The 115343-nt window shown below is 54.5% G+C and carries 115 protein-coding genes, 1 pseudogene and 1 riboswitch (1 of these 117 running past the window's edge); of the genes and pseudogenes, 34 read left to right on the top strand and 82 right to left on the bottom strand.

What is annotated here, in order from left to right; all coding sequences use genetic code 11:
* Positions 1–282: 282 nt before the first annotated feature.
* Positions 283–579 (bottom strand): putative quinol monooxygenase, encoded by a 297-nt coding sequence (locus tag EVJ26_RS05685; protein ID WP_131456636.1) that lies wholly within the window; start codon positions 577–579, stop codon positions 283–285.
* Positions 580–699: 120 nt separating this feature from the next.
* Here EVJ26_RS05685 and EVJ26_RS05690 point away from each other — a divergent pair, with 120 nt between their 5' ends.
* Entirely contained in the window at positions 700–1614 is a 915-nt protein-coding gene (locus EVJ26_RS05690; RefSeq protein ID WP_236635508.1) for a YitT family protein, read from the top strand.
* Between the two features lie 30 nt (positions 1615–1644).
* Here the strand turns inward: EVJ26_RS05690 and EVJ26_RS05695 are convergent, their stop codons facing one another.
* The 11 genes from EVJ26_RS05695 to EVJ26_RS05745 form a co-directional block, all read right to left on the bottom strand.
* Positions 1645–2628, bottom strand: a complete 984-nt coding sequence (locus EVJ26_RS05695; protein WP_236635509.1) for a GGDEF domain-containing protein — start codon at positions 2626–2628, stop codon at positions 1645–1647.
* A 174-nt stretch (positions 2629–2802) separates the two neighbouring features.
* The gene (gene csrA, locus EVJ26_RS05700) at positions 2803–3030 is read right to left on the bottom strand and encodes a carbon storage regulator CsrA (protein WP_016509303.1); all 228 of its coding nucleotides are present in this window, start codon (positions 3028–3030) and stop codon (positions 2803–2805) included.
* The gene (gene fliW, locus EVJ26_RS05705) at positions 3030–3467 is read right to left on the bottom strand and encodes a flagellar assembly protein FliW (protein ID WP_131456634.1); all 438 of its coding nucleotides are present in this window, start codon (positions 3465–3467) and stop codon (positions 3030–3032) included. Before fliW ends, csrA begins: the two co-directional genes overlap by 1 nt.
* Before the next feature lie 15 nt (positions 3468–3482).
* A complete protein-coding gene (locus EVJ26_RS05710; protein WP_236635510.1) occupies positions 3483–4037 on the bottom strand; it encodes a DUF6470 family protein in 555 nt (184 codons plus the stop codon).
* Positions 4038–4064: 27 nt separating this feature from the next.
* Complete coding sequence (flgL, locus tag EVJ26_RS05715; RefSeq protein WP_131456630.1) at positions 4065–5015, bottom strand: flagellar hook-associated protein FlgL; 951 nt, start codon at positions 5013–5015, stop codon at positions 4065–4067.
* A 6-nt stretch (positions 5016–5021) separates the two neighbouring features.
* A complete protein-coding gene (gene flgK, locus EVJ26_RS05720) occupies positions 5022–6527 on the bottom strand; it encodes a flagellar hook-associated protein FlgK (RefSeq protein ID WP_201738336.1) in 1506 nt (501 codons plus the stop codon).
* A gap of 12 nt (positions 6528–6539) precedes the next feature.
* On the bottom strand, positions 6540–6896 hold the full coding sequence (gene flgN / locus EVJ26_RS05725) for a flagellar export chaperone FlgN (protein ID WP_070328643.1): 357 nt from the start codon (positions 6894–6896) through the stop codon (positions 6540–6542).
* A gap of 110 nt (positions 6897–7006) precedes the next feature.
* The gene (locus EVJ26_RS05730) at positions 7007–7258 is read right to left on the bottom strand and encodes a flagellar biosynthesis anti-sigma factor FlgM (protein WP_131470041.1); all 252 of its coding nucleotides are present in this window, start codon (positions 7256–7258) and stop codon (positions 7007–7009) included.
* Positions 7259–7282: 24 nt separating this feature from the next.
* Entirely contained in the window at positions 7283–7627 is a 345-nt protein-coding gene (locus tag EVJ26_RS05735; protein ID WP_131456626.1) for a flagellar protein, read from the bottom strand.
* A 58-nt stretch (positions 7628–7685) separates the two neighbouring features.
* On the bottom strand, positions 7686–8354 hold the full coding sequence (locus EVJ26_RS05740; RefSeq protein ID WP_131470043.1) for a ComFC family protein: 669 nt from the start codon (positions 8352–8354) through the stop codon (positions 7686–7688).
* On the bottom strand, positions 8351–9505 hold the full coding sequence (locus EVJ26_RS05745) for a DEAD/DEAH box helicase family protein (RefSeq protein ID WP_131470044.1): 1155 nt from the start codon (positions 9503–9505) through the stop codon (positions 8351–8353). Before EVJ26_RS05745 ends, EVJ26_RS05740 begins: the two co-directional genes overlap by 4 nt.
* 183 nt (positions 9506–9688) lie before the next feature.
* Between EVJ26_RS05745 and EVJ26_RS05750 the strand changes: the two genes are divergently transcribed.
* Positions 9689–10087, top strand: a complete 399-nt coding sequence (locus tag EVJ26_RS05750; RefSeq protein WP_131470045.1) for a hypothetical protein — start codon at positions 9689–9691, stop codon at positions 10085–10087.
* A gap of 20 nt (positions 10088–10107) precedes the next feature.
* Here the strand turns inward: EVJ26_RS05750 and treC are convergent, their stop codons facing one another.
* From treC to EVJ26_RS05780, 6 genes are all read right to left on the bottom strand, one after another.
* Positions 10108–11745, bottom strand: a complete 1638-nt coding sequence (gene treC / locus EVJ26_RS05755; protein WP_131470046.1) for an alpha,alpha-phosphotrehalase — start codon at positions 11743–11745, stop codon at positions 10108–10110.
* Positions 11746–11827: 82 nt separating this feature from the next.
* Positions 11828–13276, bottom strand: coding sequence for a PTS system trehalose-specific EIIBC component (treP, locus tag EVJ26_RS05760; protein ID WP_131456618.1), 1449 nt, complete (start codon positions 13274–13276; stop codon positions 11828–11830).
* 203 nt (positions 13277–13479) lie between these two features.
* Complete coding sequence (gene treR, locus EVJ26_RS05765; protein WP_131470047.1) at positions 13480–14223, bottom strand: trehalose operon repressor; 744 nt, start codon at positions 14221–14223, stop codon at positions 13480–13482.
* A 15-nt stretch (positions 14224–14238) separates the two neighbouring features.
* Positions 14239–15087: a DegV family protein gene (locus EVJ26_RS05770; RefSeq protein ID WP_131456614.1), complete on the bottom strand. Its 849-nt coding sequence runs from the start codon at positions 15085–15087 to the stop codon at positions 14239–14241.
* Between the two features lie 95 nt (positions 15088–15182).
* Positions 15183–15878 carry a response regulator transcription factor gene (locus tag EVJ26_RS05775; RefSeq protein WP_131443248.1) on the bottom strand — a complete coding sequence of 232 codons (696 nt, stop codon included), beginning with the start codon at positions 15876–15878 and terminating at the stop codon, positions 15183–15185.
* A gap of 22 nt (positions 15879–15900) precedes the next feature.
* Positions 15901–17025 carry a sensor histidine kinase gene (locus tag EVJ26_RS05780; RefSeq protein WP_201738337.1) on the bottom strand — a complete coding sequence of 375 codons (1125 nt, stop codon included), beginning with the start codon at positions 17023–17025 and terminating at the stop codon, positions 15901–15903.
* 174 nt (positions 17026–17199) lie between these two features.
* On the opposite strand from EVJ26_RS05780, the gene EVJ26_RS05785 reads away from it, so the two are divergent.
* Positions 17200–17841: a YigZ family protein gene (locus EVJ26_RS05785; protein ID WP_131470049.1), complete on the top strand. Its 642-nt coding sequence runs from the start codon at positions 17200–17202 to the stop codon at positions 17839–17841.
* Between the two features lie 41 nt (positions 17842–17882).
* Entirely contained in the window at positions 17883–18884 is a 1002-nt protein-coding gene (locus tag EVJ26_RS05790; protein ID WP_131470051.1) for an LCP family protein, read from the top strand.
* A gap of 57 nt (positions 18885–18941) precedes the next feature.
* Here EVJ26_RS05790 and EVJ26_RS05795 read toward each other — a convergent pair whose 3' ends face one another.
* From EVJ26_RS05795 to EVJ26_RS05820, 6 genes are all read right to left on the bottom strand, one after another.
* Positions 18942–19994 (bottom strand): glycosyltransferase family 4 protein, encoded by a 1053-nt coding sequence (locus EVJ26_RS05795; RefSeq protein WP_071398025.1) that lies wholly within the window; start codon positions 19992–19994, stop codon positions 18942–18944.
* A 120-nt stretch (positions 19995–20114) separates the two neighbouring features.
* Positions 20115–20528, bottom strand: a complete 414-nt coding sequence (locus EVJ26_RS05800) for a Rok-like winged helix domain-containing protein (RefSeq protein WP_131456604.1) — start codon at positions 20526–20528, stop codon at positions 20115–20117.
* Between the two features lie 218 nt (positions 20529–20746).
* A complete protein-coding gene (gene pgmB, locus EVJ26_RS05805) occupies positions 20747–21412 on the bottom strand; it encodes a beta-phosphoglucomutase (protein WP_131456602.1) in 666 nt (221 codons plus the stop codon).
* Positions 21413–21613: 201 nt separating this feature from the next.
* Positions 21614–21949, bottom strand: a complete 336-nt coding sequence (locus EVJ26_RS05810) for an Asp23/Gls24 family envelope stress response protein (RefSeq protein ID WP_131438761.1) — start codon at positions 21947–21949, stop codon at positions 21614–21616.
* 72 nt (positions 21950–22021) lie between these two features.
* The gene (locus tag EVJ26_RS05815; RefSeq protein WP_131456600.1) at positions 22022–23077 is read right to left on the bottom strand and encodes an acyltransferase family protein; all 1056 of its coding nucleotides are present in this window, start codon (positions 23075–23077) and stop codon (positions 22022–22024) included.
* 94 nt (positions 23078–23171) lie between these two features.
* Entirely contained in the window at positions 23172–23723 is a 552-nt protein-coding gene (locus EVJ26_RS05820; RefSeq protein ID WP_131456598.1) for a hypothetical protein, read from the bottom strand.
* Positions 23724–23973: 250 nt separating this feature from the next.
* On the opposite strand from EVJ26_RS05820, the gene EVJ26_RS05825 reads away from it, so the two are divergent.
* The gene (locus EVJ26_RS05825) at positions 23974–24462 is read left to right on the top strand and encodes a restriction endonuclease subunit S domain-containing protein (protein WP_070328625.1); all 489 of its coding nucleotides are present in this window, start codon (positions 23974–23976) and stop codon (positions 24460–24462) included.
* A 5-nt stretch (positions 24463–24467) separates the two neighbouring features.
* Here the strand turns inward: EVJ26_RS05825 and EVJ26_RS05830 are convergent, their stop codons facing one another.
* Both EVJ26_RS05830 and EVJ26_RS05835 read right to left on the bottom strand, forming a co-directional pair.
* Positions 24468–25067 (bottom strand): alpha/beta hydrolase, encoded by a 600-nt coding sequence (locus EVJ26_RS05830; protein WP_070328624.1) that lies wholly within the window; start codon positions 25065–25067, stop codon positions 24468–24470.
* Positions 25064–26008 carry a VOC family protein gene (locus tag EVJ26_RS05835; protein ID WP_131470053.1) on the bottom strand — a complete coding sequence of 315 codons (945 nt, stop codon included), beginning with the start codon at positions 26006–26008 and terminating at the stop codon, positions 25064–25066. The genes EVJ26_RS05830 and EVJ26_RS05835 overlap by 4 nt, the downstream gene beginning before the upstream one ends.
* Before the next feature lie 120 nt (positions 26009–26128).
* On the opposite strand from EVJ26_RS05835, the gene EVJ26_RS05840 reads away from it, so the two are divergent.
* The 3 genes from EVJ26_RS05840 to EVJ26_RS05850 all read left to right on the top strand — a co-directional run bounded on the left by EVJ26_RS05840 (position 26129) and on the right by EVJ26_RS05850 (position 28691).
* Positions 26129–27019 (top strand): ABC transporter ATP-binding protein, encoded by an 891-nt coding sequence (locus EVJ26_RS05840; protein ID WP_131470055.1) that lies wholly within the window; start codon positions 26129–26131, stop codon positions 27017–27019.
* Complete coding sequence (locus EVJ26_RS05845) at positions 27009–28202, top strand: ABC transporter permease (protein ID WP_131470056.1); 1194 nt, start codon at positions 27009–27011, stop codon at positions 28200–28202. Before EVJ26_RS05840 ends, EVJ26_RS05845 begins: the two co-directional genes overlap by 11 nt.
* Positions 28203–28265: 63 nt before the next feature.
* On the top strand, positions 28266–28691 hold the full coding sequence (locus EVJ26_RS05850; RefSeq protein WP_070328620.1) for a hypothetical protein: 426 nt from the start codon (positions 28266–28268) through the stop codon (positions 28689–28691).
* Between the two features lie 43 nt (positions 28692–28734).
* On the opposite strand, the gene EVJ26_RS05855 is transcribed toward EVJ26_RS05850, so the two are convergent.
* Both EVJ26_RS05855 and EVJ26_RS05860 read right to left on the bottom strand, forming a co-directional pair.
* Positions 28735–29334 (bottom strand): helix-turn-helix domain-containing protein, encoded by a 600-nt coding sequence (locus EVJ26_RS05855; RefSeq protein ID WP_016509316.1) that lies wholly within the window; start codon positions 29332–29334, stop codon positions 28735–28737.
* 89 nt (positions 29335–29423) lie between these two features.
* Positions 29424–29924, bottom strand: coding sequence for a PTS sugar transporter subunit IIA (locus EVJ26_RS05860; protein ID WP_070328619.1), 501 nt, complete (start codon positions 29922–29924; stop codon positions 29424–29426).
* A 206-nt stretch (positions 29925–30130) separates the two neighbouring features.
* On the opposite strand from EVJ26_RS05860, the gene EVJ26_RS05865 reads away from it, so the two are divergent.
* Positions 30131–31825 (top strand): M3 family oligoendopeptidase, encoded by a 1695-nt coding sequence (locus tag EVJ26_RS05865; RefSeq protein WP_131470057.1) that lies wholly within the window; start codon positions 30131–30133, stop codon positions 31823–31825.
* Positions 31826–31869: 44 nt separating this feature from the next.
* Here the strand turns inward: EVJ26_RS05865 and EVJ26_RS05870 are convergent, their stop codons facing one another.
* From EVJ26_RS05870 to EVJ26_RS05930, 14 genes are all read right to left on the bottom strand, one after another.
* A complete protein-coding gene (locus tag EVJ26_RS05870) occupies positions 31870–32760 on the bottom strand; it encodes an aldo/keto reductase (RefSeq protein WP_131456586.1) in 891 nt (296 codons plus the stop codon).
* Complete coding sequence (locus EVJ26_RS05875; RefSeq protein ID WP_131469153.1) at positions 32757–33260, bottom strand: cupin domain-containing protein; 504 nt, start codon at positions 33258–33260, stop codon at positions 32757–32759. The genes EVJ26_RS05870 and EVJ26_RS05875 overlap by 4 nt, the downstream gene beginning before the upstream one ends.
* 99 nt (positions 33261–33359) lie before the next feature.
* The gene (locus tag EVJ26_RS05880; protein WP_016510664.1) at positions 33360–33788 is read right to left on the bottom strand and encodes a CBS domain-containing protein; all 429 of its coding nucleotides are present in this window, start codon (positions 33786–33788) and stop codon (positions 33360–33362) included.
* Between the two features lie 272 nt (positions 33789–34060).
* Positions 34061–34861: an alpha/beta fold hydrolase gene (locus EVJ26_RS05885; RefSeq protein ID WP_131456584.1), complete on the bottom strand. Its 801-nt coding sequence runs from the start codon at positions 34859–34861 to the stop codon at positions 34061–34063.
* A 91-nt stretch (positions 34862–34952) separates the two neighbouring features.
* Positions 34953–36065 (bottom strand): M14 family metallopeptidase, encoded by a 1113-nt coding sequence (locus tag EVJ26_RS05890; RefSeq protein WP_131456582.1) that lies wholly within the window; start codon positions 36063–36065, stop codon positions 34953–34955.
* Between the two features lie 82 nt (positions 36066–36147).
* The gene (locus EVJ26_RS05895) at positions 36148–36549 is read right to left on the bottom strand and encodes a hypothetical protein (protein WP_131469155.1); all 402 of its coding nucleotides are present in this window, start codon (positions 36547–36549) and stop codon (positions 36148–36150) included.
* 112 nt (positions 36550–36661) lie between these two features.
* Positions 36662–37132 carry a flavodoxin family protein gene (locus EVJ26_RS05900; RefSeq protein WP_236635511.1) on the bottom strand — a complete coding sequence of 157 codons (471 nt, stop codon included), beginning with the start codon at positions 37130–37132 and terminating at the stop codon, positions 36662–36664.
* Positions 37133–37204: 72 nt separating this feature from the next.
* Complete coding sequence (locus EVJ26_RS05905; protein ID WP_131470059.1) at positions 37205–38104, bottom strand: SWIM zinc finger family protein; 900 nt, start codon at positions 38102–38104, stop codon at positions 37205–37207.
* Positions 38101–38523, bottom strand: a complete 423-nt coding sequence (locus EVJ26_RS05910) for a hypothetical protein (protein ID WP_131470060.1) — start codon at positions 38521–38523, stop codon at positions 38101–38103. Before EVJ26_RS05910 ends, EVJ26_RS05905 begins: the two co-directional genes overlap by 4 nt.
* Positions 38520–39170 (bottom strand): SIMPL domain-containing protein, encoded by a 651-nt coding sequence (locus EVJ26_RS05915; RefSeq protein ID WP_131469159.1) that lies wholly within the window; start codon positions 39168–39170, stop codon positions 38520–38522. Before EVJ26_RS05915 ends, EVJ26_RS05910 begins: the two co-directional genes overlap by 4 nt.
* A 35-nt stretch (positions 39171–39205) precedes the next feature.
* Positions 39206–40096 carry a GNAT family N-acetyltransferase gene (locus EVJ26_RS05920; RefSeq protein ID WP_131470061.1) on the bottom strand — a complete coding sequence of 297 codons (891 nt, stop codon included), beginning with the start codon at positions 40094–40096 and terminating at the stop codon, positions 39206–39208.
* 292 nt (positions 40097–40388) lie between these two features.
* Positions 40389–40880, bottom strand: a complete 492-nt coding sequence (locus EVJ26_RS05925) for a hypothetical protein (RefSeq protein ID WP_131470062.1) — start codon at positions 40878–40880, stop codon at positions 40389–40391.
* A gap of 32 nt (positions 40881–40912) precedes the next feature.
* Positions 40913–41083, bottom strand: a complete 171-nt coding sequence (locus tag EVJ26_RS14410; protein ID WP_161567606.1) for a hypothetical protein — start codon at positions 41081–41083, stop codon at positions 40913–40915.
* Positions 41084–41216: 133 nt separating this feature from the next.
* Positions 41217–42224, bottom strand: a complete 1008-nt coding sequence (locus tag EVJ26_RS05930; RefSeq protein WP_131456567.1) for a tRNA dihydrouridine synthase — start codon at positions 42222–42224, stop codon at positions 41217–41219.
* A gap of 313 nt (positions 42225–42537) precedes the next feature.
* Between EVJ26_RS05930 and EVJ26_RS05935 the strand changes: the two genes are divergently transcribed.
* A complete protein-coding gene (locus EVJ26_RS05935; protein WP_131470063.1) occupies positions 42538–43629 on the top strand; it encodes an RNA-guided endonuclease TnpB family protein in 1092 nt (363 codons plus the stop codon).
* 116 nt (positions 43630–43745) lie between these two features.
* Here the strand turns inward: EVJ26_RS05935 and EVJ26_RS05940 are convergent, their stop codons facing one another.
* Entirely contained in the window at positions 43746–44348 is a 603-nt protein-coding gene (locus EVJ26_RS05940; protein ID WP_131470064.1) for a TetR/AcrR family transcriptional regulator, read from the bottom strand.
* A gap of 220 nt (positions 44349–44568) precedes the next feature.
* Here EVJ26_RS05940 and EVJ26_RS05945 point away from each other — a divergent pair, with 220 nt between their 5' ends.
* The gene (locus EVJ26_RS05945; protein WP_131456563.1) at positions 44569–45528 is read left to right on the top strand and encodes a DUF5692 family protein; all 960 of its coding nucleotides are present in this window, start codon (positions 44569–44571) and stop codon (positions 45526–45528) included.
* Positions 45529–45666: 138 nt separating this feature from the next.
* Here EVJ26_RS05945 and rlmD read toward each other — a convergent pair whose 3' ends face one another.
* From rlmD to gatC, 5 genes are all read right to left on the bottom strand, one after another.
* On the bottom strand, positions 45667–47025 hold the full coding sequence (gene rlmD / locus EVJ26_RS05950; RefSeq protein WP_131470065.1) for a 23S rRNA (uracil(1939)-C(5))-methyltransferase RlmD: 1359 nt from the start codon (positions 47023–47025) through the stop codon (positions 45667–45669).
* A gap of 95 nt (positions 47026–47120) precedes the next feature.
* Positions 47121–48122 carry a diacylglycerol kinase gene (locus tag EVJ26_RS05955; protein WP_070328599.1) on the bottom strand — a complete coding sequence of 334 codons (1002 nt, stop codon included), beginning with the start codon at positions 48120–48122 and terminating at the stop codon, positions 47121–47123.
* A gap of 62 nt (positions 48123–48184) precedes the next feature.
* Positions 48185–49615, bottom strand: a complete 1431-nt coding sequence (gene gatB / locus EVJ26_RS05960; RefSeq protein ID WP_131456559.1) for an Asp-tRNA(Asn)/Glu-tRNA(Gln) amidotransferase subunit GatB — start codon at positions 49613–49615, stop codon at positions 48185–48187.
* 12 nt (positions 49616–49627) lie between these two features.
* A complete protein-coding gene (gene gatA / locus EVJ26_RS05965) occupies positions 49628–51070 on the bottom strand; it encodes an Asp-tRNA(Asn)/Glu-tRNA(Gln) amidotransferase subunit GatA (protein ID WP_131469203.1) in 1443 nt (480 codons plus the stop codon).
* An 11-nt stretch (positions 51071–51081) separates the two neighbouring features.
* Complete coding sequence (gene gatC, locus EVJ26_RS05970) at positions 51082–51372, bottom strand: Asp-tRNA(Asn)/Glu-tRNA(Gln) amidotransferase subunit GatC (RefSeq protein ID WP_016509877.1); 291 nt, start codon at positions 51370–51372, stop codon at positions 51082–51084.
* A 215-nt stretch (positions 51373–51587) separates the two neighbouring features.
* On the opposite strand from gatC, the gene EVJ26_RS05975 reads away from it, so the two are divergent.
* Positions 51588–53291: a methyl-accepting chemotaxis protein gene (locus EVJ26_RS05975; protein WP_131470066.1), complete on the top strand. Its 1704-nt coding sequence runs from the start codon at positions 51588–51590 to the stop codon at positions 53289–53291.
* A gap of 37 nt (positions 53292–53328) precedes the next feature.
* On the opposite strand, the gene EVJ26_RS05980 is transcribed toward EVJ26_RS05975, so the two are convergent.
* The 3 genes from EVJ26_RS05980 to EVJ26_RS05990 all read right to left on the bottom strand — a co-directional run bounded on the left by EVJ26_RS05980 (position 53329) and on the right by EVJ26_RS05990 (position 56198).
* Positions 53329–54705 (bottom strand): alanine/glycine:cation symporter family protein, encoded by a 1377-nt coding sequence (locus tag EVJ26_RS05980; protein WP_131470067.1) that lies wholly within the window; start codon positions 54703–54705, stop codon positions 53329–53331.
* A gap of 239 nt (positions 54706–54944) precedes the next feature.
* Positions 54945–55382 (bottom strand): thioredoxin-dependent thiol peroxidase, encoded by a 438-nt coding sequence (gene bcp / locus EVJ26_RS05985; protein WP_071398073.1) that lies wholly within the window; start codon positions 55380–55382, stop codon positions 54945–54947.
* A 12-nt stretch (positions 55383–55394) separates the two neighbouring features.
* Positions 55395–56198: a hypothetical protein gene (locus tag EVJ26_RS05990; protein WP_131469209.1), complete on the bottom strand. Its 804-nt coding sequence runs from the start codon at positions 56196–56198 to the stop codon at positions 55395–55397.
* Positions 56199–56368: 170 nt separating this feature from the next.
* On the opposite strand from EVJ26_RS05990, the gene pruA reads away from it, so the two are divergent.
* Entirely contained in the window at positions 56369–57913 is a 1545-nt protein-coding gene (pruA, locus tag EVJ26_RS05995) for an L-glutamate gamma-semialdehyde dehydrogenase (protein ID WP_131470068.1), read from the top strand.
* A gap of 51 nt (positions 57914–57964) precedes the next feature.
* Here pruA and EVJ26_RS06000 read toward each other — a convergent pair whose 3' ends face one another.
* The 6 genes from EVJ26_RS06000 to EVJ26_RS06025 form a co-directional block, all read right to left on the bottom strand.
* Positions 57965–58780: a ZIP family metal transporter gene (locus EVJ26_RS06000; RefSeq protein ID WP_131456547.1), complete on the bottom strand. Its 816-nt coding sequence runs from the start codon at positions 58778–58780 to the stop codon at positions 57965–57967.
* 128 nt (positions 58781–58908) lie between these two features.
* Complete coding sequence (gene ribH / locus EVJ26_RS06005; protein ID WP_070328590.1) at positions 58909–59373, bottom strand: 6,7-dimethyl-8-ribityllumazine synthase; 465 nt, start codon at positions 59371–59373, stop codon at positions 58909–58911.
* Positions 59373–60554 carry a bifunctional 3,4-dihydroxy-2-butanone-4-phosphate synthase/GTP cyclohydrolase II gene (locus tag EVJ26_RS06010; RefSeq protein WP_131470069.1) on the bottom strand — a complete coding sequence of 394 codons (1182 nt, stop codon included), beginning with the start codon at positions 60552–60554 and terminating at the stop codon, positions 59373–59375. The genes ribH and EVJ26_RS06010 overlap by 1 nt, the downstream gene beginning before the upstream one ends.
* Positions 60554–61195, bottom strand: a complete 642-nt coding sequence (ribE, locus tag EVJ26_RS06015) for a riboflavin synthase (RefSeq protein WP_070328588.1) — start codon at positions 61193–61195, stop codon at positions 60554–60556. The genes EVJ26_RS06010 and ribE overlap by 1 nt, the downstream gene beginning before the upstream one ends.
* Positions 61176–62258, bottom strand: a complete 1083-nt coding sequence (ribD, locus tag EVJ26_RS06020) for a bifunctional diaminohydroxyphosphoribosylaminopyrimidine deaminase/5-amino-6-(5-phosphoribosylamino)uracil reductase RibD (protein ID WP_131470070.1) — start codon at positions 62256–62258, stop codon at positions 61176–61178. The genes ribE and ribD overlap by 20 nt, the downstream gene beginning before the upstream one ends.
* Before the next feature lie 150 nt (positions 62259–62408).
* A riboswitch (FMN riboswitch) is annotated at positions 62409–62551 on the bottom strand.
* A 92-nt stretch (positions 62552–62643) separates the two neighbouring features.
* Positions 62644–63456 carry an undecaprenyl-diphosphate phosphatase gene (locus tag EVJ26_RS06025; protein WP_131469215.1) on the bottom strand — a complete coding sequence of 271 codons (813 nt, stop codon included), beginning with the start codon at positions 63454–63456 and terminating at the stop codon, positions 62644–62646.
* Positions 63457–63907: 451 nt separating this feature from the next.
* On the opposite strand from EVJ26_RS06025, the gene EVJ26_RS06030 reads away from it, so the two are divergent.
* Positions 63908–64549 carry a homing endonuclease associated repeat-containing protein gene (locus EVJ26_RS06030; RefSeq protein WP_236634064.1) on the top strand — a complete coding sequence of 214 codons (642 nt, stop codon included), beginning with the start codon at positions 63908–63910 and terminating at the stop codon, positions 64547–64549.
* 43 nt (positions 64550–64592) lie between these two features.
* Here the strand turns inward: EVJ26_RS06030 and EVJ26_RS06035 are convergent, their stop codons facing one another.
* Together EVJ26_RS06035 and EVJ26_RS06040 are read right to left on the bottom strand one after the other, a co-directional pair.
* Positions 64593–66275, bottom strand: coding sequence for a GGDEF domain-containing protein (locus EVJ26_RS06035; protein ID WP_131470071.1), 1683 nt, complete (start codon positions 66273–66275; stop codon positions 64593–64595).
* A 120-nt stretch (positions 66276–66395) separates the two neighbouring features.
* Positions 66396–67226: a DegV family protein gene (locus tag EVJ26_RS06040; protein WP_131456537.1), complete on the bottom strand. Its 831-nt coding sequence runs from the start codon at positions 67224–67226 to the stop codon at positions 66396–66398.
* 177 nt (positions 67227–67403) lie between these two features.
* Between EVJ26_RS06040 and EVJ26_RS06045 the strand changes: the two genes are divergently transcribed.
* From EVJ26_RS06045 to EVJ26_RS06055, 3 genes are all read left to right on the top strand, one after another.
* Entirely contained in the window at positions 67404–68102 is a 699-nt protein-coding gene (locus tag EVJ26_RS06045) for an ABC transporter ATP-binding protein (RefSeq protein WP_131469219.1), read from the top strand.
* 12 nt (positions 68103–68114) lie between these two features.
* Positions 68115–70439: an ABC transporter permease gene (locus tag EVJ26_RS06050; RefSeq protein ID WP_131456533.1), complete on the top strand. Its 2325-nt coding sequence runs from the start codon at positions 68115–68117 to the stop codon at positions 70437–70439.
* 85 nt (positions 70440–70524) lie between these two features.
* Complete coding sequence (locus EVJ26_RS06055; RefSeq protein WP_233589709.1) at positions 70525–71250, top strand: DUF4261 domain-containing protein; 726 nt, start codon at positions 70525–70527, stop codon at positions 71248–71250.
* Between the two features lie 428 nt (positions 71251–71678).
* Here the strand turns inward: EVJ26_RS06055 and EVJ26_RS06060 are convergent, their stop codons facing one another.
* From EVJ26_RS06060 to EVJ26_RS06075, 4 genes are all read right to left on the bottom strand, one after another.
* Positions 71679–72002: a thioredoxin family protein gene (locus EVJ26_RS06060; protein WP_070328566.1), complete on the bottom strand. Its 324-nt coding sequence runs from the start codon at positions 72000–72002 to the stop codon at positions 71679–71681.
* Positions 72003–72021: 19 nt separating this feature from the next.
* On the bottom strand, positions 72022–72873 hold the full coding sequence (locus EVJ26_RS06065; RefSeq protein ID WP_131470072.1) for a DegV family protein: 852 nt from the start codon (positions 72871–72873) through the stop codon (positions 72022–72024).
* A 114-nt stretch (positions 72874–72987) separates the two neighbouring features.
* Entirely contained in the window at positions 72988–73404 is a 417-nt protein-coding gene (locus EVJ26_RS06070; protein ID WP_236633340.1) for an RDD family protein, read from the bottom strand.
* A 19-nt stretch (positions 73405–73423) separates the two neighbouring features.
* Positions 73424–74500: a nitric oxide synthase oxygenase gene (locus tag EVJ26_RS06075; RefSeq protein WP_131470073.1), complete on the bottom strand. Its 1077-nt coding sequence runs from the start codon at positions 74498–74500 to the stop codon at positions 73424–73426.
* 704 nt (positions 74501–75204) lie between these two features.
* Between EVJ26_RS06075 and EVJ26_RS06080 the strand changes: the two genes are divergently transcribed.
* Together EVJ26_RS06080 and EVJ26_RS14580 are read left to right on the top strand one after the other, a co-directional pair.
* Entirely contained in the window at positions 75205–75552 is a 348-nt protein-coding gene (locus tag EVJ26_RS06080; protein ID WP_131444048.1) for a hypothetical protein, read from the top strand.
* Between the two features lie 155 nt (positions 75553–75707).
* A pseudogene (locus EVJ26_RS14580) lies at positions 75708–75860 on the top strand (transposase); the annotation flags it as partial.
* A 188-nt stretch (positions 75861–76048) separates the two neighbouring features.
* Here EVJ26_RS14580 and EVJ26_RS06085 read toward each other — a convergent pair.
* Both EVJ26_RS06085 and pulA read right to left on the bottom strand, forming a co-directional pair.
* Positions 76049–78865, bottom strand: a complete 2817-nt coding sequence (locus tag EVJ26_RS06085; RefSeq protein ID WP_161566954.1) for an EAL domain-containing protein — start codon at positions 78863–78865, stop codon at positions 76049–76051.
* A gap of 259 nt (positions 78866–79124) precedes the next feature.
* Positions 79125–82043 (bottom strand): type I pullulanase, encoded by a 2919-nt coding sequence (gene pulA, locus EVJ26_RS06090; protein ID WP_236635512.1) that lies wholly within the window; start codon positions 82041–82043, stop codon positions 79125–79127.
* A gap of 209 nt (positions 82044–82252) precedes the next feature.
* On the opposite strand from pulA, the gene EVJ26_RS06095 reads away from it, so the two are divergent.
* Positions 82253–83383, top strand: coding sequence for a GGDEF domain-containing protein (locus tag EVJ26_RS06095; RefSeq protein ID WP_131456523.1), 1131 nt, complete (start codon positions 82253–82255; stop codon positions 83381–83383).
* A gap of 30 nt (positions 83384–83413) precedes the next feature.
* Here the strand turns inward: EVJ26_RS06095 and EVJ26_RS06100 are convergent, their stop codons facing one another.
* Genes EVJ26_RS06100 through EVJ26_RS06125 form a run of 6 tightly spaced genes read right to left on the bottom strand, consistent with a single transcriptional unit; the run spans position 83414 to position 89141 of the window.
* Positions 83414–85072, bottom strand: coding sequence for an FAD-dependent oxidoreductase (locus EVJ26_RS06100; RefSeq protein ID WP_131456521.1), 1659 nt, complete (start codon positions 85070–85072; stop codon positions 83414–83416).
* 14 nt (positions 85073–85086) lie between these two features.
* On the bottom strand, positions 85087–86373 hold the full coding sequence (locus tag EVJ26_RS06105; protein WP_131456519.1) for an arsenic transporter: 1287 nt from the start codon (positions 86371–86373) through the stop codon (positions 85087–85089).
* A 30-nt stretch (positions 86374–86403) separates the two neighbouring features.
* Positions 86404–86682: a Fe-S cluster assembly protein HesB gene (locus EVJ26_RS06110; protein ID WP_131456518.1), complete on the bottom strand. Its 279-nt coding sequence runs from the start codon at positions 86680–86682 to the stop codon at positions 86404–86406.
* A complete protein-coding gene (gene arsA / locus EVJ26_RS06115) occupies positions 86679–88436 on the bottom strand; it encodes an arsenical pump-driving ATPase (RefSeq protein WP_236635513.1) in 1758 nt (585 codons plus the stop codon). The genes EVJ26_RS06110 and arsA overlap by 4 nt, the downstream gene beginning before the upstream one ends.
* 14 nt (positions 88437–88450) lie before the next feature.
* Positions 88451–88810, bottom strand: coding sequence for an arsenite efflux transporter metallochaperone ArsD (arsD, locus tag EVJ26_RS06120; RefSeq protein WP_131456514.1), 360 nt, complete (start codon positions 88808–88810; stop codon positions 88451–88453).
* Between the two features lie 13 nt (positions 88811–88823).
* Entirely contained in the window at positions 88824–89141 is a 318-nt protein-coding gene (locus EVJ26_RS06125) for an ArsR/SmtB family transcription factor (protein ID WP_070328555.1), read from the bottom strand.
* A 233-nt stretch (positions 89142–89374) separates the two neighbouring features.
* Here EVJ26_RS06125 and EVJ26_RS06130 point away from each other — a divergent pair, with 233 nt between their 5' ends.
* From EVJ26_RS06130 to EVJ26_RS06160, 7 genes are all read left to right on the top strand, one after another.
* Positions 89375–90856 carry a SulP family inorganic anion transporter gene (locus tag EVJ26_RS06130; protein ID WP_131456512.1) on the top strand — a complete coding sequence of 494 codons (1482 nt, stop codon included), beginning with the start codon at positions 89375–89377 and terminating at the stop codon, positions 90854–90856.
* Between the two features lie 16 nt (positions 90857–90872).
* Positions 90873–91286: a universal stress protein gene (locus tag EVJ26_RS06135; protein WP_070328553.1), complete on the top strand. Its 414-nt coding sequence runs from the start codon at positions 90873–90875 to the stop codon at positions 91284–91286.
* A gap of 132 nt (positions 91287–91418) precedes the next feature.
* Positions 91419–91832 carry a universal stress protein gene (locus tag EVJ26_RS06140; protein WP_070328552.1) on the top strand — a complete coding sequence of 138 codons (414 nt, stop codon included), beginning with the start codon at positions 91419–91421 and terminating at the stop codon, positions 91830–91832.
* 111 nt (positions 91833–91943) lie between these two features.
* Positions 91944–92150: a PLD nuclease N-terminal domain-containing protein gene (locus tag EVJ26_RS06145; protein WP_131469229.1), complete on the top strand. Its 207-nt coding sequence runs from the start codon at positions 91944–91946 to the stop codon at positions 92148–92150.
* Positions 92147–92995 (top strand): ABC transporter ATP-binding protein, encoded by an 849-nt coding sequence (locus tag EVJ26_RS06150; protein WP_070328551.1) that lies wholly within the window; start codon positions 92147–92149, stop codon positions 92993–92995. Before EVJ26_RS06145 ends, EVJ26_RS06150 begins: the two co-directional genes overlap by 4 nt.
* Positions 92995–93753 (top strand): ABC transporter permease, encoded by a 759-nt coding sequence (locus tag EVJ26_RS06155; protein WP_131470075.1) that lies wholly within the window; start codon positions 92995–92997, stop codon positions 93751–93753. Before EVJ26_RS06150 ends, EVJ26_RS06155 begins: the two co-directional genes overlap by 1 nt.
* Positions 93754–94000: 247 nt before the next feature.
* Positions 94001–94924 (top strand): CAP domain-containing protein, encoded by a 924-nt coding sequence (locus tag EVJ26_RS06160; protein ID WP_131470076.1) that lies wholly within the window; start codon positions 94001–94003, stop codon positions 94922–94924.
* A 38-nt stretch (positions 94925–94962) separates the two neighbouring features.
* Here the strand turns inward: EVJ26_RS06160 and EVJ26_RS06165 are convergent, their stop codons facing one another.
* On the bottom strand, positions 94963–95160 hold the full coding sequence (locus EVJ26_RS06165; RefSeq protein WP_070328547.1) for a CsbD family protein: 198 nt from the start codon (positions 95158–95160) through the stop codon (positions 94963–94965).
* Between the two features lie 55 nt (positions 95161–95215).
* Positions 95216–95614 carry a hypothetical protein gene (locus EVJ26_RS06170; protein ID WP_070328546.1) on the bottom strand — a complete coding sequence of 133 codons (399 nt, stop codon included), beginning with the start codon at positions 95612–95614 and terminating at the stop codon, positions 95216–95218.
* A gap of 149 nt (positions 95615–95763) precedes the next feature.
* Here EVJ26_RS06170 and EVJ26_RS06175 point away from each other — a divergent pair, with 149 nt between their 5' ends.
* Genes EVJ26_RS06175 through EVJ26_RS06185 form a run of 3 tightly spaced genes read left to right on the top strand, consistent with a single transcriptional unit; the run spans position 95764 to position 98928 of the window.
* Complete coding sequence (locus tag EVJ26_RS06175) at positions 95764–96696, top strand: ABC transporter ATP-binding protein (protein WP_070328545.1); 933 nt, start codon at positions 95764–95766, stop codon at positions 96694–96696.
* 5 nt (positions 96697–96701) lie between these two features.
* A complete protein-coding gene (locus EVJ26_RS06180; RefSeq protein WP_236635514.1) occupies positions 96702–97841 on the top strand; it encodes an ABC transporter permease in 1140 nt (379 codons plus the stop codon).
* Positions 97828–98928: an ABC transporter permease gene (locus EVJ26_RS06185; protein ID WP_131469241.1), complete on the top strand. Its 1101-nt coding sequence runs from the start codon at positions 97828–97830 to the stop codon at positions 98926–98928. The genes EVJ26_RS06180 and EVJ26_RS06185 overlap by 14 nt, the downstream gene beginning before the upstream one ends.
* Positions 98929–98967: 39 nt before the next feature.
* On the opposite strand, the gene EVJ26_RS06190 is transcribed toward EVJ26_RS06185, so the two are convergent.
* Complete coding sequence (locus EVJ26_RS06190; protein WP_236634069.1) at positions 98968–101652, bottom strand: HD domain-containing phosphohydrolase; 2685 nt, start codon at positions 101650–101652, stop codon at positions 98968–98970.
* 201 nt (positions 101653–101853) lie between these two features.
* Between EVJ26_RS06190 and EVJ26_RS06195 the strand changes: the two genes are divergently transcribed.
* The 3 genes from EVJ26_RS06195 (at position 101854) to EVJ26_RS06205 (ending at position 105299) form a co-directional block, all read left to right on the top strand.
* Positions 101854–102162 (top strand): PadR family transcriptional regulator, encoded by a 309-nt coding sequence (locus tag EVJ26_RS06195; RefSeq protein ID WP_131470078.1) that lies wholly within the window; start codon positions 101854–101856, stop codon positions 102160–102162.
* A gap of 5 nt (positions 102163–102167) precedes the next feature.
* Positions 102168–103352, top strand: a complete 1185-nt coding sequence (gene chrA, locus EVJ26_RS06200) for a chromate efflux transporter (RefSeq protein WP_131470079.1) — start codon at positions 102168–102170, stop codon at positions 103350–103352.
* Positions 103353–103523: 171 nt separating this feature from the next.
* Positions 103524–105299 (top strand): acyltransferase family protein, encoded by a 1776-nt coding sequence (locus EVJ26_RS06205; protein ID WP_131470080.1) that lies wholly within the window; start codon positions 103524–103526, stop codon positions 105297–105299.
* A gap of 10 nt (positions 105300–105309) precedes the next feature.
* Here EVJ26_RS06205 and EVJ26_RS06210 read toward each other — a convergent pair whose 3' ends face one another.
* On the bottom strand, positions 105310–105813 hold the full coding sequence (locus tag EVJ26_RS06210) for a YdcF family protein (protein ID WP_131456492.1): 504 nt from the start codon (positions 105811–105813) through the stop codon (positions 105310–105312).
* A gap of 301 nt (positions 105814–106114) precedes the next feature.
* Between EVJ26_RS06210 and EVJ26_RS06215 the strand changes: the two genes are divergently transcribed.
* Positions 106115–107206 carry a DHHW family protein gene (locus EVJ26_RS06215; RefSeq protein WP_161567607.1) on the top strand — a complete coding sequence of 364 codons (1092 nt, stop codon included), beginning with the start codon at positions 106115–106117 and terminating at the stop codon, positions 107204–107206.
* Between the two features lie 75 nt (positions 107207–107281).
* Here the strand turns inward: EVJ26_RS06215 and EVJ26_RS06220 are convergent, their stop codons facing one another.
* The 7 genes from EVJ26_RS06220 to EVJ26_RS06250 all read right to left on the bottom strand — a co-directional run.
* Entirely contained in the window at positions 107282–108325 is a 1044-nt protein-coding gene (locus EVJ26_RS06220) for a hypothetical protein (protein WP_131470081.1), read from the bottom strand.
* A 166-nt stretch (positions 108326–108491) separates the two neighbouring features.
* Positions 108492–109922, bottom strand: coding sequence for an MBOAT family O-acyltransferase (locus EVJ26_RS06225; protein WP_131470082.1), 1431 nt, complete (start codon positions 109920–109922; stop codon positions 108492–108494).
* Positions 109923–109980: 58 nt separating this feature from the next.
* Positions 109981–111090 carry a non-hydrolyzing UDP-N-acetylglucosamine 2-epimerase gene (gene wecB, locus EVJ26_RS06230; protein WP_070328536.1) on the bottom strand — a complete coding sequence of 370 codons (1110 nt, stop codon included), beginning with the start codon at positions 111088–111090 and terminating at the stop codon, positions 109981–109983.
* On the bottom strand, positions 111087–111944 hold the full coding sequence (gene tagH, locus EVJ26_RS06235) for a teichoic acids export ABC transporter ATP-binding subunit TagH (protein WP_131468843.1): 858 nt from the start codon (positions 111942–111944) through the stop codon (positions 111087–111089). The genes wecB and tagH overlap by 4 nt, the downstream gene beginning before the upstream one ends.
* A gap of 13 nt (positions 111945–111957) precedes the next feature.
* Positions 111958–112755, bottom strand: coding sequence for an ABC transporter permease (locus EVJ26_RS06240; protein WP_131456484.1), 798 nt, complete (start codon positions 112753–112755; stop codon positions 111958–111960).
* Positions 112756–112769: 14 nt separating this feature from the next.
* Positions 112770–114059, bottom strand: coding sequence for a nucleotide sugar dehydrogenase (locus EVJ26_RS06245; RefSeq protein WP_131468845.1), 1290 nt, complete (start codon positions 114057–114059; stop codon positions 112770–112772).
* Positions 114060–114206: 147 nt separating this feature from the next.
* On the bottom strand, positions 114207–115343 hold the 3' portion of the coding sequence (locus tag EVJ26_RS06250; RefSeq protein WP_131470083.1) for a glycosyltransferase. Its footprint extends 165 nt past the window's final position; the window shows 1137 of its 1302 coding nt (coding positions 166–1302); the start codon falls outside the window, past its right edge — the gene reads right to left on this strand; it ends in the stop codon at positions 114207–114209.

Here is a 115343-nt window from a genome sequence, read left to right on the forward strand (position 1 = left end):
CTCCAGGATGTGTAGTTATAGCCAGTTTAGTCCGAAACGGCAAGGACGTACAGCGTCGCCCCGAGGGCACGCCGACTCCCGGGGGAACAGCGGGCAAGGCGAGACCCAGCAGCGACATCGTCGCGATACGGCTCGCTGACCGCCCCCAGGAAAGCGGCGTGCCGGACAGGGCGGCTCGAAGGGCAATGAAAGCAGATGAGCGTCATCCCATCCGGGACGACGCTCATCTGCTTAAAATCATTTGAAGTTTTTCAGTGCCCTCTCCGCGGACGTGGATGTTTTTCAATATTCGCCTCTAGGCTCGAACACGGCCAAGCGCTCGACTTTGGCCAAGACCGGTCGCGCCCGCTCGATCAGCGTCTTCGTCGTCTCAAGCGAGAGCGACTGTTGATGGGCGTCTACACTTTCCCACACCTCGTAGACGAGAATCGAATCGTCATCGAGTGAGACGTTCACCCGGTACATAGCGCACGTCGACTCTTGTTTCATCGCCTCGGCCGCCTCGAGCAAGATCGCGAGCAACGTGTCACGCTCACCCGGAATAGCGGTCAACTTGCCGAACAATCCATATGGACGCATGAGATCTCTCCTTCCTGATTCTCGACTTGTTCCATAATTTGTGTCAGATTTCCTGCCTCGACCGTAAAATCCGTTGTGAGGTTTGCTATACTAAAACAAAAAGGAAAGGGGCGATACGCGATGCAGCGTCCACCGATGCCTTCCCCGACCCCGGAGGAAGTGCTCCGCTTAAAGCGGGAACATAATCCAATCAAACCGACCGAGCTCTTCGCGAAAGCGCTGCTCCTCTTGATCGGCTCCTTCATTTTCGCCATCGGGCTCGAGGCGTTCCTCGTCCCGAACCAGATCATCGACGGCGGCATCGTCGGCGTCTCGATCATCGTTTCTTATCTGACGGAAACAAAGATCGCCATCTGGCTCGTCCTGTTCAATTTGCCGTTCATTTACTTCGGCTACCGTCAGATCGGGAAGACGTTCGCCGTCGTCACGCTCGTCGCCATCTTACTCATGTCGGGATTCACGATCCTGTTTCACTCGATCGAACCGTTCACGGACGATCTGCTCCTCTCGACCGTCTTCGGTGGCTTCTTGCTCGGCGCCGGGATCGGACTCGTCATCCGGGCCGGCGGTTCGCTCGACGGGACCGAGATTTTGGCCGTGTCGTTCACGGACCGGCTCCCGTTCTCCGTCGGCGAGATCGTCATGTTCTTCAACATCTTCATCCTCGGCACGGCCGGGTTCGTCTTCAGTTGGGACCGGGCCATGTACTCGCTCATCACCTATTTCGTCGCCTTCAAGACGATCGACATCGTGTTAGAAGGGATCGACCAATCGAAATCGGCGTGGATCATCACGACCGAACCGGATGAGATCGGTCAGGCGATCATGGACCGGCTCGGCCGCGGCGTGACGTACCTTCACGGCGAAGGGGCGTACACGGGAAACGGTAAGAAAGTCATCTTCACCGTCATCAGCCGTCTAGAGGAGACGAAATTGAAAGACATCCTCGACGACTATGACGAGAAGGCGTTCCTCGCCATCGGCAACATTTATGACGTCCGGGGCGGACAGTTCAAAAAGAAAAATATCCACTAAAAAGGTCGGCCCCGGGGCCGACCTTTCGCGTTATCCTAAACGTGCCTGATCGCGTCCGCTCATCTTCGCCGCATAGAGCGCCGCATCGGCCCGCTCGAACACAAGCATGCTCGGTTCGGCGTCGGCGACCGACGCCCCGATCGAGATCGTCATCGGGATCGTTTCCCCTTCGAACGTGAACGGTGTCTCGCGGACGACATCGACGACCGCGTCGGCAAGCGCCACGACGGCCTCCCCTGCACCTTCGACGACCATCAAAAATTCTTCGCCGCCGTACCGACCGACAAATCCCCCGTCCGGGCAGTTCAGGCGTAACGTCTCACCGATTTGACGCAACGCCTCGTCGCCGGCACGATGGCCATATGTATCGTTCAATTGCTTGAAATGGTCGACATCGATGACGAAGAGTGCCCACGGTCGACCTGACAGTTCCACCTCGCTCAACCGTTCGAGCGTCATGTAGCGGTTCGGGAGTCCCGTCAACTCGTCGACCGTCGCCCGATGGGTATGCAGACGGAACATCCAAAGGTGGGTCTCCAACTTCTTGGCACCCCAGTAGCACATCCAAGCCCCGAGCGATGTCATCAGGAAATACGGGATGAACACGTCAATAAACGTATCGAGCGAGACGTTGCCGACGACGCGGACGAGGACGAGCGCCATGCCGATCGCGATGTACACCGCGAACGAATGACCTCGGCGCACCGATTGGCGACCGAGCCCGACGGCAATCACCCAAAAAATGCCGATCATGACGAAGGCGTTCATGATGACCGCACTGAATCCCTCTGTCATCAACCTGGCCGCGACAGATGTGATGATGGCGACGGTCACCCCGACCGGACCGGCGAATGCCGCCGCGAGTGCGAACGGGATGATCCGCAGGTCGATTTTGGCCCCGTCGACGACGATTGAGTTGATCGTCAGCAACACAGCGATCAGTCCGTTCGACAGCCCGAACCCGATGCGGATCGAGATGGGTGATGACACTTGAATCGGCAAAACGTCACGCATCACATAAAACGTCAACGAAATGAGCAAATAAATGATGCTGATATTAATGAAAAAAATGTTTACAACCTGACCCAATCGACCCAATCCTTTCCCAATTCTTCCTATCTATCCTATCGTACCCGTGTGACACGTGTCAGCCTATCTAAAAATTCAGCCAGCCAAAAAGTCGAAAGCTCATGCTTCCGACTTGTTTTTAAGCATTTGTTTCATCAAATTGGCACTATCGCGGGCCGATTCGTTCTCGGTTTGCATCTGGACATACACCTCGTGGCGATGGATGTCGATGTGACGCGGGGCGTCGATGCCGAGCTTGACTTGGTCGCCTTCGATGGCGAGCACGGTGAGCGTCACATCGTCGCCGATATGGATCGCCTCACCTTGTTTTCGTTTCAATACGAGCATCAGCGCACCTCTGCTTTCTGGCCGCCGAGCGGGTAGCGGGCCGAGTAGGCATCGTCTAAGATGACTTGCTTGCCACGGCGCTCTTTCGTCTCGATGACGATCGGTGCCTTCAAGTTGAGCGTCGAGGCGTCGAACGGTTCGCGAAGCGTGACGATGGCGTATACCGAGACGTGCTCGGCCTCACCGATCGCGAGTTGCTCCTTGGCACCGTCCGTCAGTTCGAACGCATAATCCGCCTTATGCCAAAACGGGTTCGTCACGACGAACGCACAAGCCGCATCTTCGATCGACTGCAATGACCAGAACGGGAGGTCGTCCCCGTACGGAATGAGGACGAACGTCTTCGAGTCCGGAAAACCGGGCACCTCGCTGACGAACGAAATCGTCTCTTCATCATTCACTTCAATCTTGCCAAAATAATCTGTCTCAATGAACATGGTTTGTCCTCACTTTCAACGCGTCTCATCATACATGCCACCGATTGGCCACATCTCGAGCGACGCCTCTTGGCGAAGCGAGATGTCCGTCGTCCATGGTGTGAACGAAATCTCGGCCGGGGTAAGCGATACATCTATTTGTGCCGGCGTCAGGTTCCATTCGATTTTGACATCCGCCGGCGTATACGTCAACTTGACGCGGTCGATCGACTTCGGCATATAGCCCATGTCGACGATCGGGTACGGGTCGTTCACTTTACTCGCGGCGATGCTCGGGATCGGGTTGCCGTTCTCGATCCGCATCAGTTGATCGCCTTCCCGGGCCGCCTGACTCGTCGCCTCACGCACGCCTTGTTCGCCGAGCTGGCCGAAGTAGCGGCCGAGTTCGAGCGCGCTTTTCAAGTTGCTCTCACTGCGTGCGACCGATGAGTCGACTTCGAGCGTGCCTTGTCTCGTCTGTTGCGTCATCTCGACCTTGCCTTGCGTCATCGACACGTCGGCCCGCCCTTGTCTCATCTCGAGCACGGGGCGGTTCGACGTCATCTGGATCGCGGCCTGCGTCTGCCGCATCTCAAGTCTCGCCAGGTTCATCCGCGCTTACCGGAGGAAGTCGAGGAGCGTCGGCTGGATGATGCGGGCCCCGGCTGAGAGTGCGGCCCGGTGTACCGTCTCATGTGACTTGAGCTCCATGATGACTTTCTCGATATCGATATCTTCATTGTTCGACATGATCGTCTTGGCGATGATCTCGTGGTCTTGCAGACGATTATCGACGAGTTCGAGGCGGTTGGCGCGAGCCCCGAGTTCGGCCCGCTCCGTGATCAAGCTTTGACCGAGCGTGTCGAGCGTCGCCAGTTCGGCTGATAGATCGGCCCCACCTGTCGTCGCTGCCCCAAGCAAGCCACTTAACTTTTGAAGTCCCTCAAACAGCTTTTGTCCAAAGACTGTCTCCGGTTGCATATTCACTTGCATCTTGATCCCTTTCGAGACTTCGAACTCGATTTTACCGCTCGGGTCAGGATCGCCGGGTATTTCGTTTGCTGTATAAATTTCAGCAATCGTGACCGGATTTAAAGGATCATTCTTTAAATAGCCCTTTAACTTGTCCATATCGATAAGCGGCTGATCCGTCTTCGTCCCGTTATAAATATACTTCTCGCCGGCTTTCGAGTTCGCGAGCGAACCGATATGTTCGACGAGTTGGTCGATCTCACTCTTAATGATCTCGCGTTGCGACGACTCATACGTGTCGTTCGCCGCTTGCGTCGTCAGTTCACGGATCCGTTTGACGGCTTCCGTCACTTCGTTCAACGTCGAGTCGGTCAAGTCCATCCAGCTCGTCGCTTCGCTGACGTTACGACGGAACTGATCGACTTCGCGCACTTCGGTCCGGTAACGGATGCCTTGCATCGCGACGACCGGGTCCTCGGACGCTTTTTGAATCCGTTTCCCGCTGATCAGTTGTTCCTGGACGCGGGCAAGCGTGTTATAGCTGCTCGATAAATGTTTCAAGTTCGTCTGTGTGAGCATCGTCTGTGTGACACGCATTACTCATTACCTCCCTACGACACCCATGCCGTTAATGATTTTGTCGAGCATCTCGTCGACCGCCGTGATGTTCCGTGCCGCCGCGTTATAGGCGTGCTGATACTGGATCATCATCGTCATCTCTTCGTCGAGCGAGACCGCGCTCACCGATTGACGGCGTTGGTCCGAGCTCGCCATGAGCGCGAACGTGCTCTTGGCGAGGCTTCCGCTCTGGCTCGCCGAGACGGCCATGTTGCCGATGACGTTCTGATAGTACTTGCCGATTGACGTCTCCGTCGTGACCGATCCGTCGAAGTCGAGCGTCGCCGACTTCAAGTTCGCCAAGGCGAGCGCACCGCTCCCGTCCCCGATGTTGCCGTCCTGTGACGCGGCGATCAAGTCGAGGTTGTTCATGATGGCGTCGCTCACTTTGATCGTGGCGGCGCTAGCCGTCTGTTCGAAGAAGTCCGCCGTCCCGGGGTCGCCGGACGCGTCTTTGTTCATGCTGTGGGCCGTGTTGAACGCCGATGCGAACTTGTTCGCCATCTCGTCCAAATCGGTGAGCATCTTCGCGAACTTACCAGAAACGCCACCGCCCTCGGGCGTCGCATCGCCGTACATCTCGACGAGCGCTTTCCACTTTCCGTTCGGGAGTGTTTCATGAGTCAACTTGACGTCAGGACCAGTCGCAGGTTTTAAGTCAAGACCGTTAAACACGCCGACTTTTCCAGATGCAGTATCCACAAGTGAAACTTTATTCGGGTCTTTCTCCGTGCCTAAATTGATGACGATATCAATCCGCCCTTCGGCCATCCGCTGTGAGTTACCGCGCGTCTCACCGTTCAAGTAGTCGACCGGTTTGCGCTCGAACTCGACATATTGCGCGAGCTCGTCCATGTAGCGGTCACGTGCGTCATACAGTTCGTTCGGGAGCGCGCCGAGCGGTTCCGCGTCCCCGATTTGGCGGTTGACGTCGCTGATCTTCGTCAACAGGTCGTTCACTTTCTTGATGACGACGTCAGCTTCTGACTTCAAATCGTCTTGGACTTTCGTGAGTGAGGACGACATATAGTTGAACGTCTCGGCGAGCGTCATCGCCCGTTGACGAACGACGCTGCGAGCGCCGGTGTCATCCGGGTTGACCGACAAGTCTTGGAGCGATCCCCAGAACAAGTCGAGCGATTTGGCGAGACCATTCTCAGAAGGTTCGTTGATGATATCCTCCATCCGGCCGAACGCCGCTTCTTTCGTCGCGTAAAACGAGTTTTTGACCGTCTCGTCACGGTACTGTTGGTCGACCATCAAGTCACGGATGCGGGCGAGCGTCTCGCCGCGGACACCGGTGCCGAACTGTCCGGCCTTCGTTCCGCCGAAGTTGACACTCAGTTGCTCGGTCATGCCGATCGTCAGCCGCTGGCGCGAATAACCCGGGTTCGAGGCGTTGGCGACGTTGTTCCCCGTCGCCTGCAGCGCCCACTGGTGCGTCGTCAAACTGCGTCGCGCCGTCTCTAATCCCATAAATGTTGAGCCCATGAATGTTCCTCCTTATACGTCACGGCTGAACGAGCGTGTCTCGAACGCCTGTTGCCCGTATGTGAAATCGTCTGCTTCTGGCATGAGCATGTCCAAATGCCAATTGATATACCGGAGCGACTGTTCGAGCAACGTCGCGTTCAGTTCATTCTGTCGCTTCAGTTCGAACAGCACCGGTCGTAGCGCTTCCTTCTCTTCATCGTCCAAAACGAGCAAACCTTGAAGTCGTTCCGTCTCTTTTTGTCCGATTTGTCGGACAATCGTCGCTTCTTCTTTGACGAGCGCGCTGAAAGCGGGCATATCACCTTTGATGAGCAGTTGTTCTTTTGCGTAAGCGAGTTCGAGTAAACGTGTATGTAATGTGAGCATAATGGTCTCCTTTTTCCAAAAAAAGAGCTGACTAAAAAGGGGTTCCCTTGTCTAGTCAGCTTCCGTGCCGTGTTATAAGTGCGAAGGCCTCAAGCGGACCTCGCTTCCATTCATCCTTGTAGAAAGCGTTTGGCGATGTCGCGCGCGTCCCGTGTATACGTCCCTGCGTTGATCTCCGCCTTCAAGGCGCTGATCTTCTCAAGACGGTCCGGATTTTTCACCGGTTCTCCAAACCGGGCGCGGGCTTCTGCCGATATCGATATTCGGTCCGTTTGGCGTGTTAGCTCGGGCTTCGTCTCGGCTTGCGTTTTCTTCTCGTAAGTGTTCGGTAAATGTACCCACTTTGCAGAATCGATGCGCATGCGTGTCCCCCCTCTTCTAAGTTGTTAGTCCAAACGATAAGCGCGAGCGCTCGTTTTGGTTACAGTTGCTTGTAAACCTTGTAGTTCTTGCTGCATCTCCGCCTGACAAGCCGAACAAACTTTTCCTTCGTTCGTCGCCTTGCCGCAGCGCACACAAGCGATGCTCATTGCTGGGTTGTCCTTGATGATCAAGCGTCCTTCATGGATATATCGCGTGATATCAAGTTCGGAGACACCTGTCGCTTCGACTAAGGCCCCGATCGTTGTCTGTTTGTTGGCTGGTTCCCGAATGAAGTCCCGAACTTTCAAGAAGTTTTGGAAATCGACTTCACTGCATGACGGACAGTACGGCGAGCGGCTTTGTTTCATAAACAAACGCCCACACATCTGACAAGTTGCTGCTTCCAATGTCATTCACCTCTGCCCTTTATATCGGACGCATTTTTGATTTGTTTAGCGCCCGGAACAGGCAAACCGCAGAAACTTCTGCATAGCCGGCTTTCTTCAGTGTGTACGCTGCTTGGTGGAGCGTCGTGCCGGTCGTATAGACGTCATCGACGAGCACGATTTTCCCATATGTAGTCGCAGCTTGTACAGCAAACGGGTTTGGACGGTGCCGCCTTTCTCCTTTCCCAAATTCACGCTGACTTGAAACCTCTTCTTTTTGAAGGAGTTGTTTTGTCGGTCCGATCGATCGGGCGAGCACGTCCGCCTGGTTGAAGCGACGCCTCAAAAGCCGCTCCTCCCCGAGCGGGATCGGCACGTAAATCACGCCCGGCTCACGCGCGTTTCGTAACGTGTCCCGAACATGACCGACGAGCGCGACGTCCCCGCCGAACTTGAAGCGATGGAGCCACGTCGCACCGGCCTCGTCGTAGGCGTAGAGGCAACGGACCGTCAAATCGAGACCGAGCGCGAGCCAGCGGACGCAGTCCGGGCACGTCTTCCCGTCTGGGCTCGGGTGACCGCAGCGGGGACAGCCCGGCTCGAGCGGGGTCAACATCGTTTCACAGTCCGGACAGACCCAGTCGCGTTTCAATAGCGTCGCCGGACTCCACGGCACCGTCATCGGTTGGCGGCAGACGAGGCAGTTCATCGCCGGTTCGCCTCCTCGATCGCGCGGATGGTCCGGTCTTGCCGGAACGTCCGCTCGGTATAGAACAAGACGACGTCCCCGGTCGGCGCGTCAGGCTTCCGTCCGGCCCGACCCGCCATCTGGATGAGGGCGCGCGTCGAGAACAGCCGATGGTCACTATCGAGAATGGCGACCTGGACGCCGCGGACGGTCATGCCGCGCTCCCAAATCGACGTCGCGAGCACGATGCCGTTCGTCGACTCTAGCCACATGAGCGCATCCGGTCGCGCGTCGGTGTCGGCCGAGACGGCCCGGTAGTCGAGCCCGGCCGTCTCAAGCAGCTTTCCATAACGGACAAGGTCCGGTTTCGTCGGGACGAACAATAGGCGCGGCGCCTCATGGCTCCGGCAAAAGTCGAGAATGGCTGACTCGGTCTGTTTGACGAGCCGGGGCACGGGCAAGTCGTGGCCGTGGTAGCGGCGCGACAAATGGATGGTTGGGAACTGGCCCTGCCAAAGCGTCGGTGTCGCCGTCACGAACAAGAAGACACCTTTCCCGGCGCGCCAGAGCGTCCACCAGAGCGACAAGTCGAAAGCGAACGGGAACGCGTCCGACTCGTCGACGAGGACATAATCGAACACGTCGCGCAAATTCACAAGAAGCGGGGCAGTCGCGACGGTGATCATCCCGATCGATTCCTTGTCCCCGCCCCCGTACCGCCTTGTGACCGGGACGGTGAAGCTTGCCTCGAGCCGGTCGGCCCACTCGATGGCGACGTCACGCCGTGGCGAGACGACGAGCACTCGTTTCTCTTCATTGACAATGCGAGCGATGACCGGGAACGCCATCTCGGTCTTGCCGGCGCCGCAGACGGCGTGGACGAGACCGGTCTTTTGTTCCTCCCACCACGTGAGCAATTGCTCGCTGACACGTTGTTGCGCGTCTGCCAGCTTGAACGGTATGACGAGTTCAGTCGATTCAGGCGGTGTCGTGATATCCCGCTCTTCTAAACAGTCACAGCGGCAGACGCGCCCGAGGTGCAGACAGTTGCGACAGTACTGACAGGCGCCGTGATGACAGGTGAACGCGCGGATATCGGTGCTCAGACAGCGCTGACAGACGCCGAAGCGGATGGCCGGTCTCCCGGTCGGACTAACGACGAGGTGTCCCAATAAAATCAGTCCTTTTTCACTGACACTAGCATATAATCGTTAAGTCCACATGTCATGCTCGTTGATGGAACAGGAACGGTTAATGCTAATACATCAAGTCATATCATGCGACAGACGGAGGTGAAAAATAAAGTTACCGACTATACTACGAGTAGACCATTAATTGGAAATGAGGAGGATTTCATGTTTAAACGACCTATCCATAACGTACTAACCGGCTTAGGAATGATTGCTGTGTTTTGCCTCGGTTGGTGGATTTGGTATGTGTTGAACGGTAGCGACGCGGCCGAACAACGAGCCGTCCGAGCAGCCGAAACCTATGTCGATATGACGTATCCCGAGCTGGAACTTAACGTGATTGGTGTGACATACTTATCTCTGTACGATGCGAAATATTACGTGTTGTACGCGTCCCCGTCCCATGCCGACACTGAATTGTGGGTGCGCGTCACTCGAGCGGGGGAAGTCGTGGACGACAATTTCGGAGATGCCGCGAGCGCCTCGTCGGACGTTTCCCTGTCATTGGACCGACGTGATGCCTTACTATGCAATCAAAAAAACTCGTCAGACGAAGTCGTCTGACGAGTTTTTCTGATTATGCTTTATGCGTTACGTTTATGGAACATGATCGCCTCGTACGCCCGGAGCGACAACGTCGTCCCGTCGAGTTGCGGCACGTCGTAGTTATGGCTAACAACGTCGGCACACGTGAACGATTCAGGAATCTCATACGTTGTCTCGGGCCCATAGAAGTTGGCGACGACGAGCACTTCTTCGTCGGCTGTCCCCCGCGTGTACGCCCAGACGTCTAAGTCCTGTTTCGTCAACAGCGTATAGTCCCCGTCCGTCAACACGTCGAGCTCTTTGCGGAGCGAGATCAAGTTCTTGTAGTGGTAGAACACCGAATCCGGGTCGTCGAGCGCCGTCTCGACGTTGACCTCCGTATAGTTCGGCGCCACGTTGATCCACGGTGTCCCGCTCGTGAAGCCGGCGTGCGGCGTCGCGTCCCACTGCATCGGCGTCCGTGAGTTGTCGCGTGACTTCTGTTTGATGGCGGCCATCATGTCCTCGTGCGACACGCCCTCGGCGCGCTTCAACTTGTAGATGTTGAGCGTCTCGATGTCGCGGTACTCGTCGAGCGAGTCAAACCCTGGGTTCGTCATGCCGATCTCTTCGCCTTGATAGATGTACGGTGTCCCTTGCAGGCCGTGGAGCACGGTCGCGAGCATCTTGGCGCTCTCGACGCGGTGGTCGGTATCGTTGCCGAAGCGGCTGACGACGCGCGGCTGGTCGTGGTTGCACCAGAAGATGGCGTTCCACCCCTTGCCGTGCATCCCTTCCTGCCACGTCGACATGATATCTTTCAGCTGCACGAAATCGAACGGTGCGGCGACGAACTTCTCGCCGTTCGGGTAGTCGACTTTCAAGTGGTGGAAGCTGAACGTCATGCTGAGCTCGCGCTCGTCCGGGCTCGAGTAGCGGACGCAATGGTCGAGCGTCGTCGACGACATCTCGCCGACCGTGATGACGTCATGCCCCTCGAACACTTCGCGGTTCATCTCTTTCAAGAACTCATGGATGCGCGGCCCGTCCGTATAAAACTTGCGGCCGTCCGACTCGTCCTCCGGGAAGTCCTGTTGCTTCGAGATCAAGTTGATGACGTCGAGGCGGAACCCTTTGATGCCTTTCTCGCGCCAGAAGCGCATCATCTCGTAGACGTCCTCGCGCATCTGTTCGTTCTCCCAGTTCAAGTCGGCCTGCGTCTCGTCGAACAAGTGGAGGAAGTACTGGCCGCTCTTGTCGTCGTACTTCCAGGCGTTGCCGCCGAACTTCGACTCCCAGTTCGTCGGTTCATCGCGCCAAATGTAATAGTCCCGGTACCGTTCGTCACCGGCGAGCGATTTTTGGAACCACTCATGCTCGGTCGACGAATGGTTGACGACGATGTCCATCATCAGTCCGATCCCGCGCGCCTCGGCCTCGCGGACGAGCTCGTCCAAATCATCCATCGTCCCGTACGACGGGTCGATTGCGTAATAGTCGCTCACGTCGTACCCGTTATCGTTTTGCGGCGACTTGTACACCGGTGTCATCCAAATATATTCGATACCGAGCTCGGCCAGATAATCGAGTTTCGACGTCACTCCTTTGATCGAGCCGGTAGCGTTACCTTCCGGGCTGTAAAAGCTTTTTGGATAGATTTGATAGACGACTGATTTGCGCCAGTTTGTTTGTGTCATGAACGACAGCTCCTTTTGTAAGAGTTTTCATTTTGATAGGAAAAGGGGAAGAACCTCCGTCCCTCCCCTGGTCTTTCCCCTATTATGCAACTTTGTTTTCTTTGAGTTCGCCTTTTTTCATGTAGCGTTTCGACAAGGCGAACGTGAGCACGAACGGGACGACGATCGCGATGATCATCCCGACGATGAAGAGCAAGATCTTGTCCGTGAAGATCGACAGGAAGCCAGGGAGTCCCCCGACGCCGATCCCGATGGCCTGGACGTCGTTCAGCGTGATGAAGATGGCGGCAGTCGCCGATCCGATCATCGCCGAGTAGAACGGGAATTTGTTCGGTAAGTTCACCCCGAACATGGCCGGCTCGGTGATCCCGAAGTAAGCCGAGATCGCTGACGTCGACGCCATACTCTTTTGTTTGGCGTTGTGCTTGTAGACGAAGAACATAGCGAACGCCGCCGAACCTTGGGCGATGTTCGACAGAGCGAGCATCGGCCAGATGAACGTGCCGCCCGTCTCCGCGATGAGTTGCAAGTCGATCGCGATGAACAAGTGGTGCATCCCCGTGACGACGAGCGGTGCGTAGAACAAACCGAACAATAGCGCACCGACAATCGGTACTGCTTCGAACACGTTGACGAGGCTCGTCGCGATGACGTTACCGATTCCACGTGTGACCGGTCCGACGATCGCAAGGGCGAGGAAGCCGGTGACGACGATTGTCGTGATCGGCACGACGAGTAGCTGAATCGCGTTCGGAACATGTTTTTTCAAGAACATTTCAATATGGCTCAAGATGAAGGCCGCGGCCAAAATCGGCAAGATTTGACCTTGATAGCCGACTTTCTCGATTTCGAACAGCCCGAGGATGTCGAACGTCGGGATATCGCCTTCAAGCGCCGCTTGCCCGTAACCCCATGCGTTCAACAAGTCCGGGTGGACGAGCAGTAGACCCATGACGATACCGAGCACTTCGCTGCCGCCAAAACGCTTCGTTGCCGACCAACCGACGAGGGCTGGCAGGAAGATGAACGCCGTGTTCGCCATCATGTTGATGAGGTCCCATAAGCCTTGCAAGTTCGGATACGCCTCGATGAGCGTCGCATCGTCGACGAACAATCCTTCTGAGGCGAGCAAGTTGTTGATCCCCATCAAGAGACCGGCGACGATGATGGCCGGGATGATTGGCATGAACACGTCCGAGAACACTTTGACGAGTTTTTGGAGCGGGTTCATCTTCTTGCCGCCGGACGATTTGACTTCAGCGACCGTTGCCGCCTCGAGCCCGGCGAGTTTGATGAACTCGGCATAGACGCGCTCGACGTCCCCGGCACCGATGACGACTTGGTACACGCCCGAATTCTCGAACGCCCCTTTGACGAGATCGGCTTCTTTTACTTTTGCCTCATTGACGAGCGACTGATCTTTCAGTGAGAGACGGAGTCGCGTGACACAGTGCGCCGCTTTATCGACGTTATCCTTGCCTCCGATGGCTTCTAGGATATCCGCGGCGATTTGACGATAATCTGCCTTCATAAGATAGGCCTCCTTTGTGTGAAAGCGTTTGTTGAGAACGGTTACATATGATTACAAACAAAGTTTAACTTATATAGACGAGTCCTGTCAACAACTTATCTATATAAGTTTATCGTGACGACTGTGTGACAAGCGTTCACTATTTTTGTTCCCTCTCCTCCCGATTCAAAACGACAAAAAGACCCCTTCTTGAAGAAGGAGCCTTAACGACGGGCCACATCGCTGAACTGAAACTTGTCGAGCCGGTGACGGGACTCGGTGTATTCGAACTGCCGGCCCTCGTACAAAAACGTGTCGTTCGTGATGACGATGACATATTCGTAATGACCCAAGTCGAGCCGCGACCGGTCAAGCTCGGTCACGTCCTCGGCCGCGATTTTCCGCTTCGCATAGCTGATCTGTTGCCCGAGCTCGCGCTCGACGTATTGATAGATCGAGTGCTCGGCAATCTGTTTCGTCAGCCCGGGGACGAGGTCTTTGACGAAATAGTTCACGTCTAAAATGACGTTCTCCCCGTCGAAGTTGCGGACCCGTTCGATCCGGTAGACGAGCGTGGCGGGCTCAAGGCCCATCCGCTCGGCGAGCCAACTTGGTGCCTCGATCTCCTCGAACGAGGCGACGCTCGTCTCGATCGAACGTCCGAGCATACTGGCGTATATTTCCGAGAAGCTGACGATGCCGTTGAACTGGAACTCGATCTGGTCGCGGCGTAGCACGAACACGCCTTTGCCGTGATGTTTGCGGACGTAGCCGTGCTCTTGGAGCAGATCGAGCGCCTTACGGACCGTGCCTCGGCTCGCCTCATATTCATGCATGAGTTCTGTCTCCGACGGCAGTTTCGACTCCGCCTCGTACTCACCCGTTTTCATCCGTTCGGCGAGCCGTTCGTAGATTTGACGATACTTGGCCACAAGCCCACTCCTTTCTTCATCGAAAAAGACGACCATTTGGCCGTCTTCCGTTTATCGTTCGCAGTGATACCACGTGATGCCGATCGCGCCAGGTCCAAGGTGTGTCCCGATGACCGGTCCGAAATGACCGCCCGTGACTTGCGCTTGCGGAAACTTCTGTTTCATCGAGGCGATCTCTTCGGCCTGACGTTCCGGGCAGTTGGCGTGGATAATGCCGATGCAATATCCCGCGCCGTCACCGACGATCGATTGGTCCATCATCTCTTCGATGCGACGGACCGCCTTCTTGTACGTCCGGATCTTCTCGAACGGGACGATCTGTCTATCCTGAAAATGAAGGACCGGCTTGATCTGCAGGAACGAGCCGACGAGCGCTTGCGCCGCGCTGAGCCGTCCGCCCCGTTGGAGGTGGTCGAGGTCATCGACGACGAAATAGGCACGGATCCGTTCACGCGTCTTCTCGAGATGCTGCATGATCTCCTCGGCCGAGGCCCCAGCGTCACGCATATGGACGGCCTCTTCGACGAGAAACGCCTGAGGCATGCACGAGATCTCAGAGTCGAACGTATGCACGTTGACATCGACCATGTTGTTCAAGGCGATCATCGATTGATACGTACCGCTGATCCCGCTCGAGAGCGTGATGGCGACGACGTCGGTCACTTCAGCCGGAAGGCTGTCGATCAGTTCGACCGTCTCCCCGATGATCGGTTGCGATGTCGTCGGCAAATTCCCCGCCTCGATCCGTTCATAAAACGCCTCCGTCGTGATATCGACGGCCTCACGGAAAGATTCTCCGCCGAAGATGACGCTGAGCGGTGCGACGTGGACGTCGTGGCGCTCACAAAAATCGGCCGGCAAATAAGCGGTACTGTCGGTCAAAATCGCTATGTTTCCCATACTATATCCTCACTTTACATCGTTTCGTTTTTCCAATTGAATTAAGATTCCATTCCATATTGTAGCACAAAAGCGATGTATTGCATCGGTCAAGGTCAAATCTCGACCCACCCGCGGCGGATCGCATCGACGACGGCTTGCGTCCGGTCGTTCACTTCCATTTTGCGAAGGACCGATGAGACGTGGTTCTTGACCGTCTTCTCACTGATGAACAGCATGTCGCTAATGTCGCGGTTCGAGCGGCCATCGGCGAGCAAGTGGAGCACTTCGACCTCACGGCGCGACAGCAACCGATAAACGGGATCGTCCATCCGGTTCACGACATTCCGTTCGGCTTGTTCTCCTTTGAACTGGAGCAGGCGGCGGTAATCCTTCAACACGTTCGTCGTCACTTTCGGATGCAAGTACGCCCCGTCTTTCGCGACCGAACGGACGGCCGAGATGAGTTCGCTTGAAGCTACTTCTTTCAACAAGAAACCTGATGCTCCCGCTTCAAGCGCATGCGTTATGTAAGATTCGTCGTCATGGATCGACAGGATGAGGACCCGCGTGTCCGACGATGCCGCGGTCAACTGTTTCGTCGCCTCGATCCCGTTCAAGTCCGGCATGTTGATGTCGAGGATCATGATTTCCGGTTTCTCCTCTTTGGCGATGCGGATCGCATCAGCACCCGTCCGTCCTTCAGCGATGACGGTGAACTCGTCTTCTAAATCAAAGATCCGCTTCAAGCCCTCTCGAAACAGCTCATGGTCATCGACGATTGCGATGCGGATTGTATTTGTCATTTCCATCGTACACTCCCCTTTATCTGTATTACAAAATCGGGATCGACATGCGGACGACCGTCCCTTTGCCGATTTCCGAATCAATATTGATACTGCCGTTCACAAGCTCGATCCGTTCGCGCATCCCAACGATGCCGAACGACTCTTGCCCGATCATACTCGGCACGAAGCCGACCCCGTGATCGCGCACGTGAATGTGAATCACGTCTAGCGCTTGCTCGACGTTGACGATGATTTCCGTCGTCTTCGAATGCTTGATCGCATTTTGGACCGCCTCTTGGACGAGCCGGAAGACGTTGATCTCGAGTTTTTCCGAGAGACGTGCCCGGTTGCCGCGGTAGTTGAGCCGCGTCTTGATCGCCGTGTACTCTTCCGTCTGATGTAAATAACGCTCGAGCGTCGGCAAGAAGCCAAGGTCGTCAAGCGACATCGGCCGCAGGTCGTAAATCAAGCGGCGCACGTCGACGAGCGCCCCACGAATCAGCCGTTTCAGCTCGTGCAGTTCGGCGAACGCCTCGTCCTTGCCTCTTCGGTCGAACGTCTTCTCGATCAAGTCGGCCCGAATCAAAATATGGGCAAGGGATTGCGCGGGGCCGTCATGCATTTCCCGGGCCAGGTGGCGCCGCTCACGCTCAGCCGCCTCGAAGACGCTGATCGCCATCTCTTGCTTCTTCATCATGTCCGAATACTCTTGCTGCAGGTCGTCGCGTAAAAAGTTGAGGACGACCGTGACGCGGCTGACTAACCGGTCCGCCCGCTCCATCGTATCCTGAAGGACGAGCAACCGCCGCTCGAGGTCGTTTCGGCGCTGCTGGCTCACCATCTCCTCTTTTTGGATGAGGAACCGCTCGAGCTGCATCTGGTTGGCGAGTTCATACGCCTCGCGAATCTCTTGCTCACTATGTATATGGAACTTCTTACTCACTTGAACGAGTTTATTCTTCGCCGCTTTCACTAATAGATCGAGGCGCTCGGACTCTTTAATGTGAAACTCGATCTTTTGCGTCAACTCTTTTAACTCCGTTTGGATCGACGAATACTCATTAGCTGAATTTTCAGTTATACGGACGATTTCCTCTTTACTCTCCGTCACCGTATCAATCATATTTGTTATGATATGCTCTAATGCTGTACGATCGGTAATATGATTCACGATGCCATCCCCTAATAGTTCGGTAGTAAGTCCTCATTTGTTTCTATTATCGACTGCATAAGCGTTCGTTTCCAGTAAGAATCAGAGGCTGTCTTCACAATTCGCCACTTAATCTACAGACGCCTACTCGATTTCAAAAAAAATACATGAAAATAGAAAGGAGAATTTTCAGAAATGTCTACTGAACAAAATTATACTATAAAACAAGACGGAGAATACGAGGTCGTCATACAAAAATCAAAATTTATCGCTCACTTTAAACGCGTCACGACCGAAGCGGAAGCCCAGACGTTCATCCAAACGATCAAAAAAGCGCATTGGAGCGCCAATCATAATTGTTCAGCCTACATCATCGGAGCCCGGAACGAATTCCAAAAAGCGAACGATGACGGCGAGCCGAGCGGGACGGCCGGCCTGCCGATGCTCGAAGTGCTCCGTAAACGCAATTTGAAAGACACGGTCGTCGTCGTCACCCGCTACTTCGGCGGCATCAAGCTCGGCGGCGGCGGACTCATCCGCGCCTACGGCGGGACGGTGAGTGACGGGCTCGATGCGGTCGGGATCGTCGAACGGTTGCCGATGCAACGTCTCACGCTCACGGTCGACTACGGATGGATCGGGAAAGTCGAGAACGAGCTCCGCCAGTCCACTTATTTGCTTGACGAGATTGTCTATGCCGACACCGTCACGTTCCACATCTCGGTACCGGTCGAAGCGACCGAGGAAGCGCTCGCCTGGCTCGTCGATTTGACGAACGGTCAAGGCGGACTCGAGACCCAGGACGTCCGTATCATCGAACGTGATTTTGTGCGCTAGGTCCCGTATACTAAAAGAAATGACTGAAATGAGGAGACGACATGGAACAAGACTCCCGCAAGAAACGCTCCGTGTGGACAATCGGTCTGCTCGTGCTTGGCCTCGTCCTGCTGATCGGCGGTTCGGCCTTCGGCTACTTCGTTTTCAAGGCGAACGAGACGACAGAGACCACGAACAGCGAACTGACGCGTGGCGACAAATCGGAACGTCGCGACGACACGATCGATTTGACGAAAAATCACTTCTCCGTCCTGCTCGCCGGCGTCGATGGCGGCGCCTCGCTCGAAGAGGGACGGACCGACTCACTGATGGTGGCGACGTTCAACAAGGAATCTCGCCAAGTGACGCTCGTCAGTATCCCCCGCGACGCGTACGTCGATATCGTCACGGAGGACGGCGAGTTCAAGGACAAGATCAACCATGCGTATGCGTACGGCGGCATCGACACGACGATCGCCACGGTCGAGACGCTGTTTGACATCCCGATCGATTATTACGCGACGATCAACTTTGACGGCATCGAAGACCTCGTCGACGCGGTCGGCGGCGTCGAAGTCGACGTGTTGATCCCGATCTCAGGACGGGCCACCGGCAACGTCGAGCTCGAACCGGGCGTCCAGATGCTAGACGGCAAGGAAGCACTCGCCTATTCCCGCATGCGGAAAGACGACCCAGAAGGCGACATCGGCCGGGCCAAGCGCCAACAACAAGTGCTCGAGGCCATCATCAACGAGGCGACGACGATCAATTCGTTCACGAAGCTCAACCGGATCATGACTGCGGTCGGCAATAATATCCGAACGAACATGTCGCTCTCCGAGGCGTCCCAGCTCCAGCCGTATACGAAATCACTCCGCTCGTTCAACCAAGAGACGCTAGAAGGCGGCGACTTGACGATCGGCGGCGTCTACTATTATGAGTTGGACCAGGCGGATTTGAACGATAAGCGGGCACTGTTGAAAACAGAACTCGGTCTTCCGGTCACGACCGAAGACAGTGGACCTGACCCAGGCGACGGTTTTAGCGAGACGACGACGTATTGACCTAAAAAAACGACCAAGGACATGGCGTCCTTGGTCGTTTCTATGTGTATATCCAAGTCACGTCTTCGCCCGGCCGAGCAGGCGGCGTGACGTCCGGATGATCGGTTTGTAGTTCGGGTGGATCAACTCCGTCGACTCGACGATCAGTTCGATGACGATCAAGACGATGACGAACGTGATGACGGCACCGACCATCGTCGTCTTCGCGAACAGAATCGAGGCGATGCCGAAGAAGAACGTCATCCCATACATGAGGAGCACCGCTTGGCGCGTCGTGAACCCCATATCGATCAATTGGTGGTGCATGTGTGACTTGTCAGGCGACATCGGCGGGCGCCCTTGGACGAGCCGGCGGACGATCGCGAAGATCGTATCCGAGATCGGCAGTCCGAGCAAGAGGACCGGCACGACGAGCGAGAACAGTGTCACGTTCTTGAAGCCGATCAGCGAGAACACGGCGAGCATGTAGCCGAGGAAGAGCGCACCCGTGTCCCCCATGAATATCTTCGCCGGGTAGAAGTTGTGGACGAGGAACCCGAGCGTGCTCGCGAGCAGCAAGAGCGCCATCATCGTCAAATAGACGTTCCCTTGAATGATGGCCAGGAGCGCGATCGTCCCGAGCGCGATGCTCGAGACCCCGGCGGCGAGACCGTCGAGGCCGTCGATCAAGTTGATCGCGTTCGTGATCCCGATCAACCAAAGCACCGTCACCGGGATGCTCCAAGCGCCGAGATAGAGCTGTTGGTCGAACGGCAAGTTGATGAGTTCGATCCGCATCCCGGCGTTCAAGACGACGACCGTCGCGATCATCTGCCCCATCAACTTGATGCGGGCGTTCAACTGGAACCGGTCGTCGATCAGGCCGGTCAAGATGATGATGACCGCTCCGATCAAGATGGCCTCGTTATAACGACTCGTCGGCAACAACAAGGCGTAGCCGATCAGGAAGGCGATGAAGATGGCGAGGCCGCCGATTCGCGGCATCGTCCGTAAATGTACTTTTCGGGCGTTCGGGTGATCGACCGCTCCGATCAGAAAAGCGAACCGGCGAACGAGCGGCGTGATCAAGATGGCCATCACAAAACTGACCAACATGGCAATCCATAACATGGCCAACTTTCCTCTCTCAAAAAAATAGACTCTGGCGAATTATAGCATATTTCCCGTCACCAAAATCGTATCAGAAATGTTACAACAAAAAATCCGACGAGCGGTCTCGTCGGATAAAAGTCAAGCGTGTGCTGGTTCAGTCGTGATTTCTTCAGCTGATGCATATGTATATAGTCCACGCCCGACTTTCTTGATTTCCGGGTTGACCGATTCGATCTTGACCATCAATTGGTAGATGTTGCTAATGTGGTGACGGTAGCGAAGCTCGAGCTCCATCTGGATGTCACGCACACTCATCGTCTGCCGTTCTTTCAAAAGGTCTGTGACCTGATGGACGTAAACCTCGAGCGGATAACGTTGATTGACGCGACGCGGACGCAGCCGTTTTGATGGATCTGTCGACAGCTCTTCTTCCCGTTTGTCCCGGCTCAGTTCAGAAATTAAGTATTCGGCCCGGCGCTGTAATTGACGATACGACTCCTCGATCTCCATCAGTTCCCGATAGATATGTTCGTTGATGTTCGTAGATTCCATACACAATTCCCCTTCTACATCCAATTGAACTTCTCGATTACCTATTTTAAATCAAGATTTTCTAATTATTACTTATTATCTTCTAAAAGTGTAACGGAGGTGTAATGTGTTTGTCATCTGTTTTTGGGCATTTTTGTCTTTTTAGGACTTTTGGCCCACAAAAAAAGATGACGACTGTTCGGGGCAGTCGTCATCTCACGGAAGATGAACGTAGTCTGTCACGCGCCGGCGCGTTCGAGGATGCGTCGGAGCGAAAGTTCATCGGTCGAAGCGACGATGAGGTCTGCATGACCAAGCATCGACTCTTCCCCGACGGCGACAGCAAACATGTTTGCCGCTTTGATTGCAGTCACGCCTGCGGCTGCGTCTTCAACGCCGATGGCATGTTCGGGTTTCACGCCAAGGGCAGAGGCAGCCTTCAAAAACACTTCGGGATGTGGTTTTGAGTCGGCGACAGTTGCTGCATCGACAATGTGATCGAAGTAATGGCGGACACCAAGTGCGTCAACGACCGCGAATGCGTTCTTTGAAGCAGATGCCATTCCGATTTTGAGACCGGCCTCTTTAATTTCATCAAGAAATGAAACGATGCCAGGAAGCAAATCGGCCGAAGAGATATGCTGAATGAGTTCAACGTAATGCTCGTTCTTCTTCTGGGCGAGTTCCGCCTTTTCATCCGGGGTGAAATCGTCCTGTCTTCCGCCGAGCGCAAGGATGCGTTCGAGCGAGTCAGTCCGGCTCACGCCTTTGAGCGTCTCATTGAACTCGCGGTCAAATGGAATGTCGAGCTCTTCTCCGAGTTGTTTCCAAGCGAGGTAATGGTACTCCGCGGTGTCAGTGATGACACCGTCCAAATCAAAAATGACTGCTTCTATCGTCGACATACATGCTTTCCGCCTTTCCTTCAAATGTTTGTGTCCTCAGACTACATTTAGGGAACTTGACAAGTACCCGTTGCACGATTGGTCAATGATGCAAACGGTTGCACTTGTTCGATTTCTATTATATCGGATAACGCCTCATCTATGCAACCGCTTTCGCAGAAAAATAAAAAATAGGAAGAGCGCTTCGCTCCTCCTACCATTTTACAATTGAATACCGACGACTTTCACGTTCACCGCTAGCGGTGTCATCGCGAGCATCGTATCCATGTCTTGGGTGATGCGCTCTTGGACGGCCGTCACCGTCTTAACGATCGATTGACCGTAAGCGATGTAGAGCGACAAGTTGATGATGACGCCTTCCGACGACTCATCGACTTTGACGTGCTTCATGAGCGCACGTTCTGAGAGTTTCGTGTCTTCTTGTGTGAACGACACGTGTTTCGTTTCTTTGACGACGACCGCGGCGATCATCTCGACGACGTGGCGTGAGACGTTGACGTCTCCTTCTGTACTGTTCATTCCATTTTCATATGGCATGCTGTCACTTCCTTAGCTCTAGTTTCGGTTTCCATCTAAAGTGTAGCGGAAAACCGCCGTTTAGAAAAGGGTTTACGATTTTCGGTCTTTCACGTCCTGCGCGCGGCGGACGTCGATCTCGACGAGCGGCCTCAACATCCGGACGGCCGGCGGGCTGATGATGAGCAGGACGATGAGGCAGGCGACACCGAACAAGACGAGCAACTGTTGCCATGACGTCGGCATGAATCCGGCCGGCACGAACGCCTTCCAGGCGACGATTAAAAACACATGGACCAAGTAGACGTATAGACTATACTTCCCTGCCCGCGTGAACACGGGCAACTCACGCCCCGGCACGATGAGCGCGAAGCTGACGGCCATGAGCGTCGACACCGTATAGACGATCAAGAAAGCGAACGGGCCGCTCCAAATCGCCTCCGGCACCGCCGTCTCGTAGGCGAACCGGAACTTGAACAAGTTGCCGACATGATAGAACGTGCCTTCTTTTTGAAAGCTCATCGAGGCGAGCAGTCCGAGCGTGAGCACGGTGAAGACGACCGCGCCGCCGATTCGGTAGCGATTCCGTTGCTCGGCCCGCTTCGGCAACTCGAAGAAGTTCATCGTGTTGCGCTCACTCATCCAGTTGCCGATCAAGAAGAACGGATAGAACATGATGACTTTCCGGAGCGCGAAGAACCCGGTCGATTCTTCTTGGAAGCCGAACAACAGGGCGAACAACAGCGCATAGAGCACATACCCTTTCAACTGGGTCACGTACGGCGTGATGACGTACCAGATGACGATGGCCATCAAATACCAGAGCGCCCAGTACGGCTTGAGCACGTTCAGTCCCGGGTTCTCGAGCGACAAGAGCGGGACCCCTTCCGTGAAGGCGAACCACGAGCCGAGAATGACTTGCCAGATCACGTAGGCGACGAACAGCTGGATGACACGCAAATAACGGTTCTCCCGGAAGAAGTAACCGCTCAGCATAATGAATAACGGCATATGAAACGTATATAAGAACAAATAAACCCACTTCGGCAGTAAATCGTCGTAGGCACCGCGCACATCGGTCAGCAAGTGACCGAAGACGACGAGCAAGACGAGTACGCCTTTAATATTGTCGTACCAATGATTTCGCATAGCGTCCCCTCTAGTTCTCCTGTTGCTTTTCCTCTTTGATGTTGGCGTATCGCTTCTGAGCGACGACCCGGATTTCAGCCGTTCCCTGCACCGATCATGTTTCGTTAAGTTGGCGTTTCTTTCGCTCCCACCACTTGAGCAGGACCGCCTTGTCCTCAGCCGGGACGTGCTCGAACAAATGATCGACTTCTTCGGTCAGTCCGAAGACGACGAGCTCGGGTTCTGTTTGTAACGTCTTCATCAGCTTATCGAATTCGGTGAAATAAGCGTTCAACTCACCCGGCGCGACCGAATGAATCACATCGGCCTGCCTTTCCACATATTCGACGAAATAGTTTAGATAAAAGACCCGCACAACGTTTGTCGCAACCGGGTCGGTGAATGCGGTCGCCTCTTTGACAAACTTCGCCCCTTCCCGTAATTGAGTGAATTTGAATAGATTCCGCGGATTCGGCTCGGCTAGCTTTTGGATGGCATCGACGAGTCGGTGGACCTCTTCTTGTTCGAACCCTTCGTTGAAGTATCGGTTCAACGTCGTCTTCACATCGTTGTGCTGTTTATACAAGCCGACGACGAGCTCAATCAACTCATCTTGAGTGAAACGCTTCAACTCGGCACGCAGTTCGCCGACTTTTAGCTTCTTCATCTGACCACCCACTTCATTTTTTTCCTTTCCCATCATAGCCGATTTTTACGAGCGATGAAATTACGATTCAACAAAAAAATGATGACGTCATTGTCATCATTCCCCGTATCTGCCGCTTGCAAGCCGAATCGTTAACAAATCTTCATGCGCGAGCAGGTTTTGCGCGTATTCAAATGGACGAGAGTGGGTAGAGTATAGTATAGTGGTTTTACTAAATAATCAGAATATTCTAATAAAGGAGGTGTGGAGAATGGCTTCTGTCATCCGTAACCGTCATCACGTGGTCCATGACCCGAAACGTTCGTTCTCTAACTTTGGATTTTGGTGGAGTATCGGCGCGTTTACGATCGGTTTATTCATCATCGCTTTCGAACCGCTCCGTGAACGGTTCAACGCCTTACATCCGGTCGCTTCAGTCTTGTTCCTGATTGGCATCTCGTTCGTGGCCGGTGTCGTCATGAAGCTCGCCCGTGACGTCTGGTGGCTCAACTACCTGCTCGAGCGCACGTCGAACCGGTACATGTATGTCGGGGCGGACACACTCCGGAGCTGGCAATACACGCTCGACTCGATCTGGTTGTTGACCCGCACCTCACAAAAAAAGCTCGGCCGACTGTACATCCAAATCGACCGAACCGTTCGTGCTGAAGAAGCGAAACGTATGTTCGCTGCCTATTTGATTGATCGTGGCGTCCTCGTCGTCTACTCGAGATCGTCCAAACCGAAGAAAATGGCCTGACCGTTTCAATCGATTAACGGCACAACCCATGCCCGAGCTGCTTCGACTTCCTCCATTCGCAGCTCGTGCCCGCCCCCGTGATAGAAGAGCTCGACGTCCGCTCCGGCTTCCCGTAGCGTCGACGTCAGCTCTTCTGTTTCTTGTTTCGGACAAATCGGGTCACGCTCGCCGGCCGAGATGAACACGGTCGCACCCGTCAAGTCAGGGAGCGTGAGCGAGCGGTCCGGTACCATCGGATGGAACAAGAGCGACGCTTTGAACGCGTTGTCCCGGTATAAGGCCGATCCGATCAAGTTGGCACCGTTCGAGTAGCCGAGCGGGATCATCTTGTCGCGGGCAACGCCGTATTTAGCTGCCGCCTCGTCAAGAAACGTGAGGAAGCGCTCCGTCTGTTTCTTCAAATCTTCAAGGTCTAACACGCCTTCCGCATGACGGCGGAAGAACCGGGACATGCCGTTCTCGAGGACGTCGCCCCGGAGCGTGAGAATGTTCACTTCAGTTGATAGTTCACGGGCGAGCGGGATCAAGTCCTGCTCCGTCCCGCCTGTACCGTGCAACAAGACGAGCGTCGTCTCGGTCGTGCCTTTAATGAATTGATGAATCATATTCTGTCTCCTCTCGGGATTGTGATGATGGGTAGCGTTCGTGTGATCTTGTCGCGGTCGACTTCGAGCCAGTCCGGCAGCTTCAGCGCGCTACCGAGTTCGTCGATCGTTTCATCAACGAGGAACCCTGGTGCGTCGGTCGCGAGCTCGTGCAAGATGCGTCCTTCGTCATGGAAGTAGACCGAGCGGAAGTAGTGCCGCTCTCTCACCTCGGTCGGACTGAGGCCGCGGTCAAAGATCGCGTCTTGCCACGTCGTATACTCGTCGCCGTCCGCGATGCGCCAGGCGATATGGTGGACCGTCCCCGCACCGGGCACGCCGTTCGGGAGGACGGCCTTTTTGACGTCGATGACGTTGCCGTAATCGGCCTCGCCCTCGAGTCGGACCCATTCCGAGTCTTCCCCCGTCTTCGTGAAGCCAAACAGCTCGGTCAATAACCGCACCGTCGCCTCCGGGTCTTTCGACAGGAGCGTCGCCCCGGCGAACCCGGTGATCGCTTGTTGTTTCGTGATACCTGACACGAGCCAGTCCGTCTGTTTCGTGCTCGCCCGCGCGACGAGCTCGACGACGAGTCCGTCCGGGTCTTCGAACAACAGTGACGGCTCGCCGAACCGTTCGGTCGCGACCGTCGCGACACCGTGGGCTTGCAGGCGACTCTCCCAAAACAAGAGGCTGCCAACTGGTACGAGATACGCGGTGACACCGACCTGCCCGCTGCCGACGCTGCCTTTCCCGATACCCGGGATCGGGAAGAACGTGATGACCGTCCCCGGCGTCCCGGTTTCATCCCCAAAGTAAAAGTGGTACGTACCCGGGTCGTCGAAGTTGACCGTCTGCTTGATGAAGCGGATACCGAGGACGTTGCCGTAAAAATCTAATGTGCGTTGCGGGTCTTTCACCATCGCCGAGATGTGATGGATACCTGCTGAGTGCGTCGTCATGACGTATCCCCCTTTTTCATTATCTTGATTTCAAGATAAATCATTTTCGATAAAAAGTGAAACTTTTTGCTCACAATGCCGTACGCTAAGAGTAGACACCTAAATAGGGAGGACTTACATATGACTTTACAAATTGATCGTGTATCGAAGCAGTTCGGGGAGTTCACGGCCGTCGACGACTTGAGCTTTCACGTCCCTAGTGGCGAGATGTACGGCCTGCTTGGGGCGAACGGTGCCGGCAAGACGACGACGTTCCGGATGATCTTAGACATTTTAAAGCCGACTGACGGCACGATTCGCTGGGACGGACGCAACGTCGACCACCGCATCGTCGGCTATTTGCCGGAAGAGCGCGGCCTGTATCCAAAGTCGCCCGTCCGCGACCAGCTCGTCTTTCTCGCCAGCCTGAAAGGCATGAAGTCAACTGAGGCGAAACGTGCCGTCAAGTCGTGGCTCGAACGACTCGAGATCCCGCAGTACGAATTGATGCGTGTCGAACAGCTGTCAAAAGGAAACCAGCAAAAGATTCAGTTGATCGCGGCGCTGCTCCACAACCCAGAACTGCTCATTTTAGACGAGCCGTTCAGCGGCCTCGATCCCGTCAACGTCGAGATCTTGAAGCGTGAAGTGCTCGCCCTGCGCGACGAAGGGACGACGATCGTCTTCTCGAGTCACCGGATGGAGCACGTCGAAGAGCTGTGCCAACATATCGGCATCTTGAAAGGCGGCCGCGCCGTCGTCAGCGGCGATGTCCCGACAATCAAGTCGCATTACGCCGAGCCCGTGCTCTTCATCGAGACCGATCGCGTCGACGTCCTCACGGCACTCCCGATCGTCAAAGCGGTCGAACCTCATCGCAACGGTCACCTCGTCCGGCTCGACTCGTTCGAAGGCAGCGACGCGGTGCTCGGCGCCCTCGTGCAAGCAGATGCTTCCGTCAAGACGTTCATGCGCCAACCCGTCTCGCTCAACGACATCTTCATCAAGGAGGTAGGCAGCCATGTTTCATAACTTCAAACCATTGTACGCGTTCACGCTACGCTCGAAACTGCGGTCGAAGGCGTTCCTCATCTCGACAATCTTGACGATTGTGTTCATCCTCGGCTTCACGAACATCGACCGCCTGCTCGCGAACTTCGAGGACACCGATCAAGGCCAGGCGCTCCTCGTCACGCAAAACGCCGAACTGACTGAAATCATGCAGTCGCTCGGTTACGAAGGGGTCGAATCGGCCGATATCACCGAAGCCGAGGCGCGCGTTGGGCTCGATAACGGGGACTACGAGATCGTCGCCTTCACCGACGGCGCTTCGGCCCGCGTCTTGTCCGACCGTCCTGAGCCCGATTTCACGACACTCCTGCAGACGGCGCTCCGCGAAGTCCGCAACGCCGAGCTGATCGAGACGTCGAACATCGATCCGACCGTCCTCGCCGCCTTGAACGAGCCGGTCCCAATCGAGGAGTCTTACCTCGGCCGTGGCGGCGAGAACTCAGAAGAGCTGTTCTCGTCATTCGCGTTCGTCTACATCATGCTCATGCTGCTTTACGTATCGATCATCACGTACGGTTCGATGATCTCGACCGAAGTGACGACCGAGAAGTCGTCGCGCGTCATGGAACTGATCATCTCGACGACGCATCCGGTGACGCACATGCTCGCCAAGATCTCAGCGATCGGTACGCTCGCCCTGTTACAGATCGGCATCTTCCTCGGGTTCGGTTACTTCAGTGCCCGCAGCAATGAGATGGCCCAATCGGTCATCGACAACGCCGGCAACGCCCGGGCCGTCATCTACTTATTGACGTTCTTCACGCTCGGCTATCTGCTCTATGCGGCCATGTTCGCCGTCCTCGGCTCGCTCGTCAGCCGTGTCGAAGAGTCGCAGCAGATGACGATGCCGGTCATCATGCTCCTCGTCGCCGGTTTCCTCGCCGCGATGTTCGGGTTGAATAATCCGGACGCGCAGATCGTCACGATTTTGTCGTTCGTCCCGTTCTTCACGCCAATGCTCATGTTCCTCCGCGTCATGCTCGTCGACGTACCGGTCTGGGAAGTCGCCTTGTCGATCGGCATCATGCTCGGCTCGATCGGTGTCATTCTCTGGGTCGGTTCGAAGTTCTATCGCGGCGGCGTCCTGTTCTACGGGAACAACGCGATTAAACAATGGCGTCAAATATTACAAAATCGCCAATAACGTTTACAGCATTTTCGTTTTCGTATACTCTAAAGAATGTGCAAAATGAGGAGGAAACGAACTATGCGATCACGATTACTCGCAGCCTTGATCTTTACATTCATGACGACGCTCACGACGTTCATCTGTTATACCGTCTTCTTAGAGGCCGACGCGTTGTGGCAAATCTTGCTCGCATACGCGGGCAGCACGTTCCTCGGAACGCTCGCGTTTTGGTATCCGGTCAGTCGACGTTCTGAGACGTCAAGGTTCGGCGGCGCGTGGATCGGGATTTTGATCACGCTGACGACACTCGTCGGATTCACGATCATCCGCTTCACCGTTCGCGGTGATGCCGCTTCCTTACTCGACTGGCAGACGATGCTCGCGAGCCTCGCCTATACGTTCGGTTACATCGGCTGGGTGCTCACGATTCTCAACATCGTGCTCGGCTTCCTGCTTGCCGGGACGAAACCGAAAGTGCGTTATGAAGCAAGACCAATGCGTTAAATCAAAAGCAGCCGTTCTGAGCAGAACGGCTGCTTTTTTGTGCTCACTGCAACTTATACGACTTATCGACGATGCCAAACTCCGTATATTGGAACGAGTTATCGACGAACTGTTCTGGGACGAGCTGATCGACGTAGCGGGCGAACGGGACGATGCGATGTGTCGCCTCATGCGTCCGTCCGAGGTCGAGCACGGCATCGACCAACGCTTCTAACGCGTGGTGCGACGTCGGTTCCTCGTCCTCTTCAAAGATGCGGCGCAGTTCCTCTTCGTGCATCAAGTCGAAGATGCGCATGCGCGTCTCGAGCTGATGCTGCATGTCTTCTGTCGACTTCCCGTGCATCGCTTCTTCATAGGCGAGCTTCATCTGTTCGAGTTCAGGGGCTTTGCCTTTCATGAGCACCTTCAAGGACTCCCCCGTCCAAATGTGCCGTGCCAAGTAGTTCGCGTCAATCTTCAGCGCCTCGGCGAGCGCCTCTATGTAAGGCATCGTCGGGTACACTTCACTGAGCTCGGTCCGGCGAATAAAGTACGGAGCGACACCGATCTGTTCGGCGAGTGCCTCGATCGAGATACCCGTCCGCTCACGCAAGATTCGGATCCGGTCCCCATAACCCCGGTACGGTGCATTTTTACCATCCATTGAATTCTACCCCCTCTTTTCCATTATAGTTCCCGAATCCACAAAAAAATACTCGGAAGCGCATGCTTCCGAGCAAGTGGTCGAATTAATTATTTTTTCGTCAACTCGACGACTTCAGATGAACCGGCTGTAACGTTGTCGCCTTCAGCAACAAGTTTGTTCACAGCGAAGCTGTCATGGTTCGTGATGATGATCGGTGTGATCGTCGACGGTGCGTTCGCTTTGATGAAGTCAAGGTCGAACGTGACGAGCGGGTCGCCTGCTTTGACGGCTTGGCCTTCCGTGACGTGCGTCTCGAAGCCTTCACCTTTAAGGTTGACCGTGTCGAGACCGATGTGGATCAAGTACTCCGCACCGTTGTCCGCGTTGATACCGATCGCGTGTTTCGTCGGGAAGACCGTCGCGATTGTCCCGTTGACCGGTGACACGACTTTTCCGTCTGTCGGTTCGATGGCGATGCCATCACCCATCATTTTTTGTGAGAACACTTGGTCAGGCACGTTCGTAATATCGATGACTTTCCCTGTAAGTGGTGACACCGCGTTCAGTTGCTCGTCTTTACCACCAAAAAGTTTTTTAAAGAATCCCATAGCTTAATCCCTCCAACATGTTCTGTTAATCAAAGTCTTAGCTTTTATACCCGAAAAGCTATTACTTCAATCCCTACCCTATTCACGGTATAGTTGTATCAAGGTAGTGCGAATTCGTTTACACATCGTAAGAATACGAGTGTGCAATCGCTTTTGCAAGCCCTTTTTACACTTTATAAAAATTTCACATGATGGAGGCGCTTACAATGACGACTTTCACAAAATTGTCATACGAACGGCCCGACGTGGACGCTTTAAACAGCCGATTGTCGGACTATTCAGTCGAATTGCAGCAAGCGAGCACGCTCGAAGAGGCGAACGAATTGATTCGCCAAATCAACCAGGAACGGAACGCGTTCGAGACGCAAAGTCAGCTCGTCGCGATCCGCCACTCGATCGATACACGCGATGCGTTCTACGAAGCCGAGCAGACGTTCTTTGACGACGCGTTGCCGGTCTACGAGAAAGAAGTCCAGGCGTACTATCGCGTCTTGACGGAGCACGACCTCCGCAGCCAGCTCGAAGCGGAATGGGGCAGCCAATTGTTCGAACTCGCGGAACGGGCACTCAAAACGTTCGACGAGTCGCTCATCCCGAAACTGCAAGAAGAGAACCGACTCGCGACGAGCTATCAAAAAGTGATGTCGGCCGCACAGATCGAGTTCGATGGCAAGACGCTCAACTTGTCACAGTTCGGCCCATACTTACAGTCACCCGACCGGTCGGTACGAAAAGCGGCGTCCGAGGCGCGTTATACATACCTCGCCGACAACGGTGACGAGCTCGACCGCATCTATGGCGAACTCGTCCGCGTCCGGACCGAGATCGCGCACACGCTCGACTTCCCGTCGTTCGTCGAACTCGGCTACGCCCGGATGCAACGCGTCGGCTATGATGAGTCGATGGTCGACAACTTCCGTAAACAAGTGCGCGACGTCATCGTCCCGCTCGCGACGACGTTAAAAGACAAGCAAGCGAAACGCATCGCCGTCGATACGCTCCGTTACTATGACGAATCGTTCGTCTTCCCGGACGGCAACGCGACACCGCAAGGCGACGAGTCGTTCATCATCGAGGGCGGCAACAAGATGTACCGTGAGCTCTCGGGCGAAACGGACGAGTTCTTCCAGTACATGCAAGAGCGCGGCGCCCTCGATCTTACGGCGAAGCCCGGCAAAGCCGGCGGCGGTTACTGCACGTACTTACCGTCTGAAGGTCTCCCGTTCATCTTCTCGAACTTCAACGGCACGGCCGGCGACATCGACGTGCTCACGCACGAGGTCGGTCACGCCTTCCAAGTATATGAGAGCCGTCATTTGACGACACCGGAATACGCGTTCCCGACGTACGAGGCGTGTGAGATCCACTCGATGTCGATGGAGTTCTTCTGCTGGCCGTGGATGGAGCTGTTCTTCGGCGACCAGGTCGACAAGTACAAGTTCAACCACTTGGCCGGAAGCGTCACGTTCCTCCCGTACGGCGTCCTCGTCGACGAGTTCCAGCACATCGTCTACCGGAAGCCCGACATGACGGCAGAAGAACGTCGTCAGGCGTGGCGTGACCTTGAGAAGGTGTACTTGCCGCACCGCGACTACGAGACGAACGACTACCTCGAGTCGGGCGCATGGTGGCATCAACAAGGCCACATCTTCCAGAGCCCGTTCTACTATATCGACTACACGCTCGCCCAAGTTTGTGCCTTCCAGTTCTGGGTGCGCATGCATGAGGACCGTGAGTCGGCGTGGAGCGATTACCTCACACTCTGTCAGGCCGGCGGCAGCCGCTCGTTCCTCGAGCTCGTCGAACTGGCCGGACTCAAGTCACCGTTCGAAGACGGTGTGTTAAAAGAAACGCTCGGACAGATTGAAGACTATCTATTGAAGCACCCGTTAGCGAACTGAAGATAGAAAAAGGGTGAGTCCGCATGGGCTCACCCTTTTTGTCCTCAAATCACATCTAACGGTTCTTTCCCGCTCGGCGGCGGGAACGCCTCGTCGAGCGCTTTGAAATCTTCTTCAGTCAGATTGAGGAGCAGCGCCGCCCCGTTCTCTTCGACGTGCGCTTTCTGCCCCGCTTTCGGGATGGCGATGACGTTGCCGCTCCGGACCGTCCACGCAAGCAGGATTTGAGCCACCGACGCATGATACGCCTCAGCGATCCGTTTCACCGTCTCGTCGTTGAAGATCTTCTCTTTCACGTCGCTGCCTTCGGCGAGCGGCGAATAGGCCATCACCGGGATGCGCTGCTCTTCTAGGAACGGCAACAAGTCGTGCTCGATGCCGCGGCTGCCGAGATGATACAGCACTTGATTGACCGCGCAATGCTTCCCGTTCGGCAAGGCGAGCAGTTCTTTCATGTCGTCGACGTCAAAGTTTGAGACGCCCCACGCCCGGATCTTCCCGTCTGCTTTCAACTGTTCGAGCCCGTCGACCGTCTCCTTGAGCGGGATGTCGCCGCGCCAATGCAACAAGTAAAGGTCGAGATAGTCGGTGCCGAGCCGTTCGAGCGTCGCGTCGCACGCCTGCACGAGCTTATCGCCCCCCGCGTTATGTGGATACACTTTCGAGACGAGGAAGACGTCCTCGCGACGGTCTTGGATCGCTTCCCCGACGAGTGTCTCCGACTTGCCTTCCCCGTACATCTCGGCCGTGTCGATGACGTGTAATCCGCAGTCGAGACCTGTCTGTAACGCCTCGATCTCCGCGTCATGTTTTGATGCGTCATCGCCCATGCGCCACGTGCCTTGACCGAGGGCACGCATCTCGCGCCCGTCCGGCAATTTGACCACGTGTTGTTTCAATGCCGCCAAAATCAGTGTGTGTGGAATTCGGTTCATGTTGTTTCCTCCTTGATCCATTGATCGTGCAACGGCCCTGTCGTCCCGAAGACGGGATCGGTCGCCGGTTTGTCGACGCGTTCGATTCGATGGACGTTGTCCGGGCGTTCTTCCGGCTTGCCCGTCAACGTGTCATAGTCGCGTCCTTCCGGATACGCCCCAACGATTTCGAAGTCATCGCTCGCCTCGAGTCGACGGTGTCCCGTCCCTGCCGGCAGGATCAACACGTCACCCGCATTCAACGAGACGAGATCGCCGGTCGCGCCGCCGAGTTGAACGGTCGCACGGCCTGACCTCACCCCGAGCACCTCGTGCGTGTTGCTGTGATAGTGGTGATAGTCGAACACGCCGTTCACCCAACTGTTGCCCCAACCGTTATGCTCGAACGTCGCCTGGATGCCGTCCGCCTCATCGAACACGCGTCGGTATAACAGCACCGGGTAATACGGGTTGTTCGGTATCGAGCCGTCATCTTTAAACCGATATGTGGACATGTCCATGTGATCGCCTCCTTGTCTCTGACACTGTACCCGACTTATAGAGGATATAATCGACACAAAAAAATGACCCGACCCTTTAATAAGGGCCGAGCCACTGAGTTAGCGTACTTCGCTCTCGAGCTGTTTCAACTTCGTCGAGTAGTACTCGATGATGTCACGGCGTCGGATGATGCCGATGAAATACTTGCCGTCATCGACGACAGGCACGAAGTTTTGGTCGGTGATCGCATCGACGAGCTCCTCGATTTGCGCCGTGATCGATACCGGTTTATAGCGTATGCGTTGTTTGATGTCTTTCAGGCGAGTCCGGAGCACTTTCTCGTAATCTTCTTCCCCGCGAAGTTGTTCGGCGAGTGCCCACAGTAAATCTCCTTCCGTCATCGTACCGGCGTAAAAGCCATTCTCGGATACGAGCGGCACCGAGGTGAAGCGATGATGCTTCATCTTCTCGAGCGCTTGCCGCACCGTCGACTCCGGGTCTAAATATTTGACGTCTTCTTTCGGATATAAAAAGAAAGCGATGTTCATATATAATCTCTCCTCAATCTGTTAATCCACCACGCTATTGTACCATGAATCATAGGGTTGACCGCAATAGTTGACCACACCCCACAATTATTTCACCCTCCTTTCATCAGTTGCTGTCACAGAAAAAAGTCCTTTACAAGAACAGGACCGGCGTGACACGTCATCAACAGAAAACTGGAAAGTAACTCCAATTATTTATACCCTGTACGCATCAATTCTACCCATCCGAGTCCATTAAAAAAGACGCCTTTCGATCAAGGCGTCTCGTCTAATCAGATAAAATGTAACATCGTTTGATTGAACTTCTCCATCTCATCGAGCACGGTACCGTGACCGCTCTCCTCGAAACGCTCGATGCGCGCGTTCGGGATGCCTTTTTCCATCTCTAGGGCAAACTCGAACGGACAGACTTTGTCGTGCACGCCATGAATGATCAGCGTCTCGACGCCGACTTTCGGCAAGTCTTCACGAAGGTCCTCGTCGCGGAGCGCTTTCGCCGAGGCGATCGTCCCGTGGCTCGAGGCGATGAGCGACAAGCTGTGGAACCAGTTTTGCGTCGGTTTCGAGTGTTCTTTCTCGAAGAAAATCTCGCCGAACCCTTCGAGCATCTTCGGCCGGTCTTTCATCGTATCTTCGATCAAGGCGTCGACTTCTTCCTTTGTCATCCCGTACGGATAGTCCGGCCGTTGCGTGAACACCGGTGCCGCCGCGCCGGCGAGGATGAGTTTTTTCAAACCACCGTCCGGATAATCGACCGCATAACGGATCGCGATCGCCCCACCCATCGAGAAGCCGACGAGTGTGAAATCTTTGACACCGAGGCCGTTGACGACCATGTTCACGTCAGACGCCATCGTCTCGTAGTCATAGCCCGTAGCCGGTGCGTCCGACTTCCCGTAACCGCGGTAATCGATGCCGACGTAGCGATAGCCCGCCTCCAAGAGCGCGTTCTTCTGATACTCGAACATGTTGTTGTTCGCCGGCCAGCCGTGCAAGAAGACGACCGCGTCGCCCGTTCCGACGTCCTCGACAAAAATAGACGTCCCGTCATGTGCTGTAATGTAATTCCCCATCATTCAAAACCCCCAATCGTATTGTTGAGCGTTGTGCGCCGTACGTTTGCCCACAACCCATCTGTTCCCGTTTGAGCGAACTGAAAACCTGTCAACCATCGCGCCAGAGCGATTCGGCCTTCAAGATATGCTCGACCGCTTGCGCGCCTTCTCGTAACACGGACGTCTTCCACGTCTCATCTTCCGGGTAGAACATGGCCATGAATTCTTTTTTGATGCCGTTGCGTGCCTCCGGGTCTTTCGTGCCTTCGAAATAGAGACGATTCTCTAAAATGATCGTCAAAAATTCACGGATCAGCGCTTTCGTCGACGTGCCGAACGTCCCGAATTCGAACAAGGCCGAGACGAGCTGCTTGTCCGGATACTGCGTGTCGCGGACGTAATAGAAATGGTTCGTCGAGTCGCCAAGCACGTCATCCGGATTGTACGTCTTGATGTTCTTCAACCCATACGTCTGTTTTAACTGCTCGGCGCTGCGTCCGTCCCGCTCGCTGACGAGCATCGTCACTTCGTTCGTCGGCCCGAGCGCGGTGTGCCAGTCCATATGGACGACCCGGTCGTAACGGTCGAGAAGATCGTGCTGGATCTCTTTCATGAAGACGGCGGACGGTTCGTCGGCGTCCCCGCCATAATAGACGCCTTTCGGGAATTGGTACTGGCCCATCCCTTTCGCCTCGTTCATCGCGTCGAACCCGTCGAGCTTGATGCCAGAGCCGAGGAACGAATAAATGTGTTCGCGCGCCTCGTGATAGTCGTCGATGACACCGTCCGGGACGAACAAGTGGCGCATCACCTCATACTCTTTATTGACGTTTCGCGGCAGCGATTCCCGGTCGACGACGTAGTTTCGATTCAAATCGACGTTATGTTCGTTGACGCGCCGGAAATGTTTCATCCCCCATGGGTTGACCGCATGGATGAAGCAGACACCTGTCACGTCATGGCGGACGTTGCCGAGCTGTGTCTCGATGAATTGCTGCGTCACGGCCGCACCGGCGTAGCCTTCGATCCCATGCTCGCCGATCGTCATGAGCAGCATCGCCTCACGTGACCCGGCCGGTTCGCCGATGATCACGTCGATTGTATCTTCCCCGATTGAATGCGACATCGTCCGCGCGCTCGGGTAGTATTGTTTGACGGTGTCGAGCAAATCGAGAAACCTCTCGCGCGACTCGTCGTAAGATGATGAAAAATAAGTACTCATATGATTCCCTCCATTCATGTCTTCTGTACCCCTTTCCCATTTCGAGGCAAGCTAAAAACGCCTCCCGAGGAAGGCGTTTCGATTAATGGGCTCCGGCTTTCGTGCTGCGGTCTTGGCGGCGGAACGCAAACAAGTAGACGAGCGGGGCGAGCAAGACGGCACCGAACAGCCAATACGCACCGGGGCTTGCGAACAACGGTTCGAACGCGCGGAAGAACAAGGCGACAACTGAAAACCCGACGACGAGCTCGGCTGTCCAAATGACGGCGCGCCGGACGGCAAGGGTGATCGTGTTCGTTTTTTGGAAGAGTGCTGCGATAAACGCGATCAAAAAGGCCGGGAAGCTACTGAACCAGAGCATCCGATTCAACGTCGATTCGGCAAAATAGGTGTTGCCGAGCGACACGGTGATCGCGTAATGGGCGATCAACACAAGCAAGACGACGATCCACCCGACAAGCACATCTCGTTCCCATTTTTTCATCCTTCTCCCTCCATTCTTTAGAAAAAGAGCTACACTTGTATTTACCCGTTTCTCGTGCTGTTCGGTCACATGATACAACAAAAAACGCATCCCATCAGGAACGCGTCTTCGTTCACTTATCGAACAGATGGCTCGCCCAGTCACGGGCCCGCTCGAGCTCTCCATCTTTGAGCGGTCCTTCTTTGTCGAGGACGAGGAATGATTCTTGAAGCACCGGCTCTGCTCCTTTTTCCGTAAGCGCCCGTTCGATCCGGGTCGCGGCGTGGCCGAACCATTTGACGATCTTCCCGACGAAAAAGCCTTGGTCTTCTTCGGCCATGCTCGTATCGAACGCTGCGGCCCGCACTCCGCGGAGCGCGTGATCTGACAGTCCGTCGAGAAACGTCTTCACGTCCTCGGTCTCGCGTCCGCCGTGTGTCGGTGATCCGACGACGAGTAAATCGAGGTTGGCGAGATCCCCGTAGCCGATATGACTGATGTGAACCGCCTCGACTTGATGAAGCTCGCCGAATCCGTCTTTGATGGCGTGGGCGACTTTTTCTGTGCATCCGTACATCGAGTCAAAAGTGATGAGGATTTTCATGACGTATCCCTCCATTAAGCGAAAACTTTCTTATGTCTACATGGGACTATTCCCTTAATGATGGACCGCTCATCATGTATCCATTCTTTTCTCTATAATCCGAAGAAGCGCTTCAATATTCTCGACTTCATGGTCATCCGCCTCGGTATCCCGATACGTCTTGATATATGCGTACAAGACATCTAAACCCTCTGTCATCGCAAACACGAGTGCTTTTAGAATCTCTATGTGCAAGTCTGCCCAACTCCATGTCTCCACTGACTTCAATACGTCTAACAATTCAAGAAGGACCGTATCATTGGATAACGCATTGATGGCAGAGCAGATTGAAGGATCGAGCTCGTTCGCAGTCTCCCAACTCATCTCGGTCAACTCTTCAAATTCATAGTCTGACATCCCGATCATCAATGCGATTCCTTGCTTCAAGCGTGTCTCCGGAGTTTGGACAATGAGCACATCACTCGTCCTAGCATCGACAAAGGATTGAAATCTCGAAAGCGACGTGTAATCAAGTTCGAGCATTGGAAACACCTCACTGAAACGCCACCTCATTTCTTTAATGGCTTGGTCAAACGACGGCGGACGTACCTCAAATGCACGTGCGATCCGCGGATAAAGTTGCGAATCGTTTGCCAGACCCATCAAGATGTTGACGAGTTCCTGCTTTTCCAGCTGTTGAAGCTGTTGTTTCAAATCAATCTTTGAGGGTGCCATGACTTCCTCACGCAACACAAAGTACGCGGCGACCTCATGTTTACATCGACCTTTCGAATATGGACAATCACAAGACGACTCGATAATATCGACGCCCGACAAAGTGATGACGACTTCGTACTCAGCCGTCCCTTCCGCAGTGAGATGATACGTCGAGTCTTGTTCCGATTCAATGAACACCCGGTCTTCGAGCCAATACTCGTAGCCACGCTCTAAAATTCGATTCGAAATCTGTTCCTCAAAATTATATAAGTTCATCGACGTTTCCTCAGCCTAGTGCCCAAAAATACCGCGATTCCCAAGCCGATGGCGGCATAGGCGATTACGTCTAGATGATTTCGGCTGTCAAACGGTGCTTCATGGACGAATTCGGCCCGCTTCCACTCAGTACCGTCCTCGACCGCGAGCACGTCTTCGACCGACTCCCCTTCCACTTGACGATATTCTGTTCCGATCGGATACATGTTCGAGGCGTCGCCGTAATAGTCGCCGGTCATATCGTCAGCCAACGCCTCGACCTCGCCGACGACCTCACCAAGATCCGCCTCGGCGACGACTTCGTCCGTCACTTCATACACCCGTCCGTCCAAGACGACGAACGCGTACGCCCATGACAAGGCATGGACCGACAGTGAGACGGACAGCAGCAACACCACCATCCAGACGAATCGTTTCATTCGATTGCCCAGACGAACGTCGCCGTATCGCTCAAATCGATATCGTCCGGCTGAAGCTCTGGCATCGACGCCTGTGAATGGAACACCTCTTCATGGAATACTAAATTCGTTGGCGAGTAAAGATGGAGCTCGCCCCACGTATAGTCAATCCGTTTCAATTCCCCAAGCCTCGCACCGGCCGCTTTCGTCAACAATTCAGCCCGATGCAACGCACTCTCCGCCGCGCTGGCGAGGAGTGCATCGCTAACCACATCTGAATCTTTAATTGTGAACTTGATGGACAGTTTCGGATCTGCCATTGAATTCGTGACGCTTTGAATGACGTCAGACAAGCGTTTCGTGTCGAGGTCAAACTCAAGTTTTGTTCGTTGCTCACACACATAGCCACGGAAACGAGATTTATAATTTCCGTCCTCGTCACGGTAACTTTCATAGTCTGTATCGATCGAGAAGTCGGTCGTCTTTAGAGCGGTCTTATCGAAGCCGGCCTGTCCAAGCACCTTTTGCAGACGCGCCACGGCCGTCGCCGCCTCGTTCATCGTCTCCTCGTAACGCACGGCCTTCGAGGTCAACTCCATTTTCACGACAATCAAGTCTGGCTTGGCCGATACTTTTCCCGTTCCTTTGACTGTGATGGTGCGTTCCATGTTTCATTCTCCCCTTTCTCTCTATCCCAAGTCGCTTAATTGTGCAATTGCCATTGCGTCATCGTCCGAAACGGAACGAAGCCGATGCTGTAATAAAACATCTGGTCTGAAGCGACAATCGCCTGTTCTGCCCCTAGTTTCCCGCTCCGTATGATCGCCTCATAGACGACCGACTTCCCAAAGCCTTTCCCCCGGTATGTCGGGTCCGTCACGACCGGTTCGACGTAACTATAGCGATCACCCGGGCGATACCAGACACCACAATGTGCCACATACTTCCCCTCAGGTGAGGCAATGGCAAGGATCAGTTCGGGTAGAATCGCAGGACTCGACAACATTTTTTTCCGTCCGGCGATGGTCGCGGCATCATCCGGCGCATTCCCGTCATGGTCAAAGCCACGCCACATCACTTGGTTGTATTGTCGCCAATCCCATTCATCCGCGAGAGATACGTAGGAGAACCCGTGCGGCAACGACTCCTTACTTATCCGGGAAACGTGAATTTTCGCGAACCGCTCGATTTGTCTCGTCGGTCGAAATCCTGTCTCTAAGGCGGCAAGTTGCAGACACTCATCCTCATCCGGTAACAATAGTCGCAAATCACCGTGACTATGCAACCGCTCGACCGCATAGGCAACGAGTTCAGGTTTCAATGCGTCGTACCCTTTCTCTACGACCAAAATCGCTTCCCCTAAATTGAGCTCATACGTCGCCAGGGCGACAAGGCGCCCATCATCTTCCCACATGCCAATCCGATGCACATGTTCTTGATCACGAAGCGCATGGTTCACCGCCCAGTCCCACGCCCCCCATAAAAGACGTGGTGCCTGCAGCTCCGTCGCATTGATTCTGATGAGAAAGTCTCTTACTTTTACAGCATCCTCCGACACATAAGGCTCATGTGAATACGGTCGAAATGAGATCACTGTGCCACCCCCTCTGTAAAGCTTTCACTGAACAGCATCCAGTCCCTGCCAATACGTGATGTTGCTACAATTCGCCAGCGACTTCGAAACCTCCTTCACGATGGCATCGCACTAACCGCCCACTTGACATCGGTCAGTTCGTACAAGAAATGAAAAGAGTGAGCAACCGAATAATCGTGTCCCCATTCCCGCTCCAACCATTCTCTTGTTATGTAGCAGTTTTTTTCAAAAGGAGACAAAAAACCGGACGTGATGCCACGTCCGGCAAATCTACAAGCATTTTGCGAAAATGTCACGATTTGACGACAAGGAGACACTCTGGTCGCTCAAACCCGGCATCACCTAAAAATCGCAACTCATCAATCGTCAACTCGTCGAGCGTGATCGAACGAACGCTCGGCTCCGTCTGTTCATCGACCCACACTTTCCAAATCTCGACTTTGTCCGCCGTCTTCAGGTGGTCGGTGATGTAGTCAACGAGTTGCTGGGCTCTCGTTTCGGTGTAGCGCCAACGCAATTCAGCGACGTGCGGTTTTTTCGAGTACGCCTCGACGTTTTCCTCTGCATAATAGAGGTCTCGTTTGATTTCGATTTCGTCGAGGTGCTCTTCAGAATCGACATGCATCAAAATCTTTTCGTCACGATCGAGTTCTTCATCATCCGTGAGCATTTCAGGCAACACGACACCTTTTTTGATGGCCTCGTTGATGGATAAGAATTCGATATATGGATTTTCGACTTCTTTTAGCGGTCTATCGCTCGTCATAAATTGAAATTCACTCATGTTATTTGCCTCCCACTCTTATATCATCATAGTCATTGTTTCATCGCGCGAATGGAAATGATGAGTCCAATCAAATAGCCGATTATCGAGCCGACAACAATCCCGTATGCAACTGTAAAATCGAATAATAGAGAGATGATCATCCCGGCAGCCGTTCCGAAAATAAGGCCAAGTCCGACTGCTGATTCGCGCCATTCGTTCATTTTCACCCTCCCCTTCCTTCAATTTACTTCATACGAATCAACCTGATCAAACGTTTCATTTCCTACATTCCATTTCCTTTTGCTGTTTTGCATACAAGAAAGGGACCCAGCATACACTGAATCCCTTCAAAAATCATTCTACTGTCGACGCCGCCTCGGCGAGCGCCGCTTCTTCTTTGTGATAGTTCTCGACGAACGCGTCCAGGAGCGCTCGCACTTCGTCTGTCGATTTTGTATCCATCAACTTCACACGGAGGTCGCTCGCCCCGCGGAAACCTTTCACGTAAATCTTGAAGAAACGGTGCAAGTTCGAGATCGAACGTGGCACGTCTTCTTGGAACTTGTCTTGAAGGTCGAGTTGGAGACGAAGCAGATCGAGGTGTTCTTCCATCGAATGCTCACGCGGCTCTTTCTCGAACGCGAATGGGTTTTTGAAAATCCCGCGGCCGATCATGACGCCGTCGACGCCATACTTCTCGACGAGCTCGAGACCCATTTGACGGTCGAGAATATCACCGTTGATCGTGATGAGCGTATCCGGTGCAATCTCGTCACGCAATTTCATGATATCCGGAATCATCTCCCAATGCGCGTCGACTTTACTCATCTCGGAGCGTGTCCGCAAGTGAATCGACAAGTTGGCGATATCTTGCTTCAAGATGTGCGTCAACCAGTCGCGCCACTCGTCAAGCTTCGAAAAGCCAAGACGCGTCTTGACGCTGACCGGGATGCCACCGGCTTTTGCCGCTTGGATGAGTTCGGCCGCGACGTCGGGACGCAAGATGAGGCCGCTCCCTTTTCCGCGCTTGGCGACGTTCGGGACCGGGCAACCCATGTTGATGTCGATGCCCTTATAACCCATCTCGGCCATACCGATGCTCATCTCGCGGAAGTAGTCCGGGTTGTCGCCCCAAATGTGGGCGACGATCGGCTGCTCGTCCTCGGTGAACGTCAAGCGTCCACGGAGGCTGCCTTTTCCTTCAGGGTGGCAGTAGCTGTCCGAGTTGGCGAACTCGGTGAAAAACACGTCCGGTCGGCCGGCATGGGCGACGACGTGACGGAAGACGACATCGGTCACATCTTCCATCGGGGCAAGTATAAAGAATGGACGCGGAAGGTCGCGCCAGAAGTTTTCGTTCATAAGAATCATTCCCTTTCGTAATCAGTCCAATAAAATCACTGTATACATTCTATTACGGACGGGGGAATGTATCAACTAACAATACTTTCGAATTTTTTAACATAATTAAGCGAGAATTCTCCCACCTCTAAGCGTCTGGGGCGAAGCCCAGCGTAGGTGGGAGATGAATCGCCCGTACATAAACCTCTTGGCCACCCCTGTGACAGATATGACGAACATAAGTTCGTGATTCCGTCAGATTTCCCTTCCCCCGCCGCGGGTATCTGATGAGGAAGGCGTTCATCACGATCATCGGCCGAGAGGAGGCGCAGACATGCTGAAGGGCTACAAATACCGGCTCCACCCGACCGCGGCACAGGCCGAGTTCCTGGTCCGAACGATCGGCTGCGCCCGCTTTATCTACAACAAGCTGCTCGAGGACCGCATCACCCTCCACGAGGAGGCGAAGGCGAGCGGCGGGCCGAAGCGGAAGCCACCGACACCCGCCTCGTACAAGCCCCTGTTCCCGTTCCTCGCCGAGGCGGACAGCCTCGCGCTCGCCAACGCGAAGCTTCACCTCGACGCGGCGTTCGCAAAGTTCTTCGCCGGGACGGCCGGCTTCCCGGTGTTCAAGTCGAAACGGAAATCACGCGCCTCCTACACGACGAACAACCAGCACGGCACGATCCGCATCGAGGGAAACCGGGTCCGGCTCCCGAAGGTCGGGTTCATCCGCTTCACACAGCACCGAATCTTCGACGGCGTCATCCGGTCGGCGACCGTGTCGATGACGAAGACGGGCAAGTTCTTCGTGTCGCTCCTCGTGGAGAAGGACGACGAGCCGTGGGTCCCGGCCGAGCACAAGATCGGGATCGACCTCGGCCTCGGGCACTTCGCCGTCATGACGAACGACGCGATGGTGACGGAGAAGATCGCGAACCCGCGCAACCTGCGCGAGGCCGAGGAACGGCTCAAACGGGCGCAGCGCGCGCTCTCCCGCAAGAAGCCCGGCAGCAGGAACCGCGAGAAGGCCCGGCTCGTCCTCGCGAAGAAACACGAGCAGGTCAAGAACCGACGGCACGACTTCCTCCACAAGCTGTCGCGACGCATCGTCGACGAGAACCAAGTCGTCGTGGTCGAGACGCTGAAGCCGAGGGAGATGATGCAGGACCGCCGCCTGGCAAAATCGATCGGGGACGCCGGGTGGGGCGAGTTCGTCCGCCAGCTCGCCTACAAATGCAGGTTCCACGGCCGCACACTGATCCAGGCCGACCCGTGGTTCGCCTCGACCCAGGTTTGTTCGGCCTGTGGCGAGAACGGCGGCAAGAAGGACCTGCACGTCCGCGAGTGGACATGCGCCGTATGCGGCACGCACCATGACCGCGACGTCAACGCGAGCCTCAACCTGTTGGGTCTCGCCGACTGAAACACTCCAGGGCAGGGACTGCCCGACGCGCTTGGTCCACAACCGTGGCTGGTCAAAGCACGGTCTTCCCAAGAAGCTCCCACTTCAAGTTGCGAAGCAAATAAGTGGTGAGTAGTTCACTGCTCCTCATTCTCAATAATTTTGAAGAAGTGCGTGAATCCGTCTTGCAACAAGTATTCGAGCACACGATTCATATGTTCCGGCTCGACAACATTTGTCTGTAGCAACGTTTGGAGCACCATCCCATCGATCGCCGCCATCGTCCATGCGGCGACCGCTCGCGTCGAAGGACCTCGCTTGACACCGTATGCTCGTACGAAGATCGCCTCCACCCGGTCGATCCAATCCTCGTACTTTTCTCGAAACTTGTTCTGTAACTCCTCGTTCCCGAGCATCGCTTCATGTGCCAAGTAAAACTGCAGTCGACTCTCCGCATCTTTTTTTAAGCGGTCTTGCATCCCGTCGAAAATCTCTTGAATGATGTCACGGGCCTCTTTTTTGTCTTCGGTCGATACGGTCGCGATTCGGCGAATCTCGCTCAAGCCCTCGTCCATCACATCATAAAGAATGGCCTCTTTGGAACTGTAATAGTGATAGATGGCGCCCGTGCTAAACCCCGCCTTCTTCGCGATGCCACGAAGCGTCGTGCCTTGGATCCCGTTCTCGATGATTGTCGCTCGCGCCGCCTCTAATATCTTTTGTTTCCCTTCGTTCATCATGTGCTCCGACGCTCCTCACGTAATAATGACTAATTATATCATAATGATTTGACGGTTCTATGACATGTACCTGTGACGTCCTGAACATCATTGACAACGCTTCCAAAAGTTTGTTACACTTTTCACATAAACATAACGAACGTTCGGTATGTTTATCGATCTCATATTTTTCATTGTTGTTTCGTCACCAATACTTTAGAAATGAAAGGGGCGTTATAGTATGTTCTTCTTTGAATCCATTCCTTGGTACAATGTCGTCATGTGGTTCGTCGTATTCGGCTTGTTGATCGGATTAAATGAAATCGTCCGGTCTAGCAAAAAAGCCAGCATTCTCATGTTCATGGCGGTCCCGGTCGTGTTGACCCCGATTTGGTTCTTCACCGCCGACCCTGAAATCACGTCATGGTTTCACTGGGTGAAAGTGTATTCCGCTCTCGCCGGAAGCTTGATTTACATGGTCATCCGCTTCACCGATTATCACAAAAAACATCCATGGTATTTGATACTCGTGCCGGGTATCTTGGCCCTCAATATCGCCGAGGCCGTCGTTCGAGAATTCCAAGTCGGCATTATGGGGTTTGAAGGCATGGTCGACGGGATGAATTACATCTCGGGTGGTTGGAACTACGTGAACGCCGTTGCCGGGATCCTGAACTTGCTACTCATCTGTGGTTGGGTCGGCATCTTCGCGACATCCGGCAAGAAAAAAGACATGCTCTGGCCAGATCAGACGAAGCTTTGGATTGTTGCTTACGGCATCTGGAATATCGCCTACGTCTATTCATGTGCACCAGGCAATGCATTCTATTCAGGCTTTGCCTTGAACATCGCCGCGACGGTTCCTGTCCTCCTTTGGGCGAAAGGGACGTGGATGCAAAACCGCGCCCAAACACTCACGTTTTGGATGATGTGGGTCATGACGTTCCCTTACTTCTTCGCCGTCGGCAGCACGTTCAACGTGAGCGTGTCGTATAATCCGGCAGCGAACTGGACGATCGCGCTGCTCAGTCTTGCATTAAACGTCGTCCTCGCCGTCTGGCAAGTGACGCGCATCGTCAAATACAAACTCAATCCGTTGAAAGACGAGTTGTGGAAAGATACGAACGAATACAAAGAAATCAACGCGTTGCGTGAAGATGCAGTTCCTGGACGAGAAACCGCGATCGGTAAAGCGTTGTAAGCGAAAATCAATCAATCGTAATCATCCCTCATGTTCATCCCGATCCAAACGTGCTCACCACTCTTGAATCGGTAGCACAGTGACTATCAAAAAAATCCTTAGACTAACCGTCTTAAAACGGCTAATCTAAGGATTTTTTTATATTTTCTCCATCCACGCCACCGTCTCCACATGCGCCGTATGCGGGAACATGTCGACCGGTGTCACTTCGACTAATTCGTAACCGCGGTCGGCGAGATAACGCATATCGCGCGCTTGCGTCGCGACGTTACACGATACGTAGACGATCCGTTTCGGTGCCATCTCGACCATCGTCTCGAGGAACGACTCGGCACAGCCTTTACGCGGTGGGTCGACGACGATGACGTCCGGATCGATGCCGTCTTGCTTCCACTTCGGAAGGACGTCTTCTGCCGCGCCACAGGCGTACGTCACGTTATCGATCTCGTTGACGAGCGCGTTCTGTTTCGCGTCCTCGATCGCTTCCGGTACGACTTCGACGCCGTAGACGTGCGCTGCTTTTCGGGCAAGGAACAGGCTGATCGTGCCGATACCGCAATAGGCGTCGACGACTTGTTCCGTGCCGGTCAACTGCGCATATTCAAGCGCCTTGCCGTACAGCTTCTCCGTCTGGACCGGGTTGACTTGGAAGAACGAATGCGGGGAAATCGTGAACGTCAGTCCGCCGATCTTGTCCTCAATCGTCTCGTGCCCGTATAAGAGTTTATTCGTCGCCCCTAAGATGACGTTCGTCTTGTCCGGGTTGACGTTTTGCATGATCGACGTCACGTCCGGCAGATGTTTCAAAATGTCGGCGACGATCTCGTTGACCCCTTTGATTTTTGTCGTCTTCGTGATGAGGACGATCATCAGTTCACCCGAGTGGTAGCCGTAACGGGCCATAACGTGGCGGATGACGCCGCGTCCTGTCTTCTCGTCATAGGCCGGCACACCGTGCGCCGCGAGCACGTCGCGGACGACTTGGACGGCCTCATCGTTCCGCTCGTCTTGGATGAGACATTCCTTCATCTCAACGATGTCGTGCGAGCGTGGGCGATAGAACCCGGCGACGAGACGATCTCCTTCTTGCTTGAACGGCACTTGCGCCTTGTTGCGGTAACGCCACGGTTCCGGCATCCCGATCGTCTCGTGGACCGGGACGTCAAACTGGCCGAGCCGCTGGAGCGCCTCGACGACGCGGTCCCGTTTTTGGCGAAGTTGTCCCTCATAGCTGAAGTGTTGGAGCTGACAGCCCCCACATTGATAAAAGATCGGGCACGGCGGTTCAACCCGGTCCGCGCTCGCTTGTTTCACTTCGATCAGCCGGGCGAAGCCGTACTGTTTGTTCGTCTTCGTCACGACGATCTCGACCGTCTCACCCGGGAGCGCGTTCGGCACGAACAACGTATAACCGTCGACGCGTGCCACGCCTGCCCCCTCGTGTGTGAGGTCATGGATGTGGACGTCGAGACGGTCGTTTTTAGTTACTGGTAGCATGAGTCTCTCCTTTCCCGATTCGAGAAGTACGTATTGGTTCATTACCCGTTCAGAGGCCAATGAAAAGCTCGGCGTGAGCGCCACGCCGAGCCGACTTATTCTGCTTTCTCATTCGACACGTTGAACAATTGCTTGATCATCTGTTCGCGTTCATATTGTGCGTTCAACTCTTCCATCTCGCGGATGCGCGCGTTCGGTGCGAGCACCGTCAAGTGGCGGAACAAGTTCCGCATCTCACCCGTGCATTCGCCGCCGTACTCGCCGTCGATGTTGAGACTCATCCGTTCCGTCGTCGTCTTCATCTTGACGTGTCCCGTCTTGACGTGTTCGACGAGCGGGCTCGACAAGTGCTCACCCCGGAGCAACAAGCGGACGACGTGGATGAACTCGAACAAGTTACATTTCCGTAAGATGAACAAGTCGAACAAGCCGTCATTGAGTGACGCGTGTGGCGAGATCTTCTCGAAGCCGCCGACCGAGTTCGAGTTCGACGTGAGGAAGATCATCACTTCCCCGCTGAACGTCCCTTCGTCATGCTCGAGCTCGATATACGTCGGTTTGATGAGCGGCAGCTTCTCCATCCCTTTGACGTAGTAGGCGAGCTGGCCGAGCGCCGTCTTCAACTTCGACGGCACTTCGTACGACAGCTCGGTCATGATGCCGCCGCCGGCGATATTGATGAAGTAGTGGATATCTCCCGCCTCGCCTTCGATCTCCCCGAGGTCGACCGGCATCTCGAAGCCGTCACAGATGACGTCGAGGGCGCCGACGACGCTCAAAGGGATCCGCATCGCCCGGGCGAAATCGTTCGTCGTTCCGACCGGGATGAGCCCGATCGTCGGACGTTCATCGAGCGGAGCGAGTCCCGAGATGACCTCGTTCAACGTCCCGTCCCCGCCGGCCGCGACGATCAAGTCGAACTCGGCCGCTGCGGCCCGCTCGGCTTCGAGTGTCGCGTCACCGATCGCTTTCGTCGCGTACGTCGACGTCTCATAACCCGCATCCTCGAGGCGGTTCAAGATATACGGGAGCTCCCGTTTGATCACTTCTTTTCCAGATGTCGGGTTATAGATGACCCGTGCGCGTTTTCGTTGCATATCGTTTCTCTCCCCTATGCTCATTTCGAGCGAAAAGCGAGACACAAGTGCCTCGCTGCTGCTTAACGTTTCGCGATCTCTTCGTGGAACAAGCCATCGAGGAGCGCCGGGTTCGCCATCCCTTTCGTCTGCTTCATGATTTGCCCGATGATGAAGCCTTTGGCACGGTCTTTCCCGTTTTTAAAGTCTTCGATCATCTGCGGATGCGCTTCGAATAAGTCGAGGATGTAGCCGCGCAGTAAGTTCTCGTCCGAAATTTGGGCGAGACCGTTCGCTTCGACGTACGCCTTCGGTTCGGCGCCTTCCTCGATCATGGCCGTGAACACGCGTTTCGCGATCTTCGAAGAAATTGTACCTTCTCCGATCAAACGAATCAACTCCGCGAGCGAGCTCGGCGTCAACTTCATCGTTTCGACCGTCTCGTTCGACTTGTTCAAGTGGCCGAGCACTTCGCCCATGAGCCAGTTCGCGGCAGCTTTCGGTTCGGCACCGGCCGCTGTCGTCGCTTCAAAGAAGTCCGAGAACTCGCGCGTCGACGTGAGCGCCTTGGCGTCATAAGCCGACAGGCCATAGTTGTTCATGTAACGTTCGCGACGTTCGACCGGAAGTTCCGGAAGCGTCTTGCGAATGCGTTCCTTCCATTCCTCGTCGATCTCGAGACGGACGAGGTCCGGCTCTGGGAAGTAGCGGTAATCGGCCGCCCCTTCCTTGACACGCATGAGGATCGTCTTCTTCGCCGCCTCATCGAAACGGAGCGTCTCTTGACGCATGACGCCGCCCATGATGAGGAGTTTACGATGACGCTCTTCCTCATAATCGAGCGCCTTCAAGACGTTCGAGAACGAGTTCAAGTTTTTGAGCTCCGTCTTCGTGCCGAACGGCTCTTGACCGAACGGACGGACCGAGATGTTACAGTCGCAACGGAGCGACCCTTCTTCCATCTTGACGTCCGAGACACCCGCGAACGAGAGCACTTCTTTCAAGCGTTCGAGGTAAGCGACCGCGTCTTTCGGTGACCGCATGTCGGCCTCACTGACGATCTCGATGAGTGGTGAGCCGGTCCGGTTGAAGTCGACGACCGAATGTTTCTCGCCCGTATGGTTCATCTTCCCAGCATCTTCCTCGAGATGGACCCGCTCGATGCGGAACCGTTTCATCTCGCCATCGACTTCGACGTCGACGTGGCCGTTAAAGCCGATCGGTTGGTCGAACTGCGAGATCTGGTACGCTTTCGGCGTATCCGGATAGAAATAGTTTTTGCGGTCGAACTTCGTATCGGTCGCGATTTCACAGTTGAGTGCCATCGCGGCCTTGATGGCGAGGTTGACCGCCTCTTCGTTCAATTTCGGCAAAACGCCCGGGTGTCCGAGACAGATCGGACACGTTTGCGTATTCGTTTCGGCACCGTACGTGCGCGAGCAGCCACACCAAATCTTCGACTTCGTGCTCAGCTCGGCGTGCACCTCGATCCCGATGATCGTTTCAAAGTTCATCGTACGTCCTCCTTAGAGCTGTGGCATTTTGAAACCGCCGTTTGCTTGTTCAAAAGCATGGGCCACGCGGTAGAGTGTTGGTTCGCTGAAGTGGTTCCCGATGATCTGCAGACCGACCGGGAGGCCGTCTGAGAGACCGGCCGGCACCGAGATGGCTGGTACGCCAGCCAAGTTGACCGGGATTGTCATAATGTCGTTGGCGTACATTGTGAGCGGATCTTCGAGTTGTTCGCCGAGCTTGAACGCCGTCGTCGGCGCCGTCGGTCCGATGATCGCGTCATAGTTCTCGAACACGCGCGCGAAGTCTTGCTTCATGAGTGTACGCACCTGTTGTGACTTCTTGTAGAACGCATCGTAATAACCTGAGCTTAACGCGTACGTCCCGAGCATGATGCGGCGTTTCACTTCTTCGCCGAACCCTTGCTCGCGTGAATACGTGAACACTTCTTCGAGCGCATCGGCCTCGGCGCGACGTCCGTAACGGATGCCGTCGAAACGGGCGAGGTTCGAAGACGCCTCAGATGAAGCGAGTAAGTAGTAAGTCGGGAGCGCGTATTTCACGGTCGGGAGCGATACCGTCTCAACGGTCGCACCGAGCGACTTGAGCGTCTCGACCGCTTGTTCGATCTGTTTGCGGACACCGTCTGATACGCCTTCTGCCATGAACTCTTGCGGCAGGGCGAACTTCATGCCTTTAATGTCGCCATGAAGTGATGTCGTATAGTCCGGAAGGTCGACTGTCGCCGATGTCGAGTCCATGTCGCAATGACCTGAGATGACGTTCAACAAATAGGCGTTGTCTTCGACCGAGCGCGTGAGCGGACCGATCTGGTCGAGTGACGAGGCGAAGGCGACGAGGCCGTAACGTGAGACGAGGCCGTACGTCGGTTTCATCCCGACGACGCCACAGTAGGCCGCCGGTTGGCGAATCGAGCCACCCGTATCCGAACCGAGGCTGAACAGTACTTGTCCGGCTGCAACCGTCGCGGCCGAACCGCCTGACGAGCCGCCTGGTACGCGCGTCGTGTCCCACGGGTTACGGACGACTTTGAACGCCGAGTTCTCGTTCGATGAACCCATCGCGAACTCGTCCATGTTCAACTTCCCGATCGTGACGGCACCGGCGTCGTGAAGACGCTCGACGACCGTCGCGTCATGGGCCGGGACGAAGTTCTCAAGGAACTTCGAGGCACACGTCGTGCGTGTCCCTTTCGTGACGATGTTGTCTTTGACGCCGATCGGCAACCCGAAGAGCGGGTTGTCCGCTGTCTTGGCGAGGTCGTCCATCCGTTTCGCTTGCTCGAACGCGTCCTCGTTCAACGTGAGAAAAGCACCGATTTTGTCATCGGTCGCCTCGATGCGGTCAAATGATTCTTTGACGAGGTCCGTTACCGTGACCTCACCTTCTTTTAATAAGGTATGTAGCTTGGCTACACCGTGATCGAATAGTGTCATGAAGGGCCTCCTTACTCAAAGACGGCTGGGACGCGGACTTGGCCGTTCTCCCAATCAGGCGCCATCCGTTCGACTTCCTCGCGAGGAAGTGACGGGCGGACCTCATCTTTGCGCATTACGTTTTTCAAATCTAGGGCATGGGTCGTCGGGATGACGCCCGTTGTATCGAGTTCATCGAGTTGCTCGGCGAACTCGAGGATTTTTGTCAATTGCTCCGTGAAGTGCGTCACTTCATCTTCCGTGATCGCAAGTCGGGCGAGTCCGGCAACGTGCCGAACTTCAGCTTCAGTGATTCGAGCCAAAGGTTCCACCTCCAACAGTTTTCAATACATCGTTCATTATCATACCACTTTTCCATAAGACAAAAAAGAAAATCCAATCCGGTCAAAGATGACCATTTTTTGAAAGTTAGGGAATCGCGCTAGAATATTGACTCGTTTCAAAAAACAGCTCTACGGTACACGGGCAATTCTCATTATGCTAAGAGAGTAGCAAACATTTTCTGAGGGGGATCACTATGTCAATCCGTAACAAATTGATCGTCGCCTTCACCGTCCTGTTAGTCTTATTACTCGGTGTGAGCGGCTATTCATTCTATGCGTTGAACGCCTCGAAGGCAGCCCAACAAGACATGAACGTCTCTTGGGTGCCCGGCATGGACCAAATTCATCAAATCGACAAGCAGTTGCTCGAGATTCGTCAGCACATGATGCGCCACGCTCTAGTCGAGGACGAGGTGACAAAGCAAAATGTCGAGCTCAGCATTGAGACGGGCGTCACGATTTTAAAACAACAGATGACCGGCTATGAGTCGACGATCATCAACAAGACCGACCGTGAACTGTTCGATCAGGCGACGGCACAATGGACGACGTTCCAGTCAAACATTGAGGAATTGATTCGCATCTCGAATGAAGAAGGACAAGCCGCAGCCGACTCCTACATCCGAGACACGGCCACGCCGAGCGTCGACGCGTTATCGAATACGCTCGGCCTCCTCGTCAACTTGAATCGTGATGGGATTCGTTCTGACACCGAGGCTGGTGAAGCGTTGTTTGCACAAGTCCAACTCACGCTCATCGTCATCATGATCGCCGCTATTCTGTTCACCGTACTCATGATGGTGTTCATCTTCCGCTCGATTTTCGAACCATTGAACGAGTTCAAAGTGAAAATGCGCGAACTCGCCACGAGCCAAGGCGATTTGACGACGTCGATCCCGGTGAAGCGACGTGATGAGTTCTCCGGGCTCGCGCGCGACTTCAACCAATTCATCGCCAACCTGCGCCAGCTCATTTTGCAAGTGAACGGCGTCTCACGCGGGGTGACCGAGCAATCCACTCGCATGTACGACGAATTGAAAGCGCTTAATACGTATATGACGACGACCGCCGCAACGACCGAGGACTTGACGGCCGGCATGCAACAGACCGCGGCGAGCGCCCAGGAAATGAACGCCTCCGCGTCGGATATGGAACGGACGCTCCATCAGATTGTAACGATGGCGGCCGAACGAAAAGTCGAGGCGGAGCAAGTCGACGCCCGGGCCATGGCACTCCGTACCCACGCCGTCGAAGCGAAAGCGTCAGCGATCGACGTCTTGTCCTCGACACGACACAATCTCGAACGGGCCATGCATGACGCCAAAGCCGTTCGCGAGATTGCGACGCTCACGAACGATATTTTAGACATCGCGGCGCAGACGAACCTGTTATCGCTCAACGCCTCGATCGAAGCGGCACGGGCCGGTGAGGCGGGACGCGGGTTCGCCGTCGTCGCCGACGAGATCCGTAAACTGGCCGAGACGAGCCGGACGACCGTCGAACGGATCCAAGCGATCTCGACGACCGTGCTCCATTCGGTCGATCATTTAAACGAGACGTCGAGCGAGATGCTCGGTTTCCTCGATACGAACGTATTGAAAGATTACGACCAGCTCGAAGACGCGGCCGAACGCTACAGCGAAGACGCCGGGCGCTTTGAGGCGACAGCCTCTGAATTCGCCGAAGCGGCCATCGAACTCGAACAATTGACGTCCGGTATGATCGGCGTCATTCAAGACGTCGCCGTGACGGTCAATAACGGGGCGCTCGGTACGCAAGACATCGCCGAGAAAGTGACGCTGTCGGTCGACCGGTTCAGTGAGTTGAACCGTGTCACCGAAGCGTCGCAACGGAAGATGGACGAGTTGAGCGAGTTGATCGGCCAGTTCAAAGTGTAAACAAAAGGACGCACTCCCTCGGGAATGCGTCCTTTTGTCATGCGGCCGACTGTTGCCGCTCTTTCCGTATCTCAAGTTCGAACCGCTTCGTCTCGGCGACGACAACACCCGACAAGAACAAGAGCCCAATCAAGTTCGGAATCGCCATCAGACCGTTGAAGACGTCGGAGACGGCCCAAATCAAGTTCAAGTTCGTCGTCATCGCACCGAGTCCGGCGACGACAATGTACACCATCCGGTACGGGACGATCGCCCGCTCCCCGAGCAGGTAATGGACCGATCGTTCCCCGTAATAACACCAGCCGATCACGGTCGAGAAGGCGAAGAAGACGAGCGAGATCGTGACGATGAGTTCACCGATCGGGCCGAGGAAGTAAGCAAACGACGCTTGCGTCAGCTCGATGCCTTGCAGCCCTTCCGTATACTGACCGCCCATGACGATCGTCAGCCCGGTGATCGAACAGACGATGAGCGTGTCGATCAACACTTGTGTCATCGAGATGAGCGCTTGCCGTCCCGGGAAATCTGTCTTCGCGGCCGCGGCCGCAATTGGTGCTGAGCCGAGACCAGCCTCGTTCGAGAATACGCCGCGCGCGACCCCGTAACGGATCGCGGCACCGAGCGCCCCGCCGCCGATTGCTTCGGCACTGAACGTACTCGAGAAGATCGTCGCGAGTGCGGACGGGATCAAGTCGAAGTTCATGACTAAAATGGCGAGCCCGGCCCCGACGTAAGCGAAAATCATGACCGGGACGAAAATCCCGACGACTTTCCCGATCGATTTGACGCCACCGAGGATGACGAACCCCGTCAGGACCATCATGATGATACCGGTCGCGACCATCGGGACACCGAACGACGTGTTCAGCGCTAAACTGATCGAGTTCGTCTGGACGCCATTGCCGATGCCGAACGCGGCGATCGAGGCGAACAAGGCGAACGTCATGCCGAGCCAACGTTTTTTAAGCCCGTGTTCTAAATAGTACATCGGGCCGCCGGCAACCTCGCCCCGTTCATCGACGGTACGATACTTGACGGCAAGGATCGCCTCGGCGTATTTTGTCGCCATGCCGATGAAGCCACTCAGCCACATCCAGACGATCGCACCCGGTCCTCCGAGGACGATCGCGGTCGCGACCCCGACCATGTTGCCGGTACCGACCGTCGCCGCGAGCGCCGTCATGAGCGCTTGGAAGTGGGAGATGTCCCCACGTTGCCGTTTTCGTTTTTCGGCTTCCGCCCCACTCTGCTTTTTCGGGATGAACGCTTCTTTCAAGCCGAACCCGAGCCGTGTCACTTGGATGAATCCGAGCCGGAACGTCAAGAAGATGCCCGTCCCGATCAATAATATGAGCAAGTGTGGTCCCCAGACGAGGTTCGATAGACTCGTCACCCAACTTTCAAACTGCTTCACGTGATGTTCCCCCTATGTATGTATTCGCTTGACTGCTGGTTTATATTTTTCAGAACATTCTCAACTTCGTCAAGTTGACGCGGGGTGAAATCATACCGATTCTGCGTAATGTTTTTGTAATATATCTGTTCAACGCTCGGTTTTATCCTGTTTCCAACTTTAGTATTTGAAATAAAAATGTAACGATTCAATTCAGCAAAAAACCGACTTCCTCTATCAGGAAATCGGCTGGGTCTTGCTTATTTGGCGAGCGCCGCGACGACTTCGTCGACGTGACCGTTCACTTTGACACTGCGCCACTCCTCTTCGATATAGCCGTCCTCGTTGATGAGGAACGTCGAGCGGACGATGCCGTAATACTCCTTGCCGTAATTCTTCTTCAGCTGCCAGACGCCGTATAGCTCTGACACTTCATGCGTGTCGTCGACGAGCAAGTCGAACGGCAAATCGTTCTTCTCGATAAAGTTTTGATGCTTCTTCTGGCTGTCGGCCGAGATGCCGATGACGACGGCCCCGCTCATCTTCGGTGCGGCGTCACGGAAATCGCACGCCTCGGTCGTACAGCCCGGCGTCGCGTCTCTCGGGTAAAAATAGAGGACGACTTTCTGGCCGCGATAGTCTTCGAGTGCGACCATGTCCCCGTTTTGGTTCGGTAGTGTAAATGTTGGTGCTAGCATCTGATTTCCTCCTTATCCGAACGACGGGTCGACGAGCTGTTCGTCATATCCGTCGATCGCTTGTTCTAGTTTTTGTTTGAGCGGGTCGAGCACTTCGAGATAGTCGACCGGGTCTTCCGTCGCGGCCGCATCGCGGAGCGCGGCCTCGTTATCGATATACCACGTCTGGTACGCTTTAAAGTAATCGGTCATGATCGCTTGGTTTTCCGGGACGGTGAGCGTCTCTGACATGAGCAGGAAAACGTTATTGTCCGCCTCGAGCGCGACATAGTCCGTCTGGGCGTTGACCCGGTCGTAAATCGGTCCGGCCTCATCTTCCGGCACGTCGGCGAGACGGGCGTTCGCTTCAGCGTTCACCCCGTACTCGCTCGCTTCAATCCCCGTCAACAACTCCCCGACCTCACCGATCACGTCAGCCGGGACCAAGGCTGGTGTGACGACGAGCGACCAATCGTCGCCTTCCTTGATCGCGACTTTGGCGAGCCGGTTCGGCAGTTCGTTCCCGTCACCATCCTCCATCTCATGGACGATATAGGCGACGTCCTCGTCCTCGTTCACCCAACTCTCGACGATGTCACCTGGCGTCAGGTCACGCGTCACGGCACCTGTCGCCGGGATGTCGGTCCGGGCAGCAGCGTAGTCGATGTCCGCGAGCGCCTCGGCGTCTCCGTCACGGAGCGCTTGTTGATACGATTCATACACTGTCTCGACCTCGTCCGGGAGCGGTCGTTTCGTCTCTTCGACCGGTGCTGCCTCTTCATTCCCGCAAGCGCCGAGCATGAGTGTGAGCGCCAGCGGCAACATCCATTTTCTCATCCAATCATTCCTTCCTCGATCAATCTCTTTTCACCATCCTACCACGACTGAATTTAGAGCGGAAACGACACGCTTTTCCGGAAAATTGTTTCACTAGGATTTCATGAAGAATTCCGATACAATACAGACGTAAGCGCTTAACTGCATAATCACTTTAAGGGGGAACGAGAATGATTCCATACAAACATGAACCATTCACAGACTTTACAAACAAAGAGAACGCTGCCTTGATTCAAGCGGCGATCGAGAAAGTGAACGGGGAGCTTGGTCAGGACTATCCGCTCGTGATCGGTGGGGAAAAAGTGACGACGGAAGGTAAGATCACGTCTTACAACCCGGCCAATAAAGACGAAGTCATCGGACACGTCTCGAAAGCGAACCAAGAACTCGCGGAACGTGCGATGCAAGAAGCGCTCAAAGCGTTCGACACGTGGCGTCACGTCGACCCGTCTGTCCGTGCCGACGTCTTGTTCAAAGCGGCGAACATCGTCCGTAAACGGAAGCACGAGTTCTCGGCCTACCTCGTCAAAGAAGCGGGCAAGCCTTGGAATGAAGCGGACGCGGACACGGCGGAAGCGATCGACTTCATGGAGTACTATGCGCGTCAAATGCTCGAACTCAAACCTGGTAAGAAAGTCGAGAGTCGCCCGGGCGAGTACAACCGCTATGACTACATCCCACTCGGGGTCGGGATCATTATCAGCCCATGGAACTTCCCGTTCGCGATCATGGCAGGGACGGCCGTCGCGGCCATCGTCGCCGGTAACACGATCCTCTTGAAGCCAGCTTCGACGACACCGATCATCGCGGCGAAATTCGTTGAGGTCATGGAAGAAGCGGGTCTCCCGAAAGGCGTCCTCAACTTCATCCCGGGACCGGGCGCTGAAGTCGGCGACTACCTCGTCGACCATCCGAAGACGCGCTTCATCAGCTTCACTGGTTCACGCGACGTGGGTCTCCGCATCAACGAGCGTGCCTCGAAGTTGAACGATGGCCAAATCTGGCTCAAACGCGTCATCGCCGAGATGGGCGGAAAAGACACGATCGTCGTCGACGAATCAGCAGACCTCGAACTCGCGGCCCAGTCGATCGTCAAATCGTCGTTCGGCTTCTCGGGACAAAAATGTTCAGCTTGTTCACGCGCCATCATCGTCGACAGCGTGTATGACACGGTGCTCGACCGCGTCGTCGAATTGACGAACGAACTGTCAGTCGGAAACACCGAGCAGAACGAACACTTCATGGGACCGGTCATCGATGCGGCCGCGTTCAAGAAGATCACGTCGTACTTCGACGTCGCGAAAGAAGAAGGACGCATCGTCACGGGCGGTAAAGCGGACGACTCGACCGGCTACTTCATCGAGCCGACGGTCGTCGCCGACGTGGCACCGAAAGCACGTCTCATGCAAGAAGAGATCTTCGGGCCGATCGTCGCCTTCACGAAAGCGAAAGACTTCAAAGAAGCGATCGACATCGCCAACAACACCGAGTACGGCTTGACGGGCGCGGTGCTGACGCGTGACCGCTCGAACCAAGAATACGCACGCCAAAACTTCCATGTCGGCAACTTGTACTTCAACCGTGGTTGCACAGGCGCCATCGTCGGCTATCAGCCGTTCGGCGGCTTCAACATGTCAGGGACCGATTCAAAAGCAGGCGGGCCGGATTACATCCAGCTCCACATGCAAGCGAAAACGACGTCAGAGACGTTTTAATCCAGGGAGGCACGACGGGACAGCCCGTCGTGCCTTTTTTCTGTGTCGGCCTCACCCTAACGCCACGTCTAAAATCATCATGACGGTAAATCCAAGCATCAAGGCGATCGATGCCAAGTCCTTATGGCCATTCTCTTGCGACCCCGGGATGACTTCTTCGACGACGACAAAAATCATGGCCCCGGCGGCAAAGCTCAATGCGAACGGCAGTAGCGGCTCCATGACAAACACCGCCCAAACGCCGAATAAGGCGGCGACCGGCTCGACGACGGCCGACAGCTGTCCGTAGAAAAAACTCTTTCGTCGTGACATCCCGTCCCGCCTTAACGGCAGCGCCACCGCCACGCCTTCTGGAAAGTTTTGAATCCCGATCCCGATCGCGAGGGCGATGGCACCCGTCAACGAGGCCGATGGAAAGTCAGCCGCGACCGCCCCGAACGCGACCCCGATCGCTAGCCCTTCCGGTATGTTGTGCAACGTGATCGCTAAGACGAGCAACGTGCTGCGCTTTCGTTTGAACGGGCCGATTCCTTCCGCCTCACTGAGCGGGGAAGTCGGGTGCAAGTGCGGAATCAGTTGATCGATGCCCCATAAAAAGAATCCGCCCAATAAAAAGCCGACTGTGGCCGGCAACCAGGCCGGCCAAGCGTCCTGTCCTGCCATCTCGATCGCCGGCGCGAGCAACGACCAAAAACTGGCGGCAATCATCACCCCGCCGGCAAATCCGAGCATCCCGTCCATCAGCCGTTGATTGATCGATTTCGTCGTGAACACGACAGCCGCCCCGAGCGCCGTCATGCCCCATGTGAACAACGTCCCGAGCAAGGCTTGCATGGCCGGACTCAGTTGAGCCACCCCGTCCCACATCGCCATCGCCTCCCCTTAAGCTTTGTATGCGCACCCTATTCTTTTCCCGTCGTCCCCGCGTCGCTAATCTCAATTTGCACAATCAAAAAAGAGGAGAGCGACGTCGCTCTCCTCCGTTATAGTCCTACTTAAAATGTGCGCATCAAGTTCGCCATCTCGATTGCCGCCGTCGCTGCTTCCCAGCCTTTGTTCCCGGCTTTCGTGCCGGCCCGCTCGATCGCTTGTTCGATCGTCTCGGTCGTCAAGACACCGAAGATGACCGGCACTTCCGACTGGTAGCTCGCTTGGGCGACACCTTTTGCCGCTTCGCTGCAGACGTAGTCGAAGTGCGGCGTCGCCCCACGGATGACTGCGCCGAGCGTGATGACGGCGTCATACTTCTTGCTCATCGCCATTTTTTTAGCGACGAGTGGGAGTTCGAACGCGCCCGGGACGAACGCGATCTCGACGTCGTCTTGCTCGATGCCGTGGCGCTTCAACGCATCCTTCGCCCCGTCGAGCAAGCGCATCGTGATCAAATCGTTGAACCGTCCGACGACGATCCCGATTTTCAAGCCTTTACCAACCAAGTTACCTTCAAATGTATGCAACATTATTCTTCTCCTCCAAAATGATTCATTTTTTGTTGTTTCGTCAAGCGATAGCGTTCATTCTCGGCGTGCTCCCCGACGATGATCGGGACGCGTTCGACGACGGTGATGCCGCACGCCTCCAAGGCATCGACTTTCTCTGGGTTGTTCGTCATGAGCCGCACGTTCGTGACGCCGAGGTCACGCAGCATGCCCGCGCTCACCCGGTAGTCACGCAAGTCGGTATGCAACCCGAGCGCGACGTTCGCCTCGACCGTGTCGAGCCCTTGCTCCTGCAGTTCATACGCCTTCAATTTATTCAGTAAGCCGATGCCGCGCCCTTCTTGGCGCATGTAGAGCACGACGCCGCCCTCTTCTTCAATTTTAGCGAGTGACGCATCAAGTTGCGGACCGCAGTCGCAGCGGTAAGAGCCGAACACGTCACCGGTCAGACATTCCGAATGGATGCGGACGAGCGGTGCATGTTCAAGTTCGCCTTTGATGAGCGCGACGTGCTCTTCGCGGTCAAGGACGTTTCGATAACCGATCAGGCGAAACGTCCCTTTTGCCGAGGGGAGATTGACGTCCGCCTCTCGTTCGACGAGGTCCGCCTCCATATAGCGGACGAGCTCCTCGATCGTGATGAATTTCAAATCGTGCCGTTCCGCGACGTGGACCAGGTCCGGTACTCGAGCCATCTCGCCGTCTTCACGGATGATTTCGCAAATGACGGCGACCGGCTCACTCCCTGACAGTCGAGCCAAATCGACCGACGCTTCGGTGTGGCCGCGCCGCACCGAGACGCCACCTTTTTTCGCGATGAGCGGGAAGATGTGTCCCGGCCGTTGAAAATCGGCCGGACGCGCGTTCGCATTGGCCAGCTCGCGGACCGTGTGGGCCCGTTCGCTCGCCGAGATGCCCGTCGTCGAGTCGACATGGTCGACACTGACGGTGAACGCCGTCCCGTGTGGATCGGTGCTGTTGTCGACCATCGGCGACAAGTCGAGCCGAACGGCGACTTCTTCCGCCAGGGCAGCACAGACGAGCCCTTTCCCTTCCGTGATGAGGAAGTTCATCGTCTCGGCCGTCATCTTATCGGCGAGGACGACGAAATCACCTTCATTCTCCCGGTCCTCGTCATCGACGACGATGATCGGACGCCCCATTTTCAAATCTTCGATTGCTTGTTCGATTGTGTGAAACATCACCATCCCGCCTTTCCATATCCCATCGACGCAAGTGATTCGAGCGTCATGTCTTTTTGATTCACTAGCTTTTCCATATATTTAGCCAACATATCGCATTCCAAATTGACCTTATCCCCAGCCTGCTTCATCCCGAGCACCGTCTCACTGTACGTGTGCGGGATGAGCGACAGCGTGAAGCCGCGTTCAGTGACCTCATACACCGTCAAGCTCGTCCCGTCGACCGAGATCGAACCTTTAGGGACGATGAAACGGAGCAACGACGGCTCGCAACTAATATCGATATAGACCGCGTTCGCGAGCGGACGTTTCTTGACGATGCGACCGACCCCGTCGACGTGTCCCGAGACGAAGTGACCGCCGAAGCGACCGTTCGCCGGCATCGCCCGCTCGAGGTTGACGTCCGTTCCAGGGCGGACCCCATCTAGACTGGACGCTTTGAGCGTCTCCGGCATGACGTCGACGGCAAAACTCGTTTGATCAAACGCCGTCACGGTCAGGCAAATCCCGTTCACCGAGATGCTGTCGCCGAGCTTCACGTCTTCTAACACGATCTTGCCCGCGAGCGTGAGCCGTAGCGACGGCCCGTTCCGCTTCACGGCTTTCACACTGCCGATTTCTTCAACGATTCCCGTGAACATCGGACTCCCCCTTTCTCATGACGAGCTTGATGTCGGTACCGACCGTCTCGACCGAGCCGATCGCGAAGCGCTCGATCGCATCTAACGGTCCGGCTTGGCTCGAGCGATAGATGCCTCGGTTCCCACCGAACACGCGCGGTGACTGATACATGACCCATTCGTCGACGTATCGTCCGTCAAAGAGTGACGTCACGAGCGTCGGTCCCGCCTCGATGAGCAAACGGCCGACGCCGCGACCATGCAAGTCACGAAGGACGTTGTCGAGTGTCGAATAGTCGGCAAGCTCGACACCGTTTTGAGCGAGCTCGGTCCGTTTCACTTCATCTCCAGACAGCGTATAGACGAGCACCGGCACGTCTTTCGCGCTCCGAACGAGCTGACTCGAGAGCGGTAAGCGGAGCTCGCGGTCGAGGACGACCCGAAGCGGCTGACGTGTCGGCGTGTCGAGCCGGACGGTCAAGGCCGGGTCGTCGGCGAGCACGGTCCCGATTCCAGTCAAGACGGCATCGACCGTCGCCCGTAGTTCGTGGACGTCACGTCTCGCTTCAATGCCGGTCACCCACTGGCTCTCACCCGTGTCGAGCGCGACTTTCCCGTCTAGGCTCGTCGCCGTCTTCAATACGACGTACGGCCGTTTCGTCTCAAGCGAACGTAGGAACGCCGGATTGAGCGCACGGGCCTCGTTTTCGAGCAGACCGACTTCGACGTCGATCCCCGCCGCCTTCAAACGGGCGACACCTTTCCCTGCGACGAGCGGGTTCGGGTCTTCCATCGCGATGACGGCGCGCTTGATGCCCGACTCGACGATCAAGTCGGCACATGGCGGCGTCTTCCCGTAGTGCGAGCACGGCTCGAGCGTGACATAAATCGTCGCACCGTATGCGGACGCACCGGCCATGCGAATGGCGTGTACTTCGGCGTGCGGTTCACCGGCCTTCAAATGGGCACCGAATCCGACGACGCGACCGTCTTTGACGACGACGGCCCCGACGAGCGGGTTCACACCGGTCTGTCCGGCAGCGGACTTGGCCAATTGGATTGCTTGTTGCATGTACTGTTGCATCGTTCTCCCTCCTTGTTTCGTACAGACAAAAAGACCCTAAGGATGTCCTTAGGGTCTCGGCGGGAGGTCTCAGTCGTCATTGGTCGAGCCAAATAAACGTTTTCTTTACAGAAAAACGTACGACGAAGCGCAGGTCACGAGGACCTGTCTTTTTTCCTTCTCCCATCCAGACTATACTGTCGGCTCTAGAATCGCACTAGATCCACCGTTCGCACACGTGCGCCCGGGTCACGGACTTAAGGCTTGCGCCCATCACCGCCGGTTGGGAATTGCACCCGACCCCGAAGGAATATTTGTTTGTACTCCTTTACTTTAGCGCAAAAAAGAATCGAAGGCAAAAATAAAAGCGCAAAAAAAGCGCCACTCCGATGAGCAGCGCTTCCAATCAAGCCAAGAATAAGACGACGAGCAAACCGACGATCCAGCAATAGAACGAGAAGTACTTGAGCTCACCCTTCGCCATGATGTGCTGGAACCATTTGAGCGAGATGGCCGTCAGCGCGTACGAGGCGATGAACGCCAAGACGAGCGGACCGAACAGATCGCGCGTCGTCGGATCGGTGAACAATACCGGCCCGTCCAAGATCATCGTCCCGAGACTGACCGGGATGAACAAGAAGAACGAGAATCGGAGCGCCGACTCTTGTTTAATGCCGAGCAACATCGCCATGACGATCGTGGCACCCGAGCGGCTGATCCCTGGGATAAGCGCGACCGCTTGGGCGAGACCGATCAAGATGGCGTCACGTAACGTGATACCGCCGTCACCTTTACTCCCGCGCATGTTGCGGATGAACCAAAGTGCGACCCCGGTCAAGATCAACGTATAGCCGACCGTCGCGACGCCGCTGAGCGTCTCACCGATCCAATCGCCGAATAACACGCCGAGCACGCCGGCCGGTAAGGTCGCGACGAGCAAGAGACCGATGAACTTGACGTCGATCATCGTATCCTCGCTGCGGTCTTTCTTAAATAAGAACGTCCACAGACTGACGACGAGCCGGACGACGTCTTGGCGATAAATCGTCAAGACGGCGAGGAGCGACGCAAAGTTGACGAAAATCTCGAACGACAGCCCCGGTAATTCGATATTGAATAACTCTTGGAAGATGACCAAATGACCGCTCGACGAGATCGGGATCGGTTCCGTGAACCCTTGGACGAGACCAAGCAGCAAGTAAAATAACCATATTGTCATATCATAATATCCTCTTTTCTCAAATTCGCTCAATGCGGATATTTTAGCAGAACCACGGTTTCATTGACCACCATTTAAAATTTTTTCGTATATTTTGAAAACTTTTATTGATTAGTCTGAAAATTAAATTTATTATAGAAGGGTACTCAACTGGACAACGGCGATGACCCCATTGTCCAGTTGGGTACATTTTCGTATGAAACTCATATAATTTACCAAAAATAAAACTTTTTGTTTACAAATGAATCCATATAATATTAAATTTGTAATATGCCTGTTACCTTTTTTTTTAATCTTTTATCCAACTTTATACCTATCGAGTCCCATTTTTAACATAAAAAACTTACAAAAGCGCTTATAAATCGTAAAAACTATCCGATAGTATGATTGTAGAAGCACTTTCGTCATCATTGTCGGTTCAGATATGAGTCCATGGAAGGAGGAACCATCATTGAGTCAAACGCTATCCACTAATACTCATCATTTATCAACCGAACAGCAACGCATGATTCACTGTATTCGTTTGCTCGGGGATTTATTAAAGGAACGTCCTCGTCGCTCTGTCTATCGTCGCTTCGCGATGGAGCAAAACTGGCCGTCTCCCGAATCGATCATTCGACAGTTCGGATCATGGGCCGAGGCACTCGCCATCGCCGGCTATGAATGGCATGGGGAAATCGCCGTTGATTTACCCGATAAAATGCCAAAATATACACGCGACGATATCGTCGAGACGCTTGCCCTCTATTCACGGGACATGGGTTCGATCATCACGCTGAAGAAGTATCAAGAATGGCGGAAACTACACCCGAAAGCACCGAGCCATTACCACATCGTCAAGACGTTCGGTTCGTGGCATGATGCCTGCGCCGAAGCCGGTCTTGAGGCGAGCGTGACTTACTCGAAGTCAGAGTTGTCGAACGCTCTTCGAGAAGCGATTCATGAGATGGGCTTCTCTCTTTCATTCGAGGCGTACCGAGAATGGGCAAAACGCAACAACAAGCCATCTACGAAAGCGATCTTGCATCGTTACGGGTCTTGGTCCGCTGCCATCCATGCGGTCGAGTCCGATATATTCAGCCAGAAATCATAATCATTCATTCAAAAAGGAGAACCGTTTAACGGTCCTCCTTTTTTCATTGAATTCGTTCGGTCGATGTGTCCCGGTAATGGGCGACACGGTCGCGCCCGTTAAACTTCGCCCCGACGTACATCGCCCGGTCGGCATGCCGCAACACCGTATCGAGCTCTTCGTATTCATGAATCGTCTCGATGCCGATGCTCGCCGTCACTTGGACCCGGATTCCTTCCGTCCCGAACGGGTGTGACCGGAGCGCTTGCCGAATCTTCTCACCGGTCACAATCCCCGCCGCCTCGTTCGTCCTCGGGAACACGAAGACGAACTCTTCGCCGCCGTAACGCGTGACGAGGTCACTGCTCCGGACGAGCCGGTTGAACAGGACCCCCGCTTCAATCAACACTTCGTCACCGAACGCATGGCCGTACGTATCGTTAATCGATTTAAAATGGTCGAGGTCAACCAAGAAGACCGACAACGGATACGACGCGACGTCGTTCAATCGCTCTTTCGTCCAACGTTTCAACGCCCGCTGGTTCGGCAACCCGGTCAACGGATCGGTCAGACTCTCGTGCTGGAGCCGATCCCGTTCATCGATCCGCTCGAGTGACCACGATAGCGTCTTGAGCAAGCGGTGAATCTCGACCGCGAGCGCCTCATCATAGGCCCCGTTCGCCGTCGTCGAAATCATACAACTGACCGCGTTCGTCGTGCTCGTCACCGGTTGAATGACGAGCGCGGAATGATGTAGTTCGCTTTGGTTCGCCTGAAGCTCCGGATGCCACTCGTGGAGCGAATCGTACAGAAAGTACGGCTCACTCGCGTCACGGTGCCGCTCGAGCGTATACGCATCAGCGACCGCTTCCGCTTTCCGCCCCCGTACATCATAAAACGTCTGGTCCCCGTCTCGATTGATTTGAAGCCAACCACGCTCGACCTCGACGACTTCCCGTAAGCCGTTCCAAAATTTTTCAATTAACAGCGCTTCGCTGTCGACGCGATAGAGCTGTTCTTTCAACCGCTCGACTTGATCGATCTTCGATTGCGTTTCTTCTGTCTGTGTCGCTTTCGACAACCCCATCTTCAAGATCGACAAGAGCAGGAACGTCGCCATCAACCCGACATACCCGAACAGTTGGAACGCCTCGAGCGCGACCATCGTGAACAACAGCTCGAGCGAGATAACGAGCCAATCGAACCGTAACAGCCGCCACATGATCGGCAGCGGGATCCGCTCCCCGATCAAGAACCGGGACATGACGAAGCTAAAGCCGAGGACGAGATAAAGCACTCCGAAGAAACCGATCAGTGCCGCTCCCTGCTCAAGCAGGTGGACGGTTGACCCAATCTCACCGCCGAGCGAAAAGTAGACGAGACCCGGGATGACGAGAATCATCGCCTCGATCAGCGTGTTGAGCGGATAAAAGTGTAAGAAACGCCGGCGGCCGACTTTCCTGTTGAACGCCCGTGCCTGGAACGTCAACAACAGCAATTGCCCCATTAAAAGTGCCGGGACGAGCCCGTACAAGAAGAACGTCATGAAGACGAACAGCTCGTGGAATGTGAAGTGCAGGTGCCGCCGCTTTAACGGGTTCATGACGAACAAGGCACCGAGCGTGTAGATGAACCAGAAGAACGTCCAATCGAACGTTTCCATATCGGTCCACGTGTAATAGACGATCCCGATGAAGACGAGCGACCACGAAAGCCAGCTCCTTATGAGATACTTCCGAAACCGCATCGTCTCCCCCCTTTTCTTGTAACATTCCTTAACAGTATGAAGGGTTTCGGGGAAACATTCCAGTCGTTGTTTGAAAGTTGTGACAATGAAAAAACCGTGGCGCACGCCACGGTCTGTCCGTTATTTCGCTTTCAAATAAGAAATGCCGATCGAGCCGGACCCGGTGTGGGCCCCGAGCAGCGGCGCGAGCGTGTCGACGCGGATCGGCACCTTGTCGCCGAGTTCCTGTTTCCACGACTCCGCAAGCTCCGGCACGTTCCCGTGGAAAATCGAGACGTCCGTGCATTCGCCTGACTCGATCGCCGCCCGGATGACCTCGAACAAGTGGGCTTGCGCCTTTTTATACGTCCGTACGGTCTGATACGGGACGATGAGCCCGTCCTCGAAGCGGAGCACCGGCTTCAGCTGCAGCATGTTGCCGATGAGCGCTTTTGATTTCGAGATGCGTCCACCTTTTTGCATTTGCGTCAAATTTTGAATCGTCAGTTCGATCCGGACGTCCTCGACGCGCTGTTTCATGTACGCCTCGACGTCATCAAGGGCGTCTCCGCGCTCGACGCGCTCGATCAGTTCTTCGAGCAACAGACCCATCGTATAAATACCCGACCGTGAATCGATGGCGAGCAGCTTGAACTCGGCGATCTCGGCCCCTTGGATCGACGCCGAGTACGTGCCGCTCAAGTCAGACGACAGGTGGACGGCGATGCCCATGTCATACTTCGGCTTCAACTCTTCATACAGCGTGGCGAAATCCCCGATTGCCGGTTGGCTCGTCGAGACGCGCTCGCCGGCATCGATCCAGTCGTACACCGTCTCGGCGTCGACTTCGATGCCGTCTTTATAAGGTTGATCGCCCTTGACGACGTAAAGCGGGACGATATGGATGTCTGGGTGGTGTTTGATCGAATCTGGCAAGACGACCGTGCTGTCCGTGATGTAGGCAATTTTCATGTGAGCCTCTCCTTTAAAATCGTGATTAGTACCTGGTAGTATGATTTTATCACAGGTGAAACGGTTTCACTAATTTTTCAAAAAATGTACCCGTCTTCGTCAAACGTTCAAACCTCTAAGGTCCACAATCCACCCGAAACGGGTAAAAGATAACATGGACAAAGGAGGCGTTTTTTTATGATTCGAATCGAGAACGTCAATAAGATTTATAAGACCGGTGACATCGAGACGGCCGCCTTGAAAGACGTCGACTTGACGATCAGCGATGGGGCGTTCGTCGTCATCCTCGGACCGAGCGGCAGCGGCAAGAGTACACTCTTGAACGTCATCAGCGGGCTCGATACGGTCACGTCCGGGAACATCACGTTCGATGACACCGTCTTGACCGACCTGTCCCCGGAACAGATGACGGCGTTTCGGCGCGACCATCTCGGCTTCATCTTCCAACAATACAATTTGCTCCAAAACTTGACCGTCTACGAAAATATCCAGATCGGGGCCGACCTGTCGACGCAACCGCTCGGTATCGACGAGCTGTTAGAGCAGGTCGGGCTGTCGCCTTCGCGCGACAAGTACCCGTACCAACTGTCCGGCGGTGAGCAGCAGCGCGTCTCGGTCGCCCGGAGTCTCGCCAAAAACCCGTCGATCATCTTTTGCGATGAACCGACCGGCTCGCTCGACGAGGACAACTCGAAGAAAGTGCTCGAGCTGCTCGAACGATTGAACACGACGTACGGCAAGACCGTCGTCGTCATCACCCACAACACCGGCATCAGCGCCATGGCCGACGACGTCATCAAGATGAACTCGGGACGCATCGTCGAACTGACGCACAACCCGGTCCGACAAGCCGCGCAAGACATCGCTTGGGGTTAGGAGGTTTCGACCATGCTGTATAAAAACGTTTTGAAGACGCTCGTCGGCAAATGGATGCAGCTCGTCGCCATCGCCATCATCATCGTCATGAGCTCGCTCACCTATACGATGATGTTCTACGGCATCAGCGGGATCGAGGTCCCGACCGAGGACTATTTGGCGTCGTCGAACCAAGAGGATTTCGCCGTCGAGATGCTCAACCGCGTCACCGAGGACGAAGCGAACGACCCCGAAATCGCCTCCCACGTCGCCTCGGGCACATATACGCTCGCCGACTTGAAACAGGTCGACCCGAAACGCTTCGACGACTTGATCGGCGCCCGGATCGACGCGGTCGAATCCGTCATGCCCGAGGCGACAATCGAACTTCGCGAATCCAAACTGATCACTTATCCATTCGCGGGCAGTGAACATCGGGGGCTCGTCTTAAAAGAAACAATGACGATCAATCAGTCTTACCTCGAAGCGGGCTCGCGTCCGACGACGGACGACGAGGTCGCGCTCAACGCCAAATACGCCGAGAAGAACGGGATCGAGGTCGGTGACACGATCGACCTCGGCACGCCGTTCACGGTGAGCGGTTTCGTCTTGTTCCCGGACTATACGCTCCCGCTGTTCGATGAGAACTTCTTCAATCTCGACGCCGGGACGCAGACGCTCCTGCTCATGACGGACGAGGCGTATGAAGCGGTCGTCGGCACGGAATCGTTCCGGCTCGCAGGCGTCACGGACGGCGCGATCAACACCGTCGAGCTCCCGTTCGTCGTCTCGGTCATGGAGACGGAGAATATTATGCGCAGCGGGGCCATCTATAGTGAGATCTCGTCGGGGAAAGCGATGGCGCTCGGACTTAGCCTATTCATCGTCTCGATCGCCGTCATCATCGTCGCCATTCTCATCTCGAACATGCTCGAGACCGAACGTGGTCAGATCGGGCTGTTGAAAGCGATCGGCTACAACCGGCGCCAGATTTCAGCCCCCTACTTGGTGCTCATCTTGGTGTTCGCGACGCTCATGCTCGTCATCGGGTACTTCCTCGGCCTCTACTTCGCCGACCCGCTCAAAAACCTGTATCTCGACTTCTATCTGTTGCCATCGATCACGATCGCTCAAAACCCGCTCGTCTTTTTGACCGCCGTCTTCGTCCCGCTCGTCTTCTTCGGCATCGTCGCCGGTGCCGTCATCTACAAGCTCATGGGCGAGAGCGCGCTCGCACTGTTATCACCGCGCGACAACATATCGCTCAATCGGCTCAGCCGGCTCGTCAGCCGAATGCTAAGCCAGGCCAGCGGGAAAACGAAGTTCAAATATTTATACGCCGTCAAAAGCACGGGCAGCTTCATCATCTTCTTCCTCGGTATCTTGTTCTCGACATTGTTGATCGTGTTCGCACTCATGATGAACGGGGCCGTCGACCGGATGACGGTCGGCGGATTGAACGACGTCGACTATGCGTATGAGGCGTACGCGAACACGGAATCGCCGCCAATGCTCGCCGACGGTCAGGAACCGTTCCTCGCCTATCCGTTCGCGTTCGTCGATGATCAACTCGTCACCCTTAAAGGCTTGAGCGACGACAACACGCTCTACCGGTTGCAAGACCGGGACGGGAACGAATTGACCCCTGCAACCGATGGCGTCATCGTCACCGAACCGCTCGCCTTAAAACAGAGTTTTGACGTCGGCGACACGATCGATGTCGAGCTCGACGGGGAGACGTTATCGTACCCGATCCTCGGCATCGCCGACGACTTCACGGGTGACGTCGTCTATTTACCAATTGAAATGCTCAGCAACGAGCTGACAGACGGCGCCTCGAGCGACTTGTTCAACGGCGTCTACGCCAGTGAACGGCCGGACGAGTCGGTGTATCCGACGATTCTGTCGCGCGACGGTTTGATCGAACAGTCCGAGTCGATCAACGAATATATGAATTTGATGATGAACGTCATGATCGGCGGCTCCGCCTTGATCGCCTTCAGCATCTTGTTCGTCTTGACCGCGCTCACGGTCGAGAAGAACTATTACGTCATCTCGCTCCTCAAAGTGATGGGGTATAATCGACGTGAGGTCCGCTCGATGATTCTTGACAGCTACTTCGTCTACGCACTCATCTCGGCACTCCTGAGCATCCCGATCGCCCTCGTCGTCCTCCGGATAATCATCGTCGTCTTCGCCGAGGACTACGGGCTCGTCTTGCCGCTCGAGTTTGAATGGATATACGTGCTCTATACGGTCGGGGCCGTCACGCTCTTGTTCTTCGTCAGCACGTTCATCAGCCGGCGCAAGATCGATCAAATCCCGCTCCAAGAAGTGTTGAAGACGTATCAAGAATAATTTTGCTCGAAATAGGGCATAATAAGAGAAGAGACTAGGCCTCTCGCTTGAGGGGCCTAACTATTTGCAGAAGAGGATGATTCTAATGAACCGTACACAAGTATTGCTCGCCATCCCAGGAAACTGGCCATCGGCCGAGGCCGTGAGCGAAAAAATCAGTTTACATAGCGAAGGCTATACGATGGCCGGTCTGTTGCTGTTAGAAGACGAGACCGGAAAAGCGTTCACCGTCGAAGTCGTCGAACGCGACCCGGCGCTCGCCGAGGCGATGATTCACGCCAGCACGAGCGGCTTCACACCGAAAATCGCCAAAGGACTCACGCGCCACACGCATATCGTCTATTTGATCGGCGACGTCAATGATGTGACAGACATCGCCGCGGCCCGTCGCGGGGCGAACGCCCTGTTGAACGCCGGCGGACTCGGTGTCATGGTCGAGACGGCAGGCGTCGCTTATTCGAAAGACGAATGGCAAGCGTCGAAAGAAGAAGACCTCGCCCTCGACTACTCGCTCCTCACCGCCATCACGGAAGAAGAGACGGCGTACGTATCGTGGGGCATGAAAGCGTTCGGCCATGCCGACGTCGCCGTACCAGAAACGCTCGAGATCGAAGACGCGATCCACGTCATCCATTCGTTCAACTTCCATTTGATCGCAGGCGGATCGATGTTCGGTGATGGCGACAGCTTCACGTTCGAGGACGGCAAGACGTTCACGGTCGAGATGGGCGAAGACGAGCGCACATCAATCGACAACTTGCTCCATAACCCGTTCGGCTTGATCTATCTCGTACCACAAATTGCAGAATAACATGTCAATCGATTAATTTGGACCCACATCCAGATTGATCGATTTTTTGATATCGCTCGTCCTTCCGGCACCCACGCTTTCCGCAGGCAATCCCGGAGCCGCATCGCGACTCGCGTCGCTGCTGGGTCTCCGTCGGATTGCTTTCCTGCAGGAGTCGGGGCGCCATCGGACGAGCAACAAAAAGGTACTGTTCGAAAACTAATCGAACAGCTAATAGCCGAACGGAAAATCATCCGTGTCGGAAACGGTCCATCCACTCGCTACCAGCCCCTAAAGTAAACAAGAGCTCACAGATCATTCGTCTGTGAGCTCTTGTTGTTTCGGCATGTCGAGCGGCAAAAAGTAATGGTCGCACCCTTCCTAACCTCACTAATTTTACCTAAATCATCACGACAATCAAAAAAATCCACAGACACACGTCTGTGGATTTACTTTCTCATCTCTTGGAGCCGTTCGAGCTGGTGGGTCAGCTCGCCGATCGGCACGAACCGGGCCCGGCGGAGCATCTCTTTGCCGTCGATAAAAAACAAGACGACCGGTACGGTGAAAATCGAGTAGGCGCCAGCGATATCCGGCACTTCATCCGAATCAACCGCGACCGCCTCGATGTCGGGAAAATCAACGAGCATCTCCTCGACTTGCGGCTTGAGCGAGTGACAGACGCTGCATCCCGGGTGCGAGACATAGACGAGCAACTGCTCCGCATCCGCGACCCGCTCTTTCAATGTCGTCAGTGCCTTCACTGCTTCCATGCTGTCTCCCCCTTTCAACTTAAGCGTCGAGCCAAAGCACACCGACCGTCTCAAAGCCGGCATGGACCGCAATCGACGGACAGAAACGTGTCTTCACGACCTCAACCTCCGGCAATTTCGCTTGGATGAGGGCGACGAGGTTGTCTTGCATCTCTGGCGCGAGCGCCGTCTGGACGAAGACGCGGTTGTTATAGATCCCGTTCGCCGCATGAAGACGTTCGAGTTCGGTGACCATCTCAGCGTACGCTTTTTTGATTGAACGCACTTTCTTGAACGGGATGACTTTCCCGGATTCGTCGAGCGTGATGATCGGTTTGATGTTCAAGATGTTCGCGAGGAACATCTCACCTGATGACACACGTCCGCCCCGGCGCATCGTCTCCATGTTCCCGATGATCATGAAGAAGTTTTTCTTGTCACGCCACGCTTCGAGAAGAGCAACGATCTCCTCGACCGACTTGCCTTCCTTCTCGGCAGCGAGACCGAGACGGACGAGCTCTTGCTGCGCCTCGAGCGCCGCGTGCGAGTCGACCGTATAAACTTTAAACCCAGCCGCCTCAGCCGCTGCGCTCGAGTTTTTGACGGTGCTGCTCAATCCGTTCGAACAGTGGACGGCGATGGCGCAATCGTACCCTTCTTCTTTTAAGCGTTCGTAACGCGAGATGAAGTCACCAAAAATCGGTTGCGACGTCTTCGCTTCTTTCTTTTGGTCAATCATGTAGCGGTGCAAGTCCTCAATCGAGAGGTCGACTTCACTGTAGCCGCTCCCATCGACGATCAATTGGATCGGGACGATCTCGACGCCGAGCTGGGCGGCCTCCTCTTTCGAGAAGTTGGCCATACTATCGGTGATCCATGCAATTTTTGTCATAACAAATAGTCCTCCAGTAGTCGTTCAATTTTTTCCTCTTTCATTATAACCCATTTTCCCCGCCACTTCCCCGAAGAAAAAAGCAGAACGATTGCGGAATCGCCCTGCTCCCGTTCATTTTGTCGAAATCAGCTTTGTATGGGCGAACTCATCGTGCGGCAGTTCGAGGTCTTTATTCGACTTCATCTGTTGAAGTGCACGAAGAAGTGGTAGACCGAGCGTCGCCGGATAGACGACGTCCTTGTAGAGCGTCCGTTTCATGACTTGTTCGAGCGTTAGCGGCCGGCCGTCTTGGCTCACGACTTTAATCCCGACGATTTTGTCGCCGATCGTCTGCCCGTCCCGGTTGAGCAAGAAGTAGGCTTCTCCTGCGATGGAGACGATTGTCGGTAAGTAATAATGCTTCACTTCTTTATCCGGCCAGATTTTTTTACGGATCGTCTTCTCGACGAGTTTCGCGGGTGCTTCTAATAGGATTTTATCGATTCGACTAGCTACAGCGCGTTTCCAGATTGGGACTGCCACGTTCATCATCCTTTCGTTTCGTTTCCTAGCCTTTAGATTCCTCTTTTGGCTTGGCTTGAAACGCTGAAAACGGACAACCCGACCGCGCGAACAAGTTCGGCGTCACAATCTTGTCATCATAGTGCCGATGAAAGACGTGGGTCGAGGCCGGTGACAGCGGCGGGATGAGCCAACTCCACTGCCCGGTCACGTCACGCCCGGCGTCCGTCTCATTTTTCTCGAACCGTTTAAACTGTTTCGCCGCTGTATGATGGTCGACGATCGTCACGCCGGCGCGCTCGAACGATTGCAAGACGGCGACGTTCAGCTCGACGAGGGCGCGGTCACGCCAGAGCGTCCGCTCTTTTGTCGTATCGAGACCGAGTGATACCCCGACGAGCGGGAGCAGGTTGTAGCGCTCGACGTCGGCGAGGTTGCGCGCCCCGATCTCTGTCTCCATGTACCACCCGTTGAACGGGACCGATGTGAAGCGGTGTCCACCGATCTCAAGCTCCATGTCAGCGATGGCCGGGACGGCGTGCCACTTGACGTCACGTCCCCCGAACAAATCGACGTCGTCATGACGAATGTCGACCTCGAGCACGGCGTCGGCCGGCAGTTCATACATGCGGATCTCGTTCCCGTCTGTAAGCAAGAGCGGTAACAGATCGAAAGCAGTACCGGCCCCGACCCACCCAAAACGCATCGCTTGTCTCGTCATCGACAGCGATAGCGGGTCACCGACGATGCCGTCTGTCGTCTCGTACGCCGCATAACGGATGAGTTGCGTGTTCAAAATCCGAAAATGGTTCGGGAGGACGGTCATCGTCGAGCGAATCTTTCCGCCGTTCGTCGCGTAGCGAAGATGGGCGACGATTGCTTCAAACACGTCATCAAACGTTTCCACGTCACGCGCGTCATGGACGGTGAGTGTCTGCCAAAACAAGCGGCCGATGCAGCGGTTCGAGTTGCGCCATGCGAGTTTTGCCCCGGACGCCAATTCGTCCGTCGTGAGCGTGTACGTCCCGGTCCGCTCGATTTCGGCTTCGATCTCCCGTAACCGTTCGGTATGCTCCCCTTCAAGTTGTGAGAAAAAGTGGCGGGCTGCCTGTAGTCGATCCATCGTTTCTGTCTCCTCTTCTAATCTGTCCCTTCCATCTTAGAGAAAACTGCGTCCCGTTTCTAGTTTTAGAGCGCACAAAAAGCGAGCCGGCAAATCCGGCTCGCTCAGGCCACACTAAACCAACTATTTGAAGGTTACCAATGACCCCAGCATTAGAACCGGTTTTGTTATATGCCTGCCATACAAATTTCGAACAATAGTTACTTGAAACAGAATTAAGACCTGTCGAAAAATAATAATACGAAACCTTACTGATATTGTTTACAGCCCAAGTGCCAGCTTTTACAGCTACTGTAGTATTTGCATGACGATAAATACGAACTTCTCCACCACTTTGATTTGAACGGTGTTGAGACAAAGTACGAGTTTTTCTAGGTGCTGTATCGAAAGGAAGAACTTCTATTATTCGAAACTAATACATCACCCGACTTCACAACAATGGTACTATTCGGGTATCTAACTGTGTCGCCTGAGTTAGGAACAGCGTATGTAAGACCGCCTGGATTTTTTACTCCGATATCAAATATATTTCGCGAATCGACAGCAGGCTTCATCAATAAATTCTTCAGAAACAAGGTTTTCATGATTATCGGCTGGATATGGATCATCACCTTCTGCTTTCGTACTTAAGGGGTTTAAAACTAAACCAAAAATCAATAGCAACGAAAAAACTCTATTTACCTAAAAAAGGAAGGTTGCCTTATATGACATCTAAAAAACCTTTGCCAAAGTTCCAAATATTTTTTGCTTTATTGACTTTAGGAGGCCTACTATTTCTTTTCAACGAGATACATCAGCGAGAAGTTATTTTAAACGAAACATTAGAAAACAACTTTTCGATAGAAAAAAATGCCTATGATGTTGAGTACGGAATTAATCAATTTGGATACTTATATCGTTTGAAATTCAAAGACGAGAAAAGAGTCGACTATGAATTCTTCGTCAAAAAAAATAAAGAAAAAGAATACGTTGTAACCTATTACGGTCATAATTCCAAAGGAGACTCGCCTTTAAAAGAAGATGAATTCACAACCTTGAACGAAGGATACTAATTTTCAATAGGAGGTCAAGAGATGCATTTTTGACTGCATCTCTTGACCTCCTATTTTCTTTTTTTACGTATGTTGGATAGGCTACAATCAGTTGGATATAAAAGTAGAGGTCGATTAGCCTGAAACAACTCATCCATACGAGGAGAACATCAGACATGCCAAAAAGAGCGCACCGCACCTATACAGATAAATTCAAAGCACAAGTCGTCTAGCTTTATTTCAACGGAAAGCCAAGGATTGATATCATCCGAGAGTATGACCTGTCACCGTCAGCCCTGGGCCGCTGGATCAATCAGAGCCGTGCGACCGTTTGCGTTGCTCGTCCGGCGGCGCCCCGACTCCTGCAGGAGAGCAATCCAACGGAGACCCAGCAGCGACATAAGTCGCGATGCGGCTCCGGGATTGCCTGCGGAAAGCGAGGGCGCCGGAAGGACGAGCGATTCTATTGATGTTGGTCAACAAGCTGAGCGAGCCGGCAAATCCGGCTCGCTGTGTCTCATTCTTCGACTAAATCTTTCGCTTGTTGAATCGTGAAGCCGCGCGGTTTGTCACTCTCAAGCGCGGTCAACCGTTTCTCGAGTTCGACGGTCTGTTCGTACGTCGCTTCATATTGATACAATCCGTTCGCGAGCTCGGTCAATCGCGTCACTTGAATCGGCAGTGACGGCTGCCCGTCGTCAAGCAAGATGACGAGATTGATATCACTGTCGACCGGTAACCGAATCGAACTATAAAAGGCGATCGCTTTAAAACCGCGCTTCATAATGACGATCGGCGATGTCCCGACCGCGACCGCTTGATTGCGCAGGCGTGTGATCGTGATGCCGGCGTGGATCAACCGGTTCGACGGTTGGATCGTCTCGACGTACTCTTCGATCGGGATGAGCGTTCCCGCTTCAAGCGCTTGTTCAAAATCGGATTCTCGCAACGGTCGGCTGAAAATGAAACCTTGAATGACGTGACAACCGAACTCACGGAGCCGAAGCAGGTCATCCATCATCTCGACACCCTCGACGACGACGTTCATCCCGAACTCTTCGGCGATGAGGAGCAGACTCCGGATGATGCCTTGGGCTTTTCGGCTTTGATTGACGTTATGGGCGAAGATGCGGTCGATCTTGATCGTCTGGGCACTGTACGCCTGCAAGTAAGCAAGCGACGAATAACCTTTCCCGAAGTCGTCAAACGCGATTGGGATACCGAGGTTGTTCAACCGCTCGAACGCCTGTGTGATCTGCTGGGCGTCGTCTAACAGTGACGTCTCCGAGATCTCGACTTCGAGATACGACGCCGGGACGTGGAAGCGGTCTAACATCTCTTCAAACACGCGTTCAAACCGTTCTTGATACAAGTATTTGGCCGAGACATTGATCGAGATCGGGACTCGATGTTTGAGCGACGTGATATAGCGGCACACCTCCTCGATCAACCAGTTCGTCAAGTCGAGATGGAGGTTGCTCTCCTCGGCGAGCGGAATAAATTCAGCCGGCGAGATCGAGCCCCACGTCGGGTGCGTCCAACGCATGAGCGCCTCGGCTCCGACGATTTGACCGGTCCAGGCGTTCACTTTCGGTTGATACATCAAATAAAACTCGTTGTTTTTCAGCGCACCTCGCATATCGCGCAACAGCTCGTAGCGTTTAAGTGACTCGATGTCCATTTGGGACGAATACAGTTCGAGTTTCGTCCCGAACTTTTTATCGGCCCGGTTCATGGCGACACACGCGTGCTTGATCAGTTCGCTCGCCTGTGCCCCGTCTTCAGGATAGCGGCTCACGCCGATCGAGATGCGCGCGAACAAGTCATACGCGTCAATACGGAACCGGTGCTTCGACAGCGTCCCAAACTCTTTCCCGAGCGCGAGCACTTCCGGGTCTTCCATCCGGCGTGGCAACACGATCAAGACGTTATCCGCATCGAGATGACCGAGCAAGGCGTCTTGTGGCAACAGACGAATCAATTGGTTCACCGTCGCGACACGCCACTCGTCACCGAGCTCGTAGCCGAACGTATTGTTGATTTCAGTGATGCGGTTGAACGAAAGCGAGAACAACGTGAACGGGTCGCGTTTGCGCGTGAGTTGATAGACCGATCCTGTGATCGACTCACGGTTTGGCATGTTCGTGATCGGGTCGAGCGAGGCGAGGCGCCAGATCTCTTGTTGCTGCTCTTTCAGTTGGGTGATGTCTTTGACGAGCGTCCGAAAACCGATGACGATTCCACCTTCAGAGAAAATCGGTTCCCGGTTCTCTTCGACCCACTTGACGTTCCCTTTGGCGAAGATTCTGTAGGAGAACGTCACCGGTTTTCCGCTGAGCGTCATTTCGCGTGCCTGTTTGATTTTCGGAAGGTCATCCGGCACGACGATACGCTGCCAATAGTCCGGGTGCGTATTGAATTGGTCTTCCGTATAGCCGAAGATGAGCGAGAAGCCCGGTGTCAAAAATTTGAACTGTTTCGTCTCGAAGTAACGTTCAAAAATGACCGAGTCGACGATTTCGCACAGTTGTTTCACTTTTAACCGTTCTTTCGTGAGCGCCGATTCGGCATCGACCAAGTTCGTGAGGTCAAACATCGCCCACGTCACCGATTTCCGATCTTTCGATATCCCGACGTGGACAATCAAGTCCAAATATTTTTGTTGCTTCGGATTGAACGCTTTGACTTGAGTCTCATAATCGTGCTGTTCGGGGTCATTGATAAGCGACTCGACGGCCGCCGCAAACGCTTCACGTTCATTCTCATGAATCATATTACGGAAATGCTCGCGCTCCATTCCCCCTAACTGACGTTTAGACAGCCCGAGCAGTTCACCCGTCTGCGGTGAATGATAAAATTCGCCAGACTCGAGGTCAAGTTCGATCAGGATGAGACCCGGGATGCGCTCGAACAGCGTCCGTCCCACTTTCATCCGATTGTATCGTTCGCGCAGTTCCGTCTGGGTCGTCAAGTCTTTGACGACGCCGTACAGGCCGGTGATGACCCGGCCGGTATAGAGCGGCGTATTCGTGACCGACAGATGAATGCGTCGCTTGTCCGCATTCAGCGCTTTCAGTTCATAATGGACCGTCTCCCCATGGAGCGCCCGCTGATGAAAGGCGTGAACACGTTCGCTTTCTAGTTTTGGAAGCCAGGAGGCAGGATCGACGAAACGTTCCTCTTCCCTGTTGAAGAGAAGCGACAACTTTTCGTTCGAGTCGATGAAGTTCAAATCTCGATCAAGGACGTACACCGCGTCCGGATATTGATCGAGCAATAACGGATCGATATTGATTTGCCCCTCATGCTCGGCCTGCTCAACATTTGATTCCAATACATGCTTCCAATTACGAAAGAAGCCCATGTGTACCACTCCTTCGTGTGACAAATGTCACGTTTCGATACGTGTTAACTTGATTATACAAGATTGATTAGTTGAAAACGCTTCTGCATTTTGCAAATAAGGGAAATGTACCGATTCACACACATATATTCAAAAAAATGTCATGCCTTAATGTGCTGTTAACCTACTCCTCTCCCACACGATGACGACGTAAAAAAGACCACGGATGTTGGCTCCGTGGTCTCGCGCATTATGGTTGTTTTACGACGACCGTCGCATACGATGGCACGTCGACATAGCCCGAGACGCGTTTGATCGTCTTCGTTCCTGCCTGACTGCCGTCGACAATCACGTTCCACTGTCCTGTCGGAAGTTTCACTTTGACCGTTTCTGCGTTGGCGTTATGTGTGATGAACAAGTCTTTCTTCTGGCCAGGCGCTTTGTCATCGATCAAATACGTGATGACGTTTGGCGCAGAACGATAGAACTTGACGTTCTTCTTGACGTCAGTCGCTTTCGTCATGCGAAGCCCTGGGTTTTGTTTACGCATCTCGATCAAGCCTTTCATGTACTGGACGTCCGCCTTACGGTCAGCGGCGCGTTTCCAATCCATTTGGTTGATGCGGTCTGGTGATTTGTACGAGTTGTGGTCGCCTTCTTTCGTCCGCATGAACTCTTGCCCGGCGTGGAGGAATGTCGTCCCCTGGCTCGTCAAGAGGATGCTTGACGCGAGACGATGCATCTTCGTCCGGTCCGCTTCCGCCGTCTCTTTATTCGTGAGTTCGAGCTTGTCCCAAAGCGTGTGGTTGTCGTGCGCTTCGACGTACGTGATTGCTTGCGTCGGCTCTTTCGTGAAGCCTTTGATTTCGGCATTGTAGTCGATCTCACCGACGATTCCCGTCTTGATGCGGTTCTCAAGACCGTCTTTGCCGTTGATGAAGCCGTTGTCCGTGTCGATAAAGACGCTGCCTTTCAAGCCGTCACGGATGTTGTCGTTAAAGTGAGCGACGCGGGGCATCTTGTAGGCGTTCTTTTGGTTCGCTTTCAGTGCCGGGTCGAGTGGTGTGTTGAGGTCCCAACCTTCGCCGAAGACGAGGATCGATTTATCGACTTTGTCGAGCGCTTGACGGACTTGGTTCATCGTCTCGACGTCGTGGATGCCCATGAGGTCGAAGCGGAACCCGTCCCAATGATATTCTTGCGCCCAGTAGACGACTGAATCGACGATGAGTTTTTGCATCATCTTGCGCTCAGACGCGGTGTCGTTGCCGACGCCCGTCCCGTTCGCGAAGTCGCCGCCTGCCGTGTAACGGTAGTAGTAGCCTGGTACGATCTTATGAAGGTTCGAAGCTTGCGCATCGAACATGTGGTTGTAGACGACGTCCATGACGGCACGCAAGTTGTGGTCGTGGAGACCTTGGATCATTTCTTTCATTTGCATGATTCGAACTTTTGCGTCATAAGGGTTCGTCGAGTATGAGCCTTCCGGCGCGTTATAGTTTTTCGGGTCATAGCCCCAGTTGTATGTCGCGTTCGGTTTCGTCTCGTCGACCGAGGCCGTGTTGTAGTCATACACCGGGATGAACTGGACGTGCGTCACGCCGAGGTCTTTGACGTGGTCAAGGCCTGTCTTCGTCGCCGTCTTCTTCCCGTTTTCAATCAAACGAGTACCCGGTTGAACGACACCGAGGTATTTGCCTTTATAGCGAATTCCTGAATCGTACGTGTTCGATGTGACGTCAAAGATCGAGAAGTCACGGACGTGTGTCTCGTAGATGATCGCGTCCGTTGCGTTTTGAAGCTTCGGTTTCATCGAGTTCCACCGTTTCGGTTTCGTCTCGTTCAAGTCGACGATGACCCCTTGGTCCCCGTTGACGCCGACCGCCGTCGCATACGGATCGACCGCACGGACGCTGCCTGACGCATGCTTGACGTTGTACGTGTAGCCGATGCCGTCGAGGTCGCCACGGACTTCAGCAGTCCACGTGCCGCGCTCGCCGCGTTTCATCGCAATCGTTTTCTTGATATCCTTGTCGTTCGCCGGACGGTCTTTCGGCATGTTCCACAGTTCGAGTGAAACGTCTTGAGCCGTCGGTGCCCACAAGACGAAATTTGTTTTCGACTTTTGATACGTGATGCCGAGCTTGCCGTTATACGCATACTTCGCATCGAATTCTGGTGACCGAAGTACGTCGCCCGCTTGCAGCACTTTGTCACCGAACGTCGGGTGCGACGCCGTGATGACTTGCGCCAAGTCGAGGTCAGCGCTGAAGTTTACCGTGACCGATTTGTCGCCAGTCTTCTCGACCGACTCGACTGCCGCGCCATCGACCTTCAATTCACTAAGGAACTGCTCATCGATCGCGCGGTTGAGCGTTAGTTCCGCCTGACGGAACGTGTTTGCCTCGAACGAGACGATTTTTGGTGAGCGGTCGATTTCTGGCTCTGAATAGTAAATCGTCGAATCACCTTCGACGAGCCAAATCTCTTTCGCCGTGCTGAGCGCGAAGCGGTCTTCGCCGTCCTTGTCGGACCATTCGCCTTTTTTCGTGATCAGACCGATGAGTTGTTTCGCATCCGGATTCGCAAACTTCACGTTCGCGACACCGCCGTAGGCGTCCGTCTCATCAAAGTTGATGCTTTGACCGTCGCCACCGTCCGGCCACGTCCAAACACCCCAGTCGGTGTATGTATTGTCATAGCGGAAGTAGTGGACTTTCATGTCGACTTCCGTCTTCGCCGTCTCCCCGTCCGGGTTCGACGTGTAGATTTTCGAGTCGCCCGACTTGATCCACACTTCGGCGACACCGTCCTTGATCATGTCTTTCGTGATCAGGCGGTCGTTTTCCGACCCTTTATCCTTGTCCCAATTGTCCGTTCGGACGATGAGACCGATCTGTTCAGGTGAGTCGACCGGGAATTCGTAGGCCGCCACCTTGCCGTAATCGTCCTCGCCGTTAAAGGCGAAGCCTTTGTTCGGGAAGTAATCTGGGCCATTCGCCCAAAGCCATAAGTTCCAATCCATTTGATTGTCTGGCGCCTCTTGATAGTGGACGACGACTAGTGTCGACTCTTTATCAAGGGCAGACGCTGACATCGGAAACATCGACAGAATCAGTGCAAACGTTAGCACAACTGCCCATACTGGTTTCCATTGTTTGTTGACCATGTGGGTCCCTCCTTGTAGCATGAATTTAGGAAAACGCTTACACAAAAATTGTAAACGTTTGCTTCCTTAATTTCAATTCTTTTCTAAATAAACGACTAACGTTTCCCATATCAAGCCACTTGTTGGTTCGAACTCATTTTCCCATCACAAAATGATTGCTTTTTTATCCTCCTCTGCCGAATATAGATATTAGAGGAGGGATTTTTAAAATGTCGATGACCAATTTAATCAATAATTTGATTGCCAACGCCAGCTTACTGCTGATCGGCCTTTATATGATCTCGCGCCTCACGAAGCTCGGGTTCACGAGCAAGCTCCCGTTAAGACGGCAAATCACGATTTCACTACTCCTCGCCGGCCTAACGATCGTGATTACGTTGCATGGTGTGCTCTGGAACGCCCAAGCCGACTTTCAGTACGGGTTTGTCCCCATCATCATTGCCGGTCTTTACTTTGGCCTCCAAGGCGTCCGGATCACGTACGTCTCGAGCATACTGCTGCTCCCGTTCATCATATCGGATACGTTGCTGTTAATCGTTTTTCTCGACTATACGGTCGCGGCCACAACCGCAGTCGTCTATATGAAACTCCGGGAGCGGATCAAACCGACACGGGACATCCGCATCGTCAACGCTATCACCCTCGGATTTATCATTTTATTCTCGCTCTTAAATTTTAGTAACTATGCCGCTCCAAGGATGTACGTCTATACGTTGGTCGCTTTCATCATAATTGGATATTCAACCGGGTTCGTCCTTCATATCGTCTATGGGGGCATCCGCAAAATGCAGCGCTCGGAACGGCAGATCACAAAATATCGAGAAGCCGCCTACACCGACGCCTTGACGGGTCTTGGCAACCGTCGTCGCTTCGAGGAGGAGATGAAGCGCGTCGACGAGGAAGTGTTCTCGAGTCCTTACGACATCACGCTGCTCTTACTCGATATCGATCATTTTAAATCGGTGAACGATACGTATGGCCATGATGCCGGCGACGCCATCTTGATCGAGCTTGGCAAACGGCTCACAGAGACGGCCCGTACCGATGACATGGTGTGTCGCCACGGTGGCGAAGAGTTCTCGGTGCTGTTGTCGGACTGCAACTTGTCGCAAGGGTTCGTCATCGCCAACCGCTACTTGCGTCAAATCGCGGAAAGTCCATTTTTGCTGCCGGACGGCAAACAGCTCGACATCACCGTCTCGATCGGTGTCACAAGTACGTCCGAACCAAAGATCGTCACGTCCGAACAACTCATCAAAAAGTCCGACCTCGGTCTGTACGTCGCCAAACGTAGCGGTCGCAACCGGGTCAGTAAATGGAATCAGCAACATGCAAATTAGACCCGACTCATGTGAGTCGGGTCTAATTGATTAGTTACCGTATTTTTTAAACAACTGATAGTTCTTGTTGCCGCCTGACAAGTTGTAGACGTCGGTGAAACCGAGGTTACGGAGCACGTTTTGCGCCGCGTTCCCAGTGACGCCGCCGTTGCAGTAGACGACCGTCGGCTTGTCTTTCGCGAGGTCTTTTGACGCCTCGCGAAGCTTGCCGAGCGGGATGTTGACCGCACAGTCGACGCACGCCTTCTCAAACTGCGCCGCTTTCCGTGTATCGATGACCTGGATGTCCTCGTTCGCGTCGATTCGCTGCTGTAGCTCAGCCGGCGTAATGAGACGGGCCGACTTGTTCATGCTGTTCGCCAGTGCCATCCCCGTGTACATGACCGGGTCTTTCGTCGTCGAAAACGGCGGTGCGTACGCGAGGTCGAGGTGGAACAAATCATCAACTTTCGCTTTGAACGTGATCGCCGTGACGAACACGTCGATACGCTTGTCGACGCCTTCGAAGCCGACGATTTGGACGCCGAGCAGTTGACGTGTCGCCCGGTCGCCGACCGCTTTGATCGTCATGTCTTTCCCGCCCATATAGGCCGGCTTGTCCGGTTTCGTGTTGTGGAGCACTTCGACGTCGTAGCCGAGGTCACGCGCTTCACGCTCCGAGAGACCCGTCTGCGCGACCGCGAGGCCGAACACTTTGAAGATGCCCGTCCCGAGGATGCCGCGGTGTTCGAGTTCCCCGCCCGTGAGGAGATCACCAAGTGAACGTCCCATCTTGTTCGCTGTCGAGCCGAGTGGGCGCCAAATCGGTTTACCCGTGACGAGCGAGACGCTTTCAGCGACGTCGCCGGCAGCATAGACGCTGTCCACGTTCGTCTCCATCCGTTCGTTGATGGCGATCGCACCCGTCTCACCGATCGTGACACCGATCGACTTGGCGAGTTCCGTGTTCGGACGGACACCGACCGATAGGATGACGAGGTCGGTCTCAATCGTCTTCCCGCTTTCCGTGACGACGCGTTCGACGTGACCGTCGCCGACGAGCTCTGTCACGGTCTCACCGAGCAACAGCTCGATGCCGTTCTTCTCGAGGTGGTCCTCGACGCGGCACGCCATGTCTTTGTCGAGCGGCGGCATCACTTGCGGGATGCGCTCGATGATCGTGACGTCGATGCCACGCAGTTTGAGCTGCTCGGCCATCTCAAGACCGATGAAGCCGGCCCCGATGACCGTCGCATGTTTCGGGTTCGTCGCGTCGACGAAGTTGCGTGTCGCTTCCGCGTTCTGGATGTTGCGGATCGGGAAGACGTTATCTGACTTCACGCCCGGAATCGGCGGGACGATGCTCGAGGCGCCGGTCGCGAGGACGAGGACGTCATAGCTGTCCGTGAACGTCTCACCCGTCTCCAGGTTTTCGACCGTGACCGTCTTCGCGTCTTTGTCGATTGCCGTCACGTTATGACGCGTCATGACGTCGATGTTGTAGCGCTTTTTGAAGAAAGCGGCGTCGCGTGGCGTCAAGTCATCGCGTGACTCGACTTCGCCTCCGACGTAATATGGGATCCCGCAACCTGAGTAGGAGATATCGTAATCGCGGTCGTAAATCGTAATTTGTGCGTCTTCGTTGTTACGACGTGCTTTCGCCGCGACTGATGTGCCGGCAGCGACTGAACCGATGATGACTAACTTCATAGAAAATCCACTCCTCAATATAGTAGTAAGCTGATATACAGGCCGAGCAACGTGATGGCAAGCGTTGGGATCGTCAAGACGATCCCGATTTTAAAGTATTGCCCCCAACCGATCTTAAGTCCTTTCGTCCGGAGCACATGAAGCCACAGCAGCGTCGCGAGCGACCCGATCGGTGTGATCTTCGGTCCGAGGTCGGAACCGATGACGTTCGCATAGATGAGCGCTTCGCGAATCTGACCCGACGTATTCGTCAAATCGATGGCGAGCGCGTCGATCATGACGGTCGGCATGTTGTTCATGACCGACGATAAGATCGCGGCCAAGAAGCCCATCCCGAACGTAGCCGTGAACACATCGACAGAGAACCAATCGATGAAGTTGGCGAGCACTTGTGTCAGCCCCGCGTTTTGTAGACCGTAGACGACGATGTACATCCCGAGCGAGAAGAAGACGATCGCCCACGGCGCGCCTTTGACGACTTGCTCCGTCTTCACAGCAGGCGAACGGTTCGCCATGATCAGGAAGAACAGGGCGATGACACCGGCGACGAGCGAGACCGGGATGCCGATGATGTCGCTCGTGAAGTAGCCGATGACGAGCAACGCGAGGACGACCCACGACAAGCGGAACATCTTATGGTCTTTAATGACCGTGCTCGGCTCGACGAGTTTTGACAAGTCGTACTGCTTCGGGATGTCTTTCTTAAAGTACAAGTACAAGACGAGCAGACTGCCGGCGACGGCAAACACGTTGACGAACACCATCCGCGCTGCATACTCAGCAAAACCGATGCCGAAGAAGTCGGCCGAGACGATGTTGACGAGGTTCGAGACGACGAACGGCAAACTTGCCGTATCGGCGATGAAGCCCGAGGCGATGACGTACGCCAAGACGACGGCGTCCGGTAATTTAAGCGCCCGTACCATCGCGAGTACGATCGGCGTCAAGATGAGCGCCGCCCCGTCGTTCGCGAATAATGCGGCGACAAGCGCACCGAGTAGCGTGATGTAGACGAACAGTTTGACACCGCCGCCTCCGGCGATCCGAGCCATATGTAAAGCGGCCCACTCAAAGAATCCGATCTCATCCAAAATGAGCGAGATGAGAATGATGGCGATAAACGTAAACGTCGCGTTCCAAATGATGTCCCACACCGTTCCGACGTCATCAAAATTGACGACCCCGGTGATGAGGGCAATGGCCGCCATCCCCATCGCCGAGTAACCGATGCCGAGGCCTTTCGGTTGCTTGATGATGAGGAAGAGCGTCACTAAGAAAATGATACTAGCAATCCATTGCACAATGAGTTCCTCCAATAATCTCTATTTTTGTTAGCACGTTTGTTGAAGACCGCGTAAGAACAGGCTTGCGCTGTCTTCTGTCATTTCGACGTCGAGCGTGACGTTCTCGGCCATCGCTTCTGCGTCTTTCGAGACAGCGAACGTGAGGCCGTCATAGTCTTTCACGTCGTCCGTCGCTTCCGGGGCGGCGATGTGGAGACCGAGCGTCGGTCCGCAGCACCCTGCTTCCGTACAAATCCGGACTGATTTCACTTCTTCATCCTCGAGTGCTGTTTTCATAAAATCGATTGCTTCATTCGTGATGTTCATTTGACTTCCTCCTTCAATAGTTGAGATAACGCCGGATAGCCGACCGGCAAGTGTTGTTGCCAAGACAATAGCGTCGGGCGCGGATACGCGTTCACCCGTTCGAGCCAGATCGCCTCACTCGCGACTTTCGCCGTGAGCAGTTTGCTTTCGACGTCGAGCGGTGTGAACGATTGGTTGACGACCCAGGCGAACGGACTGATACCGGCCCGTTCCAAATCGGTGACGAGCCGCTCGGCTTCATACACCGGTGTCGCTTCAGGGAGCGTCGTGATGACGACGTGCGTCTGTTTCGGGTCACGAAGCTTCGGCAACAGTTCGCGGACCGCTTCCGGGACGACACCGGTCGAGCGTTCGAGCTCACGGTGATAGCTCTCGGTCGCGTCGAGCAAGAGCAGTGTATGTCCGGTCGGTGCCGTGTCGATGACGACGAACCGATCTTTCGCTTTGGCGACTTGACCGGCGAAAGCGCGGAAAACCGCGATCTCTTCCGTACACGGCGAACGCAAATCTTCTTCAAGCATCGCGCGCTGTTCATCGGTCATGTCCCCCGCTTCGTGGAACACGTCGGCCCGATAATTCTCGATCTCGACTTTCGGGTCGATCGCGTCGACCGTGAACGTGGCGGGCACGTCTTCACCGATTGTGAAAGCGACGTGTGCCGCCGGGTCGGTCGTCGTCAAATGGACGGCGTGACCTCGTTCGCTCAAAGCGACGGCGAGGAGTGAGGCGAGCGTCGTCTTGCCGACCCCACCTTTGCCCATCGTCATGATGACGCTCGGACCGTCCGCTTCGATTTCATCGACGAGTGTATCGATCGAACCGTAACGGCTCGCATCATACGTCATATCCGGCACGGCGACCGTCTCCCCGTTCACCCAACGGCGTAGCGCCGGGACGCCGACCAAGTTCTCGTAGGCGTATGGGAGCGTGAACGTCTCGAGCGTGTCGACGCCTTGTGGCAAGTTGGCGAGCGCGTCTTGTTGGCGCTCGATGAACCGTCTCGTATAACGGTCTGTGCCTTCCGCCGGATCGACGACACCGTTGATGACGAGCTGCATCCTCTCGATCCCGATGGCGTGGAGCTCCATAGCGGCACGACTCGCCTCGACGAGCGTCGACGTCTCAGGACGGGCGACGAGCAACAGTGTCGTCTCGTCTCCGTTCGAGAGCGTCTCGACCGCCCGTTTGTATTGATGTTGCTTGTCTGACAAACCAGCGAGCGGACCGAGGCACGAGACGCCGGTCGTGTTCGTCTCTAAAAATTCGTCCCATGCGCTCGGGAGCGTGAGCAACCGGAGCGTATGCCCGGTCGGTGCCGTGTCGAAGATGACATGGTCGTATGTGTCACGGGCCGTCTCTGACGTCAACAGCTCGGTGAACTGATCGAACGCCGCGATCTCGACCGTACAGGCACCGGACAGTTGCTCTTCCATCGACTGGATGGCGACGTCCGGGAGCACGCCGCGATACGGGCCGACCATACGTTCCATATACGCTTTTGCCGCTTCTTCCGGGTCGAAGTTCGCAATCAATAGCTCCGTCCCCGGGACTGCTCGCGGTGTCTCGTCAAGTTCCATCTCGAACACGTCCTGCAAATTACTTGCCGGGTCGGTCGAGACGAGCAAGACGCGCTTGCCGCGGTCAGCGAGCGTCAAGGCGAGGCTCGAGGCGGTCGACGTCTTTCCGACGCCGCCTTTCCCGGTCAAAAACATGTAACGGGTCGGCTCAATCGTATTAAAATCAAAGCGATTCATCATGACGCGCCTCCTTATTTTTTAAGCGTGATGCGGACTTTCGGTTTCTCACCGTCTTGTTTCGCGAACGCCGCGACCGGGAGACCGGTCAGTTCAGCGATCTCTTCATTCGTCATGTAGGCGCCGCGTTTGACGATCTCACCATCGATGACGGTGAGCGGGAGCGTGTCGAGCCCTTTCGTGATCTCGGCTTGCACGTTTGCGTTTTCAACGAAACGGTTCGGCTCCGAGGCGAGGTTATAACGCTCGACGTCAAACCCGCGTTGCTTCAATACGTAATGGATTGTCGCGATCCGCGTCAGTTCCGGATCGATCGACGGCCCGCATAGTCCGGTCGGACAGCACATGGCCGGTTCGAATACTTCAAGTTTCATCGTTTATTCCTCCTTAAATGGCACATTCGGCGTCACAGTCACAGCTCGCATCGATCATCTCGACTTGTCCGAGCAGATCGACGACGATCGAATAGAACGGGCTCGCTTCGTTCAACCGATAATGAATCCATTGCTTGTCCCTACGCTCGAGCAGCAGTCCCGCTTGACGCATCATCTTCAAATGCCGGCTGATCGCCGGCTGCGAGATGTCGAAGCAGTCGACGAAGCTGCAGGCACACTGTTCCCCGTCCTGCATCTGCTTGAGCATCGTCAACCGCGTCGGGTCGGCGAGCACTTTGAGCACTTTACTCAGTTCTTCTGCGGTATGCATCGTCATTCTCCTTTACCCCATGTATAACAAAACCGTTATATAACCTTTACGTTATGAAATTACCACAGTTTTTTGCAAGTTGCAATTGTCTTTTCTGAAAAAGTTCGCTATGATAAAACACGTTGTGCAAATATGTATCGTTTCAACTTATTCCTTCATATAATGACGCATTTGATCTTCGTGAGACTCGGAGGTCAAAATTAAAACTACTATACAAGAGAGGTGTGTTCTTTTTGGAAAAATTGAATACTGTCAAACAAGAATGGCTCGGTAACGTCCGGGCTGACGTCCTTGCGGGGATCGTCGTCGCGCTCGCTCTCATCCCTGAGGCGATCGCATTCTCACTCATCGCTGGACTGAACCCGATGGTCGGTCTATACGCTTCATTCATTATCGCAATGGTCATCTCGATTGCGGGTGGACGACCAGCAATGATTTCAGCTGCAACCGGAGCCATGGTGCTCCTCGTTGTCGATTTAGTTCGAGATTACGGTCTCCAATATTTATTAGCGGCCGGTATTTTAGCCGGTATCATTCAAATCGTGCTCGGATTCTTTGGTATAGCGCGTCTTATGAAGTTCATCCCGCGTGCGGTCATGGTCGGCTTCGTTAACGCCCTCGCTATTTTGATCTTCCAAGCCCAGCTTCCACAATTTGAGGGCGAGAGCTGGATCATGTGGGCGATCGTCGCCGCATCACTCGTCATCATCTTCTTGTTCCCACGCATCACGGGCGCGATCCCGGCACCGCTTGTCGCCATCGTCGCGATGACACTCGCTGCTGTCTTTATGGGGCTCGATACGAAAAACATCGGCGACATGGGGACGATCTCAGCAACGTTGCCGGAATTCTTATTCCCTGACGTTCCATTCACGCTCGAGACGTTCATGATCATCTTGCCGTATGCCGCCTCGCTCGCTTTCGTCGGCTTGATCGAGTCGTTGCTCACGGCTCAAATCGTCGATGACATGACAGGAACGGATTCGAACAAGAATCGTGAGTCAAAAGGTCAGGGGATCGCCAACATCATCGCCGGTTTCTTCGGCGCGATGCCAGGTTGTGCGATGATCGGCCAATCGGTCATCAACGTCTCGTCAGGAGCACGTGGTCGTCTATCGACGTTCGTCGCTGGACTCGCGTTGTTCATCATGATCATGACGATGAGCGACATCTTGATGCTCATTCCGGTCGGCGCCCTCGTCGGTGTGATGTTCTTCGTCGCCTATGCGACGTTTGACTGGGGCTCGCTCAAGACGCTCCGGACGGCTCAAAAATCGGATACGGTCGTCATGCTCGTCACCGTGTTCGTCACTGTGCTCACGCACGACTTGTCAATCGGTGTGTTCGCCGGGATTTTAACAGCTGCGATTTTGTTCGCCGCGAAAATCTCGAAAGTCGAACTCGACCGCAACGTCGAAGCCGACCACGCCCACTACGTCGTGAACGGTCAATTGTTCTTCGCATCAACGTCTGAGTTCGTCAACCAATTCGATGTCGAAGAAGATATCGAAGCAGACATCAAACATGTGACGATCAACTTCTCGAACACACACCTTTGGGACGATTCGGCCATCGGCGCCATCGACAAAGTCGTCTTCAAATACCGTGTGCACGGTATCGAGCCAGAACTGTTGAACTTGAACAAAGATTCAGAGAAGCTGCTCAATACGCTCGCGCTTCACTTGAAACAACAAGATGCGGGCATCGGACATTAATTCGGGAGGGATTCACATGACAAAAATCTTCTTAGCCGTTGACGGATCGGACCATTCGATGCGCGCGACCGCGAAAGCGATCGAGCTCGCGAAAGTCTCGAACGCCAAAATCGATGTCGTTCACGTCGTCAGCTCGAAAGAGTCAAAAGAAAGTGCCCTGCAATCAACAGGCAAGATCGACCTGGAGGCGAAACGGATGCAGCGGATGCAACGTTTCTTCACAGCGATCGAAGCAGCCGGACTCGAGTACGAATATATCGAGCTCCGTGGTGAACCGGACGTCGAGCTCGTCAAGTATGCGAACCATGAACCGTTCGAATACGTCGTCGTCGGCTCGCGCGGCTTGAACACGTTCCAAGAGTTCGTGCTCGGCAGCGTCAGCCATAAGCTCGCCAAACGCGCGCTCGCGCCGGTCGTCATCGTCCGATAATCAAAAAGGAAGTGAACCTCAGCGTTCACTTCCTTTTTTTCTGTATCTCGAATCGACACAATTACGAATGCGCTTTCATAAAAAATCGCATATACTTGTAGTAGCAAGCGTATAAGAGGAGGCGTTGAAAGAATGGGTAAAATCTTTTTAGCGGCAGATGGCTCGGATCACTCGAAACGGGCTTTAACAAAGGCAATCCAACTCGCAAAAGCGTCAGACGCATCGATTGATATCGTTCACGTCGTCAGTTCGAAAGAATCGAAAGAGGCCGCGCTCCACTCGACCGGCAAGATCGATCTCGAAGCGAAACGAAAACGCATGATGCAACCGCTGTTCGATACGATCGAAGCGGAAGGCATCGCCTATGAATACGTCGAACTCCGCGGTGAACCGGACGTCGAGCTCGTCAAATACGCCAATCGCGATCCGTTTGAATATATCGTCGTCGGCTCGCGCGGCCTCAATACGTTCCAAGAGTTCGTCCTCGGCAGCGTCAGCCATAAACTCGCCAAACGGGCGCAAGCACCGGTCATCATCGTCAAATAAGCCCTCCCCTTTCTCGAGTCGAGAAAGGGATTTTTTGTGTCTTATACAGGAACAACGTCCTATGTGTGGAATCAACTAGTGTATGCACAGCTAACTAAGGAGGGAAATTTTATGGAAATTATGAACGACCCGGGTACGTTACTATTAATTTTACTGCCTTTATTATTACTTCAGCTGATTCTTCTCGTCGTCGCCATGATCGATTTATTCAAGCGGTCTGAAACGAACGGACCGAAATGGGTGTGGCTCCTCGTCATCGTCTTTATCAACATCCTCGGTCCGATCGTCTATTTCCTCTGGGGACGGACAAAACAGTGAACGCGAGCCATCTCACAAAACGATTCGGCACGTTCACCGCGCTCGATGACGTCAGCTTCTCGCTGCGCCCGGGCTGCACGTCGCTCCTCGGCGAGAACGGGGCCGGCAAGACGACGCTCCTCAACATGATCGCCCGTGTGACGACGCCGACGTCCGGACAGATCGAGGGTCACGACACAATCCGGGTCGGTTATTTACCACAACGTCCGGCGCTTTACCCTTCCCTCACACCGGTCGAGACGATTAAATATGCGGCCGACTTGACGGGCACGACCGGCGTCGACGCCTTGAACCTCTTAAAACGCGTCGGCTTAGAACCGGTCGACCGCCCGGCGGCGCACTTGTCAGGCGGGATGCGGCAACGGCTCGGCATCGCCCAAGCGCTTGTCCACGACCCGGAACTATTGTTGCTCGATGAACCGGTGTCGGCGCTCGACCCGCGCGGCCGCCGGGAAGTGCTCGATCTCTTGAGTGACTTGAAGCGTGAGCGGATGATTCTCTATTCGACGCACGTGCTCCCTGACGCCGAGGAGGCGAGCGACTGGGTGCTCCTGCTTCGGCAAGGACGCCTGCTCATGGAAGGCACCGTCACCGATTTGCTCGGGGCCAAATCATCCATCCAACTTCGCCTGTTCGATGACACGACGACAGAAGACGATTGGAACGCGCTCGCGGGTGTCGTCCGTGTCTCGCGGACGGGGACGACATGGACGTTCGAGACGTCCGATAAAACGATGTCCGAGCGGGCGATTCTGCAACGCGTCCTCGCCCAAGGACTGATGATCCAATCGTTCCACGTCGGTCATCCGTCGCTCGAATCACTGTTTTTGGAGGTGAACGCTTAATGCGGACAGCCATCTTTAAACAAGAATGGAAAGAATCGTGGCGCAATAAACGGCTCGTCTGGGTCCCGGTCGCCCTGATGCTGCTCGCGGCGATGCAGCCGCTCACGCTCTACTTCTTACCAGACATTTTAGCGTCAGGCGGTAACTTGCCGGACGGGACCGTCATCGAGATCCCGACGCCGACACCGGCCGAAGTACTCTTATCGGTCAGTGAGCAGCTGCGGCAGATCGGCCTGCTCATCGTCTTGCTGTCGGCGATGCATACGTTCAGCCAAGAACGTACACTCGGTACGCTCGCTTGGCTCAAGTCGCTCAACATTCCGGCTTCTCGCATCGTCATGAGTAAATGGGCACACTACACGTTACTTTCCGCCGTCTCCATCTTGCTCGCCCAAGGCACAGCCGCCTATTATACGGTCATCTTGTTCGACTCGTTCGATGTGACGGACTTTGTCATTTCCACGGGTCTATTGATCGTCCATTTCGTCGTGCAGCTGTCGCTCTTCTTCTTATTCGCCGCGCTGCTCGAGAGCGGGCTCGTCGCCCTCGTCATCACACTCGGTGTCCACTTCGTCTTATCGCTCCTGCTCAGTTGGGTCGATTGGGACTGGTTGCCTTGGAACCTTGGCGGATTGTCGGGTCAAGCGTTAATCGAAGACGTCAGTGTCACGTGGCCGCTCGTCACTAGCATTGTCTTGATCGGACTGGCGTTGGTTATCGCATCCAAGCGTTTATTATTTTTGAGTCGAACGTCCTGATTATTCAATTTTGATGGATAGGTCTTTCATCGATGCGTGTGTCTTTGATTTCCGCCGGTGTCTCGCTCGAATCGATCATGGACAAAACCGACGCGTTCTTACCGATTCGTAAAGATTATCTTCTGTATGAATGAAACGAAGGCAGGCTCTTTTGAGTCTGCCCTTATTTGTAATCGAATGGTAATACCCACTATTGCCCTATTCAATATATTATATGGTTATATTATCGAAAAAGGAGACTTCCCTCTTGAAAAAACCAACTACCATCCTCGTATCAAGCGCACTCGCCGCGGCGCTCACGTTCACCCCGTCGACGGCTTCACTCCCGCTCGAACAGGCCACCGTCCAAGCGGCGTATACAGAAACAGCAATCAACACGAAAGGTTCGGTCACGGGCATCAGCCAGCTCCCGGTCCGCAAAACCCCGTCGCTTTCAGCAGCACGACTCGGTACGATCAAGCGTTACGGCACGATGACCGTCCGGACGTCGTTCACCGTCGGCGGATCAACGTGGTACAAGATCAAATGGGGGGCTGGCGTCGCCTACGTCCCGGCCGCTTACGTCAAACTGTCGACGGCGGAAGTCGCGTTCAAAAAAACGGCTTACGTCGCCCCGTCGAGCGTCTATTTGAAATCACGGCCGCTCACGACGTCTTCGAACGTCGCTTTTCTCCGCCAAGGTGTAAAGCTCGAGACGAGCTCGTACCGTTATACCGGCTCGACACGTTGGTACAAGGCGACGAGTGGGACGAAGACCGGTTACATCATGGCGAAACACGTCACGTTCACCGCTCCTGCGAGCGGCGTCTTGAGCGAGACGAACAAAGAGCGCCAAGCGGCTGGCCTGACAACGCTCGCCGCCTCGAGCGAAGCGAACCGCGTCGCCCAAGTCCGGGCCGATGAGATGGCACGGACCGGTCAATTCTCGCACCAACTCCGTGAGAACGGCAGCCCGGGTGACACGCTCGACGCCTACAACGTCAGCTATCGTGGCTGGGGCGAGAATATTTATATGGGGTCGAGCGACCCTGGCCAAGCGGTCGACGCTTGGATGAACTCGAGCGGGCACCGCGCCAACATCTTGAACGGCCGCTTCACGCATCTCGGGGTCGGCACAGCGAAAAACGCCCAAGGCTCGACGATTCATGTCCAAGTGTTTTTGACGAAATGAAAAATGGAGGATCGCCCCATGGCGGTCCTCCATTTTGATTAGCGGCGCTCGTCTTTCAAGCTTTCGAGATCTTGCTGGGCTTGGCCCGTCTTCTCTTTTGCCGTACCTTTGACTTGATCCTTTTGACCTTCACGTTTGAGCGACTGATTGTCCGACGATTTGCCGACTGCTTCTTTCGCTTTTCCGGCCGCTTTATCGATGAACCCGTCGACTTTTTTGTTTAGTCCGTCTTTCATATGGATCTCCTCCTCGTGGTATCGTGTCTAAACAATGTACCACTCTGAAGAAAACTCAAACATAGTGCTCTTTGACGAGCACACGAAACCGCGGCCGGACGGTCAGCTCGATCGTCGTCACGGTCCGGGTCCGGTCCTCGGTCATGACGATTAAAAGCTCCCCATGGTCGCGCCGGTCTTCGAGCACTTCGACTTTGCTGACGGTGCGGAGCAGTTGATAGTAGAGCAGTTCGCCCGTCTCGCCTTTGACGTTCACCTCGAACTCGTGGTAGCTCGGGGAGACTTTAAAATAGAACGACTCTTTCCCGTTCGTGAAGCGGAACACTGACTCGTCATAATAAAACGGGAGCGTCGCATCCATCCGCTTCGGCTCGACCGTGCAAAATAACGCCCACGCCATCTCGTCAGGAAATTTTTCACCCGCTTCTCCTTTGTTGAACTGCCACCCTTTCATACTCAATCCCTACTTCCCTCTTTTTATAATTGTCTGAATAATCGGACTATAATAAATTGATTCGCCAACACGTTCAAAATCCCTGCAAACGGGAACAAATCTCTGTATGCTCTTTTTCTGTCCGTCCATCTGAAAGGGGTTGCGTCCACGTGTCCATCATCGCACTCGACCATGTCACGAAGCGTTTCGGGGAGACGATCGCCTTGAACGACTTCTCGCTCCACGTCGAAGCAGGCGAACTGTTCGGTCTGCTCGGTCCGAACGGGGCCGGCAAGACGACCGCCATCTCCGTCATGCTCAACCTATATCCTGCCGACAGTGGTACGATCCGTATCTTTGACCGCGTCATGCCGAAAGACGAACAGGCGATCAAGCAACGCGTCGGCATCGTCCCGCAGCACGTTTCCGTCTATGACCAGCTGACCGTGTTCGAAAACATCCAATTTTTCGCCGAACTTTATGGCTTCAAGCCGGCCGAGGCGAAACAAAAGACCGAGGCCGCCCTCGACTTCGTCGAGCTGACCGCTCACCAAAAGAAACGTCCGCCGGAACTGTCCGGAGGGCTGCTGCGTCGTTTAAATATCGCCTGCGGCATCGTCCATGAACCGGAGCTCATCTTTATGGACGAACCGACCGTCGCCATCGACCCGCAGTCGCGGAACACGATCCTCGAGAACATCCGTGAGTTGAACCGGCGTGGGGCGACGATCATCTATACGTCCCATTACATGGAGGAAGTCGAGATGCTGTGCGACCGCGTCGCCATCGTCGACGAAGGGAAGATCATCGCCGAAGGGACGCAAGACGAGTTGAAAGACCAAGTCATGACGCTCGAGACGGCCCGCATCAAAGTTGATGCCTTGACGCCAGGGCTCATCGAACGGCTCGGCGCACTCAGTCAAGTAAAGAAAGTCGAATATCATGAGCCGTACATCGAGGTGTCGCTCGAGAAAGACACGCCGCTCGCCCCGCTCCTCGACGTGCTCCACGACGCGAAGGTCCGGTTCACGTCGATCACTGTCGACCGCCCGTCCTTGAATACCGTCTTCCTGGCCTTGACCGGCAAGACGCTAAGGGAGTGACGGTCATGAAGACGTGGACGTTCATCAAATACGATGTCAAACAACAACTGCGCGACCGCTCGACCTTGTTTTGGATGTTGCTGTTCCCGATCATCCTCATTTTCGGGCTCGGCACGATGCTGTCTGCCATTTTCAGTAACGACTTCTCACTCCCGGTCACAGACGTCGCTTATGTCGAGCAGTCGACCGACGACTATCGCGTACCGCTCGAGACGTTCCTCGCCGACGATGACATCAAGGCGTTCGTCAACCTCGTCCCGTACGACAGCGTCGCCGCTGCCGAACGTGGCGTCAACGACGGCGATGCCGACGTCATCTTGCACCTCGACGGGTCAAACGTGCGTCTCTTGTATGAAGAACCGACGACGATCGAGTTCGATGTGCTCGAGGCGGTCATCCGGCAATATACCGACGTCGCCAATCAACAGATCATGCTCGCCGAGTCAGGCGTCGCCGTCCCGTTCGAGCCGGAGACGTTCATCGACAGCGAGAGCGTCGACTTGTCGGGCCGCACCCCGACCTCGCTCGAATACTTCACGGTCACGATTTCGATCATGACCGCCTTGTTCGGCGCCTTCTATATCACGGGCATGCTCAGTGAGGAACAGCCGATGAAAGGCAGCTATCTCCGGATCCAGGCCGCTCCGGTCAAGACAATCGACTACCGGCTCGCCCGCACGGTCAGCCGTTACGTGCTCATCTTCCTACAGCTCGTGCTCGTCTTTTGGTTCAGTCACTTCGTCTACCGAAGCTTCTCGCTCGACTACGTCCACTTCGGACTGTTGTTTCTCGCCTGGGTCGCACTCGCCCTTTACGGCACCACGTTCGGATTTATAATCGCCAGTCTGCCCCGCATCACGCGCGGCACGAAAGACGCGATCGTCAACGGTAGCGTCGCTATCATCATGATCCTCTCCGGGGGCTACGTGCCTGGATTCGACCAAGTGACGCTGAGCGTCGCACCGTGGGCGAAATACGTGTTCATGCCGATCTTTATGCGCGATGGCATCCTCCAAGTGCTGCTCCGGGGCGGGGACGTCACCTTGTTTTGGCAAGGTCTCGGTTGGCTCGCCTTGCACGTCGCCGTCTTCACCGTGATCAGCCTGCTGTTATGGAAAGGAGTGAGCCGCCGTGGTCTTGTTTAGGCACGTCGCCAAACGGATGCTCCGAAGAAAAGGGTTATGGGTGTTCACGTTCGTTTCCGTCTTCGGATTCGCTCTCGTCCTGTCGTTCCTCAATTCGACGTCTGCTTTGAACGTCTCGATCGGTATTCTCGACCGTGACGGCGGCTCGTTGTCGGGCCGGGTCATCGAAGAGGCGGGCCGGTTCGGTTCGGTGACACCGCTTGAGACGGACGAGGCCGACGAGGCGCTACTCGAAGGACAAGATATCGTCTTAACGATCCCGGACGGTTTTACGGAAGACTTGTTCGCCGGCGACATTCCGCGGCTCTCGTTCAGCGCGACCGAAGGGAGTGACGCCGCCTTGATCGAACAGGCGCTCAACTCCCACCTTTCCCGCGAGCGGCAACTGCTCGTCGCGAGTGAGTTTGACGAAGGGCGATTCCTCGAGTTGGCGGAAGCGGAGACAATGAACGGTTACACGCTCTCGAGCGAGCCGTTCCAAGAGAGCGTCGGCACGACCGCGCGGACACAGGCGTTCCTCGGGCTGTTGTCGTTCGTCATGATGTCGGCGTTCCTCCAATTCATTCCGCTTTTTGTCGCCGACGACCGGGATGAATTGATCTACTCGCGCTTGTTCGCGGCACCGGTCACACCGCGCCGCTACGTCGGGTCGCTGTTTTTATCATTTTGTGCCGTCGGACTCATCTACGTGCTCATGCTGATCGCCTTTAGCGCCGTCCTCTATCGGCAAGACATCATCGCTCATCTCCCCGTGCTCACGCTATTGTTCACCGTCTACTTGTTCGTCTGTCTCGCGATCGGTTCACTCATCGCGGTCCTCGCGACGAATCGGGACAAGGCGAACATTTGGCAGACGTCGGTCACGATGGCCGCCGCCATCACCGGGGGCGCTTTTATCAGCCTGACGTGGCTCCCGGAATCGCTCCAGCTCGTCGGACGCTTCTTGCCGACCTATTGGTTCAATAGCGGGGTCGCCGACATGTATGACGATCGGTTCCCGACGCTGTCTGTCCTCGTCATGGTCGGTATGGCGCTCGCCGTGTTCGCGGCGACCGTCTTCGCGTTGAAAAAACGGCCGCTCACATGACACAAAAAAGGCGAGACACTCATCAGAGTGTCTCGCCTTCTAGCGTTGTAACGTCGGAACAATCTTTTGGAAGAACACCTCGACGAGTACAGGGTCGAACTGGCGACCTGCCTCTTGTTCGATGACGGCGAGCGCCTCGTCAAGCGTCTTCGCTCGGCGATACGGTCGGCCCGTCACCATGACGTCGAACGTGTCTGCGAGCGCGATGATCCGGGAGGCGAGCGGAATATCAAACCCGCTTATGCCGTTCGGATAACCGTTCCCGTCCCAACGCTCATGGTGCGACAGCACGATCTCTGACAGCGTCCCGTACTCAGGGACAGTGCTCAAAATATTGTAGCTCACCTCGGGATGACGTTTGATCTCGCGCCACTCGGCTTCGGTCAAAGCACCCGATTTGTCGAGAATCTCATTACTGATCGCGACCTTGCCGATATCATGCAGGATGGCGGCCGTCTTCAGCTCGTTCACGTCACTGCTCGTCAAGTCCATCGCCTCGCCAAGCTGACCTGATAGCTCGGCGACGCGCAGCGAGTGCGCCTCTTCACGCGGGATTTTCTCATACAGCGTCCGCATGATCAATTGAATCGACGAGTGGCGGCGACTCTGCTTCTCGGACACTTTATGATGGTACATCTGATCTTCAGCCAAATTGAACGCGTCCATGATCGACAGTGCACCGTCAGTTTTGACCGCTTCTCCGAACGATGCCGAGATCGGCAACCCTTCAATCGATCTTTCAAGGAATAAACGGCTCAATCGATTGGACAACTGCTGCGCATCAGACAACGGCGTATTCGGCAAGATGATCACGAATTCGTCACCGCCGATCCGGGCGACCGTGTCGACACCGCTGATTTCACGCTTCAAAATATTCGCCGCTTCGATCAAGAGCCGGTCTCCGACCAAGTGGCCGAACGCGTCGTTCGTCAGTTTTAGGCCGTTGATGTCGACGACGATGAGGGCGAGCGGGTAATAGCCCGGCTCGTCGAACGTGACGAGTGCCTCGTCGAAGTAGCGGCGGTTCTTCACCCCGGTCAACTGGTCGTGATAGCTCAAATACTCGATTTCCATCTCGTACGTCTTCTTCTCGGTCACGTCCCCGATGTAGCCGTGCCAGAGCACGTGCCCCTCGGCGAGCTTCTCAGGGCGAGACGAGCCGAGGATCCACGTCGTCCGCCCGTCCGGTCGATGAAAGCGGAATTCGGCATCCCATATCGTTAAATTGCGATAGGACTCTTCAATGTTCGCCATCACTTGCGGATAATCGTCTGTGTGCATCTTTTTGAACACGAGATCCGCGTCTCGTTTCACTTCATCGACCGGGATCCCGGTCAACACTTCAAAGCCATGGCTAATAAATGGGAAATGGAACGACCCGTCCGGCCGGAGCTCGAACTGATAGATGGCGCCCGGGACTTGGTCGGACAACTTCGTCAGCAGACGGTCGCGCTCGGCGAGTTCTTCTTCGAGCTGGACGCGTTCGGTCACGTCCTTGGCGACGGCGTAGATGTAGTTGCCTTGGACTTTGCAATGCCATTCGATCGAGCGGTAATCCCCATCGATCGTCCGGTAACGGTTGACGAACCGAAACAGTTCACGCGCCGTATCGAGCTCACTAAAGGACGCTTTCGTCTTCGCCTGATCGTCAGGATGGATGAGCCCGATGAAGTCCATGTTCTCGAGTGACTCGATCGAGAAGCCAAGCACACGCTCCCACGCTTTGTTCAAATGCAGTACGTCTCGCGTCGCGAGTGACATGATGCACTCGAGGTCGACGGTGGCGAACCCTTCAAACATCGAATCTTTCGCCTCGCCGACTTGACGGTCGACTTTCGTCATCTGTTCGAGGATATGAACGATGTACAGCTCGACGAGACCGAGACGGTCGGCCCGCTTCTTCCCTTGCATGACGATCGTCAAGTCACCGTAAAAGACGCCGTCTTTTTCAATCTTGAACAAGATGACTTGCCCGAGGTCGAAGATGCGTAAAATGTTTTTGACGAGCCGCTTCGGCAATACCCCGTCCATGAGTGGTTCGATTTCGTCCAAGATGATCGGACTCGGTAACTCCAACAGCTCGATGCGTTTCCGGCTCATCGGCCATTTCTTGCCGACCGGGTGGAAGCCGAGGACATCCAAGCTGCGTTCGAGCAGCTCGTCAATCCCAGAGATTGCGACCGTCGAGTACGTTTGTCCATCGTCATTCATCAAGTTGAGCGTCACCGCTTTCGCACCGGTGAAGTCACGGATCTGGTCGAGGAAATGTTGGTTCATCAACAGTTCCCGGCCCGTGGCGACGAAGCGATGCGACACGTTGACGAGTTGTTTCAAGGCGTTGTTCTCTTGGACGTGCGGGGTGATGTCATGGAACAAGGTCGAGACGTAACCTGGTCGTTCGCTGAAGACGGACAGTTCATACCACGCTTTGTTCCGGCGCGAGAAATGTTCGAACTTAATCGTCTCGCCGTTGTTCACCGCCCGCGCGACTTGAACGATCCATTCGCGCTCGCTGTATTCGAAGTCTTTCAACTGCTCGGTGATGCGTCCGCCGAGAAACTGTTTGCGCTTCGCCTTCATCATTTTTTCGAACGCTTCGTTCACTTCGACAAACTCATAATCGACCGGCTCCCCGGCACCGTCGAAGATGACTTTGAATTCGACGTAGCCTTGGGGCATATGGCGCAACAAGGATCTGTATGGGGTGCTGTCTCGTTCTGTCACGTCATTTCCTCCTACGCTGTTTTCTACATTTTAGTTTACCTCATTTTCGATAAATTCCCTATATTTTCCGAATCGATTCCTACCGATGTGCAAAGGTTAAGTTTTTGTAAATGCCGCCTCACGGGTTGCACGGTTCGCTCCCCGTTGTTAATATGATTACGAAAACCGATATCGAAAACCGATTTCAAGGAGATGAAGCAAGTGGAAGACCGCGTCCTTCGTAAGCTGTTTCTTGGTTTTATTCATATCCATATCTTGCACCATGCGTCCGAACACCCGGTTTATGGGGCGTGGATGGTCGAAGAGCTGCGCGAGCACGGTTACTCGATCAGTGCCGGGACGCTCTATCCGATCCTGCACGGCATGGAACAAGACGGCCTACTCACTCGGACGAACGAGTTGGTCGACGGTCATATCCGCAAGAACTATACGACGACCGAAAAAGGGATCGTCGTCTTGGCCGAAGCCCGTCAAAAAGCGCACGAACTATTCAAAGAGATCAAGGAGTGAAACCAATGCCCAATCAACGTGTGACGTTCAAGACGTTACTGGAGATTTTATTCGTATCGACCCGGCTCGGCTTGACGTCGTTCGGCGGACCGGTCGCCCACCTCGGCTACTTCCATGAGGAATACGTAAGGCGCCGGAAATGGATGGACGAGCGAACGTATGCCGACCTCGTCGCCCTCTGTCAGTTCTTACCTGGCCCTGCGAGCAGTCAAGTCGGGATCGGCATCGGCATCGTCCGTGGCGGTATCCTCGGCGGCATAACCTCGTTCATCGGGTTCACGGCACCGTCCGTCATCGCCCTCATCTTGTTCGCCCTTTTGGTCTCAGGACTCGACGTCTCCGACGCGGGCTGGCTGTATGGCTTAAAAATCGTCGCCGTCGCCATCGTCGCCCACGCCATTCTCGGGATGGCCGGCAAGCTGACGCCGGACGCAAAGACGCGGACGATCGCCTTCTTCGCGCTCGCCGGTGTGCTCCTCTGGCAGACGACGTATAGCCAAGTGCTCGTCATCGGCTTGGCCGCGCTCGCCGGATTCTTGTTGTTCAAACCGCAACATCTCGACGTCAAGTCGGCCTCGTTCCCGCTCTCGAAACGGCTCGGGGCGACGCTGCTCGGTCTGTTCGGAGCCTTACTCGTCATCTTGCCGCTCTTGCGTGAGACGATTGAAAGCCAGTCGCTCGCCTTGTTCGACAGCTTTTACCGGTCTGGTGCCCTCGTCTTCGGCGGTGGTCACGTCGTCTTGCCGCTCCTCGAGCGCGAGCTCGTCCCGGCCGGATTCTTGAGCGAAGAGGCGTTCCTCGCCGGCTACGGGGCGGCCCAAGCCGTACCGGGTCCGCTGTTCACGTTCGCGTCGTACCTCGGGACCGTCATCAACGGTGTCCCGGGCGGACTGCTCGCGACGTTCGCCATCTTCTTGCCGGCGTTCCTGCTCATCCTCGGGGCGTTACCGTTTTGGGACGCACTCCGGCGCAACCCGAAAGTGGCCGGTGCGTTGATTGGTGTCAATGCGGCCGTCGTCGGGATTTTGATCGCCGCATTCTATCAGCCGATCTTCACGAGCACGGTGAATGGCGCCGTCGACTTCGTCTTCGCCGCCCTCTTGTTCGTCATGATCGCCTATTGGAAACTGCCGCCTTGGGCACTCGTCATCGCTGGCGTCGTCGGTGGGACGATTATCGGAATGTTGTAACGTGACTAGGGACTTCGTGTCCCTTTTTTGTTCCCTGTTATCCTCCACTTCGTAAGCTAAAATGTTAATCATTTGAAACTTTTTCAAGTCTAGCGCTCGCTATACTGGAGTATGGATCCCTTTACAAAAGAGGGAAACGTTCCGCTTGGACTTGAGAAAGGAAGTGGGGTCATGCAGCCCTTACACCATAAAGCAACGTATATGCCAGGTCTCGACGGCCTGCGCACGTTCGCCGTTTTTGCAGTCATACTCTTTCATTTGAACGCACCATACATACCCGGCGGCTTCCTTGGCGTCGACTTATTCTTCGTCCTGTCCGGTTATTTGATCACCGGCATCTTGCTTCGGGAGCAAGCTAAACACGGACAGATCAATTTGAAACGATTCTATATCGCCCGGTTCCGGCGCCTGTTGCCGGCGCTCGTCTTCATGCTATCGGTCGTCATGGCGTACGTCACGTTGTTCGAGCGCGGACTGCTTGATACGGTGCGCCAAGATACGCTCGCCGCGCTCGCCTACGTGAACAACTGGTGGTATATCTTCCACGACGTCTCGTACTTCGAGAGTTTCGGCAAGCCGTCACCGCTCCAAAACCTGTGGTCGCTCTCGATCGAGGAGCAGTTCTATTTGGTCTGGCCGCTGCTGTTGATCTTTGGGCTGACCGTGAAGAAACGCTTCCTCCAGCTCACCGGCATCGTCTTACTCGCCTCCACCGTTTGGATGGCAATCAGCTTCACACCCGGGACCGATCCGAGCCGTGTCTATTACGGCACCGACACGCGCCTGTTCGCGCTCCTCACCGGGGCGTTGCTCGCGTTCGGTTGGCGTCCGGATGCGTTCAAGCGCGAGATGCCAGCGCTCGGTCTTCGTATTTTGAACGGCGGTGGTGCCGGAGCGCTCATAACGCTCGTCACGGTCATGATGACAGCGAACGCCTATGATGCGTTCCTGTATTATGGAGGTTTCTTGCTCGTCGCCGTGGCGTCAGGTGTGTTGATTGCCGCGACGGCCCATCCGTCGACGCTCTGGTCCCGTCTGTTTGGAAGCGCTTGGCTTCGGTTAATCGGGACACGGACGTACGGCATCTACTTATGGCACTATCCGGTCATCATCTTGACGACCCCGCTTGAGCGGATCAGTTCGTTCAATCCCCTTCTCGCACTCGGTCAAGTCATGCTCACGCTGCTCATCGCTGAAGCGTCTTACCGCTACGTCGAGACACCGATTCGCCGCGACGGGTTCCGCCATGTCATCCGCAACCTGATCCCGACTCGCAACATCAAACCGGCTCGACTGTTTGCGATCACAATCGCGACGTCCTTGTCAGTCGTCCTCGTCGGGAATTTGACGATCCTCGCGTTCACGGATAACTCGGACCGGCAACACGATCTCCCGGTCGTCAAAGCACCGAAGCCGAAGCCGAAAGAAGCGACGACCGAACGGCCGGTCGAGTCGTGTCCGCCCGCACTTGCCATCGGCGACTCGGTCTTGCTCGGCTTGAACGAGTATCTCGGTACCGCGTTCCCGAACATGACGATCGACGCCGAAGTCGGTCGCCAAGTCCGTGACGCGCAAGATGTCGCCGCGGGCTATCGTGACTTTGACGCCCCCGGCCACGTCGTCTTCCTCCACCTCGGGACGAACGGAGCTTTCAAGATGGAACAGCTCGACACGTTGATCGGTATGTTTGAATCAGCCGATCACGTGTACGTCATCAATACGCATGTCCCGCGCCCGTGGGAACGTGAAGTGAACGAGTTGCTCAAGCGCGCGAGCGAACTGCACGACTTCGTCACGCTCATCGACTGGCATGAAGCGTCCGCCGATAAAGCCGACTACTTTGAGAGTGACGGTGTCCATTTGAACATCGATGGCGCCGAGGCGTTCGGAAAGTTGTTGTCCGAAGAGATCGGCTGTCACGACGAACAAGGACTTAGCAACCGCTAAGTCCTTGTTTTCATGGGCGCCACTTCCAGCGCATATAGTTGATCAATAGCTTGATATAGGCGAGCTGTTCGCGGATGACATACTTCGCTTTCGCCGCAGCCGGCGTCGGGGCATAGAGCGCGTCCGTCTCGAGCCCGAAGTAGAGCCGCCCGACGAGCCGGGTCCGGCGCACATGGAAGTCGTTCGTCACGACCGTCAATCCCGTCTCGCCTGCCCACACGTCGCGGCTGAATAAAAAGTTCTCGTACGTCGATGTCGAGTCGGCTTCGACGTGAATGCGTCCCGGGTCGACGCCACGGTCGATCAATTCCCGGGCAATGACGCGCCCCTCGGCCATCCCTTCGTCCGGACCTTGCCCGCCGGAGGCGATTAGGATGACGTGCGGATGCTGTCGCGCATATGTAGCCGCCACGTCGATTCGGTTTCGGAGCGCCCGTGACGGTGCCGTCCCGTTCACTTTCGCCCCTAAGATGAGGACGTACCGGTACGTACCGTCCGCTTGATGTCGTCGCATAGGGGTCACCTGCCTTGATTTCAAGTATAACATCAACGGCTTCTTCGATTGACTGATACGTTTTTGTTACAGTAGGTAAAGCAAATATATGGTAGAATGAGTATCGGATTAATTTGAATTTGAAGGAGTCGCAACAATGCAAAACTTGAATCCTACGCCTCGGAGCACACGACAGCGGCACGAGACGCGACATATCGTTACAAAACGAGTATTCCATAGTTTGCTAATCATAGGCTTCTTAGCCTTTCTTATAGGCGGCGCCTATGTGACGCTCTCTTCGGAGAAACGCGAAGTCTCTGCCATGGAGAATCGCGAACTCGCCAAAGCGACCGCCGACCTCACGTTCGAGAACGTCATGTCCGGCGCCTATATGAAGAGCGTCGAGACGTATGTCACCGATCACGTCTTTAACCGTGACAGCTGGATCAGCTTACATGCGTTTTTATCGAAAGACTTGTTCCGGCAGACCGTGAAGAATGGGATTTACGTTTCGGCTGACGGGACGATGGAGTCTCCCATGAAAGAGACGATCGACACGAACATGCTCCTCGATGATCTGTCGGCGTTCACGACATCGATGCAGTCGGCTGGCGTCGATGTCTACTTCGGGCTTGCCCCGAACAAAGCTTCGATGGTCGAAGTCGAACCGAACATGCCTGACTACATGGGCAACGAGGCACCAACAATCTTTAAAGAAACGCGTGACAGCTTGGCTACGGTCGAGGGAATGACGGTCATGGATTACCGCAAGCCACTGAACACGGCGGACAAATTGAGTGACGTCTTTTATAAGACCGACTACCACTGGAATATAAACGGCGCTTATCTGGCTTACGTCCAAACGGTGAAGCAGATTGCTGCCAAACATCCCGAAGTCAGTGATCCGCTCAAGCCAGGCGAACTCCGGAAGAAGGCGCACGACCGCCCATACTACGGCTCTTACGCCCGTAGCACAACGCTCCAATACGTCAAGAGCGGTGATACGTTCGAATGGATGGAACCAAAGGCCGGATTCACGCCAAGTTCGATTTGTTACAACCGGGCCGAACCGTGTAACGGTAATTTGATCAACAAAAAACCACTCAAATCGGAAGAGACGTACACGGAGATGTACTCGCTCTTCTTACACCGTAACTGGCCACTTATCACAATGAACCAAGAGACGCCGAAGAATGATACACGGACACTCATCTTGAAAGATTCGTACGCCAATCCGATGCTAACGCTGTTGCCGGAACATTTTGGTCATCTGTCGGTCATCGATATCCGCCATTTCGATGAGTCATCGATTGAAACGTATGTGAAGGATAACGACATCGACGTCGTCTTGTTCATCCACAACGTCAACCTCGGTGAGTTCATCCCGCTCTATCACGACAAGTTGAATGAGTAAAAAGAAAAAGGGTGATGGTCACGACACTTGTCGGAACCATCACCCTTTTTTCAGGTGTGCGACGCCTCTTTTGAATTAGATTGGTCGCGAAAGAAGGTCTTCACCTTCCAGGAATAAATCAACGACAGACGCAAGCTCATTCGCTGCTTCAAGCAAATAGTACTCGTCATATTCCGTCAGTCCGAGTATGACATTCCGGTTAACCGTCCTTTGCTGATCAATCATCGTCAACGTATGGTGATAAAGCGCCAAATCAACCTCATTGAGCGGTTTCGCTCCATCTTCATACACGTCTAAGAATTCATCGAACTCTTGCGTCCATCTAATTAAATCGTCTAAAATATTTTGATTGCCGAAACCATCCATTGCTAAAATCTCAAAGTTACTCCCCAACAAATCCTCATAGTTGCCAAAGTGCTGATAGTATTTGGCGTTGTATGCGTTAAAGTCGTCAGAGTAATGTACAGGCTCATCGACGAGCACTTCTCCTTCGACCACCTCTTCTTCCACATCGACAACCGCTACAGCTTCAGCTTCGGCTTCGGCTTCGGCTTCATTCTGAGCCTGTTGCAACAGTTCGAAATCCCTAATCAAAACGGGATCTGCGGTCACTTTCATCGCGTAATCAAACTCATCACTCGTAGACCCCTCCACAATGACGACATCGTCCGAGTCTGCATATTGCTCCATAACCGATGTCTTCGTTCCACCGCCTACGGCCGACAAGAACTGTTGATTCTTGCTAGGGCTACCGATATCTCTCACCTCGATCGCCAATTCCAAGTACACGTCAGGATCTTTCAAGTGTGCTAGCTCTTCTTCCGTAAGGGGCATGCTGATTCGCGTTTCATGATCGCTAAAGTATTCGAGCACCGCATCAGTTGTCGCGATGGGGGCGTCGCTCGAATCATACAATGTCGCATTCACATCCAAGCCTTCTTCCAGGTTACTCGTGAACCACACGAGCAATCCTTCAATCTCTTCGTTGTAAAATACTCTTGAATCGCTTATATGAATATCCTCTTTTTCAACAGTAGGTCTTGCAGAGGATGATGTGTCACATCCCGATAAATAAAGAATGCTGATCAGTACAAATAGTAGTTTATGTAGGTTTTTCAAAAACTCACTTCCTTTCTTTTGGAATTATACCATTTTAACTATATAAATATAACTTAAAAATGGGAAATGTCTTGTTTTATGGAAATTGAATTATGAATAGCCTGTCAGATAATCTCACCGAACACAAAGAGCGCAACGTATGCCACATACGTTGCGCTCCTGTCGTTTAAAACCGGAAATAGATGAACGGGTTGAAACTGCTCGCGATAATATACGACACGGCGAAGATGAAGATCGTCGCCATAAATCCGAGGCGCATGAAACCGGCCATGTAGTTGACCCATAGTTTCTTGCTCTCCTGTTCGAGACGGAGCACTTTTTCCCCAAACACTTTCGGGAGCGGTGTCGCCGCAATCATCGCAATCAGTAAGATGACCCCGTATTGGACGAAGTAGAACATCGCCTCACTATCCCATACCGCCGCCCCATTCAAGTTGAACATGGCCGCCAAGTACGAGATGGCGTACGGGAAATCATCCGCTCGGAAGAACACCCAACCGATGATGACGACGAACAACGTGAACGCATGGGCGAGCGGTGCCGGGAGTGCTTTGAGCCACGCCCCGAGGAACGCCCGCTCCAGCATGATAAAGATTCCATAGTAGGCACCCCAGGCGATAAATGTCCAACTCGCACCGTGCCAAACCCCGGTCAGAATCCAGACGACGGCGAGGTTACGATAGAGCTTCCACGCACTGCCACGGTTCCCACCAAGCGGGATATAGACATAGTCACGGAACCAACTACCGAGCGAGATGTGCCAGCGGCGCCAAAATTCAGACACCGACTTTGAAATGTACGGATAATTGAAGTTCTCAAGGAAATGAAAACCAAACATCCGTCCTAGCCCGATTGCCATGTCGGAATATCCAGAGAAATCAAAATAAATCTGAAGCGAGTACGCGATAATCCCGATCCAAGCGAGGCCCATTGACATCTCCCCGGCGTCTTGCGAGAAAATTTGGTCGGCCACGTAGCCGGCGTTGTTGGCGAGGAGCATTTTCTTAGCGAGACCGATGACAAACCGTTGCACCCCGCTCGCAAAGTCGTCCATCGTCTCACGGCGATCATTGATCTCGTCAGCGACCGTCTGATAGCGAACGATCGGCCCAGCAATCAGTTGTGGGAAGAGCGAGATGTAGAGCGCGAGGTCGAGCGGGTTGCGCTGGACTTTCCCATCTTTTCGATACACGTCGATGACGTAACTCATCGCTTGGAACGTGAAGAACGATACCCCGATCGGAAGAGGGATTTTGGGATCGGTCAGCTCGAGACCCGTGATGGCGTTCACGTTCTCGATAATGAAACTCGTATATTTGAAGACGGATAACAGCAACACGTTTCCAGCGACCATCGCCCCGACGAGCCATTTCGCCTTCTTCTTGTCGTCACGGTTGTTGTCGACGAGCAGACCGAACGCATAGTTCATGACGATCGATGTGAGCATGACCGTCGTATAGATCGGTTCTCCCCACGCATAGAACAATAGACTGGCAATCAGGAGCACCGTGTTCTTCAAAAAACGCGGTGCGACATAATAGAGAATAAGAACAATCGGTAAAAACCAGAATAAAAAAATCGTCGAACTGAAGAGCATGAGTTCCCTCCTTTCTCATAAAAAATAAAAGGCTGCCCCGAGGGACAGCCTAAACCCATCAACGCGTGAAGCGTTCGACGATTGCGTCGACGATGCGGCGTGACGCCTCCCCGTCCCCGTATGGGTTAGACGCTTTCGCCATGCTTTGGTGCGCCGCCGCGTCAGACAAGAGCTCGTCAGCGAGGCCGAAGATGACTTCTTCTTCAACGCCTGCGAGTTTGAGCGTTCCGGCTGCGACACCTTCCGGACGTTCCGTCGTGTCACGAAGGACAAGGACCGGTACGCCGAGTGATGGTGCTTCTTCTTGTACGCCACCTGAATCTGTCAAGATCAAGTGTGAGCGTGATGCGAAGTTATGGAAATCGAACACGTCGAGCGGCTCGATCAAGTGGACGCGGTCGAGATCGTTTAAAATCTCACCGGCCAGTTCCCGAACGATCGGGTTCATATGGACCGGATAGACGACTTCGATATCGTCATATTTTTCAATCAAGCGACGGACAGCACGGAACATATTGCGCATCGGTTCACCGAGGTTCTCCCGACGATGTGCCGTCAACAAGACGAGGCGCTTGCCTTGTGATGTGATCGAGTTCAACAGTTCATTGTCGTACCCGTCTTGAACGGTCGTCTTCAACGCATCGATTGCCGTGTTGCCTGTGACGAAGATGTCTGCTTCTGTCTTGTTCTCACGAAGCAAGTTCTCAGCTGACGTCTCGGTCGGTGCGAAGTGTAGATCAGCCATGACGCCAGTCAATTGACGGTTCATCTCTTCCGGATACGGCGAGTACTTGTTGTACGTGCGTAGCCCCGCTTCGACATGACCGATGGCAATCTGGTTATAGAACGCCGCGAGTGACGCTGCGAACGTCGTCGTCGTGTCCCCATGGACGAGGACGATATCCGGTTTCGCTTCCTTCATGACTTCATCGAGTCCGTGAAGGACGCGTGTCGTCACGTCGAAGAGCGTTTGATTCTTCTTCATGACGTCTAGGTCATAGTCTGGTGTGATTTTGAATAATTGCAAGACTTGGTCGAGCATCTCCCGATGTTGGGCTGTGACGACGACGATCGGTTCGATCCCTTCACGGTTTTTGAGCTCCAAAACGAGTGGAGCCATTTTGATGGCTTCGGGACGCGTGCCGAACACGGTCATAACTTTAATCATAGCGATTCTCCTTTTCGGGGGTGACGCGGCAAAATGATCGTCTCACCGATATCGTTCTGGTCGACGATCGTTGTGCGTTGTTCCATTTTTTGCTGTTTGAACTCCGATTGACGCTTCGAATCAAGCGTACGGAACCATTTCAAAAACTTCATGTACTCGTCGGCCACATCGTCGACGAGTCCGTACTCACGGATCTCACCGTATTCAAGCCAGATCGCCTGCGTACAAAACTGCCGAACTTGTGACACCGAGTGGCTGATGAAGAAGATGGTCTTTCCTTCGTCTTTGAACTCGTTCATCTTGACGAGACAGCGGTCGGTGAACGTTTGGTCTCCGACCGAGAGCGCCTCATCGATGACGAGGATGTCAGGGTTGATATTGATCGAGATGGCGAAGCCGAGTCGCGCCTTCATGCCGCTCGAATACGTCTTGACCGGTTGATCGATAAAGTCGCCAATATCGGCAAACTCGATAATTCCCGGGGTGATCGCTCTGATTTGATGCTTGTCCATGCCGAGCATGAGGCATTTCAGTTCGATGTTCTCCATACCAGTCAAGTTTCCGTTGAGTCCAGACGAGATGGCGATGAGCGACGGTTTTCCGCGCAGCTCGATCTTGCCGTGCGTCGGCGGGATGACGTCCGACAGAAGATTCGACATCGTCGATTTCCCCGAACCGTTAATCCCGAGAATCCCGACGACCTCTCCAGGCGGGACTTCGAACGTGACGTTACGGAGCGCATAAAACTGCTTACCGTTCGCCCGGTTGAACAACACTTCTTTCAGCTTATCACTTTGTTTCCGGTACAACGTGTACCGTTTTGATACGTTTTCAAACTTTACTTGGTAGCTCATACGTCACCGCTCCTTAAATATAGTCAATGAAGTAGCGACGGAAACGAACGTGGATCGCCGAACCGATTAAGAACGTCACGAGCGTGAAGACCCAGAAGTAGAGGCCGTAGCTAAGATTTTGCATGAGCCAATCCGTTCCGAGGAACATCGATCGGTACCCTTCCACCAAGTAGTAGAGCGGGTTGATCATGAGAATCGTTTCAAGCGTTCCGGTCGGTTGCCAAAAGATAGGTAGTAAATAAAGCATCATCCGAATAATTTGTGACAGCAAATTTTGAAAGTCGCGGATAATCGTGGCCAGTGCCGACGTCAAAAGTGAGAACGCATAAAGGAACGCGAGCGCACTGAGAAGCAGGTACGGCAAGAACAGGATGTTCCAGCCTTCACTGATGCCAAACGCCATCATCAAGATGAACGCGATCACGACCATCGCTACGTGTCGGTATAGTTCCGACAAGATGACGTACGCCGGGATTGTGCTGATCGGGAAGCTCATCTTTGAGACGAGTGCAATCTTCGAAAAAACGGATCGAGAACCACTGACGATGGCCGGTCCAAAGAAGAACCATGGCACAATTCCGGAGACGAGCCATGGAAGGAACGGGACATCACCAACGTCTCGACCCGCACGAAGACCGAACCCGAAGACGAGCCAATAGATGCTGATTTGAATGATTGGCGTCAAGATTTCCCACAAGTATCCGAAGTACTGCATCGAATAGCGACTTTTCGTTTCATATAGAGAGAGTCTCACAATTAAATAGAGACTCTCCCATAATTCGATGAATACTTGCTTCGAGGCTTTGATCATAGTCGGCACACAGGTTAAGCCAACGTTACTTTTCCGTTGACGTATTTGTACAAGTTTCCGTAGTTTACAACCGCGAGGTCGCTGTCATCAGCCTTCACGATATTACGTGTATCAAAAATCATCGGGCGACGCATCGCTGCGTTCAACTCGTTGAAGTCGAGCGCTTTGAACTCGTTATGGTCAACGAGGACGAGGACGACGTCCGCATCTTTGACCGCTTCTTCTTTCGAGACGAGATCGAAGTGTTTCGACGATGAAACTTCGACGTGTGGATCGTGGACGGCGACGTTCATGCCTTGCTCGAGCATCATTTCGATGATCTCAACAGCTGGGCTTTCACGCATGTCATCAACGTTCCCTTTATACGTTACGCCGAACGCGGCGATTTTTGCATCTGTTTGACCTGACACAAGTTTTTGAACGTTTTCAACGACGTATGCCGGCATCGAGACGTTCGTGTCACGTGACAACTTGATGATTTTCGCGAGCTCTGGTTGTTTCGCGACGATGAAGTACGGGTCGACCGCAAGACAGTGTCCACCGACACCTGGGCCTGGGCTGTGAAGATTGACACGCGGGTGTTTGTTCGCCATTTCGATCACGTCGAGGACGTTGATATCGAGGGCGTTACACACTTTCGCAAGTTCGTTCGCAAGTGCGATGTTGACGTCACGGAACGTGTTTTCCATGAGTTTCGACATTTCAGCCGTCTTCGCATCTGTTTTAATAATCTCACCTTTTACGAACGTACCGTATACTTTAGCACCGGCTTCAGCACAGTCTGGCGTGATGCCGCCAACGATACGGTTGTTGTAAACGAGCTCATGCAGAATTTGTCCTGGGAGGACACGCTCTGGGCAATGCACGAGGAAGATGTCTTCGCCGACTGTGAAGCCTGCTGCTTCAACGAGGGGCTTGACGTGATCATCCATCGTACGTGGGGCAATCGTTGATTCAACAATGATGACGTTCCCTTTTTCAACGTAAGGAAGGACGCGTTTCGTCGCTTCAAGAACGTACGTGAGGTCACACGATTTATGTTCGTCATCGTTGTTCGGTGTTGGAACGGCGATGATGAATGCATCTGCCTTCTCCGGCTCGAGCGAGGCACGGAACTTGCCTTTGGCGACGACGTCTTTGACGACGTCTCCGAGGCCCGGCTCTTCGATGTGGATTTCACCACGGTTCAATTTATCGACAACTGACTGATGGATGTCTACGCCGAGCACATCGACACCGTATTGGGCGAAGACTGCAGACGTTGGGAGTCCAATATATCCTAATCCGATTGTACATACTTTCATAGTTGAGCTTACCTCCATAGATGTTAGTGACACTGGTCACTGAATATTGCTTAACATTTCACTTTATTTAAGAATTCATCAAAAATCAAACCCATTATACTCCTGATGTGAATTGAGAAGCAATTACATTTTAATGACAAAACGGGATTACGACGACGCAACCGCTCGCACGGTCGTACTAAGCACATATTCCGTGCTCAAGGCCGCCGCCCGAACATCTCCTAAACTATAACAAACTTCAGGCAATAATGACCAATTCGACACTGAAGTCATGTTAGCGAACGTCAGACGACGAAATACTTCCGGACTGACAGCTTCGGCAAGCTTACCTCGTGTGAACGGACTAAGCAAGTAAACTCGGAGAATCGTGTCGCCCGGATATTCCGAGACGAGTCGTTCGACGTTCTCGAGTTTTTCCCCGAGAACAAGTCCAACCGTTGCCGCGTGTTGGTTCAAGATGCTGTATGAAAAGTACGGCAGATCGCTCTCGACGACAAGTTGATGAATGGCCCCACGCTCCTCAGGATGATCTTTGAAGTATAGGCTCATCATCGATGTTTGGGCATCAATCTTGCGCTCGATGAAACGGCGCGATGCGTCGTTCGCGTTCATAAGCAAATCGCTAAGCGACTTGATGACGGCGAGGCGTTGTCGAATCGAGAACTCGCGGCTCGCTGCCTGCCGAGATACTGAATTGCCTCTCACTTGGCGGAAATAGACGGCGTCCGTGCCGCTCGGCAACAGCGTGACGGCCGGTTGATAGGTCGAGAAGAGCGTCGAGAAATACACGACGTCTTCCCCGCTGCGAAGCGACGGTTCGTAACGGACTTGTTTCGCATACACCGCTGGGATGAGCTTGCAGGCATTCAGCGTCAACAGCTGTGCCATTTGTTCGTACGACCAGTCACCTCCGGCGAGTCGCTCGAACTCACGATGGAGCGGCGAGACGAGTACGTTGCCATCGGGATCGAAGTCTTGAATATCGGCGATGACGACCCGGTCCGGCAACGCCTCGTTTAATAGTCGTTCCAAGTAGGTCGGGCTGAACGTGTCGTCCTCGTCTAAGAACGTCACGTATTGACGCGTCACCGTCTCGAGTCCTCGATTTCGGGCGATGCTCACGTTCGCTTCGTCTTCAAGCAGACGATGCACGGTCACGTCACGGCCAAACTGCCGACTCGCCTCAAGCAACGTTTCGTTCTTGTCTCCATTGAAGACGAGCACCCATTCGATGAGCGAGGCGTCAAGCGTCTGTGCCTCGAGCGAGGCGAGACATGTCGCGAG

It is taken from the genome of Exiguobacterium sp. SH3S1 (assembly GCF_004337105.1).
Taxonomy (GTDB): domain Bacteria; phylum Bacillota; class Bacilli; order Exiguobacteriales; family Exiguobacteriaceae; genus Exiguobacterium; species Exiguobacterium aurantiacum_A.

Coding starts and splice junctions, on each gene's coding strand:
- EVJ26_RS05685 (WP_131456636.1), bottom strand. CDS start 579: ATGCGTCCATATGGATTGTTCGGCAAGTTGACCGCTATTCCGGGTGAG.
- EVJ26_RS05690 (WP_236635508.1), top strand. CDS start 700: ATGCAGCGTCCACCGATGCCTTCCCCGACCCCGGAGGAAGTGCTCCGC.
- EVJ26_RS05695 (WP_236635509.1), bottom strand. CDS start 2,628: ATGCGTGACGTTTTGCCGATTCAAGTGTCATCACCCATCTCGATCCGC.
- csrA (WP_016509303.1), bottom strand. CDS start 3,030: ATGCTCGTATTGAAACGAAAACAAGGTGAGGCGATCCATATCGGCGAC.
- fliW (WP_131456634.1), bottom strand. CDS start 3,467: ATGTTCATTGAGACAGATTATTTTGGCAAGATTGAAGTGAATGATGAA.
- EVJ26_RS05710 (WP_236635510.1), bottom strand. CDS start 4,037: ATGCGGCAGACGCAGGCCGCGATCCAGATGACGTCGAACCGCCCCGTG.
- flgL (WP_131456630.1), bottom strand. CDS start 5,015: ATGCGTGTCACACAGACGATGCTCACACAGACGAACTTGAAACATTTA.
- flgK (WP_201738336.1), bottom strand. CDS start 6,527: ATGGGCTCAACATTTATGGGATTAGAGACGGCGCGACGCAGTTTGACG.
- flgN (WP_070328643.1), bottom strand. CDS start 6,896: ATGCTCACATTACATACACGTTTACTCGAACTCGCTTACGCAAAAGAA.
- EVJ26_RS05730 (WP_131470041.1), bottom strand. CDS start 7,258: ATGCGCATCGATTCTGCAAAGTGGGTACATTTACCGAACACTTACGAG.
- EVJ26_RS05735 (WP_131456626.1), bottom strand. CDS start 7,627: ATGAAACAAAGCCGCTCGCCGTACTGTCCGTCATGCAGTGAAGTCGAT.
- EVJ26_RS05740 (WP_131470043.1), bottom strand. CDS start 8,354: ATGAACTGCCTCGTCTGCCGCCAACCGATGACGGTGCCGTGGAGTCCG.
- EVJ26_RS05750 (WP_131470045.1), top strand. CDS start 9,689: ATGTTTAAACGACCTATCCATAACGTACTAACCGGCTTAGGAATGATT.
- treC (WP_131470046.1), bottom strand. CDS start 11,745: ATGACACAAACAAACTGGCGCAAATCAGTCGTCTATCAAATCTATCCA.
- treP (WP_131456618.1), bottom strand. CDS start 13,276: ATGAAGGCAGATTATCGTCAAATCGCCGCGGATATCCTAGAAGCCATC.
- treR (WP_131470047.1), bottom strand. CDS start 14,223: ATGGTCGTCTTTTTCGATGAAGAAAGGAGTGGGCTTGTGGCCAAGTAT.
- EVJ26_RS05770 (WP_131456614.1), bottom strand. CDS start 15,087: ATGGGAAACATAGCGATTTTGACCGACAGTACCGCTTATTTGCCGGCC.
- EVJ26_RS05775 (WP_131443248.1), bottom strand. CDS start 15,878: ATGGAAATGACAAATACAATCCGCATCGCAATCGTCGATGACCATGAG.
- EVJ26_RS05785 (WP_131470049.1), top strand. CDS start 17,200: ATGTCTACTGAACAAAATTATACTATAAAACAAGACGGAGAATACGAG.
- EVJ26_RS05790 (WP_131470051.1), top strand. CDS start 17,883: ATGGAACAAGACTCCCGCAAGAAACGCTCCGTGTGGACAATCGGTCTG.
- EVJ26_RS05795 (WP_071398025.1), bottom strand. CDS start 19,994: ATGTTATGGATTGCCATGTTGGTCAGTTTTGTGATGGCCATCTTGATC.
- EVJ26_RS05800 (WP_131456604.1), bottom strand. CDS start 20,528: ATGGAATCTACGAACATCAACGAACATATCTATCGGGAACTGATGGAG.
- pgmB (WP_131456602.1), bottom strand. CDS start 21,412: ATGTCGACGATAGAAGCAGTCATTTTTGATTTGGACGGTGTCATCACT.
- EVJ26_RS05810 (WP_131438761.1), bottom strand. CDS start 21,949: ATGCCATATGAAAATGGAATGAACAGTACAGAAGGAGACGTCAACGTC.
- EVJ26_RS05815 (WP_131456600.1), bottom strand. CDS start 23,077: ATGCGAAATCATTGGTACGACAATATTAAAGGCGTACTCGTCTTGCTC.
- EVJ26_RS05820 (WP_131456598.1), bottom strand. CDS start 23,723: ATGAAGAAGCTAAAAGTCGGCGAACTGCGTGCCGAGTTGAAGCGTTTC.
- EVJ26_RS05825 (WP_070328625.1), top strand. CDS start 23,974: ATGGCTTCTGTCATCCGTAACCGTCATCACGTGGTCCATGACCCGAAA.
- EVJ26_RS05830 (WP_070328624.1), bottom strand. CDS start 25,067: ATGATTCATCAATTCATTAAAGGCACGACCGAGACGACGCTCGTCTTG.
- EVJ26_RS05835 (WP_131470053.1), bottom strand. CDS start 26,008: ATGACGACGCACTCAGCAGGTATCCATCACATCTCGGCGATGGTGAAA.
- EVJ26_RS05840 (WP_131470055.1), top strand. CDS start 26,129: ATGACTTTACAAATTGATCGTGTATCGAAGCAGTTCGGGGAGTTCACG.
- EVJ26_RS05845 (WP_131470056.1), top strand. CDS start 27,009: ATGTTTCATAACTTCAAACCATTGTACGCGTTCACGCTACGCTCGAAA.
- EVJ26_RS05850 (WP_070328620.1), top strand. CDS start 28,266: ATGCGATCACGATTACTCGCAGCCTTGATCTTTACATTCATGACGACG.
- EVJ26_RS05855 (WP_016509316.1), bottom strand. CDS start 29,334: ATGGATGGTAAAAATGCACCGTACCGGGGTTATGGGGACCGGATCCGA.
- EVJ26_RS05860 (WP_070328619.1), bottom strand. CDS start 29,924: ATGGGATTCTTTAAAAAACTTTTTGGTGGTAAAGACGAGCAACTGAAC.
- EVJ26_RS05865 (WP_131470057.1), top strand. CDS start 30,131: ATGACGACTTTCACAAAATTGTCATACGAACGGCCCGACGTGGACGCT.
- EVJ26_RS05870 (WP_131456586.1), bottom strand. CDS start 32,760: ATGAACCGAATTCCACACACACTGATTTTGGCGGCATTGAAACAACAC.
- EVJ26_RS05875 (WP_131469153.1), bottom strand. CDS start 33,260: ATGGACATGTCCACATATCGGTTTAAAGATGACGGCTCGATACCGAAC.
- EVJ26_RS05880 (WP_016510664.1), bottom strand. CDS start 33,788: ATGAACATCGCTTTCTTTTTATATCCGAAAGAAGACGTCAAATATTTA.
- EVJ26_RS05885 (WP_131456584.1), bottom strand. CDS start 34,861: ATGGGGAATTACATTACAGCACATGACGGGACGTCTATTTTTGTCGAG.
- EVJ26_RS05890 (WP_131456582.1), bottom strand. CDS start 36,065: ATGAGTACTTATTTTTCATCATCTTACGACGAGTCGCGCGAGAGGTTT.
- EVJ26_RS05895 (WP_131469155.1), bottom strand. CDS start 36,549: ATGAAAAAATGGGAACGAGATGTGCTTGTCGGGTGGATCGTCGTCTTG.
- EVJ26_RS05900 (WP_236635511.1), bottom strand. CDS start 37,132: ATGAAAATCCTCATCACTTTTGACTCGATGTACGGATGCACAGAAAAA.
- EVJ26_RS05905 (WP_131470059.1), bottom strand. CDS start 38,104: ATGAACTTATATAATTTTGAGGAACAGATTTCGAATCGAATTTTAGAG.
- EVJ26_RS05910 (WP_131470060.1), bottom strand. CDS start 38,523: ATGAAACGATTCGTCTGGATGGTGGTGTTGCTGCTGTCCGTCTCACTG.
- EVJ26_RS05915 (WP_131469159.1), bottom strand. CDS start 39,170: ATGGAACGCACCATCACAGTCAAAGGAACGGGAAAAGTATCGGCCAAG.
- EVJ26_RS05925 (WP_131470062.1), bottom strand. CDS start 40,880: ATGAGTGAATTTCAATTTATGACGAGCGATAGACCGCTAAAAGAAGTC.
- EVJ26_RS14410 (WP_161567606.1), bottom strand. CDS start 41,083: ATGAACGAATGGCGCGAATCAGCAGTCGGACTTGGCCTTATTTTCGGA.
- EVJ26_RS05930 (WP_131456567.1), bottom strand. CDS start 42,224: ATGAACGAAAACTTCTGGCGCGACCTTCCGCGTCCATTCTTTATACTT.
- EVJ26_RS05935 (WP_131470063.1), top strand. CDS start 42,538: ATGCTGAAGGGCTACAAATACCGGCTCCACCCGACCGCGGCACAGGCC.
- EVJ26_RS05940 (WP_131470064.1), bottom strand. CDS start 44,348: ATGATGAACGAAGGGAAACAAAAGATATTAGAGGCGGCGCGAGCGACA.
- EVJ26_RS05945 (WP_131456563.1), top strand. CDS start 44,569: ATGTTCTTCTTTGAATCCATTCCTTGGTACAATGTCGTCATGTGGTTC.
- rlmD (WP_131470065.1), bottom strand. CDS start 47,025: ATGCTACCAGTAACTAAAAACGACCGTCTCGACGTCCACATCCATGAC.
- EVJ26_RS05955 (WP_070328599.1), bottom strand. CDS start 48,122: ATGCAACGAAAACGCGCACGGGTCATCTATAACCCGACATCTGGAAAA.
- gatB (WP_131456559.1), bottom strand. CDS start 49,615: ATGAACTTTGAAACGATCATCGGGATCGAGGTGCACGCCGAGCTGAGC.
- gatA (WP_131469203.1), bottom strand. CDS start 51,070: ATGACACTATTCGATCACGGTGTAGCCAAGCTACATACCTTATTAAAA.
- EVJ26_RS05975 (WP_131470066.1), top strand. CDS start 51,588: ATGTCAATCCGTAACAAATTGATCGTCGCCTTCACCGTCCTGTTAGTC.
- bcp (WP_071398073.1), bottom strand. CDS start 55,382: ATGCTAGCACCAACATTTACACTACCGAACCAAAACGGGGACATGGTC.
- EVJ26_RS05990 (WP_131469209.1), bottom strand. CDS start 56,198: ATGAGAAAATGGATGTTGCCGCTGGCGCTCACACTCATGCTCGGCGCT.
- pruA (WP_131470068.1), top strand. CDS start 56,369: ATGATTCCATACAAACATGAACCATTCACAGACTTTACAAACAAAGAG.
- EVJ26_RS06000 (WP_131456547.1), bottom strand. CDS start 58,780: ATGTGGGACGGGGTGGCTCAACTGAGTCCGGCCATGCAAGCCTTGCTC.
- ribH (WP_070328590.1), bottom strand. CDS start 59,373: ATGTTGCATACATTTGAAGGTAACTTGGTTGGTAAAGGCTTGAAAATC.
- EVJ26_RS06010 (WP_131470069.1), bottom strand. CDS start 60,554: ATGTTTCACACAATCGAACAAGCAATCGAAGATTTGAAAATGGGGCGT.
- ribE (WP_070328588.1), bottom strand. CDS start 61,195: ATGTTCACGGGAATCGTTGAAGAAATCGGCAGTGTGAAAGCCGTGAAG.
- ribD (WP_131470070.1), bottom strand. CDS start 62,258: ATGCAACAGTACATGCAACAAGCAATCCAATTGGCCAAGTCCGCTGCC.
- EVJ26_RS06025 (WP_131469215.1), bottom strand. CDS start 63,456: ATGACAATATGGTTATTTTACTTGCTGCTTGGTCTCGTCCAAGGGTTC.
- EVJ26_RS06035 (WP_131470071.1), bottom strand. CDS start 66,275: ATGCGGTTTCGGAAGTATCTCATAAGGAGCTGGCTTTCGTGGTCGCTC.
- EVJ26_RS06040 (WP_131456537.1), bottom strand. CDS start 67,226: ATGAAAATTGCCTACATCACGGACAGCACGGTCGTCTTGCCAGATTCG.
- EVJ26_RS06045 (WP_131469219.1), top strand. CDS start 67,404: ATGATTCGAATCGAGAACGTCAATAAGATTTATAAGACCGGTGACATC.
- EVJ26_RS06050 (WP_131456533.1), top strand. CDS start 68,115: ATGCTGTATAAAAACGTTTTGAAGACGCTCGTCGGCAAATGGATGCAG.
- EVJ26_RS06055 (WP_233589709.1), top strand. CDS start 70,525: ATGAACCGTACACAAGTATTGCTCGCCATCCCAGGAAACTGGCCATCG.
- EVJ26_RS06060 (WP_070328566.1), bottom strand. CDS start 72,002: ATGGAAGCAGTGAAGGCACTGACGACATTGAAAGAGCGGGTCGCGGAT.
- EVJ26_RS06065 (WP_131470072.1), bottom strand. CDS start 72,873: ATGACAAAAATTGCATGGATCACCGATAGTATGGCCAACTTCTCGAAA.
- EVJ26_RS06070 (WP_236633340.1), bottom strand. CDS start 73,404: ATGAACGTGGCAGTCCCAATCTGGAAACGCGCTGTAGCTAGTCGAATC.
- EVJ26_RS06075 (WP_131470073.1), bottom strand. CDS start 74,500: ATGGATCGACTACAGGCAGCCCGCCACTTTTTCTCACAACTTGAAGGG.
- EVJ26_RS06080 (WP_131444048.1), top strand. CDS start 75,205: ATGACATCTAAAAAACCTTTGCCAAAGTTCCAAATATTTTTTGCTTTA.
- pulA (WP_236635512.1), bottom strand. CDS start 82,043: ATGGTCAACAAACAATGGAAACCAGTATGGGCAGTTGTGCTAACGTTT.
- EVJ26_RS06095 (WP_131456523.1), top strand. CDS start 82,253: ATGTCGATGACCAATTTAATCAATAATTTGATTGCCAACGCCAGCTTA.
- EVJ26_RS06100 (WP_131456521.1), bottom strand. CDS start 85,072: ATGAAGTTAGTCATCATCGGTTCAGTCGCTGCCGGCACATCAGTCGCG.
- EVJ26_RS06110 (WP_131456518.1), bottom strand. CDS start 86,682: ATGAACATCACGAATGAAGCAATCGATTTTATGAAAACAGCACTCGAG.
- arsA (WP_236635513.1), bottom strand. CDS start 88,436: ATGAATCGCTTTGATTTTAATACGATTGAGCCGACCCGTTACATGTTT.
- arsD (WP_131456514.1), bottom strand. CDS start 88,810: ATGAAACTTGAAGTATTCGAACCGGCCATGTGCTGTCCGACCGGACTA.
- EVJ26_RS06125 (WP_070328555.1), bottom strand. CDS start 89,141: ATGCATACCGCAGAAGAACTGAGTAAAGTGCTCAAAGTGCTCGCCGAC.
- EVJ26_RS06135 (WP_070328553.1), top strand. CDS start 90,873: ATGACAAAAATCTTCTTAGCCGTTGACGGATCGGACCATTCGATGCGC.
- EVJ26_RS06140 (WP_070328552.1), top strand. CDS start 91,419: ATGGGTAAAATCTTTTTAGCGGCAGATGGCTCGGATCACTCGAAACGG.
- EVJ26_RS06145 (WP_131469229.1), top strand. CDS start 91,944: ATGGAAATTATGAACGACCCGGGTACGTTACTATTAATTTTACTGCCT.
- EVJ26_RS06155 (WP_131470075.1), top strand. CDS start 92,995: ATGCGGACAGCCATCTTTAAACAAGAATGGAAAGAATCGTGGCGCAAT.
- EVJ26_RS06165 (WP_070328547.1), bottom strand. CDS start 95,160: ATGAAAGACGGACTAAACAAAAAAGTCGACGGGTTCATCGATAAAGCG.
- EVJ26_RS06170 (WP_070328546.1), bottom strand. CDS start 95,614: ATGAAAGGGTGGCAGTTCAACAAAGGAGAAGCGGGTGAAAAATTTCCT.
- EVJ26_RS06180 (WP_236635514.1), top strand. CDS start 96,702: ATGAAGACGTGGACGTTCATCAAATACGATGTCAAACAACAACTGCGC.
- chrA (WP_131470079.1), top strand. CDS start 102,168: ATGCCCAATCAACGTGTGACGTTCAAGACGTTACTGGAGATTTTATTC.
- EVJ26_RS06205 (WP_131470080.1), top strand. CDS start 103,524: ATGCAGCCCTTACACCATAAAGCAACGTATATGCCAGGTCTCGACGGC.
- EVJ26_RS06210 (WP_131456492.1), bottom strand. CDS start 105,813: ATGCGACGACATCAAGCGGACGGTACGTACCGGTACGTCCTCATCTTA.
- EVJ26_RS06215 (WP_161567607.1), top strand. CDS start 106,115: ATGGAGAATCGCGAACTCGCCAAAGCGACCGCCGACCTCACGTTCGAG.
- EVJ26_RS06225 (WP_131470082.1), bottom strand. CDS start 109,922: ATGCTCTTCAGTTCGACGATTTTTTTATTCTGGTTTTTACCGATTGTT.
- wecB (WP_070328536.1), bottom strand. CDS start 111,090: ATGATTAAAGTTATGACCGTGTTCGGCACGCGTCCCGAAGCCATCAAA.
- tagH (WP_131468843.1), bottom strand. CDS start 111,944: ATGAGCTACCAAGTAAAGTTTGAAAACGTATCAAAACGGTACACGTTG.
- EVJ26_RS06240 (WP_131456484.1), bottom strand. CDS start 112,755: ATGATCAAAGCCTCGAAGCAAGTATTCATCGAATTATGGGAGAGTCTC.
- EVJ26_RS06245 (WP_131468845.1), bottom strand. CDS start 114,059: ATGAAAGTATGTACAATCGGATTAGGATATATTGGACTCCCAACGTCT.